This is a genomic window from Azospirillum sp. TSH58, assembly GCF_003119115.1.
GTDB lineage: Bacteria > Pseudomonadota > Alphaproteobacteria > Azospirillales > Azospirillaceae > Azospirillum.
The window spans coordinates 1,673,123-1,785,977 of the sequence record NZ_CP022367.1 but is presented as its reverse complement, the minus strand read 5'-3'; the positions used below and the strand labels follow the sequence as shown (position 1 = coordinate 1,785,977).

Here is a 112,855-nt window from a genome sequence, read left to right as displayed (position 1 = left end):
CACCCGCGGGTTCAGCATCAGCGCGCGCGCGATGGCGATGCGCTGGCGCTGGCCGCCGGAGAACATGTGCGGGTAGCGGTCCACCTGATCGGGGCGCAGACCGACCTTCGCCATCATGGCGACGGCCCGCTCCCGCCGTTCCTGCTTGCCCATCGGGGTGTTGATGACCAGCGGCTCCGACAGGATCGAGCCCACCGTCTTGCGCGGGTTCAGCGACCCGTAGGGATTCTGGAACACCATCTGGACGGTGCGCCGCAGTTCCTTCATCTCCGAGGCGGTGCGCCCGACCACGTCGCGCCCGTCGTAGAGAAGCTGGCCCGAGGACGGCGGCTCGATCATCGTGACGGAGCGCGCCAGAGTCGACTTGCCGCAGCCGGACTCGCCGACCACCGCCAGCGTCTTCCCGGCTTCGAGCTGGAAGGACACGCCGTCGAGCGCCTTGACGGTCGCCGCCGGCTTGAAGGCGCCGCGCTTGACCGCGTAGTGCTTGCGCAGGTGGATGGCCTCAAGCACCACCGGTCCGGTGGCCGGCATGACGTCGGTGAGAATGTCGGACATCACAGGACCTCCCCGGCGCCGACCGGAGCATCGGCGAGCGGATAGAAGCAGCGCGCCTTGCCGGCGTCCACGTCGAACAGGGCCGGCCGCTCGATGCGGCAGCGGTCGGTGGCGAAGCGGCAGCGCGGGTTGAACAGGCAGCCCTGCGGCCGGTCGCCGATGCCCGGCACCACGCCGGGGATCGTCGGCAGCCGGCGCTTGCCCAGCGCCCGCTCCGGCAGCGCGTCGAGCAGCGCGCCGGTGTAGGGGTGGCGCGGCGCCTTGAACAGGGCGTCCACCGGGCGCGTCTCGGCGACCTGCCCGGCGTACATGACGACCACCCGCTGCGCCGTCTCCGCCACCACGCCCATGTCGTGGGTGATCAGGATCAGGGCCATGCCCCGCTCCTTCTGGAGGCGGACCAGCAGGTCGAGGATCTGCTTCTGGATGGTCACGTCCAGCGCCGTCGTCGGCTCGTCGGCGACCAGCAGGCGCGGGTTGCAGGCGATGGCGATGGCGATCATCACGCGCTGGTTCATGCCGCCGGAGAGCTGGTGCGGGAAGGCCGACAGGCGGCTTTCCGGGGCCGGGATGCCGACCTGCTCCAGCAGTTCGATGGCGCGGTTGCGCAGCGCCTTGCCGGACAGCCCCTCATGCACCTTCAGCGTCTCCATGATCTGGAAACCGACGGTGAAGCAGGGGTTCAGGCTGGTCATCGGCTCCTGGAAGACCATGGCCACGTCCTTGCCGGTGATCTTCCGGCGCTGCGACGGGCTCATCGCCAGCAGGTCCTTGCCGCCGAACCGCATGCGGTCGGCGACCACCGTGCCGTTGGAGCCGAGCAGGCCCATCACGGCGAGCGAGGTCACGGACTTGCCGGACCCGGACTCGCCGACGATGCCCACCACCTCGCCCTCGTCCACGGTGAGGTCGATCCCGTCCACGGCGCGGAAGGTGCCGGCGCGCGTGGTGAACTCGACGGACAGGTTCTTGATATCGAGAAGAGGCATGGCAGCCCAGGAATAGAAGGGTTCAGCGTTTCAGCTTGGGGTCGAGCGCGTCGCGCAGCCCGTCGCCCAGCAGGTTGAAGGCCAGCACCGTCACCAGGATGGCCACGCCGGGCCAGGTGACGACCCAAGGGGCGCGCTGGAGGAACTGGAGGGAGGAGGCCAGCATGGTGCCCCACTCCGGCGTCGGCGGCTGCGCGCCCAGGCCGAGGAAGCCCAGCGCCGCGGCGTCCAGGATCGCCGTGGAGAAGCCGAGCGTCGCCTGGACGATCAGCGGCGCCACGCAGTTCGGCAGGATCACCACCAGCATCAGCCGCAGCGGCCCGGCCCCCGCAACGCGGGAGGCGATCACGTAATCCTTGTTCGTCTCCGCCATCACGGCGGCGCGGGTCAGGCGGGCGTAGTGCGGGATGACCACGATGGACACCGCCAGCATGGCGTTGACCAGGCCCGGCCCGAGGATCGCCGCCACCACCACGGCCAGCAGAAGGCTGGGCAGCGACAGCAGGATGTCCATGAGGCGCATGACCAGCGCGTCGGTGACGCCGCCGAAGAAGCCGGCGATCATGCCCAGCGCCAGCCCGACCGCCAGCGACAGCGTGACGACGATCAGGCCGATCATCATCGACAGCCGCGCCCCGAAGATCAGGCGGGACAGCATGTCGCGCCCGATGTCGTCGGTGCCCAGGAGGAAGGCCCAGCGCCCGCCCTCCTGCCAGACCGGCGGCACCAGGATGGCGTCGCGGTACTGGATGTTGGGATCGTGCGGCGCCACCAGCTCGGCGAACAGCGCCACCACGGCGATCAGCAGGATCACGGCGAGGCCGGCCATGGCCCCCTTGTTCTGCCGGAAATGGTACCAGAACTCGACCAGCGGGTGCGGCGGCTGGGAAACCGGCGGAGAAGCGGCCGGAAGGGTCTCCGGAACGCCCGTCGTCGTAGGAGTCGTCATGGCTCACCTCACCGCGAATGGCGGATGCGGGGGTTCAGGACGCCGTACAGAACGTCCACCAGCAGGTTCACGGTCATCACCGTCGTCGCGATCAGCAGCACCCCACCCTGGAGCGCCGGATAGTCGCGGCGGTTGATGCTCTCGATCAGCCACTTGCCCACGCCGGGCCAGGAGAAGATGGTTTCGGTCAGGATCGCGCCGCCCAGCAGCGTGCCCACCTGGAGGCCGATCACGGTGACCACGGGGATCAGCGCGTTGCGCAGGGCGTGCAGGCCGATCACCCGCTTGCCCGCCAGCCCCTTGGCCTTCGCGGTGCGGATGTAGTCCTCGCCCAGCACCTCCAGCATGGCGGAGCGCGTCATGCGCGCCACGACGGCCAGCGGAACGGTGCCGAGAACGATCATCGGCAGGATGAGATGGTGCAGCGCCGACCAGAAGGCCCCGTACTCGCCGTCCATCAGCGTGTCGATCAGCATGAAGCCGGTCACCGGCTCCACGTAATAGAGCAGGTCGAGCCGCCCGGACACCGGGGTCCAGCCCAGCCCCACCGAGAAGAACAGGATCAGCAGCAGGCCCCACCAGAAGATCGGCATGGAATAGCCGGTCAGGCTGATGCCCATCACGCCATGGTCGAAGATCGAGCCGCGCCGGACCGCCGCGATGATTCCCGCGGGCAGGCCGACCACCGTGGCGAACAGCATGGCCAGCGCCGCCAGTTCCAGCGTCGCCGGGAACAGCGTCACGAATTCGCTGAACACCGAATTGCGCGTCACCAGCGACACGCCGAGGTCGCCCTGGAGGACGCCGCCGATGTAGTCGAGGAACTGGTGCCACAGGGGCCGGTCCAGCCCCAGCTCGTGCCGCAGTTCGAGAAGCCGTTCGGGGGGGATCCCGCGCTCGCCCACGCGCACCTCGATGGGGTCGCCGGGGACAAGGCGGATCAGAAGGAAGGTCAGGAAGGTGACGCCGAGAAAGGTCGGAATCACCAGGCTCACCCGCGTCAGGATGAAGCGTAGCATCGGATCGTCACCGGGGGCTCGAAACGAAAGCAAGGGGGCCGCGGCCCCCTTTTTACCTCTGCGTCCGCAAAGGGAAGCCGGGGGTTTAATGCCCCGGCGACCGCTTTGTAAAGCCGTTTGCTACACTGAGTTTATTGTTTCAAATCGACGCCGTAGAAGCGATGGATGCCGAACGGGTCCATCTTGTAATCGACCACATTCTTGCTCACCGCCATGTGCACGACCGAGTGGGCGACGGTCAGCCACGGGGCCTCTTCCTTGAAGATGACCTGCGCCTGCTCGTACAGCTTGGTGCGGGCGGCGATGTCGGTGGTGCGCTTGGCCTGCACGACGAGGTCGTCGAACTCCTTGTAGCACCACTTGGCGATGTTCGACCCGCCCGCGCGCGCGGCCTCGCAGCCGAGCAGGACGTGCAGGAAATTGTCGGGGTCGCCGTTGTCGCCCGTCCAGCCCAGCATGCCCATCTGGTGCTCGCCGGCCTGGAGGCGCTTGCGGTACTCACCCCACTCGTACTGCACGACCTTCGCCTTGATGCCGACCTTGGCGAGGTCCGCCTGCATCATCTCGGCCATGCGCTTGGCGTTGGGGTTGTAGGGGCGCTGCACCGGCATGGCCCACAGGTCGGTCTCGAAACCGTCCGGGAAGCCGGCCTCGGCCAGCAGCTTCTTCGCGCGCTCCGGATCGTACGGGTAGTCCTCGATCTCCTTGTTGTACGACCACATGGTCGGCGGGATCGGGTTCTTCGCCGGGACGCCGGCGCCCTGGTACACCGCATCGACCACGGCCTTCTTGTCGATGGCCATGTTCAGCGCGCGGCGGACGCGCACGTCGTCGAAGGGCTTCTTGGTGACGTTGAAGGCCAGATAGCCGACGTTCAGGCCTTCCTGCTCCATCAGATTGATGGCGGTGTCCTTCTTCATCGCCTCCAGATCGGCCGGGTTGGGGTACGGCACGATGTGGCACTCGCCGGCCTTCAGCTTGGCGTAGCGGACGGCGGCGTCGGGCGTGATGGCGAAGACGAGGTTGTCGAGCGGCGCCTTGCCGCCCCAGTACGGCTCGAACGCCTTGTAGCGGATGACCGCGTCCTTCTGGTAGGCGACGAACTGGAACGGGCCGGTGCCGATCGGGGCCTGATCGATCTTGTCGATCTGGTTCTTCTTCTGCAGGGCGTCGGCGTATTCGGCGGACTGGATGGCCGCGAAGGGCATCGCAAGGTTGGCGATGAAGGGCGCCTCGACCTTGTTCAGCGTGAACTTGACCGTGTAGTCGTCGACCTTCTCGATCGACTTCAGCAGGTCGGGCATCGCCATGTCGTTGAAGTAGTCATAGGCGCCGCCGGACACCTTGTGGAAGGGGTGGTCCTTCTTCCACTGACGATTGAACGACCACAGCACATCGTCCGCGTTGGCGTCGCGGGTCGGCTTGAAATCGTTGTTGCTGTGCCACTTCGCGCCCTTGCGCAGGTGGAACGTGTAGGTCAGCCCGTCCTCCGACACCTCCCACTTCTCGGCGAGGCCGGGGACAACCTTGGTGCCGCCGCGCTCGAACTGCACGAGGTTGTTGTACACGGGCAGCGAGACGTCGAAGCTCGTTCCGGTCGTGTTGACCATCGGGTTGAAGTTTTCGGGGCTGCCCTCGGAGCAATAGACGAGGGTCTTGGCGGCCTGGGCCGGCGCAGCAAGCGCCAAGGTGGCGGCAACGCCGAGCCCGGCACCCAGCAGGATGCGCTTCATTCCTAACAACCTCCCGTGTTCGGTCGAATGGCCGCCCATTCTCTTCGGCGGCCGGTGATGCGGGTTCATTTGGCGCGTGGCCGAATCGTCTGTCAACACGCAACCAAGCCGCATCACGCAAGCTCCACGGCAGGCGTCAGGCCAAGCGGAACTTCAGGCGCGGCCCGATCTCCGTGAAGCCCTCGCGCTTGTAGAACCGCAGGGAATCCGGCCATTCCGCGGCGGACGGCGCGCCCACCTCGACCCGCGACCAGCGATGGCGACGGGCATGGTCCAGAACGGCCCGGATCAGCACCCGCCCCACCCCGGCGGAGCGCGACTCCGGTTTCACGTACAATTCCCGGATCGTCCCGAAGCGGCCCAGGGTGGAGATGCAGGCCCCCTCCGACAGGGTCGCGATGCCGAGCGGACGGCCCGCCGCATCCTCCGCCAGGAAGACCGTGTAGGACTCGCTGCCGCTCAGCAGGGATTCGGCGGCGGCCAGCATGACCGCCCGCGGCGTGTCGCTCTGCCCGGCGGTGAGTTCGGAGAGCAGCGCCGCCACGAAGCCGGTGACCGCGCCCGCATCGGACAGACCGGCCTTTCGTACACGAACATCCCCCATCGCCGCCACTCCCCTGACCTTTTCTTGTGGTCAGCAAGCCTCCGCTTCGATGGTCAGGCTGTCCAGGAGAAAGCTGCCGTCCTCCAGGATGTCGAAGTGGCGGCGCACCTCGTCGGAGGCGAGATCCTGCAGGGCGCGGATGGCCTGGGCGCGCAGGTCCGGGGTGGAGGTGCGGGCGGTCCAGACGGCGAATTCCATGCGCAGGCGGCGCGGCGTCAGGCCGGTCACCGCGAATCCGGCACGCGACAGGGCGGCCATCCATTCCGCGGCGCTGTAGTTGCGGACGTGCGAGGTGTCGCGCAGCAGTTCGACGGCCTGGAGATGGGTGTCCAGCAGCGGATGCCCCGGCGACACGATGTCCACGAAGACCGCCCGGCCGCCGGGGGCCAGCACGCGCCGCGCCTCGCGCAGGCCCGCCTCGGCGTTCAGCCAGTGATGGGCGCTGAAGCGGCTCAGCACAACGTCGAAATGCCCGTCCGGGAAGGGCAGACGCTCGGCCGGGGCCTGGGTCGTGGCGATGTTGGTCAGCCCGCGCTCCGACGCGTTGCGGGCCACCACCTCCAGCATTTGGGCGGTGACGTCCACCGCCACCACCTCGGCGGCGTGGGGCGCGGCGCGGTAGGCGACGTGGCCGCCGCCGCAGCCGAGATCCAGCACGCGGGCGGCGTTCCTGCCGCGCAGCGCGTCCTCGATCTGGTCCAGGTCGGCGCCGGAGGCGTGGACGGCACTGGTCACATAGGCGTCGGCGCGCTGGCCGTACTGCGCGGCGACGACGCCGTGGTGGCTGTTGGCCATGGTGGCAATTCCCGTTCGTGTTTGTTGGGGCGGACTCGTCTCGATGCCCCAGCATCGGACTTCCGGCAAACTGGTACAAGGCAAGCGGTTATCCTGGTATAAGCGCTGCCACCATGAGTTCCGACGACGATGCGCGGCACCGGCTGGGTGCCTTCCTGCGCGCCCACCGCGAGCGGCTGACCCCGGCCGAGGCCGGCATCCCGCAGACCGGCTCCGCCCGCCGCCGCACGCCCGGCCTACGGCGGGAGGAGGCCGCGCAGCTCTGTGGTCTCAGCCCGACCTGGTACACTTGGCTGGAACAGGGGCGCGAGGTCTCCGTCTCCCCGCAGGCACTGGGACGCATCGCCGGGGCGCTGCGGCTGACCGCGGCGGAGCGCGCCTATCTGTTCGAACTGTCGCGCAAGCGCGATCCCGACGCCGACGCGACGGACGGCCCGCACCAGCCCCCGGCCCCGCTGCTGGCGGCGCTGGAAGCGGTGGCGGCGCCGGCCTATCTGCTCGACCGCGTCTGGACCGCCGTCGGCTGGAACGCTCCCGCGGCCGGTCTCTTCTCCGGTTGGCTGGGCGGATCGGAGCGGAACCTGCTGCGCTACGTCTTCCTCGACCCCACCGCGCGGAGCTTCATCGCCGACTGGGAGGACCGCGCCCGCCGGCTGCTCGCCGAGTTCCGCGCCGACACCGCCCGCCGCGCCGGGGACGCGGAGGTGACCGCCCTGGTCGACGGCCTGCGCGCGGCCTCGCCCCGCTTCGCCCGGCTGTGGGAGGACCATGGCGTGCTGGAGCGGGAGGGCGGCACCCGCGGCTTCACCCATCCCCAGGACGGGACGCTGGTCTACGAACAAGTGACGTTGTGCCCCGCCGGACGATCCGACTACAAGCTGGTGATGCTGCTGGGGCCGCAGGCTCCGTAAGACGCCCACCGACACGCTCCGGACGCCCCATGGACCGCCAGCCGCGCAACGCCGTCTTCACAGCCTACAGCCTGTATCTGCTCTCCTCGGCCTTCTTCGCCTCCAACGTGGTGATCGGGCGGGCCGCGGCCGCCATCGTGCCGCCGGTCGGGCTGGCCTTCTGGCGCTGGGTGCTGGCCTTCCTGATGATCCTGCCGCTGGCCCTGCCCGGCCTGATTGAGCACCGCCACGCCCTGCGTGCGTCCTGGAAGCGCTTCCTTCTGCTGGGGGCGCTGGCCCAGGGCATTTGCGGCGCCGTCGTATACATGGGGCTGGAGCACACCAGCGCGACCAACGCGGCGCTGATCTACGCGACCAGCCCGGTCTTCATCCTGATGATCGCCGCCCTGTGGCTGCGCGAGAAGGTGACGCCGCGGCAGGCCGCGGGAATCGCCGTCGCCATGGCCGGCGTGCTGGTGATCCTGACCCGCGGCGACGCGCAGGCGCTGCTGGGTCTGTCCTTCAACGCCGGCGACCTGCTGATCCTGGTGGGGTCGGCGGCCTGGGCGGTCTACACGGTGCTGCTGCGCCAGACCCGCAGCTCGCTGCCGGTGGTGACGATGTTCGCGGCGAACGCCCTGGCCGGCGTTGTCGTCCTCGCCCCCTTCTACGCGTTCGAGACGCTGGCCCTGCGCCCCGTCCCGCTGAGCCTGGACGCCGCCGTCCGCATCGCCGGGGTGGCGCTGTTCGCCTCCGTCCTGGCCTTCCTGACCTACCAGAAGACGATCAACCTCATGGGGCCGGCGCGGGCCGGCACCTCGCTCTACGTCATGCCGCTGTGGGCGGCGGTGGCGGCCTGGGCGCTGCTGGGGGAACAGTTGCAGATGTTCCACCTGCTCGGCGTCCTGCTGGTGCTGCCGGGGGTGGCGCTGGCGACCCTGCCGCCGCGCGCCGCCCCCGCCAAGCCCGCCCCCGCCAAGCCCGTCAGCCGATCATCGGAAGCGTGAGACCCTGCTCCTTCGCGCAGTCCTTCGCGATGTCGTAGCCGGCGTCGGCGTGGCGCATCACACCGGTGCCCGGATCGTTGGTCAGCACCCGCTCCAGCCGCTTGGCCGCGGCGTCCGTCCCGTCGGCGACGATGACCATGCCGGAATGCTGGCTGAAGCCCATGCCGACTCCGCCGCCATGGTGCAGCGACACCCAGGTCGCCCCCGAGGCGCAGTTCAGCAGCGCGTTCAGCAACGGCCAGTCGGACACCGCGTCCGAGCCGTCGATCATCCCCTCCGTCTCGCGGTTCGGGCTGGCGACGGAACCGCTGTCCAGATGGTCGCGCCCGATGACGATGGGGGCCTTCAACTCGCCCTTCGCCACCATCTCGTTGAAGGCGAGGCCGAGCCGCGCCCGGTCGCCCAGCCCCACCCAGCAGATGCGTGCCGGCAGGCCCTGGAAGCGGATGCGCTCGCGCGCCATGTCCAGCCAGTTGTGCAGGTGCGGGTTGTTGGGGATCAGCTCCTTCACCTTGGCGTCGGTGCGGTGGATGTCCTCCGGATCGCCGGACAGGGCGGCCCAGCGGAACGGGCCGATGCCGCGGCAGAACAGCGGCCGGATGTAGGCCGGGACGAAGCCGGGGAAGGCGAAGGCGTCGGCCACCCCCTCGTCCTTGGCGACCTGCCGGATGTTGTTGCCGTAGTCCAGCGTCGGCACGCCCATGGCGTGGAAGTCCAGCATGGCGCGGACATGGGTCGCCATCGACGCCTTGGCCGCCGCGACCACCGCCGCCGGGTCGGTGCGGCGCTTCGTCTCGGCCTCCTCCATCGTCCAGCCGGCGGGCAGATAGCCGTTCAGCGGGTCATGGGCGCTGGTCTGGTCGGTCACCGCGTCGGGGCGGAAGCGCGGGTCGGTCTTGGCGCGGCGCACCAGTTCCGGGAACACCTCCGCCGCGTTGCCGAGCAGGCCGACCGATACCGCCTTGCCGGCGGCCTGGGCCTCCCAGAGGATCGCCATGGCCTCGTCGAGGTTGGTGGCCGAGCGGTCGAGATACTTGGTTTCCAGCCGCCGTTCGATGCTGCGGGCGGAGCATTCCACGGCCAGCATCGACGCCCCGGCCATGGTCGCGGCCAGAGGCTGCGCGCCGCCCATGCCGCCAAGCCCGCCGGTCAGAATCCAGCGGCCCTTCAGGTCGCCGCCGTAATGCCGCCGCCCGACCTCGATGAAGGTCTCGTAGGTGCCCTGCACGATGCCCTGGCTGCCGATGTAGATCCACGACCCGGCGGTCATCTGGCCGTACATCATCAGGCCCTTGGCATCCAGCTCCCGGAAATGGTCCCAGGTCGCCCAGTGCGGCACGAGGTTGGAGTTGGCGATCAGCACGCGCGGCGCGTCGGCGTGGGTGCGGAAGACGCCGACCGGCTTGCCCGACTGGACCAGCAGCGTCTCGTCCTCGTTCAGGGTCTTCAGCGACGCCACGATGGCGTCGAAGCAGTCCCAGTTCCGCGCCGCCCGCCCGATGCCGCCATAGACCACCAGCTCGTCCGGATTCTCCGCCACGTCGGGGTCGAGGTTGTTCATCAGCATGCGCAGCGGCGCCTCGGTCAGCCAGGACTTGGCGGACAGCTCCGTGCCGTGCGGCGCCCGGATGACGCGGCGGTTGGCCGGCTGCGCGGCCGGCGGCTTGGTGTCGGACATGTGACTCGTCCCTCTCGAATTCTGCTTGATGCGTTTGTTGTTTTCAGACGGGAACCGTGCCGTCACATCTGATTTCCCCTCTCCCCTCTGGGGAGAGGGTTAGGGTGAAGGGGATGCGCTCTTGCCGGACGTACCGCCATGCACATCCCCCTCACCGGCCCTCCGAGCCCCCCTCTTCCCAGAGGGGAGAGGGCTATAGGCCGGTGCAGTTCCGTCCGCGTTGACCCGATGATAGCCTAGGCCTGGAGCGATTTCACCAGCCGCCCGCCCCGCACCACCGCGGCGCAGGGATTGGCGCCCAGCCAATAGCACAGCTCCGCCGGGTCGCCGACGTCCCACACCGCGAGATCGGCGGCCTTGCCGGGCTCCAGCGTACCGTGGGTGGCGGCCATGCCCAGGGCCTGTGCGGCGTTGCGGGTGACACCGGCCAGCGCCTCCTGCGGGGTTAGGCGGAACAGGGTGCAGGCCATGTTCAGCATCAGCAGAAGCGACACGGCGGGCGAGGTGCCGGGGTTGCAGTCGGTGGACACCGCCATCGGGACGCCGTGGCGCCGGAACAGCTCGATGGGCGGCAGCTTGGTCTCGCGCAGCATGTAGAAGGCGCCGGGCAGCAGCACCGCCACCGTCCCCGCCGCGGCCATCGCCCGCGCGCCGTCCTCGCCCGTGTGCTCCACATGGTCGGCGGACAGCGCCGCGTAGCGGGCGGCCAGCGCGGCCCCGCCGCCGTCGGAGAGCTGGTCGGCGTGCAGCTTCACCGGCAGGCCGAGCCGCCGCGCGGTGTCGAACACGCGGGCCGTCTGCTCCGGCGAGAAGGCGATCCGCTCGCAGAAGGCGTCCACCGCGTCCAGCAGCCCCTCCGCCGCCAGGGCGGGCAGGATCTCGTCGCAGACCAGCGCGATGTAGTCGTCCGCCCGTCCGGCGAACTCCGGCGGCAGGGCGTGGGCGGCCAGCCCGGTCGTCCGCACCGTGACGGGGAAGCGCTCGCCCAGAGCCCGCGCCGCCCGCAGCATCCGCCGCTCCGTGGCGAGGTCGAGGCCGTAGCCGGACTTCACCTCGACCACCGTCACGCCCTCGGCCAGCAACGGTCGCAGGCGCACGGCGGCGCTGGCGATCAGGCTGTCCTCGTCGGCGGCGCGGGTCGCGGCGACGGTGGAGGCGATGCCGCCTCCGGCCCGCGCGATCTCCTCGTAGGTCGCCCCCTCCAGCCGCATCTCGAACTCGCGGGCGCGGTTGCCGCCGAAGACCAGATGGGTGTGGCAGTCGATCAGCCCCGGCGTGACCCAGCGCCCGCCCAGGTCATGCTCCTCGGCGGCGCGGCCGGCGGGCCGGTCCGTGGCGGCGCCGATCCAGGCGATCCGGCCGTCCTTCACGGCGATCGCCGCGTCCCGAACCGGTCCTGCTGGCCCCATGGTCGCCGCATGACCGTTGAACCACAGGCTGTCCCACTCCATCATCCCCTCCCCGGCTTAGCGCCGCTGTCCACCCCACCTTACATCGCCATGCCCGACACCGACACCACCCCAGTCCCGCGTTCCATGCATCCGGTCCTGCTCTGCGCCGATGACTACGGCCTGTCGCCGGGCGTCAACGAGGCCATCCGCGACCTGATCGCCGCCGGGCGCCTGACCGCCACCTCGGCCATGACGCTGTGCCCCTATTGGGCGGAGGGAGCGGCGGCGCTGAAGGAACTGTCCGACAAGGCCGACGTCGGGCTGCATTTCACCCTGACCGACCAGCCGCCGCTGGGTTCCCTGCCCAGACTGGCGCCGGACGGTAAGCTGCCGCCGCTGGGGCGGCTGATGAAGCTGGCCTACACGGGCGGCCTCGACCCCCGGGAAATCCGGGCGGAGCTGGCCCGTCAGCTCGATGCCTTCGCCGCGGCCTGGGGCGGGCCGCCCGCCTACATCGACGGTCACCAGCACGTCCACCAGCTTCCCACCGTGCGCGACGCGGTCGCCGACGCCCTGACCGCCCTGCCCGGCGCCTATGTCCGCCTGTGCGGGGAGCCGGTGGCCGCGATTCTGCGGCGGGGCGTGGCGGTGCCGAAGACCTTGCTGATCGGCGGGCTGGGCGGCGGGCTGGCCCGGCTGGTGCGGGCGCGCGGCATTCCCGCCAACGACCGCTTCGCCGGGGTCTACGACTTCTCCGGACGCCAGCCCTTCCCGGAGCTTATGGCGCGGTTCCTCGACCGTCCCGCCGGGCGGCTGCTGGTGATGGTCCATCCCGGCATCCCGGACGAGGCCCTGCGCCGCGCCGACCCGCTGGTGGACCAGCGCAAGGTCGAGCACGACTATCTGAAAAGCCCGGCCTTCGCCGCCCTGCTCGCCGAGCGGAACATCCGGCTCGCCCGCTTCGCCGCGTTCCCGGCGGCCTGAGACGGCCTTCCGCTTCGCCGCACCCTCCGGCGGCATAGTCCCGCCGGTCATTCTTGACCGTTGCGATTGTTCGCACCTACGATCGTTACGACACGGTCGGACCGAGGGGGCTCTTCCTGGCGAAGAGACGAACAACACAATCCCCTCGGCAGGAAACGACCCATGAAAAGGGATGCGGGACATGCAAAACAACGGGCATAACAATGGGGTGTCGTCCGGACCACCGGGCGGCCAGGGTTCCAGCGGCTGGGTCGACTTCTGGAACCGGCCCAACGCCATCTACGCGAATCAACGCAATCTGGAAGCGCATTTCGCCTGCCTGCAGAACGACCTCGACGCCCATCTTCCGGAGGGGGGGACCGTCCTGGATTTCGGCTGCGGTGACGCGCTGGCGGCGGAAGCCATGGCGAAGCGCTGCCGGAACGTCTGGCTGTACGACGCCGCCCCCGCGGTGCGGCAACGCCTGCGCGAGCGGCTGTCCGGCCATCCGGGAATCCGGGTTCTCGACGATGACGACCTCGCCGCCCTGACGTCGGGAAGCGTCGATCTGGTGCTGGCCGTCTCCGTGCTGCAATACATCCCGCGCGAGGAGCTGGAGGGGGTCCTTCACCGGTGGCGCCATCTGATCGGGGCGCGGGGGCGCATCCTGATCGCCGACGTGGTGGAACCCGACACGCCGATGCTGCGCGACATCGCCAGCCAGCTCAGCATGGCGCGCCGGCACGGCTTCCTGATGGCGGCGCTGATGGGGTTGGGGCGCATGGCCCTGTCCGATTACCGGCGCATCCGGCGCGAGGCCGGCTTTTCCACCTACACGCCGGCGGAGTTGCAGGACCGGCTGTCCGCCGCCGGCCTGAAGGGCGACCGTCTGGCGAAGAACATCGGCCCGACGCCGCACCGCCATTCCTTCGTCGCCCGCCCTCATGGCGCGACGACCGGCGCTCAGGCGGCGGGCGATCCGGCCTTGAAGGTCCAGTAGCGGTTCGCGCCGAAGCTCCACAGCATCACCAGCGCCGTGGCGGTGAGCTGGGCCGGCAGGTAATGCAGGCCCAGCCGCTGGGCCAAAACCCACATGATGGCGCTGTTCAGGCACAGCCCCACCGCCGCGACGGCCACGAACTTCGTGGCGGTGGGCAGGTGCTCCTGCTCGCTGCGGAAGACATGGCCGTAGTTCAGCAGGTAGCTGATGACGCCGCCGACGAGGAATCCCGCCGCCGAGGCCAGGACCGGCGGGGCCGCCGCCAGCTCCGACAGGGCGATCAGCACGCCGTAATGGCCGACCGCCGCCGCGCAGCCGACCACCACGAACAGCAGGAACTGCACCAGCGGTGCGTGGGCCGCCCGCTCCCCGGTCAATCCTCGTTCTCGACCCATTCCCTCTGCCGCAGTTTGTAGCGCTGGATCTTGCCCGTTTCCGTCCGGGGCAACTGTTCCAGGAACTCCACCGCGCGGGGGTACTTGTAGGGGGCGATCCGGTCCTTGACGTAGCATTGCAGCCGTTCCGCCAGATCGTCGCTGGGCCGCACGCCGTCGCGGGTGACGATGAAGGCCTTGGGGATGGAGCCGCGCAGCGGATCGGGCGCCGCGATGACCGCGCATTCCTCCACCGCCTCGTGGCCGAGCAGGACGTCCTCCACCTCCAGGCCGGAAATCTTGTAGCCGGCGGAGACGATCAGGTCGTCGGTCCGCGCGTGATACCAGAAATAGCCGTCCTCATCCATGCGGAAGGCGTCGCCGGTCAGGTTCCAGCCGCCCTGCACATAGTTCTCCTGGCGCGGGTCGTCGAGATAGATGCAGCCGGTCGGGCCGCGCACGGCCAGCCGCCCGATCTGGCCGGGGGGCAGCGGGGTCAGGCTGTCGTCGACCACGCGGGCCTCGTATCCCGGAACCACCGTCCCGGTGGCGCCGGGCCGCACGGCGCCGGGCGGCGAATGCAGAACGGCGTTGAGCATCTCCGTGGTGCCGAAGCTGTCGAGGATCTCCATCCCCGTCACCGCCTGCCAGCCCTCCAGCGTGGTGGCGGGCAGCGGCTCCCCCGCCGAGACGCAGGTGCGCAGCGTGCGCAGCCCCTCGGCCAGGGCCGGGTCTTCCTCGATCCGCGCGGTCATGGCGCGGTAGACGGTCGGCACGGTGAACATCACCGTCGCCTTGTGCCTTGCGGTCACCTCCAGCAGCCGTTCCGGCGTGGCCCGGTCCAGCAGCACGACCGACGCCCCCACCCGCAGCGGGAAGAGCAGCATCCCCCCCTGCCCATAGGCGAAGGCGAGCGACGGCGTCCCGCAGAACACATCGTCGCCGCCCGTCTTCAGCAGCGATTGCGGCGACAGGTCGGCCACGGCCAGGAGGTCCCGGTGGAAATGCGCGGTCGCCTTGGGCTTGCCGGTGGTGCCGGAGGTGAAGGCGATCAGCGCCACATCGTCGGCGGCGGTGTCCACCGCGGTGAAGCCGGCGTCGGTCTCCTCCAGCCGCCCTTCGAGGTCGCCGCCGTTGAAGGTGACAACGGGCATCCCTCCGCCCATCGTGTCCGCCGCGGCGTTCAGATCCTTGGAAAAACGCGCGTCGCACAGCGCCAGCGAGACGGCGGCGCGCTCGATGATGCTTTCCAGCTCCGTCGCGCGCAGCAGCGGCATGGTCGGCACCACCACCGCGCCGGCCTTCAGCACCGCCAGCCAGCAGGCGGCCAGCATCGGCGTGTTGGTCCCGCGCACCAGCACGCGGTTGCCCGGAACAATGCCGAAGCGCTCGGCGAGCAGCCGCGCGATGCGGTCCACCGTGTCGCGGAAGCGGCCATAGCTCCACACGTCGCCGTTCCCGATGACGCAGGGACGCTCGTCCCAGCCGCGCTCGCGCCAGACATCCAGCAGGGCTGCGGCGGCGTTCAGACGCTCGGGATAGGCGAGTTCGGGGCGGTCGTAGGAAAATTCGGGCATCTGCTCCGGCGGCGGCAGCCGGTCGCGCGTGAAACTGTCGATATGACCGGACCGAATCATCCCCTGACGCCTCCGCCGCGCACCGTTTTCTTGAGCTTTCCCAACAAACCCATCAGTTGGACCACGTCACCGTGGGGCATTCCCCCCGTCAGTTCGGCCAGCCAGCGGCGTTGCGCCGCCGCGATGGCCTGCGCCAAGGCGCTGCCTTCGGGAGTGATCCGGACGAACTGCATGCGCCGGTCGTTCGACGCCGCGGCGCGCGTGACCAGCCCGTCCGTGGACAGCCGTTCTACAATGCCGGTGACGTTCCCGTTGGTGACCATCATGCGTTTCGACAGTTCGCCCATGGTCAGCCCTTCCGGCTGTCGCTCGAGCAGGCTCAGCAGGTCGAAACGCGGCTGGGTGGTGCTGAACTCGTCGCGCAGACGGCTGCGCAGCCGGGCGCCGATCAGAACGGCGCACGCCGAAAGACGCAACCAGAGGCGCATCTCCGGGGAGGCGGCAAGGTCAGCCGCAGCCTCCACATCGACCGACACGTCCCCCTGCGCCTCGGCCGATGTCTCGGCCGCTGCGGTGGCGGGTCCCTTCACGGTCTGTCTCCACTCCCGGTGGGAGGCATCCGCCGCAGCGCCGCCTCTTCTTTGTTCGAAGGCTTACTGTAGTTGGACGCTCGGCCTTTGAGCCATGCAAGGAAGGAATGCTTGGTGCACAAGCAATAATCATCTGCGCAGGGATCGGGCGTTTTCATCCCGAGCGCGGCGCCGATTATTCGTCGCTCAGATACAGGTCGATTTCCGCCTGCTCCATGACGTGGGCGGTGCCGTGGATGATGCCGTTGGCGACCTGGATGATCCGGTGGATCATCGCGACCGAGGTCTGGCAGTCCATCCGCAGCTTGTCGGTCGCCCCATCCTTGATGTCGACCGAGACGCGCTCCAGCGTGTGGCGGACCACCTGATGCGCCTGGGCGATGGTGTCCTCGAACGGCCGCTTGAACTTGGCCGGGACGTGGCCGTACGCCTCGATGGCGAGATCCTTGTCCGAGAAGCCGCTGTCGCGGAAATGCTCCGGATAGCTCTTGGGCTGCCAGATCAGGCATTCCTCCAGCATGTCCGGCATGTCCGGAATCATCTCGATCAGCATCACGATTTCGTTGAAGTGATTGAGATAATCGGTGGCGAGCAGGGTCTTGTCGGAAATGTTGGTGCCGACCACGCGCTGCCGCCAGGCGTGGAAATCCGCCAGTTCGTCCGGCGCGACACCGTCGGTCACCGACGGATCGGATTCGGGCGGACCAGGGTCTGCCGGGTCGAAATCTGGTTCGGTCATTCGCGACTCTGGCATGCGCGGCCCTGGCATACGCGGTTCGACAGGCACGGGTCTGGCGAGGCGATGCCGGAAGGCCTCCAGGCCGTTCCGCCACCGGTGCGCGACGCCGGGGACAGTCAGTAATATCGCACTCATCCCGGCGCAAGCCCACCGGCGCGCTTTTTTTTGACGCCGTGCAAAAAAACGCCGCCGGCGCGTCCCCGCTGGGACAGGCGCTGCGGCGGCAGTGACTGGCGGTTCAGGGAGGAATCACACCATTGGCACTCCCAACAACCGCCCCCGGCCGATTGTTCCGCCGCCCTCGCATCTGCAGCGCACCGAACGTCGGCGCACAGTCCCGAGGGGTGCCGCGCCCAAGCGAACGGGGTAGGACGCCTCCCGTCCGGCGAAGGGACTTAATCCGATCAAGCTATCCCGAATAACCCTTTCGTCGTCACTCCCGATACGGCGCGAACTGCGCCATATGAACTTAACTTTGTAAGCGTTCGGACGGGAACATTCGGGAAAGTCCGGGAAACGCGGCAGGCAAGCCAGCGCCACTCGGCGGTCCGCACTGGCTGGAGGTACGGGGAAAACGTCATGGATCAGAACACCCGCCACCTGATGGAACATCTGCCTTATCTGCGACGCTATGCGCGGGCCTTGACCGGCACGTCGACGCAGGGGGATGCCCTGGTGACGCGCACGCTGGAATGGTGCCTGGACGGGCCGGGCGGGTCGGCGGCGGCGGACCTGTCGCGCGGCTCGCTCTACCGGTACCTGAACCAGCTGCAGGACAGCTCGGGCGCCCGGGCCGGCGCGCCCGGCGCCCATCCGGTCGAAGCCGCGCTGCACAGCCTGGACGAGATGGACCGCCGGCTGTATCTGCTGGTCAACCTGGAGGATCTGCCGGTCGCCGACGCCGCCACGGTGCTGGGCATCGCCCCGGAAGACGCCGTGGAGCGCTTGAACTTCGCGCGCGAGCGGGTGCGGTCGAAGCTGACGGCGACGATCCTGATCGTCGAGGACGACGCCATCATCGCCTTCGATCTGGCGGAGACGGTGCGCGGCATGGGCCACACCGTCTGCGGCAACGCCGCCACCATGGACGAGGCGCTGACCTTGGCCTCCCGCCACTCCCCGACGCTGGCGCTGATGGACATCCGTCTGGCCGAGGGCGACAACGGGATCGAGGTGGCGCGGGAACTCCGCCGCAAGCGCTTCCTGCCGGTGATCTTCGTCACCGCCTTCCCCAACGAGCTGGCCAAGCAGGGGCTGGAGCATCTGGGCCCGGTGATCCCCAAGCCCTTCACCCGCGAGCAGATCGAACAGGCGATCACCCGCGCCGTCTTCACCCCCCACCCCGAGGAAGCCTCGCTCGCCATGAAGCACTGAGGTTCCCGGAGGGGTGCGGAGGTCAGACGGCGTTGCCTGAGAACCGCCTTGCCTGAAGACCGCCCTACTTGAAGACGACGGTGCGCCCGCCGTTCAGCAGGACGCGGTGTTCGACGTGGTAGCGGACCGCCCGAGCGAGCACGATGTTCTCGATGTCGCGCCCGATGGCCACCAGGTCGTCGGGCGTCATCGTGTGGTCGACGCGCTCCGCCTCCTGCTCGATGATCGGCCCCTCGTCGAGGTTCGAGGTGACGTAATGGGCCGTGGCGCCGATCAGCTTCACGCCGCGGGCGTGCGCCTGATGGTACGGCTTGGCGCCCTTGAAGCTGGGCAGGAAGGAATGGTGGATGTTGATCACCCGCCCGGCCATCCGCTCGCACAGGGCCGGGGACAGCACCTGCATGTAGCGGGCGAGCACGACCAGATCGACCTTCTCCTGCTCCGCGATCTCCAGCAGCCGGGCCTCCTGCTGGGCCTTGCTGTCGTTGGACACCGGCAGGTAATGGAAGGGAATGTTGTGCCACGCCGCGAGCTGGTAGAAATCACGGTGGTTGGACACGATGGCCGGGATTTCGATCGGCAGATAGCCGGTGCGGTAGCGGTACAGCAGGTCGTTCAGGCAATGCCCGAACTTCGAGACCATGATCAGCACCCGCTGGCGCCGCCCGGCGTCGTGCAGCTTCCAGGTCATGCCGAAGCGCTCGGCCACCTGCTCGGCGAAGGCCGCCTGAAGCTCCGCCTGCGACGGCCCCGACGGCTCGGCGGAGAAGTGGATGCGCAGGAAGAACAGATTGGTCCCGCGGTCGCCGAACTGCGCGCTGTCGATGATGTTGCACGACCGCTCCGCCAGGAAGCCCGACACGGCATAGACGATGCCCACCGCATCGGGGCACGAGACGGTGAGGATGTATTCAGAAGCGGTACCGGACATGCGCGCCTACCGTTGCGACCTGGAATCGAGGGCGGATTCCCTAGCACGATCGTCCGCGGGATGCATCGTGCAATGTGGGAATACCGGAACGCCCTTCCGGCAGCATTTGGTAAGGATTCCCATGCGACAATGCACCGTCTCGGCATCGGGACGACCGCGGAGGCGAGCCATGGGCATGGGCGGCAAGATCATCGGCGAATACGCCAAGGGCAAGGTTGACAAGCTGCTGACGCCGGAAGCGGCGGAAAGCACGTCGCGGCACCGGATCATCCACTTCCTGGAGAACATGGAGGCGGCGGTCCTGGAGGCGAACTGCGAGGTGATGGGGCGCGAGCTTCCCAACCTCGACCAGACCTCCTTCCTGCGCATGGCCGTCCGGGTGGCGGAGCTGCGGGCGGACTATCTGCGCGCCGGGCTGAAGGTGGCGGATCACCGGCACCCCAACGCCGCCGCCATCGAGGAGCTGGCCCGCGTCCGCCGCGCCTACGAGGAGATGCAGGCGGTCTTCGAGGCGGCGGAACGGGTGATCGAGCGGGGGTACGTGAAGCTGGGGTAAGCGCGCCTCACCCAGCGTCACGGCCCGGTCGAATTCGCGGCGTCAGGCGTCCATGCCGGGGTGGCGGTAGACCATCGGTCCCGGCCCGCCCTCCTCGCCGTTCTTCTCCGGGAGCTGGGGCTGCGGCAGGGCGTAGAATTTAGGCTTGTCGGGGTCCAGCGTCTTCTCGAAGGGCAGCGTCATCGCCATGCCGGACCGGTTCCTCTCCGCCTCGCGCATCGCCTGCTGCAGCTGTTCGGCCAGCTTCTGGTCCCAGGCCAGCTTGTAGTAACGCGGCTCGGCCCCGCCCTCCAGCTGGAGCCACAGGTAGATCCCCTGCCCCTCCTTGATCTGGGCGCCCAGGATGGTGGCCTGGGCGGTGGCGCTCTGCGCCCACTCCATGCGGACCGGCTTCGGCTTGCTCAGCAGGTCGGCCATGCCGGCGTAGGCCACGGGCATGAAGCCGATGGAGACGGCGACCGCCGACACCTTCACCCACAGCCGGCGCGGCGCCCAGATGGCGATGGTGGCGAGCGCGGCGGCCAGGGCGACCGCGGCGACCTGGAAGTCGAGCAGTTGGGTCATGATTTCCTCCCGCTGCGCAGGGGCTTGTAGAGGCTGTGCACGCTGTCGCCGACCAGTTCGCCGGACTCCGTCAGCTTGAAGCGGAAGACGGTCAGTTCCTGTCCCTCCCGGTCCAGCTGGACGGTGGTGGCGAGGAGCTGGCGGGCGTTGTCGCCGTCCGGCCGCTTGGCGCTGACCACCACGGTGACCGGGACCGGAAAGACCGCCGCCTTGTTGCGGTAGAGGTGCAGGTTCACCGCGTATTCGCCGGGCGGAATGCCGCGGCTGTAGCTGGCCTCGTAGTTCAGCTTCGTCGGGTCGGCGTTGCGGCCGAGATCGTCGCGCAGCAGGTTGAAGATCACGCCGGACTTGTTGGAGTAGCCGACCGGCACGTCGCCCGGCGCCTCCACCCACAGGTCCACGTCGGCGTCCAGCTCGTCGGGCCAGCGGGCCTCGACCATCACGTTGCCGGGGGCTGCGACGCCCGCCGTGTCGGCCTGCTTGGCCTCCGGACGGATGTGGGGAAGCAGCAGGATGACCACCGCCACGAAGCCGCAGAGCGCCAGCGTGATGACGTCGCGGAAGACGGTGCCGGCATCGTCCTCCTCGAACTGGTCAAGGGCCTGCATGGCGTTCCCCCACGGCGACGATCTCGGTGATCAGGTTCACCGTGGCGCCCGACAGCAGGCCGATGTTGATGTTCAGCCAGATGTTCAGGACGCCGCCGACCAGCGTGGTGTAGAGCGCGACCGCCATGCCCTCGATCAGCTTCGACACCATCGGGCCGATGGCGGCGACGTCGCCGGCCTTCTCCGGGTCGACGCCCGACAGGGCCATGATGAAGCCGATGACCGTGCCGATCAGACCGAGGATGACCAGGGTCGAGGAGATCTGCCGCACCGTGCCGATGCGCGCCGACAGCTTGAACTTCAGGGACGACGCGGCGATCGACCGCGCCCCGGAATCCCGCCCGCGGACCTCCGCCAGATAGCGCGCGGCGCGCGATGGGATTGAGGGGTCGAACTCCTTGGCGCGGTTCAATTCGCGGCTGGTGCGCAGGATGCGCTGCGCCGAGAGGCCCAGCCCGGCCAGGAAGACCAGGAAGATCAGCAGGCACAGATGCGTGCTGTCGGTGGCGATGATTGGGTCGACCAGCCCTTCCGCCCAGGCGGCGGCGAGAAGGGCGAAGCCCGCGGCGTTGACCACCGCGAAGCGCAGAAGCAGCAGGTAGCGTTGCGAGACCAGCGATAGTCCGGCGGTCAGTTGGCCGCCGCGGCGGCGGCGCACGGTGGGCACGAGGGAATGAACGGGGACGTTCTGGGCGTCATCGGCCATGGCGTCCGAAACAGCGTCCGACATCGGGCAGCCCTCCATCCAGGGAGCAGGGAGCGTTCGGACTGGCACTCCGCAACCGGCGTGCCAGCGGTTCATCGTCGGTCTCGCCCTATCCCGCAGCCCGTTGCCCCGGCCCGTTCATGTGCTTGGCCGGATGGGATAAATCGCCCCTGTGACAAACAGGCTACCCCGGAAGTCTGCCCGCCGTCCCCGGTGCCTCCATTGCTTTGGATCAACCCCTTCCACGATTTCCGGCGGTGGAGTGATTAATTTCCAGTCAAAGCCCAGGAGGCCACCCCTCCATTGCTCATTAAATGAGCAATTTTATGCTGCATTGCAGCATTGAAATGGTGCACCGCTATAGACGCCGGAGAAATTCATGCGAATACAGAAAACCCCTTTCCCGCCATTGCGGGAAAGGGGTTGATGGACGGAATCGTTCGTATTCGTGCGATCAGACATCGCGGTAATGTTCCAGTTCGCGCCGCAGGTCGGTCACTTCGCGCTGCAGCGCAACCACCCGGCCGACGTCGGGAGCGGTGCGGCGCTCTTCCTTTTCGAGTTCGTCTTCGACCTCGCGCTGCTCCTGCCGGATGATGTTGAACAAGGCTTTCCTCAACATCGCCACCTCCCGAGCTTATTTCTAAAATTTTAGCGCTTTCGGCCATCATCATCAAGGAATTCTTGGGAAGAGTCGAATCTTCATAGGGTGGCGACGCCCTCCATGACGGCTTGGCCGCGACAATTGGCGGAGCTAACCCGGCCGGCCTTGACAACCCTTTTGCGCGTCCCCATTGGTTAACGCTCACACCTTGGGCTCAACCTCAGGCCTGTTCAGGCCGGACGCCGCCTTTCCGATCGCGCTCAGGACTTTTGGTTTCGGCGGCCCCAACTCCTTGCGGAATCAGGGGCGAATGGAACGCAGACGTCTTCTCCAGCTGGCGCTGACCGTCCCCCTCGCCGGGGCCGGCGCCTTGCTGTTCCCGCACGCCGCGGGCGCCCAGGCCAAGCCCCGCCCGGCGGCGCGGCCGCGCATGGTGGTGCTCGATCCCGGCCACGGCGGCATCGACCCCGGCGCCATCGGTGCCCGCGGCACCCAGGAAAAAGAGATCACCCTGCACATCGCGCAGGAGGTCGGGCGCCTCCTGTCGCGTCAGCACCGGCTGGGGGTGACGCTGACCCGCGACGGCGACCGCTTCCTGGCTCTGAGCGAGCGGGTGGACGCCGCGCGTGCGGCGCGGGCCGACCTGTTCGTGTCGATCCACGCCGACAGCGCGCCCAACCGCGAGGCGCGTGGCCTGTCCGCCTACACCCTGTCCGAGAAAAGCTCCGACTCCTTCGCCGCGGCGCTGGCGCACAAGGAGAACGCCGTGGACCGGCTGGGCGGCGTCGACGTGAAGGACGCCAAGAAGGCCGTGAAGGAGATCCTGCTCGACCTGACGGCGCGCCACACCAAGCACGCGGCTCTGGTGGCCCGGCACGCGATCGTGAAGGGGGCGGGGAAGGACATGCTGCTGCTGGACAACCCGATGCGCTCGGCCAATTTCGCGGTGCTCAAGGCGCCGGACGTTCCGTCCGTTCTGCTGGAGACGGGCTTCCTGTCGAATCCGAAGGACGAGGCGATCCTGCGCGACCCCAAGGCGCGACAGAAGATCGCCCGCGTTCTCGCGCGCGAAATCGCCGGGCTGGTGACGCGCGCGCCCTTCGCCTAGCCCGGATTCCTTCGCGCTCGCAGCGAGTGAAACATTCGTGCATCACCCCGGGACAAAACCACGATGAAGCCGAACACCCCCAAGATTCCCCATTGCCAACGCACCTGCGGCATGACTTTTTCCGCCCGCCCGTTCATGCGGCGGGCCGGGGATCGGAGGCAAAGCGTGTCGGGGTTTGGCCGCCTTTGGGCGCTGGTCGGGATGGCCGCTGTGGCGAGCCTTGCGTCTGGCTGCGCGCCCGTCGTGCTGGGCGCCGCCGGGGGCACCGCCGTCGTCGCGGCCAGCGAACACCGTGGCCTGTCCGGCTTCGCCTCGGACACCGAGATCAAGGCCCGCATCAACCACCTGTGGTTCCAGCACTCGCTCGAGATGCACAGCCGCATCGGCCTGACGGTCGATCAGGGCCGCGTGCTGCTGACCGGCCGCGCCACCGACGCCCAGATGCGCCTCGACGCCGTGCGCCTGTGCTGGCAGGTGGAAGGCGTCAAGGAAGTCATCAACGAGATCCAGGTGGACACGGACTCGGGCATCATGGACAGCGCCCGCGACACCTGGATCACCACGCAGCTGCGCACGAAGCTCACCTTCGATTCGCAAATTCATAGCCAGAATTTCAGCATCGATACCGTCAACGGCGTCGTCTATCTCATGGGTCTGGCCACCCACCAGGGCGAGCTCGACCGCGTGATCGAGCACGCCCGCACGCTGCCGAACGTCCAGCGTGTCGTCAACTACGCCCGCGTCCTCTAGCGCACCAGGGTCTCCGCACCGCCATGGCCATCCTGCCCGCCCCCGCCCGCCGTCTTGCCGCCTCCGCCGCCATGAGCCTGCTCATGGCGCTGGCGGCATTCACCGTGGCGGTGGGGGGCGCCGGCACCCCGGCGATGGCGCAGCAACAGCCGCTGCCCGACCAGGGGCCGGCCAACCGCCTGTTCGTCCAGGCGATGCAGATGATCCGGCAGGCGGACAACACCTACGACATCGCCGAGGAAAGCCGCTTCCTGAAGGAGGCTGACCGGCTGCTCAACGAGATCGTCGTCAAGTATCCGGACAGCGCGCTGGCCGTCCAGCTCGTCACGAACCAGTTCGTCGGCGACTTCGACTTCTTCGAGTTCCGCTCGCGCATCCGCTCGCTGGTGTGCAACGAGCCGATGACCTCGCTGTGCTTCCTGCACCGGGTGGCGGAGATGCTGCCCCCGGTGGAGACGCCGATCACCGCCGCCCGCTGGGACTGGCTGTCGCTGGCCGTCGCCTACAACACGATCGGCGACACCGCGCGGGCCAAGGAGATCATCGCCCCCTTCGTCAGCGCGGTCCGCCGCGGCGCGGCGTCCGACGGGGCCGGGCAGGACCTGTTCGTCGCCCGCGCGCTCGCCCTGATGGGGCAGAACCAGCTCGCGCTCGACATCACCCGGCAGATCCCGGAATGCTCGACCCGCATCTACAACCTCGCCGACATCGCCAAGGCGGCGGCGTGGCGCGGCGACACGGCGCTGGCCGGCCAGCTCGCCGAGGAGGCCAAGGCCTACGCCACCGCCCGCAACTGCAGCTGGGAGCTGGGTCTGGTCGCCCAGACGCTGCTGCGCGCCGGCAAGGAGGGGGCGGCCCGCACCCTGTTCCTGAACACGGTGGAGACGCAGTTCTCCAAGTTCCGCGAGACCAAGACCGACTGCTGCCCGCCGGAGCTGGCCGTCGCCGCGGCGGAGCTGGGCGACACCAATCTGGCGCTGGGCCTGCTGCGCACCGTGCAGGACGAGAATCCCTGGACGATCCCGGCGGTTCTCGGCCGCATCGCCCGCCGCTCCGACGCCTCGGTCGCGCTGTCCTACGCCGAGCAGGTGCAGGACCTCGACATCCGCGGCGAGGCCCTGGCCGAACTGATCGAGGCGGCGCTGAAGCGCGGCGACCCGACCAGCGCCAACGAGCTGATGAAGCGGCTGACCCGTCTGGTGGACGATTCCGCCGGTCGCCGCCCCGGCCTGCTCGCCCAGAAGGCCAAGGCGGAGAAGGTGATGTACGGCGACGACCGCTGGCGCAAGAGCTTCCAGGGCTCGCTCAACGCCGCCGACCGGGCGAGCAACTTCGTCCGCCGCGACATCGGCGCTCCGCTGCTCGCCGCCCTGGTGCGGATCGAGACCGGCCTGCCGATGCTCGACTAACCTGCCGATGCTCGACTAAGGCCGGCGGCCCCGTCAGGGCCGCGCCGCCAGAACCACCAGACCGGCCACCGGCGCGCCGCTCTCGTGGCGGAGGGTCTCCGGGGCGAGGCGCAGGACGGACAGCCCCGCCGCCGTCAGCCCGTCCCGCACATGGCCCTCCGCATGGGCGTAGCGGCCGTGCGGGCTGACCCGCCAGGGCGCCCCGCCCTCCTCCAGCCGCTCCACCGTGAAGGCCAGCCGCCCGCCTGGGCGCAGCGCCGTGGCGGCCTGTGCCAGCACTCCATCCAGCGCGCCGAAATAGCACAGCACGTCGGCGGCCACGATCAGGTCGAAGGCCGCCGGGCGCGCCGCCAGGAAGGCGCCGAGTTCCGCCTCCTCCAGGGCGTCGTACAGGCCACGGGCGGCGGCGCGCTCCAGCATGCCGGGGGAGAGGTCCACCCCGACCAGACGCCGCGCCGGGCCGCGCAGGAAGGGACCGCACAGGCCGGTGCCGCAGCCGGCGTCCAGCACGTCCAGGCTCGCATCCGCCGTCCCCCCCGCCCCTTCCACCGCCTCCGCGAGCAACGACGGCGCGCGGTAGCCCAGCTCGCCGAGCAGCTTGTCGTCGAACTCCCCGGCGAACAGGTCGAACACCTGCCGGACATAGGCGTCGGACGCCCGATCCCCGGCCTCCAGGCCGGCGATGGCGGCGCCGATGTGGCGGGCCACCGGATGGTCGGGATGGTCGCGCAGCCACAGCCGGGCGAACCACGCCGCCTCCTCATGCCGTCCCTCCTCGTGAAGCAGGTAGAGGGCGCCGGACAGGTTGTCGTGCGCCTCGTCCCAGTCGGGCCGCAAGGCCAGCGCGCGGCGGTAGGCCATGGCGGACTCGGTCAGCCGGTCGCCCTCGCGCAGCAGGTTGGCGAGGTTGTTGAAGGCTTCAGCATAGGCCGGCTCCTCGACCAGCGCCCGGCGGAAATGCCGCTCCGCCGGCGCCGCGTCGCCCGCCGCCTTCAGGGCCGAGGCGAGATTGTAGTGGACCAGCGGATGGTCGAGTCCGCAGGCCAGCGCCTCGCGGTAGGCCGCGACCGCCTCCTCCGCGCGGCCCAGGGCGCGCAGCACGTTGCCCAGGTTGTTGTGCGCCTCCGCGAAGCGCGGGTTCAGCGCCAGCGTGCGGCGGTAGGCGGCCTCCGCCTCCACGGCCAGCCCGTCCGAGGCCAGGGCGTTGGCCTCCGCGTAGAGGCGCATCGCCTGAGCGGCCAGACCGCCCAGCCTCCCCGCGCCACGGGCGAGCAGGCCCGGACGCGGCGGCGGGGGACGGGGCGGATCGCTCGGCTCGGACACGGAACGGCTCCTGAAGGGGGGCGTGGGCTAACAGCATCTTTACCGGGAACCGGTGAACATGGCACTCCCTTCCGGCAACAGACCGGCGGAAGGCCCCGCGCACCGGGGCCGGATCGGGCAGACGGAAAAGGCGAATCCCATGAACCAGCCCACCGACCCGGCGTCGCCGACGACGCCCGATGAGGTCGCCGCCCGGCTCGGCCGCGCCGTCGCCCATCATCGCGCTGGCCGGCTGACCGACGCCGAACGGGACTACCGCGCCGTCCTGGCGGCTGACCCGCGCCATCCCGACGCGCTGCACCTGCTGGGCGTGCTGGCGCTCCAGGCCGGTCACGCCGGCCCCGCCGTTGAGCTGATCGACGAGGCCATCCGGCAGGCCGGCGGCGTCGCCGACTATCACGACAATCTGGGAAGCGCGCTCGCCGCGCTGGGCCGTCACGCGGAGGCGGCGGAGGCGCACCGCATGGCCGCCGCGCTGAATCCCCTGTCGGCCCAGCCGCGCCACAATCTGGGCAACGCCTTCCAGGCCCAGGCGCTGCCGGGGCTGGCGGCGCTGGCCTTCACCACGGCGGTGGAGCTTGAACCGGGCTACGCCAAGGCCTGGTACAATCTCGGCAACGCGCTGCGCGCCCAGAACCGCCGTGACGACGCGCTGCGGGCCTTCGCCCGTGCCGCGGTGCTGGCCCCCGCGATGGCCGAGGCCCACACCAATCTCAGCGACGCGTTGAGCAGCGCCGGGCGGCTGGATGAGGCGCTGGTCCAGGCCCGTGCCGCGCTGCGGCTGCGGCCCGACGACCCGAAGGCCCACCACAATCTCGGCACCGCCCTGCAGCGCAAGGGCGCCTACGAGAGCGCGGAAATCGCCTACCGCGAGGCGCTGAAGCGCGCGCCCGACAACCCGACGACGCTGAACGATCTGGGGAGCGTCCTGCTGAAGCTGGGCCGCCCCGCCCAGGCCGAACAGTGCTTCCGCAACGTGCTGGGCCGGAATCCGCACGCCGTCGAGGCCATCCACAACCTCGGCAACGCGCTCCGGGCGCAGGGGAATTTCACGAAGGCGGAAGCCTGCTACGAGGAGGCGCTGGCCCACGACCCGGACCTCGCCAGCGCCAGCGACAACCTCGCCGTCATCGCCCTTCTGCACGGACGGCTGGAACGTGGCTGGGAAGGCTATGAACGGCGCTTCGCCGCCGGGCGGGTCCAGCCGGACCGGCGGATCGCCGCGCCGCGCTGGCGGGGCGAGGGGCTGCGCCGGCGGCGCCTGCTGGTCTGGCGGGAGCAGGGCGTCGGGGACGAGATCCTGTTCGCCTCCTGCTACGGCGACGTGATCGCCTGGGGCGGCGGGCCGGTGACCATCGAGACCGACCCGAGGCTGGTCAGCCTGTTCGCCCGGTCCTTCCCGCGCGCGACGGTGCGGGCCGAGACTCTGGATGCCGAAGGGCGGGAGACGGTGGTTCCCCCGGATGCGGACCTCCAGGTGCCGGCGGGCAGCCTCCCCGGCCTGTTGCGGGGGGCGCTGGACTCCTTCGACCAGTTCGCCCCCTGGCTGAAGCCCGATCCGGCCCGCGCCGCCCTGTGGCGGGAGCGGCTGGACGCGCTGGGGCCGGGCCTGAAGATCGGTGTCGCATGGCGCAGCCATCGGGCGACTCCCGAACACAAGGGCGCCTACACCACGCTCGATCAATGGGGGCCGCTGCTCGCCCTGCCGGACGTGGTGTTCGTCAATCTGCAATACGGCGACTGCGCGGCGGAGATCGCGGCGGCGGAGGCGCGGTTCGGCGTGACCATTCACCGCTGGGACGATCTGGACCTGATGGACGATTTCGAGGGGGCGGCGGCGCTGACCGCCAATCTGGATCTCGTCATCACTCCGGCGACGGCGGCGGGCGAACTGGCCGGCGCCCTCGGCGTGCCGGTGTGGCGCTTCGGGCACCGCGATTGGACCCAGCTCGGCACCGGTGTCCGCCCCTGGTTCCCGACGATGCGCCTGTTCCAGCCGCGCCCCGGCAAAACCTTCGACCATGTCCTGGCCGATATGGCGCGCCGCCTTGCCGCGATGCGGCCCGCTCCGGTCCGCTTGGCCGCTCCACCTCCGCCAGCCCCGCCGCCCGCCGATCCGGACGGCCTGCTGAACGACGCCATCGCCCTGCACCGGTCCGGGCGGCTTGACGACGCCATGGCGGCCTACCGCGCGGTCCTCGATCTGGCACCACGGCACAGCGACGCGCTCCATCTGCTCGGCCTGATTCAGCATCAGGCCGGCCATCACGCGGAGGCGGAAGGACACATCGCCGCGGCGCTGCGGATCGATCCGGATTTCCCCACGGCCTGGAACCATCTGGGCCTCGTCCAGCAGGCCCTGGACCGCCCGGACCAAGCCCTCGCCTGTTTCAGCCGCGCCATCGCGCTGCGCCCGGACTTCCCCGAGGCGATGACCCACATGGGGCTGAGCATGAACCGGCCCGACCGTCTGGCCGAGGCCAAGCGCTGGCACCTTCGGTCCATCCGTCTCGCCCCGGCGAACCCGGCCGCCCACACCAACCTGGGCTTCGCCTGCGAGGTCGAGGGACGCTTCGACGACGCCGCGGCCCATTACCGGCGCGCGCTGACCCTGCGGCCGGACTCGGCCGACACCCTGAACAACCTGGGCACCCTCGCCAAGATGGCGGACCGGCCGGCCCTCTGCCGGCATTTCCTCGACCGCGCCCTGCGGGTGGCCCCCGGATTGGCGCTCGCCGCCTGGAACGTCGGGCTCCTGGCCCTGGCGGACGGCGACCTCGTCACCGGCTGGGCCGGCTATGGGCGGCGGTTCTCCGCCCGCCAGCTTCAGCGGGCGCGCCGCATCGCCCTGCCGGTCTGGAACGGCGAGCCTCTGCGCGGCCGCCGCCTGCTGGTCTGGCCGGAGCAGGGGCTGGGCGACGAAATCCTCTTCGCCTCGGTGTTCGGCGACCTCAAGGACAGCGGCGGGACCGTGGTTCTGGAATGCGACCCGCGGCTGGTGCCCCTCTACGCCCGCGCCTTCCCCTGGGCGGTCGTCCGGGCGGAGTCCGTCACCGCCGATGGCCGGGAACGGTTCGACCCGCCGGACTGCGATCTGCAGATCGCCGCCGGCTCCCTCCCCGCCCTGCGGCGCGACCGGCTTGAGCGTTTCCCCGCCCGCCCATCCTTCCTGTCCCCCGATGCGGAGCGGGCCTCATTCTGGCGGAAGCGGGTGGAGGCGCTCGGCCCCGGCCTGAAGGTGGGCATCAGCTGGCGCAGCCAGATCGTCACGGCGCATCGCGAAGGCGCCTACACCCGAATCGCCGACTGGTTGCCGATTCTGGAGGTGCCGGGCGTTCACGTCGTCAACCTGCAATACGGGGACTGCGCCGCCGAACTGGCCTCCATCGAGACGGACGGCGTGCGGCGTGTCCATCGCTGGGACGATCTGGACCTGAAGAACGACCTGGAGGGGGTGGCGGCCCTGATGGCGGCGCTCGACCTCGTCATCCTGCCCGCCACCGCCGCCGGGGAACTGGCGGGCGCCCTGGGGGTCCCGGTCTGGCGGCTGGGAGGCCGGGACTGGACCTGGATGGGCAGCGGGGTACGGCCCTGGTTCCCCACCCAAAGGCTGATCGCCCCTCACCCCGGCGAGACCTCCGCCGACATGGTCCGTCGGATCGCCCGGATGCTGGCCCGGATGGCGCCGGAACCTATCTCCGACGGGGTATGACGGCGAAAGGACGTTCAATCTTTCGGTATAATCCCGCAACGAACAGCACAAGGCAGGCCTATGCGGCGAATTGTCCTACTCCCCATCGTAAGGGGCGGTCACCCCCCGTCTTTGGAGTACTAGGACAAAAGTTTGGGGTTGTTTGGCGGCACGGATGGGTGAACACTATGGTTTCCGGCCTGCCGGACTTGGCAGGAGCCGGTTCGATCTGACGGAGAGCAGCCCATGCACACTGATGCTCGCCTATCTTCCCTGCAGGAAAAGCACCTGCGTCTCGACCGCGCCATCCTCGACGAGGAGAAGCGTTCGTGGCCTGACGAAAGTGCCATCAAGCGGATGAAGCTTGAGAAGCTCCACCTCAAGGAAGAAATTGATCGTTTGGCCAGAACCAGTCACAGGGTGAATTAACACCCTTCCGGATCGATCCGATTCGTAAAGTCGGGGGCGACAAACGGTTCGCTCCCGGCTTTCTTTATCAGGTGTTCGCGATACCGGGCTCAGCCGCGGCACGAAGCGCGGACAATCGATGCGCGGTCAATCGGCGCGCGATCGTCGGCAGGGCGCCCGACGCCGGCTGTCCCGGCGGTGCGGGGATCAGCGCCATGCTTGGGAACCACGGTCGGACGCCGGTGCCGAGCGCCGTCCAGTCCCCCCGCGGCCCGAACCGCCAGACCGGCACACCCAGCGCCCCTGCCAGTTCACCCACCGAACTCGCCGGCGTGATGACGAGGTCCAGAACCGTCATCAGGGCCGCCACCCCTTCCAGATCGTCCTTCAGATCCAGATCGCCCCAGCGGTGGATGGTCACGCCAAACCGGCGCTCCGCCTCGGCGATCTCGGTTGCGCAGTCGCCGTATTGCAGGGTGACGAAGACCACACCGGGCAGCGCGAAGACGGGCCCCCACGCGTCGAGCGGGGCGTAGGCCCCACGGCGCTCCGCGGTCATCAGCCCGCTGCGCCACGCGATTCCCACCTTCAGGCCGGGGCCGAGCGCGTCCACCCGCTCCCGCCAGCGGGCGGCCCGTTCCGGGTCGGCGGTCAGGAAGGACGGGCGCGATGGGAAGCGGTCGAAGCGAGGCCGCAGCCAGCGCGGCAATGATCCCATGGCGACGTGGCGGTCGACTCCGGCGCAGGGCGCCTCCGGGTCCGCCGGGGCCGGACGCCACTCCGCAAGGGGAAAGGACCGAGCGAACAGCGGCACCAGCCGCCGGTCGCACTCCACCACCACGGCGGCGGCCTGCGCGATCAGTTCGTCCAGGCAGCCGGCGAACAGGATCTCGTCGCCGATCCCCTGCTCCGCCCAGACCAGCAGACGCAAGCCGGCGGGGTCCTCCCCCGCCCAGGCGGGCACGGGGACGGCACGGGCGGCACCGGACAGCTCACGGGCGCGGAATCGGGCGTCATAGCCGGCCCAGCCCGCTTCCAGCTTGCCGCGGGCGAGATCCAACAGACCGAGGTTGAAGGCCGCCGCCGGGTGACCCGGCTCCACGGCCAGAGCGCGGCGGCACCAGCGCTCCGCCGCCGCGGTCTCGCCCCGGTCGCGCAGCAGCCGCCCCAGATTGGCCAGCGCATCCGCCTGCATCGGCGCCAGGGCCAACGCGCGGACCAGCGCCCGCCGCGCCTCGTCCAGCCGTCCCGCCCGACGCAGCACCACCCCCAGATTCAGCCAGCCGTCCTCGCGGTCCGGGGCCAGGCGCAGGGCGTGGCGATGACGCCCCTCGGCCGCCTCCAGCGCGCCGAGCCGGGTCAGCACGGCGCCCCAGTTGTCGTGCGCCTCCGCCAGCGCCGGGTCGGCCAGGGTCGCCCGGCGGTGGGCCTCGGCGGCGGCGGGCAGGTCGTGCGCCGCCTCCAGCGCGTTGCCGAGATTGGTCAGAGCCGCGGCGGCGGCGGGTTGCAGGGCGAGCGCCAGACCGAAGCGGCGCACCGCCTCCGGTGCACGGCCGAGCGCCAGCAGCACGGTTCCCAAACTCGACTGGGCGGCGCCGTAAGCGGGCAGTGAGTCCAGGGCACGGGCGATGCGCGCCGCTCCAGCGGCGGAATCGCCGGACTGGTGCGCCAGCAATCCCGACAGGTGGAGCGCGACCGGATGGTCCGCCCGCGCCGTCAGCACGCGCTCGTACAGCGGCGCCGCCTCGGCCAGCCGACCGTCCCGGTGATGGGCGGCGGCGGTCTCCAACAGCGTGTCCGGATCGACCGGAAGACCGCCGGATGGTGGTTCGTCGCTCCTGGGCATAAGCTGGCGCAGGGCCTGGGCCATCCGGGTCATGACGGCATCCAGCCCCTCGCCGGGGCGCGGCTGGAACAGGCGCATCGTCGGGAACCAGGGGCGGACGCCGGTGCCGAGTTGGGTCCAGTCGCGGTGCCCGAAGCGCCACACCGGCACGCCGAGGGCACCGGCCAGTTCGCCGGAGGAGACGGCGGGCGTGAGGACGAGGTCCAGATTGGCGGTCAGCGCCGCCGCCCCTTCGAAATCGTCCCTGAGGTCCAGATCGTCCCAGCGCTGGATGGTCACGCCGAAGCGCGCCTCCGCCGCCGCGATCTCCGCCGCGCAGTCCCCATATTGCAGGTTGACGAACACCACCCCCGGCACGGCGAACAGCGGCGCGAAGGCGTCCAGCGTGACGTAGGCGGCGCGGCGCTCCCCATCCATGATCTGGCTGCGCCACGCGATGCCGACCTTCAGGCCCGGGCCCAGAGCGGCCAGCCGGTCCCGCCAGCGGTCCAGCCGTCCGGGTTCGGGCACCAGCCAGGGCTGGGCAGGGAACCGCTTCCAGTCGGACCGCAGCAGCCGCGGCAACGACGCCGCGGCGATCTGGACATCCACGTCCCGTGGCTCGACGGTCGGCGGACGGACCGTCGCACCGGGGAGGGACCGTGCGAAGAGCGACACCAGACGGCGGTCGCATTCGACCACGACATGACCGGCGCGGCGCAGCAGGTCGGGATAGCAGGAGGCGAACAGGATCTCGTCCCCCACCCCCTGCTCGCGCCAGACCAGCAGGCGGGCGGACGCGATGTTCTCGCCACGCCAGGGTCTTGCCGCGAAGCGCCGTTTCTGGTCGCGGAACTGGGGGGTGTCGAACCGCCACTCATGCTCCGTCCATCCCGAGCGGAGTTCTCCCCGCTCCAAAAGAAGGAGCGAGAGGTTGTAATGGGCGGTCGGCAGCGCCGGGTCGAACCGGATGGCTTGGCGGTAGGCGGCGATGGCCTCCGCCGGGCGCTGCCGCCGCGCCCAATGCATGGCGAGGTTCGCCTGCGCCTCCGCCATCTCCGGCGCGCGGTCGATGGCCCGGCGGTGGCAGGCGAGCGCCTCCTCGATGCGGCCGAGCCGGTCGAGCGCGCTGCCCCGGTGGCTCCAGGCGGCGGCGGCGTCCGGTGCGGCCGCGGTGGCGCGGCGCAGCAGCCGTTCCGCCTCCGTGGGCCGGTCGGTGCGCAGAAGGAAGGCGCCGAGATTCGCCAGCGCATCCACCTCCGACGGCGCCAGGGCCAGCGCCCGCCGGTGGCTCCGCTCCGCTCCCTCGCGGTCCTCCCGCTCGGCGAGCAGATGTCCCAGATGGGCGTGCGCCAGGCCGAGCAGGGGACGGATGCGAAGGGCGCGCCGCGCGCAGGCCTCCGCTTCGCCCCCCTCGCCCCTCGCGCGCAGCAGGGCGGTGCGGTTGAGCCAATGCTCCGCCGCGTCCGGACGGAGCAGAACGGCGTTGCGCTGCGCCGCCAGAGCGGAATCGTGCCGTCCCAGCGTCTGACAGGCGTCGGCCAGCGCGGCGTGCGCGGCGGCGTTGCCGGGATCGGCCTTCACCGCCAGGGCCAGCACCGCCGCCGCTCCGCCGGCATCGCCCTGGCGATACCGCAGAATCCCCAGAAGGTGAAGAGCGGTGGGATGGTCCGGCACGGTGTCCAGCGCCGCCCGGCACCGGTCCTCCGCCTCCGTCAACGCCCCGTCGCGGTAACGGGCGATGGCCTCGGTGATCAGCGGCGCGACATCCGCCGACGCTGCGGGGGCCGCAGGAGCCACGGATGGACGGCTCGTCCCGGCCTCGACCGGCGGTGCCAGATCGCGCAGGGTCCGGGCGATCCGCGTCATCGCGCTTTCCAGCGTCTCGCCGGGGCGGGGCTGGAACAGCCGCATCGTCGGGTACCAGGGGCGGACCCCGGTGCCCAGTTGGGTCCAGTCGCGGCCACCGATGCGCCAAGCGGGCACACCCAGGGCTCCCGCCAATTCGCCGGTGGATACGGCTGGCGCGATGACCAGGTCGAGCGAGGCGGTCAAGGCCGCCGCGCCCTCGAAATCATCCTTGAGATTCAGATCGTCCCAGCGGTGGATGGTCACGCCGAACCGTGCCTCCGCCGCCGCGATCTCCGCCGCGCAGTCGCCGTATTGCAGATTGACGAAGACCACCCCTGGAATCGCGAACAGGGGCGCGAACGCCTCCAGAGTGATGTAGGCGGACTTCCGCTCGGTCGTCATCAGTTGGCTGCGCCAAGCGATGCCGATCTTCAGCGCAGGCCCCAGGGCGGCCAGCCGTTCCCGCCATAGGGGGAGGCGTTCCGGGTCGGGGATCAGCCAGGGACCGGCCGGAAAGCTCGCCACGTCCCGACGCAGAAGGCGCGGCAGAGCGCCCGCGGCGATATGGGCGTCGCAATCCGCCGGGACCAGCGTCTCCGTCCCGTCGGCGGCGGTGGTTTCCCCCCGGACGGTGGCCCAGGGAAAGGAACGGCGGAACAGGCTGACCAGCCGACGGTCGCACTCCAGGACGACCTGGCCGATCCGGCCCGCCGCCACGCGATCCGCCAGGGCGGGATAGCAGGAGGCGAACATGATCTCGTCCCCCACCCCCTGCTCGCGCCAGACCAGAAGGCGGGGTACGGCCGCACCGTCATCCCGCCAGAGCGGCGCGGCGATGGTGCGCTCCTGATGCTCCTTGGCTTTGAACCGGTCCTGATAGGCCTCCCAGCCTTCCCGCAGATTGCCCGTCGCCAGGCAGACCAGAGCGAAATTCAGCCGCGCGGCGGGCAGGGCCGGGGCGATGCGCAAGGCCCGGCGCAGGGCGCGCTCCGCTTCCGCCACCCGCATCGATTGCCATTGCAGCATGCCGAGGTTGGCATAGGCCTCCGCGTGCGCGGGGTCGATGGACAGGGCGCGCCGATGCGCGGTCTCCGCCTCCTGATTCCGTCCCAGCACATTCAGGGCAAGGCCCATTGTGGTCAGCGCGACGGCGCTCCGCGGCGCCAGACGCACCGCGCGCCGGTGCAGGCGCAGCGCGCCCTGCCAGTCGTCCCAATCCTTGAGAACGTTGCCGAGGTTCGTGTAGCTGTCCGGATAGTCCGGCTGAACGACCAACGCCCGGCGGTACAGCGCCGCGGCGGCGTCCGCCCGGCGCGCGGCGCGGCGGGAATTGCCGAGGTTGTTCAGCGCCTTTCCGTAGTCCGGCTGAATGGTCAGGGCACGCTGGAAAACGCGCGCGGCCGCCTCGGGCCGGTCGACGCCGTCGAGGCCGGTGCCGAGGTTGTTGAAGGCCACCGCATCGGCGGGGCGCAAGGCGATGCATGTCCGAAGCGCCGCCACCGCGGCGGCATGGTCGCCCAGGTCGAGCAGCGCCACGCCCAGATTGTTCCACGCCCCCATCAGCAGAGGGTCGCCGGACAGCGCGCCCCGATAGCGGGCGATCGCCTCCGCCAGGCGCCCGTCCCCCTGAAGCGCGCTGCCCAAATGAAAGAGCAGCCGGGCGTCCCGGCCGCCGTCGGCATCCACCGCCGGGGCCAGAACAACCGCCGCATCGGCGAAGTCGCCACGTTCGTTCAGAAGGGTCCCCAGGTCTCGCGCCAGCTCGGGGTCGGTCGGATCATCGGACAAGGCGCGGCGCAGGCACAATTCGGCGTCGGCATGGTTCAGGGCGCGCAACACGAGCGCCAGACTGCGCCACGCGCCGGCATGATCCGGCTGCGTCTGGACGACGCGGTAGAAGGCCAGGGCGGCCTCGTCGAGACGGCCGAGGCGCCGATAAAGAACCGCCAGATCGAAGCGGGTCGCCGTGCGTCCGGGATCGGCGCGCAGCGCCTCCTCGTAGGCCGCGATGGCGTCGCCGATCCGCTCCTGCCCCTGCAGAAGAAGACCGAGATTGCCGAGGGCCTCGGCATAGCCATGCTGAAGCGCGATGGCACGGCGGTAGGCGCGGGCCGCGGCGTCCGGCTGGCCCCGGTCGGCAAGAACATTGCCCAGACTGTTGTAGGCCGGAGCGAAGGACGGATCCGTCTCCAGGGTTGCCCGGAAGCACGCCGCCGCCCGCTCGGGGTGACCGGCCTGATAGGCGGCGATGCCCAACAAATGCCGGGCATCGGCATGGACCGGATCGTCGGACAGGATGCGGCGGTAGAGTTGCGACGCCCCATCCAGATTTCCCGCCTGGTGCCGGTCGATGGCGTCGGCCAGAAACGCGTCCGCGGATCGGCCGTCCAAACCCTCAACCATCGTGTCGATCAACCATTGTGTCGATCACGGCGCCGGATCGGCCGCCGGGCTTTCCGCCGCCCCTTCGGAGGCGTTGGACGAGGCGTCACCACCCTTGAACATCTTACGGCAGATTTTCAGCGCGCGATAATAATTGCGGGCCTCCACCAGCCGCTCGATCTCATCAAGGTCGTCGCGGCAATCAGGGCGGGCATCGCGCGTCTCGCCCAGTATCGCGGCGAAGCGCTGCAGGTTGAGCACCGCATCCTCTGGGAAAATATAGATAAGCTGGATGACGAAGTAGAGTTTCTTCTCGATGCAATCGATCTGCTCCTCCTTCAACACCTCGCGTCCGCGCAGGAAATTGGCGGTGTTGTAAAGGAAGAACGAGCCGGGACGGTCACCGGCCCCGATGACCGCACCGTTGATGATGACCTTCTCATTGGGGCGGAGAACGAACTTCAGAGGCATGAAACGGACCCGGTCCTTGTCTCGGCGGCGCGCGGAAACGGAAAGCGCTTGCCGGAAAACGCCGCACCAAATGAAACGGGCGGCGGCTTGCGCCGCCGCCCGCCGGGCGTAATCCTACCCGAACTCCCAGGCTTAGAACAGACGCAGGATCGACTGCTGCGACTGGTTGGCCAGCGAGAGGGCGATGGTGCCGAGCTGCTGACGGGTCTGCAGCATCAGCAGGTTCGCGCCTTCCTCGTTCTGGTCGGCCAGCGTCAGCTTGCTCGCGCCTTCCGTCAGCACGTCGCTGAACTCCTTGGTGAAGTTCTCACGGGTCGTGATGACGTTCAGGTTGGTCGACAGCGTCTGCGAAGACGACCGCAGGGTCTGCTTCGCGTAGTCGATGCTGGCGACCGCCTTGTCGATGTCGGCGCGGTCGGTCCAGTCGTTCTGCGCGTAGTCCAGACGCAGGCCCTGGCCGCTGGTGGTCAGGTTCTGGGCCTGCACCGTGATCGCGTTGGTGTTGCGCTCGTTGAGCTGCACCGTCAGATCGTTCGAGGTGTTGGCGTCGGTCACCTGCACCGAGACCAGGTTGGCCGCCGAGTTGGCTTCCGCCGCCTGCTTGATGCTCTTCTGATCGACGTTGAAGCGCACCGTGCCGGTGTCGAACGCGTAGGCGTTCTCGCCTTCCGCCAGCTTGCCCTCGCCGCGCTTGGACATGCCGTCGCGGGTCACCGTGGCGCCGCTCAGGTTGCTGACCGAGATCTGGATGTCGACCTTCTTCTCGATCGTCGAGACGCCGTTGCCGTTGTTGGCGGCCTGCTCCAGCAGATTGCGGTCCACCGTGAAGGACACGATGGTGCCCGACGCGAAGCTCTCGGAGATGCGCTTGGTGAGGGCGTTCTCGGAGGTGGCCTTGACGGTCATCTCGCGGGCCGAGTTGCTCGTCGTCGCGCCTTCCAGCGTGATCGTGCCGGTCGTGCTGACCGTGACGGTCTGGACGTCCTTGCCGCTGAGGCGGCCGTTGGCGCCCAGCGCGTTGTTGATCGACGCCTTCAGCTGGTTGGCGATGTTGGTGCGGGCGGTCTGGCCCGTCGCCACGTCGCCGGCGGTGGCGGTGTAGGTGAAGGTCTGGTCTTCGACGGTGATGGTGAAGCTGTCGCCGGCCTCGATCGTGCCGCCCATCGACACCTGGGTGAGCTGCGCCGTGCCCGACTTGGCCGCCTGGGTCGTGTTGGCGGCGATGGTCTGGCTGTTGTCGAAGTAGGTGATCGTGCGCGACTCGTTGCCGTCGGTCACGATGAAGGAGCGCTCACGGCCCTTCGCGCCGCGGACCTCGATCTGCACGTCGGAGAAGCTGCCCGCCGACGTCGACATCGTGCCGGACAGCTTCAGGCCGACCAGGCCGTGGGCCATCTCGGCGCTGTTGATCTCGCCGGCCGCGCCCTCGATGGAGCCGTCGCCCTTGACGCGCACCGTGTAGGTGTCGGTCGACACCACGTTGGTGACGCGGGCGTTCTCAATGCCCTGGATGGTGTTGACGGCACGGCGCGACTCGCTGGTGGAGTCCAGGCGCAGGCCGTTGCCGGCCAGCAGGTTCTTGCCACCGTAGGCGGAGTCACCGGCCAGCTTGTCGATCTGCTCCTTCAGAGCGTTGAACTGGTTGGCCAGCGACTTGCGGGTGGAGACGGAGCCGGCGTCGGTGCCCAGAGCGGAATAGGCGGCGGTGGTCAGACCGCGCGCCTGCTCGATCATGTCGTCGATCGAGGTCAGGCCCTTGTCGGCGGCCTTGATGGTGCTGATGGCCTGACCCATCGTGTCCTTCAGCGCGGTCAGGTCGCCGGCGCGCTGGGTCAGGTTCTTGGCGGCGAAGAACGACGTCGGGCCGTCAAGCGCCGAATTGATCTTGTTGCCGGTGGCGAGGATGTTCTGCTTCTTCGCGATCGAGTCCTGGACGCCCTGCAGCTGCAGCAGGTTCGTGCGCATCGACGACGAGAGGGAGATGTCGCTGGTAGCCATGGAGTCACTCCTTTTGGAGGATGTCGATCCGCACGACGGTGCGCGCACGGAGAGGGACTAATTCCCTCGGGCTACCGGTAGGCAATAAATGGGCCAGATCGAATTTGCCGCCCGGATGGGGAAAATGCTGCCTCTGGGCAAATCAGGGATCGGCAATTTTTGCCGGGTGCCCGGCAAGAATTGCCTCCCGCCCGGCACCCTTTGCCGGTTGCGCGTCCAGACCGGCAGATTCTGCCGGGCTTGCAGGAAGCGTCACCACCTCGCAGACGGCGAGCGGACCCGCGGTCATCGCAACGCTCCCCCACGACCAGCCGACACCGAAGCCGGAGAGCAGGAGGCGCAACGGCCCGTCGCGCAGCGCCTCATTCAGTTCGGAGGCCAGCGCCAGGGGAATGGAGGCGGAACTGGTGTTGCCGAATCCGGCGAGCCCGATCACCGTCTGGTCGGGCGTGGCGCCGAGCTTCTGCGCGAGGTGGCGGATCATCTGGGCGTTGGCCTGATGCAGGACCAGACGGTCGACCGTCTCCATCGTCCAGCCGGCCCGTTCCAGAACCGCGCGGATGTTGCCCGGCACCTCCCGCAGGGTGAAGGCGAAGACCTGGGTGCCGTCCATGAACAGGTGGGCGGCCTCGCCGGGTCGCCGCAGCCCGCCGCCGGGGACGGCGAGATAGGGCGCGCCGGCGCCGTCGCTGCCCAGCGCGAAGACCATGGGCGCGGCCCCCTCCTCCGCCACCAGCGCCGTCGCCGTCGCGGCGTCGCCGAACAGAGGCGCCACGGCGCGGTCGTCGGGGTCGAGCACGCGCGACGTCGTGTCCCCGGCGATCAGCAGGGCGCGCCGCCCACCCGCCGCCTTCAGCATCGCCGACGCCGTCCACAGGCCGTGGACATAGCCCGAGCAGCCGAGCGTCAGGTCGAGCACCGCCGCCCCCTTGCCCAGCCCCAGCCGATGGTGGAGGAGATAGCCCGAGGCCGGCAGGATGTGGTCGTGGGTCTGGGTCACCATGACCAGCAGATCGACGCTGTCCGCGGCCCAGCCCAGCCGGTCGAGCAGGCGCCGCGCGGCCGCCTCGCCCAGGTCGGAGGTGCATTGATGAGGAGGCACGAGGTGGCGGGCTTCGATGCCCGTCGCCTTGGCGATCCGGCGGGCGGCGTCCTCGCCGAAGCGGACGGCCAGATCCTCCACCGTCTCGCGCCGCTCCGGAACGCAGGCGACGATCCCGCTCAGGCCGACGCCCTCGATCACGCTGGCCACCATGGGGCGTCTCCTTCCGTCAGCCGGTGATGCCGCCGTCGACGACGATGGTCTGGCCGGTCACAAAGCCCGCCCCGTCGCCCAGCAGGAAACGGACCACCGGCACCACGTCGGCCACCTCGCCGAGCCGGCCCAGCGGCGTGCGCCGGACGATCTGGTCGCGCTGCCCCTCGGCCAGCGTGCCGGACATCTCGGTGGCGAGATAGCCGGGCGCGACCGAATTGACGGTGACCTGGAGCCGCCCGACCTCGCGCGCCAGCGCGCGGGTCAGCCCGTCCAGCCCCGCCTTCGACGCCGAATAGGCGGACAGGCCGGTGTAGCCCCGCTGTCCGATGATCGACGAGATGTTGACGATCCGCCCCGGCCCCCGCTTCACCAGCTTGGCGCGCAGGAAGGCGCGGGCGACCTGGATGGCGCCGGTCAGGTTGACCTGGATGACCTCTTCCACGTCGATCTCGGGAAAGGTCGCCAGCACGCCTTCGCGCGCGATGCCGGCGTTGTTGACGAGCCCCCACAGCGGCGCCGCGCCGCCCCAGTCCAGCGCGGCGTCCATGAAGGCCCGCACCGCCTCCCCGTCGCCGATGCGGCAGGGTTGCCAGAACAGGTCCGGACCGGCCAGCCGTTCCAGCGCCGCGCCCGAGGCGCGGCTGCAGGTGGAGACGCGGTAGCCGTCGGCCAGCAGCGCCTCGACGATCCCCAGCCCCAGCCCTCGGCTGCCGCCGGTGACGATGACGTGCCGTTTGCCGCTCATGCCGTTCCCTTCCGCGTCTTCTTGCCCGCCGCCCCCAGGGCGATGCTCGCGGTCATGGTCACCAGACGGGGCCGCGCGGCGGGGGGCAGGTCCGCCACGGCGGTGCGGATCGCGGCGCGCAGGGCCGCTTCCTCCACCCCCGGCGCCGGGACCACCAGAGCGGTCAGGATGTGGCCGGTCACTGGGTTGGCCGCGGGCTGGACCAGGGCATCCCGCACGCCCGGCACGTCCAGCAGCACCTGCTCCACCACCTCCGGCGACACCTTGACCCCGCCGACATTGACCCGCCCGTCCAGCCGCCCGGCGAACACGGCGCGGTCGCCGCGCACCTCCACGACGTCGCCGGTGGACAGCCAGCCCCCCTCGTGACCGAGCATCGCGCGGGGGCTCTCCACCTCCAGCACGCCGTCGCGCAGGCGCAGGCCCACCCCGTCGATGCCGCCGTCCAGCCAGGCGGCGGGAAAGCCGGCCCTGCCGTCGCCCACCGCGAAGAGGGCTCCGGCCTCCGTGGAGGCGTAGATGTGTCGCAACCGGGCCGCCGGAAAGCGCTCCGCCAGCCGGTCGAGCAGCGGCTGGTCGGCCACCTCCCCGCCCAGCGTGATGGAGGCCAGCGGCGGCGCCGCGCCGTCGAGCGCCAGCAGGAAGGCGCGCCAGAAGCTGGGGGTCGCGCTGATGTGGGTGACCGCGTGGTGCACGGCGAGGCGCGCCAGTTCCGCCGCCCCGGCGCCGGGCGCCGAAACCAGCGTCGCCCCCGCGGCCAGCGCGGTCAGAATCACCTGGAGCCCGGCGAAGGCCGCCGGCTCATAGGCCAGCAGCCAGCGCGCGTCCGGATCGGCGGCGCCGCGCAGACGCCCGCGCAGGCGCTGGAAGTCGTGCCGGATCAGCTTCGGCGCGCCGGTGGTGCCGGAGGTCTCCAGCAGCACCGCGAAGCCGGGCTGCGATTCCACTTCCACCTGAGCCGTGCCGCGGCGCGCCAGCAGCAATTCGACCCCGGCCCGCTCGGCGGCGACCAGGGCGGCGACCAGGGCCGGCACGCCCTGCGGCGGCAACACCGCCCTCCCGCCGGTCGCACGGAACGTCACCCCGAAGGCGTCGGCCTGCGCGGCGATCTCCGCCCAGCCGACGCTGCGCTCCGCCTCGATCAGGCGAACGCCGGGATGCAGCCAGGGGGGCGGAGGCGGCAGGCTCATGCGGACCCGGCAGGCACGCCTGGATGGCAGGGGGCCGGCCGGTAGAGGGCCGCCAGTTCCCCGACCGTGTTGAACTGGACGAAGCCGGCGCGGAAGGGGTCCTGGCCGGTGCGCTGCTCCAGCACCACCAGCAGCGTGGCAAGGTCGAGGGAATCGATCGGCAGCTCCCCGCCGAGGAAGCGCGTGTCCGGGCCGAGCGTCGGCAGGGCTTCCCCCTTGTCGGCGGCGATGCGGGCAAGCTCTTCGGCGATCAGCGCGAACATGGAATCGGTCATTGGGGGTCGCATGAGGAAAGGAAGTCGCGGAGGGTGGCCGTGACGGGGGTCGCCGCCTCACTATGCGGCAAGTGCCCGGCCTTGTCGAAGAGATGAAACGGCGCGCCGGGGGGACGGCGGTCGGCGGTCGGCACCGGGATGATGCGGTCCTCCCGCCCCCACAGGAGCTGGATCGGCATCGGGAAGGCCGCCCAGTCCACCGGGCCGGGCGACCGGTGCGCCTCCGCGAAGGAGCCGGCGATGATCCGCTCCAGAGCGGCACGGCGCCGGGGGTCGGCGGCCTGGGCGTGCATCACCTCGCCGACGCGCCCCGCCAGCAGCCAGGGCCGGGCAAACAGGCGGGCGGCGCAGTCCCGCCCCTCCTCCACCGTCTCCAGCGCGGCGACCCGCCGCAGGAATTCCAGGTCGAAGTCGGGGCCGAGACCGGCGCTGGCGATCAGCGACAGGCTCGCCACCCGATCCGGCACCAGCCGCGCCAGCTCCAGCGCGACGTAGCCGCCCATCGAGTGGCCGACGGCGTGGACGCGCGGGATCTCCAGCGTGTTCAGCAGGCGCAGCAGCCAGGGCGCGAAGGCGCCGACCCGCCCGTCCCCGACCTCCAGGGTCGAGGCGCCGTGCCCCGGCAGGTCCACCGCCAGGACCCGGCGGTCGGCGGCCAGCGCCGCGGCGTTGAACTGCCAAGTCAGCGAATCCCCGGCGAAGCCGTGCAGGAGCAGGGCCGGAACGCCGCCCCGCCCCATCGACAGATAGGCGGCCGGACCGCCCTCGATGTCCGCCCGTCCGCGCTGCGGGGAGCGCTCGATCCTTCCGGTCACCTGGAAGTCAGGCGGCCACGGCGATGCCGGCCAGACCCAGCAGGTCCTCCACCGTCTTCGCCTTGACCAGCTTCTCGCCCTCCACGACGTGGCCGAGCTTCTCGTCGACCAGGGCGATGAAGCTGATGACGGCCAGCGAGTCCCAGCTGTCGATCGAGTCGAGTTCTTCCGAACCCGTCAGAGTGCCGGGGTCCAGCTCCAGCATCTCGTCGAGCGCGAGCAGGAAATCCTTGCGGTCCATGGTGGTGTCTCCGTTTCAGTGGAGCGTGTTCTGACGCACGCTGCCGTTCAGGTCGGCCCATTCAGGGTGCTGGCGCAGAACTTTGCAACAATCCTGCCAGCCGAAGCCGGGATTTTCGGGAAGAAGCGCCCCCAGCAGGCGGCGGACCAACTCCAGGTCGGCGGGCTCGTCCACGCACCAGCGCTGGTCCAAAACGGTGCCGTCCTCCGGCGCCAGCGGAAGGCCGATGCGGAAGCGTTCCGGCCGGCGATAGAGGTGGGCGGTGACATGCTCGCGCTCCGCCGGCTCGGTGGCGTCGGCCGCGGCCGCGGCCAAGGCGGCGCGGGTGAAGACCTCCGCGTCCAGACCGCGCGGGAAGCGGGTGACGTCCAGGCTGAGATAGTCGAACGGCGGCGCCGCTTCCAGGAAGGCGGTCACCACGCGGTCCACTAGCGCCGGGTCGATCAAGGGGCAATCGGCGGTGACCCGCACCACCACATCGGCGCCCGCCATGGCGGCGGCCCCGGCGAAGCGCCCGAGCACGTCCTGCTCGTCGCCGCGGAAGACCGGCACGCCGAGCGATCCCGCCAGGTCCGCCACCGGGTCGTCGGTGTCGTTGACCGTGGTCGCCAGCACCAGCGCGTCCAGCGTCCGGCAGCGCGCCAAACGGCCCAGATGATGGGCCAGCAGCGGTTGCCCCGCCGCGTCCATCAGCACCTTGCCAGGCAGGCGGGTCGAGGTCATGCGGGCCTGCGAGATGCAGACGACGCGCGGCTTGTCCGTGGCGGCGCTCATTGCTGCTCCGGGGCCAGCATGTCCCAGCGCAGCGGCTCGCCGCGCTTCAGCGCGCGGGCGGCGCGGCGGCCGATCACGGCGGGGAGATGCTTCGGCTCCAGGCCGAATCCGGGGCGGATGGAGCGGACGCTGGCGGCGCCCAGCGCCTCGCCCGCCGCCACGTCCGCGGTGACGTAGAGGGAGCGGCGGTAGTCGCGCCCGCCCGCCTCGCTCGGCTTCCCCCCGTAATGGACGCGGCCCAGAGCCGCCCAGGCGGCGCGGACGGACTCGGCCATCGCCTTGAACTCCGCCGGCTCCAGCGAGAAGGCGCTGTCCACTCCGCCGTCGGCGCGGGACAGGGTGAAATGCTTCTCGATCACCACCGCCCCCAGGGCCGCCGCGGCCACCGGCACCGCCGCCCCGTGGGTGTGGTCGGACAGGCCGGCGGCGACCCCGAAGGCCTGCGCCAGATGCGGGATGGTGCGCAGGTTGCAGTCCTCGGGCGGCGTCGGATAGCCGCTGACACAATGGAGCAGCACGAGCGGCGCGTCGCCGACGGCCTCCACCGCGTCGGCGATCTCACCCAGCGTGGCGAGGCCGGTGGAGAGGATCAGCGGCTTGCCCGAGCGGGCGGCGCGGCGGATCAGCGGCAGGTCGTTCAGCTCGAAGGAGGCGATCTTGAAGGCCGGGGCGTCCAGCCGCTCCAGCAGATCGACCGCCGTGTCGTCGAAGGGGGAGCTGAAGATGGTCAGGCCGATCGCGCGGGCGCGCTCGAACAGCGGCCCGTGCCACTCCCAGGGGGTATGCGCTTCGCGGTAGAGGTCGTGCAGGGTACGGCCCTGCCACAGCCCGCCCTCCAGCAGGAAGCCCGGCCCGTCATGGTCGATGGTCAGCGTGTCGGCGGTGTAGGTCTGCAGCTTCACCGCGTCGGCGCCGGCCTCCTTGGCGGCGTCGACCAGGGCCAGCGCCCGGTTCAGGTCGCCCTTGTGGTTGCCCGACATCTCGGCGATCAGATAGGGCGGGTGGCCGGGGCCGATGGGGCGCCCGTTGATGACGACGTCGCGCGGCACGGGATGGGTCTCTCGGTGATGGTCGAGGGTCACTCTGCCACGGAAGCGGAGGGCGGGTCTTCCTTTTGTGCGGCGGCCCGGACAAGGTCCCGCGCCTCCTCGCCATAGGCCAGCAGGCGTTCGGTGCAGCGGTGGCGGTCGCCGACGGTCCGGAAGCGGACCCGCGACAGCTCCGCCTGCCGCTCGCGCAGCGCGGGGTCGGCGACGAGGGCGGCGGCGCGCTCCACATAGGCGGCGGCGTCCGGCACCGGGATTCCCGCCCCCGCCACGCTCGCCACGTCGCCCCAGGCCAGCGTGACCACCGGCAGCCCCTCGGCGATGGCGTAGGCGGCGCTGCCGCCGCCGCCCTGGCGCGACGGGTTGAGGTAGGCGTGGCAGCGCCGGTAGAAGGCGCGGATGTCCTTGAGATGGCCCAGGCTGCGCATCCGCGCGCCGTTGCTGCGCGCCGCCAGACGGGCCGGCAATTGCTCGACCTCCCCCGCGAAGACGATCACAGCACCGGGGCAGCGGTCGAGGATGGCATCGGCCAGCGCGAGGAATTCCGCGGTCACCTCCAGATCCAGGCGGGTGCCGACCACCGCGAAGACGAAGGCCGCGTCGCCCAGGTCGAGAGCGCCCCCGACCCCCGCCGTGGGGGGCGGCGAAAAGCCCAGCGTGAAGGGCCGGAAGCGCCGCGCGAAGGGGCCGCGATAGAGCGCCGGCATGGCGTCGGTGTGGTTTCCCTCCTCGTAGCCCAGCACCAGATGGGCCAATGAAATGGTCATGCCGGAGGTTGTGGGCAGGCAGACCACCGGACGCGCGTCGGTCACCGCGAACAGGTCGCCCACCACGTTGGCCCCGCCGAAGGTGACCAGCAGGTCGGGGTCGTAGCCGTCGATGGCGCCGACGATGGTGGACAGCTTGTCCTTGGAGAAGGCGCGGTCGGTGAAGGAGGCCATCTTCACCTGCCGGTCGAACATCTTCAGCGCGAAGACGCCCTCATAGTCGGCGACCATTTCCGCGATCATCGGCGGAACGAACAGGCTCTCGGCCCGCAGCGGCATGGTGTTGCAGTTGATGATGGCGACGTCGAGCCCGAAGTCGTCCTGGAGCCGGCTGGCGTAGTCGAAGCAGTCGCGCGAGGGCTGGTGCTGGTCGTTGGTGAACTGGTTGGTCAGGACCGCCACCCGGCGGATCGGCCCGTCGCGCGGCACATGGCGCGGCGGAACGACGCCCCAGCGCCGCGCCACCGCCCAAACCAGCTCCTCATAGAAGCGGAACAGGTCGCAGGGGCCGAAGGCGCCCAGCTTCTCCGGCGCCGACGCGGCCAGGAAGAGCTGCCGCGCCATGCACCAGTAGGTGTAGTGCATGAGCTGCGGCCCGACCCGCTCCCCGCCCAGCAGCAGATAATGGAGAATCCGCTCGTAGTGGTAGAGGTCGCCGGTCAGCTGGAACAGGACGGAGTGGAACAGCACCGTCTCCCCGGTCGGCGGGTCGCGGCGCAGCGCCTCGGCGATGGACAGGCGGGTATCCCGATCCAGTTCGCGGCGCATCCGCTCGCAGTGGGCCGTCAGCGCGTTCAGTCGATCGGCGTTGAACTGGCGCTCGGCCAGCAGCGCCTTCAGCGCGGCGGCCTGTTCCCCGGCGATGTCGGACATGCGGTTCCCCCAACCGGCGCCTGTGTTGCGCCCCGCCTCCTGATAGCCCCGGCGTGGTTAAGGTTTCAAGAACGCGCCGCGCGCCCGGCCAGAGCCGCCGCGACCTCGTCCGCCACCGCGGCCCAATCGCCGGGGCGGGGCTGGCGGAACAGGCGGGCGGTCGGGTACCAGGGGCTGTCGGCGCGGTCGAGCAGCCAGCGCCAGTCCGGCGCGTGGGACAGCAGCACCCACAGCGGAACGCCCAGCGCCCCCGCGAGATGGGCGGGCGCCGTGCAGGAGGACACCACCAGATCCAGCGACGCCATGATCGCCGCGGTGTCGGCGAAGTCGCGGATCTCCGGCGCCAGATCGGTGAAGGACGGAGGCATCGCCCGCTGCGACAACGCGTCACGGCCGGGGCCGAGTTGCAGCCCGAAGACCCGGCAGCCCGGCACCGCCAGCAGCGGGGCCAGCGCCGCCAGCCCCGGCGACCGCTCCCGGTCACCGGCGAACTGCGGGTTGCCGGCCCAGACCAGCCCGACCGTGAGGTCGTCGCCGGCCAGCCGCTCCCGCCACGCCGCGGTGCGCGCCGGGTCGGCGGTCAGGTAGGGGACGGCAGCGGGAATGGTCTCCAGCCGGGTGCCGAAGGCCCGCGGCAGGCTGAGCAGCGGGCATTGCCAGTCGAAGGGGGGCAAGGGCTCGCCGCGCCCGAACACCCGCTCCACCCCCGGCAGGCCGCGGAACAGGGGCACCAGATCGGCCCCGACCTCCAGCAGCACGCGGGCGCCGCGGGCGGCGACCAAGGGAGCGTAGCGGACGAACTGGATGGCGTCGCCGCGGCCCTGCTCCTCGTGCAGCAGAATGGTCCGCCCGGCGATGTCCTCACCGCTCCACAAGGGCTGCGGCAGCCCGCGCGGCTTGGTCGGGAAATCGGCAACGCGCCAGCGCGCCTCGTAATCCTCCCAGCCGCCCGTCAGGTCGCCGGCGAGGAGCCGCGCCAAGGAACGGTTCCAGCGCGCCTCGGCGCTGGACGGCTGAAGGCGGACGGCCCGGTCGTGCAGACGCAGGGACGCGGCGATCTCCCGCCGGTCGCGCAGCCGGTTCGCCAGACCGCTCAACGCGCTGGTGTGATCCGGCCGTAGGGCCAGCGCGCGGTGGAGCGCCCCCAGGGAACCGGGTTCGGCAAGCGACAGCGCGTGCCAACCGTTCGCCGCGTCCGGGCGCAGCCGCAACAGACGGTGCAGCGCAGCCACCGCCTCCCCCTCCCCACCCGTTTTGCGCCGGGCGGCGGCGAGAATCTCCAGCGCCCCGTCGTTCGCCGGGTCGAGCGACAGCGCGCGGCGCAGGGTCGCCGCGGCGGCGTCCCAGCGCGCCGCGTCATACTGGGCGCGGCCGAGATTGAGCCGGACCGTGGCGTCCTCCGGCAACAGGGCCGCGGCGTGCGACAGCGCCACCGCCGCCTCCGGGTCCCGGACGCGTTGAAGCGCCACGCCGAGATGGTGCCACGCCTCCCCATGGTCGGGGCGCAGCCGGACGGCGCGGCGCAGGGCGGACACCGCCTCGCCCGTCCGCCCCTCGTAGCGCAGCAGGATGCCGGCCTGGACCATCGGCTCGGCAAGATCGGGCTGGATGAGGGTCGTGCGGCGGTAGGCCGCCACGGCGAGCCCGCCCTGCCCCGCCTGCCGCGCCGCTCCGGCCAGCGGGAAGGCGAGGGCCGCCGAATCGGGGCAAAGATGCAGAGCGGCCCGGTATTCCTCGGCCGCCGCGGCGGGGTTTCCGCGGGCCTGATGCAGCATCGCGAGGTTGGCGCGGTATTCGGGCAGGCCGGGGCGCAGCGCCACCGCTTTTTCCAGCAGCCCGGAAGCCTGCTCCAGCCGCCCGCCCTGGGCGCAGAGAAGGCCGTAGAGGTGAAGGGCGTTCGGCTCGTCCGGAACGGCGTCGAGGATTCGCCCGTAGAGGGTCTCGGCCTCCTCCGTCCGCCCGGCGGTGTGGAGGTCGAGCGCGATGGCCAGCGCCTCGTCCAGCGTCGCCATGGCGCCCGCTCCGCTCAGGTTTCGCGGCCGCCGATCACGCTGGCGGCGACCGCCAGACTTTCCGGCGTGCCCATGTCGATGAAGCGGGCCTTGGCGATGTGGCCGTGCAGCGTGCCCGGCGGCATCTTGTGCAGAACGTCGCGGGTCAGCGAACTGGCCCCGGAGGCCGCGATGCGGTCGAGGAAGGCCGCGGAGAAGAGATAGACCCCGGCGTTGATCACCCCGCGCCCCGGCGCCTTGTCGAGGAACTGGCGGACCCGGCTGTCCGGCCCGACCTCCACCCGGCCGAAGCGGGCGGCGTCCTCGACCTCCACGCACAGCACCGACGCCTCGGCCCCCGACAGGCGGTGCGAGGCGACGAAGGCGCGCAGGTCGGCGTCGAGGAAGGTGTCGCCGCTCATCACCAGGACGGTGCCGGCCTTCAGGTCCTTGCGGATGTAGGCGAGCGCCGCGGCGGAGCCCATCTGGCTCGGCTCGATCTGGCAGACGACGTCCAGCGAGCGGTTGGTATCGCCCTGGGCCAGCCACGCCGTCACCCGGTCGGCCAGATGGCCCAGGCACAGCACGACCCGGCGCGCGCCGTAGGCCGCCAGATGGTCCAGCAAATGTCCGAGAAAGGCACGGCCCGCGATGGGCGCAAGCACCTTGGGCGTGTCGCCCGAGACGCCCCGCATGCGCGAGCCGAGACCGCCGGCAAGCAGCGTGACGTCGATGTCCGTCAAGGCTTCCTCAGGCCGCACCGTGCTTCCCCTCATGCTCCCGGCGCCGCGGCGCCGCCCCCACCCCCGCCGCATACCGCGTCGGCGGTGGATTGGTCAAACATTCGGTTGGGGTGACGGCGAACTTTCCCGGCCGACCGCCCAACGTAAGCCCCCCGCCGCATGGCCTATTCCGCGAAGGCCGCCAGCGTGGTTTCGCGCGAAAAGATATGGGGATGCCCCTCCCAATCGCTGCGCAGCGTCTCGAACACATGGACGTCGTGGAAACGGCCATATTTCTGGACATGTTGACGCAGAACCCCAACCTCGCGCGCCTTTACAACCCTTTGGATGCGGATGACCGTGTCGTTGCCCTCCATGAAATAATTGAAGAGCTTGTTCATCCCCAATCCGTAGAAACAATAGTCCATGATGAAGCAGTGCAGGAAGCCGGCGAGCCGCCGCCGGTCCTTCTCCTCCACGATGTACGAGCCGGAGGAGCAGCGCAGATGCACCCGGTCGATGTCATAGTAGGAAAGATAGCCGACCGGGCGGCCCTCATGCTCGATGATGAAATGGCGGAAGTCAGCGCGGGCGTCCATCGCGGCCAGCCACGCGCGCTGCCGCTCGACGTCCGGCTTCTCCAGATCGGTGAACATGAAGCGGGTGATCGACGGCTCGGTTCGCCAGCGCAGCAGCATCTCGGCATCGTCGGCCGTCGGTCGGCGGAAGCGGAACATGGACACTTACCCTTCGAACGCGTGCGGCGTCATGTCGCCAGATAGCCACCGTCAACCGGCAGCATCACCCCGTTGATCCAGCCGCTGGCCGGCGACAGCAGGAAGGCGATGGCCGAGGCCACGTCCTCCGGCTTGCCGAAGCCCATGGGATGGGCGGCGCGGATCGCCTCGAACTGCTCCGCCGTGGTGGTGCGGCGGAAGCGCTCCATCATCTCCGTCTCGACCATCGCCGGGGCGACGCAGTTGACGCGGATGCCGTCGCGCAGGAACTCCATGGCCAGCCCGCGGGTGGCCGAGACCAGCCCGCCCTTGGCCGCCGAATAGACCACGTTGCCCGGCTGCCCGATCTCCGCCGCGACGGAGGACACCAGCACCAGAGCCGCCGGCTCGGCGTGGCAGCCCTTCTGCCGCAGGCCGCGGGCCAGCGCCAGCGCACTCAGCAGATTGGCGTGCAGGATCGTATCGAAGAAGGCCTGATCGACGCCGCGCACCGGCTTGCCGACCTGCACACCGGCGCAATGGGCCAGCCCGGCGATGGGACCGCCGGCTTCCGCCTGCGCTTTGATCCAGCCGGGGATGGCGTCGCTGTCCGAAAGGTCGAAGGCCGCCGTCCGGTGTCCCTCGCCCGGCAGAAGCGCCAGCGTTTCGGTCAGTCGCCCGGCGTCGCGTCCGTTGAGGGTGACCCGTGCGCCGAGCCTCGCGGCGAGCAGCGCCGTCGCCCGTCCGATCCCGGCGGACGCGCCGGTGACAAGGACATGCCGTCCTGTGAGATCGACAAGCGGGTTCATGCCCTTAGTCATTCGACCGCCATGCGGGCGAGCCACGCCCGGTGGAAGGCGGCGATGCGCTCCTCGCAGGAGCCGAGGACGGCCGGGGCCTGGACCTGCTTCAGCCCCTTGTGGGCGGCTTCGGCCACGCGCTGGTCCTCGCCCAGGATGGTGCGGTTGAAGCCGGCGACGTTGGCCTCCACCGCCTTGCGCGCGGCCCCCCCCTTGGTCTGCGGCTTGGAGGTCTCACCCAGGAACAGGCGATAATGCAGATCGCAGCGGTCCGGCCCAACAGGATCGTAAGTCTGGACGCTCATCAGCGCACCGTGGGAGACGCCGATGGCGAGGTTGGGGAAGATCAGATAGTGGTCGTAGCTTTCCAGCCGGTCGCTGCGCGGCAGCCCCATCTTCTGGCTCACCCCGTCCCACCAGCGCGCCGAGCCGTCGGACAGCTGGCTGACGCCCCGCGAATGCTCGCCCTCGTAGGAGCAGATCCACACCTTCTTCACGTAGCCCTTGAAGGTTTCCGGGTGGGTGGCGTCGACGTGGTAGACTTCCAGGGCGCTTTCCAGCGCCGCCTTCCAGTTGGCGTTCCAGGGCAGAACGCCCTCGTCGATGCGGTCGGTGAACAGCTCCGACAGATGGTCGAGGACGGCGCCATAGGCGCCCAGCTGCTCGTCCAATCCCGGCCCGGCCGGCTCCAGCCGGACGAAGACGAAGCGGCCCCGCACCGCCACCTCGAACCGTGGCAGGGCGAGGCGCTTCTTCGCCGCGTCGTCCAGCCCAAAATGCTCGCGGTTGCCGGGGATGCCGACCGGGACGCCGTCGCGGTTGAAGACCCAGCCGTGATAGGGGCAGACCGGCTTGCCGTTGCCGCAGGGCCGCAGATGGATCAGCGAATAGCGGTGCGTGCAGACGTTGTGATAGGCTCGCAGCTCGCCGTCGAAGTTCTGGACCAGAACCGAGGTGCCGGCGATGTCCGCGGTGATGAAGTCGTTGTCGTTGCGCAGGTCGTCCGTAAATCCAACGAACATCCAGCAACGGCGGAAGACTCGCGCCGCCTCTTCGGCGTGATTGGCCTCGCCGGAGTAACGCTGGGGCGGGATCACCATGTCGGGCGGGAACGAAAGCCGGCTTTGCTGACCCCGGTCATCCATGGCTGATTCCATTTATCGGTTCGTTAATCATTCGACCCTAGCGTTCTTTCGGTTAATAGTCTCCGAATTCGCCCAAGTCCAGGACGGACGCAGCGGCGGCGGAGGGAGGGAGCAGCCGGTGAAGGCCATCATCGAGGGCGTGCGCATCGCGGGATTCCGGGCCGCCGTGCCGCCGCACCGCCATTCCTTCCTGGAGGACCATTCCCTCTTCACGGCGGAGGAGGCGGAGAAGCTGTTCGCCACCACCGGCGTGTACGAGCGGCGCATCGCCCCGCCGCACATCTGCGCGTCGGACATGTGCGTCGCGGCGGCGGAAGGGCTGCTCGCCCAGCTCGGCTGGGACCCGGCCAGCGTCGACGTTCTGGTCTTCGTGTCGCAGGACCCGGACTACAACGTCCCGGCGACCTCCTGCGTCATGCAGAAGCGGCTGGGGCTGTCGACCGGTGCGGCCTGCTTCGACGTCAATCTGGGCTGTTCCGGCTTCGTCTACGGCCTGTGGATGGCCGGGCGGCTGCTCGGCGGATCGACGGGCCGGCGGGCGATCGTCCTGTGCGGCGACACCAGCTCGCGCCACCTCGTGCCGGGCGACCGCTCCACCCTGCCGCTGTTCGGCGACGCCGGCGGGGCCGTGGCGCTGGAGGTCAGCCAGGGGGCCGCGCCGATCCACGTCGTCGTCGGCACCGACGGCGGCGGAGCGAAGAACATCTGGGTCAAGGCCGGCGGGCGCCGCAACTCGCTGGTGCCCGGCCGCGAGCCCTGGCCGGCGGAGAAGCAGGAGCGGATGTTCACCGACTCGCGCCTGTCGCTGAACGGGGCCGAGGTCTTCGCCTTCACGCTGCGCGCCGTGCCGCCGCTGGTCCGCGAGGCGCTGGAGTTCGCCGGCGTGGGGGTGGAGGACATCGACCTCTGCGTGATGCATCAGGCCAACGCCTTCATGCTGGAGCATCTGCGCAAGAAGACCAAGTTCCCGCCGGAAAAATTCCTCGTGGACATGCACGACTTCGGCAACACCAGCTCCGCCTCCATCCCGCTGGCGGTCAGCCACCGGCTGGGCGAGGCGCTGTCCACCGGCACGCGCAAGATGCTTCTGGCCGGCTTCGGCGTCGGCTGGTCCTGGGGCGCCGTGGTCGCCGACGTCGGGCCGATCCCCGCACCGGAAGTGCAGGAGATTCCCGACGACTTCCCCCTGCTGACCCCCTGAGAGCCGCTTGGCCATGCGCAACCCGCTCGACCTCACGGGACGGCGCCTGCTGGTGACCGGGGCCTCGTCCGACAGCGACATCGGGCGGGAGATCTGCCGGACGCTGGCCGGGCTGGGCGCCGCGCTGACGCTGGTCGGCCGACGCGCCGACGCGCTGGAGGCCACCCGCGCTCTGCTGGACGGGCCGGAGCGGCACGGCGTCGCCCCCTTCGACCTGACCGATCTGGACGCCATCCCCGGCTGGATGAAGGGGCTGGCCGAGGCGGGCGGTCCCTTCGCCGGTCTGGTCCATTCCGCGTCGGAGCAGGGCTACTCCGTGCTGCGGCAGGTCAACCGGGCGCAGTTCGACCGTTATTTCACGCTGAACGTCGGGGCGTCGCTGATGCTGGCGCGCGGCTTCCACCAGAAGGGCGTGTTCGCGCCGGGTGGCGGCTCGATCGTCTATGTCGGCTCGGTCGCCGGGCTGAAGGGGCAGAAGGGCCGCTCGCTCTATTCGGCGAGCAAGGCGGCGCTGGTCTCGGTGGCGCAATCGCTGGCGTTGGAGCTGGCCGACAAGCGAATCCGCGTCAATGTGGTCGCGCCGGCGGTGGTTCTGGGCGCCAAGGCGGAGAAGCAGTTCGCCATGCTGCCGGCGGAGCAGAACGCCGCGCTCGCCGCCGCCCACCCGCTGGGTTACGGCGCGCCGCAGGACGTGGCCGACGCGGTGGCCTATCTGCTGGCCGACAGCGGGCGCTGGGTGACCGGGACCGTGCTGCCCGTGGACGGCGGCTTCACCGCCGGGTGACGACCTCCGCCAGCGCCCGCGCGATGCGCAGGGCGCCCTGGCCATCGACGATCCCCGCCAGTTTGTCCGCCATGGCCCGCCGCCGCGCCGGATCGGCCCAAAGCTCCAGCGCCACGTCGGCGATCCGCTCCGGAGCAGCTTCGGTCTGTCCGGGCACCAGGGCGCACCAGCCCAGAGCCTCCGACTGGCGGGCGCCCTCCAATTGGTTGTCGGCGATGGTGACGAGGACGGCGGGCGTGCCGATGGCCGCCAATTCCCCGGTCGTGGTGCCCGCCGCCGAAACGGCCAGCCCGGCCTGCGCCATCAGATGCCCCATGCGCGGCGTGTCGTGGTGCAGCCGCACGCTGTCTTTGAAACGCTCCGCCACGGCCTCCACCGCCGCCGCGTCGCGCACCGCCCCGCCGACCGCCACGTCCAGCCAAACGCCCGATGGCAGGCAGGGGGCGAGGCGCTCGATCACCGGTGCCGTCAGCCCCAGCGGGTCGGAGCCGCCGAAGGTCACCAGCAGGCCGCGGCGCTCCTCCAACGGCGGCTTGGGCACCGCGGCGGCCTCCCGCACCTCCCGCCGCAGTGGGGCGTAAGCCGGGCCGAGCAGCAGCCGGGCGTCGGGGTTTCCCTTGCGGTAGGGCAGCGACGCGGCGTCCGGCGCGGCGTTGACGATCAGCCCGGCGTGGATCGGCTCGCCCGTTCCGGCGTCGTCGAAGGCGAGAACGGACAGCCCCATCCCAACCAGCCCGGCCCGCCAGCCCTCCGAGAACCCGTAGCCGTCCAGCACGATGGCGGAAGCGCCGGTTTCCGCCGCGACGGTGCGGGTCGCGGCGAGGTCGGCGGCGCCGCCGGCCTCCGCGTCGATCCGGTGAAAAGCCATGCCGGCCGAGCGCAGACGGTCCGCCAAGGCCGGCGGCAGGCTCGCCGCGGCGAAGTGGGCGTCGCCGCCCAGCTCCCGCACGGCTTCCGCCACCGCGAGGCAGCGCATGACATGCCCGGCCCCGATGGACGCCCCGGCGTCGGCGCGGAACAGCACCCTCACGGGCCGCTCTCCGGCGCTCAATGCAGGGTCGGGGCGTTCGGCCCGGTGGGGCGCAGCCGCGTGCGGGCCGAGGACAGGCAGAAGGCGTGCCAGTAGAGCGCGACCAGGGCGCCCGGCATGCTGTCCAGCTCATGCCCCGGCAGGGCGGTGATGCCCGCCGCGTGGGCCATGGCGGCGTTGGCGGCGTTGACGCTGTGCTGCGCCGCCGGACCGATCAGCGCCAGCGTCTCCGCCAGCGCGCGGACATCGAGGCGCAGGGTCGCCGGGGCGACGGTCACCTGGGCGGCGCCGTCGCGCAGGCGCCCGATGGCGATGTAGGCCTCCAGAAGGTCCGGCCGGTCCTCCGGACGGATCACGGCGGCGACCACGCGGTTGCCGGTCAGCGGGCCGGTGCCGTCGAACTCGAACACCACGGCCCGCTCCGCCTGCCGGGCCTCGGCCAGGGCGGCGGCGCGCTCCCCGGCGGAGACGCCGGACAGCCGCATCGCCTCCTCGAACATCTCCGGCCGGCCGCCGCCCTCGGTGTGGACGACCAGCGGCGCGTCCATCGTGGCGGCGATGGCGAGGCGGCGGGCCATGATGTTCACCGCCTCCTCCGCCGCGTCCTCCGAAGGCGTGTCCTGCAACAGCTCCGCACCCTTGCGCAGCATCACCTCGGCGAAGCTGATGTCCGGGGCGATGTCTGGGGTCATGGCGCGGTCTCCGTCGAAAGGGGTCGGCTGTTGTACGCCAGGGGCGGGGCCCGGCTCAATGATGGCCACGCTCAATGATAGCCGCCTTCAATGATAACCGATGGCGCCCGTCACCTTGCCGCGGAAGACCCAGTAGCTGTAGGCGGTGTAGACCAGGATCGTCGGGATCAGGAAGGCCATGCCGATCAGCAGGAAGACCTGCGTCTCCGGCGGGGCGGCGGCCTGCCAGACGGTGATGCCGGGCGGAATCAGCACCGGCCACAGGCTGATCGCCAGCCCCAGGTAGGACAGGGCGAACAGCCCCATGGCGAAAGCGAAGGGCAGCACCTCCCGCCCCTCGTCCAGCGCCCGCCACAGGCCGAAGGCGAGGAAGCCGACCATCAGCGGCACCGGCGACAGCAGCAGGATGTTGGGAACCGAGAACCAGCGCGTGGCGATGGAGGCGTCCAGGAAGGGCGTCCACAGGCTGACCGCCGCGACCAGAACCAGCACCACGATCAGCAGCCGGCGCGCCACGCGGAAGCACCAGTCCTGCAAAATCCCGATGGTCCGCCAGATCAGCCACGTGCTTCCCAGAAGCGCGTAGCCGGCGATCAGGGCCACGCCGCAGAACAGGCTGAAAGGGGTCAGCCAGTCCAGCATGGTCCCGGCGAAGTTGCGCCCCTCCACCTCGATCCCCTGAAGGAACGAGCCGAGAACCACCCCTTGCGCGAAGGTGGCGAGCAGCGAGCCCAGGAAGAAGGCCTTGTTCCAGAGATGGCGGCTGCTCCGCGCCTTGAAGCGGAACTCGAAGGCCACGCCGCGGAAGATCAATGCGATCAGCATCAACAGCAGCGGCAGATACATGGCCGGCAGGACGATGGCGTAGGCGATGGGAAAGGCCGCGAACAGCCCCGCCCCGCCGAGGATCAGCCACGTCTCGTTGAAGTCCCAGACCGGCGCCACGGAGTTCATCATGACGTCCCGCGCCTCCTCGCTCGGGGCGAAGGGGTAGAGGATGCCGATGCCGAGGTCGAAGCCGTCCATCAGCACATACATGAAGACGGCGAATCCAACGATGGCGACCCAGGCGAGGGTCAGCAGACTGCCTTCCATGGACGTCACTCCGCGGGTTCGATGGATTCGCCGGGCATCGACAGGGGCCGCTTCGGCTGATGGCCCTGCGCCACCGCCGGGACCTCCAGATCCTCGTCGTTCAGCCGCGCCGGGCCGATGGTCAGAAGCCGGAACAGGTAATAGGTCCCGGCCCCGTAGATGACGGTGTAGACCGCCATGAAGACGATCAGGGAGGTCAGCACCGCCCCACCGGTCAGGGCCGGGGTCACCGCGTCCGCCGTGCGGATCATCCCGTAGACCACCCAGGGCTGGCGTCCGATCTCGGTCGTGAACCAGCCGGCCAGGATGGCGACGAAGCCCAGCGGCATGCAGCCGACCAGAACCTTGTGGAACCAGTGCGGGCTGTAGAGCTTCCCGCGCACCCGCTGCACCAGATGGATCAGCGCCACCGCCAGCATGACCATGCCGATCCCCACCATGATGCGGAAGGTCCAGAACAGGATCTCCGGGTTGGGCCGGTCCGCCACCGGGAAGCTCTTCAGTCCGGGAACCACCCCGTCCCAATCGTGGGTCAGGATCAGGCTGGACAGGGCGGGAATGGCGATTTCCGCGTGGTTGGCCTCCGCCTCGTTGTCGGGGATGGCGAACAGGATCAGCGGCGCCCGCGCCCCGCCCTCCCAATGGCCCTCCATCGCGGCGATCTTGGCCGGCTGGTGCTCCAGCGTGTTCAGCCCGTGCAGGTCGCCCAGGAAGATCTGCAAGGGCGCCAGGACGGTGATGAGCGCCAGCGACATGCTGAGCCCGACCCGCGCGTGGTCCAGGAAGCGGTTGCGCAGCAGGTAGAAGGCGCTGATGCCCGCCACCACGAATCCGGTGGTCAGGAACATCGCCGTCAGCATGTGGGCGAGCCGGTAGGGGAAGGATGGATTGAACACCACCGCCCACCAGTCGGTGACGAAGAACCGCCCGTCCCGCAATTCCGCCCCGGCCGGTGTGTGCATCCAGCTGTTCGCGGACAGAATCCAGAAGGACGAGATCACCGTTCCCGTGGCCACCAGAACAGCCGCCAGGAAATGGACGCCCCGCGGCACGCGGTCCCGCCCGAACAGCAGGATGCCGAGGAAGGCGGCCTCCAGGAAGAAGGCGGTCACCACCTCGTACTGGATCAGCGGACCCAGCACGTTGCCGACGATGTCGGACCAGCGGCTCCAGTTCGTGCCGAACTGGTAGGTCATCACGATTCCCGAGACCACGCCCATGCCGAAGGAGATGGCGAAGATCCGCGTCCAGAATTCCGACAGGCTGCGGTACAGCGCCTTGCCGGTCATCAGCCAGCGCGCCTCCAGAACCGCGATCCAGCAGGCCAGACCCACCGTAAAAGAGGGGAAAAGGATGTGAAAAGAAATCACGAAAGCGAACTGGATTCGTGACAGAAGCAGGGGATCGAGGTCCATGGCCGCGGCCCTCCGTTGGCGGTCACCGGGCCGAATCCAGCCGACCCGACGCGACCCCCAACGCGGCCTGTCGCGCAGAGTTCCCGTTTTCCGGCTGCGGATACTTTCTTTCCCCCCACCCCTTGAACGGCGGCGGCGACCTCTTATTTCTAAGCTCTTGCCGACATCCACACAGTCACGGCCGGCCCTGGGCCACAGCCGATCCCACCCCGCTCCGATGGCCCCGCCGGCCAGCCGGAACGGAGGCCATCGGTTCATTGCAGGGTGTTTCCCGAGGATGCCGGAATCAGGAGAAGCTCTTTGACGGAACTGGCAGTTTCTGGCGAACCCCTCACCCTCTTTCTAAAAGAAACCCGCAAGTACGACTACCTCACCCCCGAGCAGGAACGCGACTTCGCCATCCGCTGGCGGGAGCGGCAGGACCGCCGCGCCCTCGACAAGCTGATCGGCAGCCACCTCCGGCTCGTTTTCAAAATGGCCCGCGGCTATCAGGGCTACGGTCTGCCGCTGTCCGACCTGATCGCCGAGGGCAACGTCGGCGTCATGCAGGCGGCCCAGAAGTTCGACCCCGACAAGGGGTTCCGCTTCGCCACCTACGCGTCCTGGTGGATCCGGGCGGCGATCCAGGAATATGTGCTGCACAACTGGTCGCTGGTGAAGATCGGCACCACGGCGGCGCAGAAGAAGCTGTTCTTCAGCCTGCGCCGGCTGAAGGCGCAGTTGCAGGATGCCGAGAACGGCAGCTTCGGCGGCGACCTGTCTCCGGAAGCGGTGGAGAGCATCGCGACGGAGCTGGACGTCTCCAAGGCCGACGTGATCGAGATGAACCGCCGCCTGGGCACCGACCGCTCGCTGAACGCCACCCTGGCCGAGGATGGCGACAGCGAATGGCTGGACCTGCTCGCCGACGAGAGCCCCGACCAGGAGGCGATCTTGGCCGGCGCGGAGGAGCGCAAGCGCCGTCAGCAGTTCCTCAAGTTGGGGCTGGGCGTTCTGGACGACCGCGAGCGCCAGATCCTGGTGGCCCGCCGCCTGCGCGACGAGCCGCTGACTCTGGAGGAACTGAGCCAGCACTTCCACGTCTCGCGCGAGCGCGTGCGCCAGCTTGAAGTGCGCGCCTTCGAGAAGGTCCAGAAGGCGGTGATGGCCCAGGCCCGGCAGGTTCCGGGCACCACCGGCAAGGCGCTGCTGCCGGTGTGAGGCATTCCCTCTCCCGGGCCCTCTCCCGCCCCGGGAGAGGGTAATTTTTCAAGGCGTGAAATTTTTCAAGGCGCGACGAAGCGCGGCGGTTCCGGCAGCACGGAGGACCGCCGCCGCACGCCGCGCAGCGCGTGATCCACCGCAGCGATCTGCTCCTCCACCGAAATCAAAATCTGCGACGTGACCTCCAGCGTCCGGTCCTCGTAGACCCAGGCGTCGGGATGGCGGTCGCTCCAGGCGGCGATGGTCCGGTCGCGCTCCTGCAGCAGGCTGAGAATCTGCGGCCGGAACAGCCGCATCATCGCGGTGATCCAGCGGTTCGCCGGCCAGGACGGGCGGGCGTGGTCGACGGTGAAGCCGTCGAGCATGCGGATCACGTCGTCGGCCGCGTACCACGTCTCCCCCGTCACCCAGCGGTTCGTCGTGAACAGGCGCACCGGCTGCCCCGCCACGTCCATGGCGATCCCTACCAGATGGGACAGCGCGTCGTTGGGGTTGTCCGGCTCCTCGTAATCCCGCAGCGGCACCGGCTCCATGCCCGGCGGCATGCCCAGCGGGCGCAGGAAGGTGTGGAAGTGGCCGTGCTCGCCGTCGGGCCGCTCGTCCTCGGGGTGGCAGTGGTAATAATACTGGGCGTGATACTCGGCGTCGTAGACGTCGCCCGGCGGGTAGTGGCGCCATTCGTAGAGCGTGCCGTGCCCGCGCAGAAGCTCCCCCACCACCGTGTCGCCGGTCTTGGCGAGCACGCGCTGGCACAGCCGGACCTCCCGCGCGGCCTCCGACATCGCCTGCAACTCGTCGCGCGAAAGCTCCGAAAGCTCGATCATCGGATGCTCTGCCCCGTCAGCCCCTGCCCTTCCTTGATCCCTATTACGTATGAGGCTTTGTACGCTTAGCAAGCGCTTTCCTTAACGGACGCCCGCCGCGTTGGTCCGGCCGGCGTCCGCACGGAACACCGCCTCGCCCCGCCGCAGGGTCCATTCCACCAGCGCGCCTTCCACCTGCCCCAGGGCCGTGTTGAAGGCGGCGATCACGTCGGAGAAATCCGTGCCGCGCACCGGCACCACGGCGTCGAAGGTCTCGCCCGCCTCGATGGTGCGCTGGGGCATGGCGACCAGCTTGGCCGACAGCCGCACCCGCACCCGGTCCGGCACCGTGGCGTTGGCGGTGGTGAACTCCGCCTGGAAATCGCGCAGTTCCGTCTTCAGCAGGAAATCGGAACGCAGGCCCGCCGAATCCCGGCCGACCGAGACGATCCGCCGGCTGTCCTCGAAGGATTGGACGATCAGCCCCTGCACCATGTTCGGCGCCCGGTCGGCCCAGGACACCCCGGCGAAGTAGTCGAGAGCGGTGGCGGAGCGGGTGACCGCGATGCGCGGCGTGTCGATGCCGGCGCTGGCCGCCGGAGGCTCCACCAGCAACTGCCAGCTCACCCGCGGCAGCCCGGACTCGGCCACGGTTCCCGGCGTCAGGGTGTAGAGGCTGGGCGCGGTGGGGTTCAGCGCCGCGCAACCGCCCAAGCCCAGCGCCAGCAGGGCCGCTCCCATCGCGTTCTTGAAACGGCTCGTCATCGTCCACGCACCTCCACGCCCTGGCGGGTTCCGCCGAACAGGAAGTTCGACGGGTCGTTCTCGATCCGCGTCACGACGCGGGACAATTGCCCCGACAGGTCGCGCAACTGCGAGATCAGCAAGGTCAGTTCATACAGCCCGCCGCCGGTGAAATCGCGCAGCGCCCCGCGGTTCTCGCCGATCATGGCGTTGAGCTGGTTGGCCGTCTTGTTCAGCGATCCGGCCAGCGTGTGCAGGTCGCCGGTCAGCGTCTTGGTGCCGCTCTCCACCGCGGCCAGCGTGCGCTGCGCCTGCTCCATCGTCTGGCCGAGCTGCGGACCGACCGTCTCGAAGCCCTGGAGCGTGCGGTTGGCCTGGGCGAGCGTGCTGTCCAGCCCCTGGCTGGCGCGGGCCAACTCTCCGGTCAGGTCGCGGGTGTTCGCCAGGATCTCGGCGATGGCCGCCTGGTTCTGCGGGGTCAGCAGGTCCGCCACCCGGTTGGTCAGGTCGAGAGCGCGGTTCAGAAGCTGCGGGGCGGCGTCCACGAAGACCGTCAGCGACGACGGGCGCGACGGGATCACCGGGATGCCGCCGTCATGCGCGGTGCGCAGAAGCTCGCTCATCTCCGTGCCGCCGGAAATCTGGACGTAGGCGCCGCCGGTGATGCCCTGGACCTCCAGCGAGGCGATGGAGTCGGTCTTGATCGGCGTGCCTTCCTGCACCTCGATCCGCACGCGCACGCGGCTGACGTCGTTGGGGTCCAGACGGATGTCGGTCGCCGTGCCCACGGGGATGCCGCGGTAGCGCACCGGGCTGCCCTCCTGCAGGCCGGTCACCGAGCCGGTGAAGTAGATGTAATAGGGCTGGCGCGTCTCCTCCAGCTGGATCTTGGCGACCCAGACGGTGAAGACGAAGAGGCCGGCGAGCAAGGCCAACACGAAGCTGCCCACGAGGATGTAGCTGGTGCGGGTTTCCATGGCGTCCGGTCAGCTTTCTGCATGGCGCGCGGCGCGGCCGCGCGGTCCGTGGAAATAGTCGTGAATCCAGGGATGCGGGTCCCGGAGATGCTCCTCCAGCGTGCCGACCCGGATCTTCTTGTCCACCAGCACGGCGATGCGGTCGCAGATGGAGGTCAGGCTGTCCAGGTCGTGGGTGACCATGAAGACGGTCAGGCCCAGGCTGCGCTGGAGGTTGCGGATCAGCTGGTCGAAGGCGGCGGCGCCGATGGGGTCCAGCCCGGCGGTCGGCTCGTCGAGGAACAGGATGTCGGGGTCGAGCGCCAGCGCGCGGGCCAGCCCGGCGCGCTTGATCATGCCGCCCGACAGCTCCGACGGGAACTTCGCCCCGGCGTTGGGCGGCAGGCCGGACATGGCGATCTTGACCCGCGCGATCTCCGCCGCCAGCGCCGCCGAGAGGTCGGTGTGCTCGCGCAGCGGCACCATGACGTTCTGCGCCACGGTCATCGAGCTGAACAGCGCGCCGTTCTGGAACAGCACGCCGGTGCGCGCCTGGAGCGCCACCCGCTCCGCCTCCGGCAGGCCGGCGGTGTCGTGGCCCAGCAGCTCGATCCGGCCGTCCGCCGGGCGGATCAGGCCGAGGATCTCCTTGAGCAGGACCGACTTGCCGGTGCCGGAGCCGCCGACCACGCCCAGCACCTCCCCCCGCCGCACGTCGAGGTCGAGCCCGTCATGGACCACCTGCGGGCCGAAGCGCGTGACCAGCCCGCGCACGCGGATCACCGCGTCCTGCGCATCCGGTTGTGTGTCGTCAAACGGCGCCACGGCCCCTCACAGCCTGAGGAAGGAGAACAGGACGGAGAAGACCGCGTCCAGGACGATCACCAGGAAGATGGACTCCACCACCGACTTGGTGGTCAGCGTGCCCACGCTCTCGGCGCTGCCGGAGACCTTCAGCCCCTCGTAACAGCCGACCATGGCGATCACCAGCGCGAAGACCGGCGCCTTCACCAGTCCAACCAGGAAATGCGGCAGCGTGACGGCGCCGTGAAGCTGGCGGATGAACTGCCCGAAGGTGATGTCCAGCGTCGCGTAGCTCATCACCGCACCGCCGAACAGCCCCATGATGTCGGCGTAGAAGGCCAGCAGCGGCAGGGTGATCATCAGGGCCAGCGCGCGCGGCACCACCAGAAGCTCCACCACGTCCAGACCCAGCGTGCTGATGGCGTCCACCTCCTGGTTCACCTTCATGGTGCCGATCTGCGCGGTGAAGGCCGAGCCGGAGCGCCCCGCCACGATGATCGCCGTCATCAGGATGCCGATCTCGCGCAGGATGGACACGCCCAGCAGATTGACCACGAACAGCTCCGCCCCGAAGCGGCGGAGCTGGTCCGCCCCCTGGAAGGCCAGCACCACGCCGATCAGGAAGGACAGCAACCCGAGGATCGGCAGGGCGTTCAGCCCGGTCTGCTCGATGTGGAACATCACCGAGCGGAAGCGCAGCCGCCGCGGATTCACGATCAGCCGCCCGAAGGTGATGGCGATGAGGCCGAGGAAGGACAGCAGGTCCCGCCCCTCGCGCAGCCCGTCCACGGCGGTGCGCCCGGTGCGCTCCAGCATGTCGATGATGGGGCGGTGCGTCTGAGCCCGCTCGACCGGCGGGGGGCCGACCTCGCGCACGGCGTCGAACAGGGCGGCGTGCTCCGGGCGGATGGCGGCCAGATCGACGCCGTGGCCCGCCGCCTTCAGCCGGTCGGAGAGGGCGGACAGCAGATAGGCGCCCACCGTGTCCATGGCGTCCAGCCGCGACAGGTCGAGGCTGACCGCCCCGCCGCCGTCCAGCGCGAAGCCGTCGAGCGTGCCCGACAGGGACCCGGCGGCCTTCAAATCCCATTGACCGAGAGCCGTCAGCCGCCACTCACCGTCGCCGGCGCGCGACGATTCCAACCACGCCCTTTCGCGCGCCATGCCCCGTCCTGCCCTTCCCTTCCGGTGCCGCCATGCGGCGATGCTCATGCTTGTGGAGAGGAACTTGGCCGCAAGCCCCCCCGATGGTCAACCTCAAGCCGGGGAAAAACAGCCGCGCAGCGGTGGTTTGCACGCCGAGGTCCGCCCCGATAGTATGGCGCCGCCGTTGCACAGGAACCTTTTCACCATGCCGAACCCCATCGATCTGAAGAACCACATCCGCGGCATCGCCGACTTCCCCAAGCCCGGCATCCTCTTCTACGACATCTCCCCGCTGCTGGCTCACGCCGAGGCGTGGAAGGAAGCGGTGGACCAGCTGGCCGAGGCGCTGCGCCCGCACAAGCCGGAGCTGCTGGTGGGCATCGAGTCCCGCGGCTTCCTGATCGCCGCCCCGCTGGCCCTGGCGCTCGGCACCGGCTTCATCATGGTGCGCAAGCACGGCAAGCTGCCCGGCGACAAGGTCGCCCACTCCTACGACCTGGAATACGGCACCGACACCATCGAGGTTCAGGCCGACGCCGTGAAGCCCGGCCAGCGCGTGGTCGTCCTGGACGATCTGCTGGCGACCGGCGGCACCATGGCCGCGGCGATCAGCCTGCTGCGCCGCGTCGGCGCCGACGTCCGCGCCGCCGCCTTCCTGGTCGAGCTGACCTTCCTCAACGGCCGGGACAAGCTGGATGTGCCCAGCGTCTCGCTGATGAGCTACGATTCGTAAAAAGCGCCTTCCGGAAAGGCGTCTGCCTATCCTTTGTGCGGAAGCAGCGCGACACGGTCCCTTCTCCCCTCTGGGAAGAAGATCAGGATGAGGGGGCGCCGGAGGCGGCCCGCGTCACGCGGTGAAGGCTTTTCTCCGCCCCGCCGGGCGTAAATCCCCCTCACCCAGCCCTCTCCCCAGAGGGGGGAAGAGGGTTTGGACCGCTCATGGCACAGCGCTTGCGAGAGTTGCCGGTCACAGTTGCTCGGCAGGGCGCCCCATGACCCATATGGCCCCGGTGATTCTCGAACAGCCGCCCCTTCTGGCCGTCCGGCCTCCCGAAACCGTCTCCATGCGGACACGCGACGGCTTGAGGCTGGACGCCGACCTCTACCGACCCGACGGCGTCGGTCCCTGGCCGGTCCTGCTGCTGCGTCTGGCCTGCGGGCGGCGCACGGCGATGACCAGCCATTACGCGCACCCGCGCTGGTACGCCGCCCGCGGCTATGTCGTCGTGGTGCAGGACGTGCGCGGGCGCGGCACGTCGGAGGGCCGTTTCCGCCCCTTCGAGGCGGAGCGCGAGGACGGCGCCGACGCGGTGGCCTGGGCGGCATCCCTGCCCGGTTCCAACGGCACCGTCGGCATGTATGGCAGCGGCTACGCCGGGATGGCGCAGCTTCTGGCCCTGGCAGAGCGGCCCGCCGCGCTGCGCGCGGTGGTGCCGGCGCTGGCCGGCTGGGACGTCTTCACCGACTGGGCGACGGAGGGCGGCGCCTTCCGGCTGGCCGACGCGATGGGCTGGGCGCTGCACTGCGCGGCGGAGTCGGCCCGCCGGCTGGAGGACGGCGCGGCCTACCGCGCGCTCCTGGAAGGGATCCGCGCCCTTCCGCTGGACGACGAGATCCCGTCCCGCCCGCGGGTGCTGCGCGACTACGCGCGCCACTGCCATTACGACGACTGGCTGACCACGCCCGGACCGGGCGGAAGCTGGGACGAATTGTCGCCACGGCACGCCCTGTCAGGCGGCGTCGGCGAGGTTTCCGTTCTTCAGATCGGCGGCTGGTACGACCCGCGCCTGACCGGCACCCTGGCGGCGCACGAAGCCCTGTCCGCCGGCGGCGACGGCACCGTCCGCCTGATGGTCGGCCCATGGGATCGCCAGGGCGTGGCGCTCCACCCCCGGACCGAGGGGTCCCATGGCGACGGTCGGGCGCCGTCCGACCTGCCGTCCTTCGACGCCCTGCAGCTCGGCTGGTTCGAGCGCTTCCTGAAAGGGGAGATGAACGGCGCGGACCGCGGCGGCCCGATCCGCCTGTTCGACGTTCTGGAGCGCCGCTGGCGCGACCTGCCGGCCCTGCCGCCCGCCGCGCTGCCGCTGCACCTGTCCAGCGACGGCCTCGCCACGCGGCAAGGCGGCGCTCTGCGCGAGGGCGTGCCGGACGAGTCCTTCCTTGATGTGCTGGTCCACGACCCGCGCGACCCGGTGCCCACCGTGGGCGGCCACGCCGTGCCCGACGCCGGCCCACGCGACCGCGCCGCCGTCGACACCCGCCCCGACGTGGCGGTCTACGACACCGCCCCGCTCGCGGCGCCGCTGACGCTGTCCGGTCAGGCATCCCTGGAGATCTGGGTGGAGGCCGACGCGCCATCCTTCGACGTCAGCGCCGTCCTGTCCGCCGTGCTGCCGGACGGGCGCGTGCTGCCGCTCAGCCAGGGGCACGCGCGGGTGGAGCCGGGCGGCGAGCAGCGACCCATGCCGGTGGCTCTGCGCGCCCTCTGCGCGACGCTGCCGGCCGGAAGCGCGCTGCGCCTCAGCCTCGCCGGGTCCTGCTTCCCGGCCTACCCCGTCAATCCGGGAACCGGGGCGGAGCCGGGCGAAACCCGGCTGGTGGACGCGCAGCCGATCACCCTGCTGATCCACGGCGGCGGCGCCCGGCCGTCGCGCCTGCTGCTGCCGGCGCGGGGCTGACCGTCACGTCCCGTCAGGGACGCCGGCCGTAGCCCTCCTCCTCGTGGGCGGCGCCGAAGCCGTCCTCGTCCGGCTCGAAATCGCGGAGGGCGCGGGCGGCGCTGCGCAGGCACAGGTTCAGGCTGCGGTCGAGCAGGCGCATCATCAGGTCGCGGAACGGCGTCTTGTCGCCGAGAGACCAGGCGCGCTCCACCATCGCGCCATACATGTCGCGATCCTCCTCGGTCACCACCACCGGCGGGAAACCGGCGCGGTTCAGGATGAGGTTGCACAGCAGAAGCGCGGTCGCGGCGTTGCCCTGGAAGAAGGGACGGACGCTCATCAGCCGGTGATGCGCCTCGAAAGCCGCCTCCGGCCCCGGCTCCGTCCGGCGCAGCCAGCCCGACAGCGCCGACATCGACACCCGCACCTTCGCCGGATCGGGGGAGGCGCCGGCGTCGTCCTTCAACGGGCCGTCACGGTAGCGCCCGGCGTTGGTGTCGATTCCCTGGTACAGCACGCCGTGGAAGGCCGCGATGGTGCGCTCCGTCACCACCCCGCCGCCCTGGAAGGACAGGCGGGCCATCAGTTCCAGCGCGGCGCGGTGGTTGAGCGCGAGGCGCTGCGGGTCGGCCGGACGGCTGCGCAGAACCGCACCGCGGTCGAGCACCATGCGGATGTCCTCGGGGGACAGTTCCACCCCTTCCACGAGGAGGCAGGCGGTGGTCAGGCCGCGCTCGAAGCGGTCGGCCAGATCGCGGACCACCGGCAACGGCATGGGCCGGGCGTCGTCCAGAACCCGCTTCTTCTCCAGAATATCGTCCAGCAGCGCCATTGTCCCGAACTCCGCAGATCCCTTGCATTTTCATAATGCCTGGACGCCGCGCGGGGAAGCACATCCTTTGCCGCCCCACAAGGTCAACAGGGTGCGGTGCAACCTCCGGCCTGCGGTTTTTTGCCGCTTGTGCCGCCGCGGTTGCCGGTTTTAACATCGCATTACAAGATTTCCGCGCCCCCTATACTCGCCTGACCCGGCCCTCTGAAAGGATTGATCCGATGCAACATGTTGCCTGGGATAAATCGATGAGCGTCGGCGTCGAAATTCTCGACGACGACCACAGAAAATTGCTCGACATGTTCAACCATCTTCTGAAGGCCGGCATCGCGGAGAAAGACCGCGCCAGCCTGTCCGGGCTGCTGGGGGGCTTGCAGGAATACACGACCGTGCATTTCAAGCGGGAGGAGGCGCTGATGGAGCAGCAGGGCTATCCCGGCCTCGACGCCCATCGCGCGGCGCACCGCTACTTCATCGACGAGGTTCACAAACTGACCCTGGACGATGACGACAGCAACGAGATGATGCTGCGCATCGACCTGATCCTGCTCCTGAAGGAGTGGTTCATCGAGCACATCCAGTCGGTGGACAAGCAGTACAGCCCCTTCATCGCCGAAGGCACCGGCAGCACCGCCCACTGAGCACAGGCTGAGCAAACGCGCGAACGCCCCCGCTCCGGCCTGGAGCGGGGGCGTTCCGTCAGCGCTCAGCGGCATCCGGCCATCTATGGCCATCAAATGGCCATCGTGCCGCCCGGCTCGCGAAGGCGCAGATTGTTCTGGACGTGACGGACGCCGGAGATGGCGTCGGCCAGATCCTCGGCGCGGCGCTTGGCCACGCGGTCGTCCACCGTGCCGTCCAGAGTGACCTCGCCGCCCGACACGGACACCGTGATGTCCGTGGCGTCGAGATAGGGGTCCTCGGTCAGCCGGTCGTTCAGATCGTCGAGGATCCGCTCGTCCGACCGGGTGTAGCCGCGAGGGCCGCGCCCTCGGAACTGGGCGCGCCGCTCGTCCTCCTGGCGGCGGCGCTCGGCGTCGTCGTTGCCGAACCAGGAGGCGACCTCGTCACCCGCCTGCTCCCAGAAGTTGCGCTCCCGCGCCATGCCGATGGGTTCGTCGCGGTAGCGCTCATCCCGGATGCGGTCGTCGCGATGCCAGCCGCGCTCGGCGTGGCCCCAATCGCTGCCCCAGCGGCGGCTGGGATCGCGCCCGCCGGAACCGCCGCTTTCGTAGTCACTCCGGGGGTAACCGCCTGCGCCGTAGGCGCCGCGCCCAAATTCATTGCGATCGCGGACGTCGCGACGATCGTCATCGTCCACGTTGCGGGCCTCGTCCTTCCACCGGTTCTCGTACTGGGTCATCGTGCCAGACTCCCGTTCGCCGTTGCCCTCCGCCCGTCCGGACGGCTCTTTTGCAACAGGACGGCGCCGCGCTGCGTTCCCCTTTCGGCGCATCGCCGGAGTTTCCGCACAGTCTGGCACGCGGATTGCTGCGCTGCACACAGTCATCCACGCAGCCTTGGCCCCGGTCCCCCCTTCGGACCGGGGCTTCTTTTTTCACCGGGAGAAGATTTAGGCGGCGCTGACCCAGTGGCGGATCGGGCTGCGCGACAGGGCGGAGTTGCTGTAGGCCGCCCGGTGCGTGACCTCCGCCCCCACCCAATCGGGGAGCGGAACGACCTGGTCGGGATGGGACAGTTCGACCTCGGCGATCACCAGACCGGCGTTCTCGCCGCCGAACACGTCGACTTCCCAGCAGAGACCATGGTGATGGACGAGGTAACGGGTCTTCTCGATCAGGCCGTCACGGCAACTGTGGCGCAGCAGACCAAGAGCGAGATCGAGGGGAAGCGGGTGTTCGACCTCATCGCGGCACAGGCCGCGACGGGGGCCTTTGACGGTCAGCGTGGCGTCCGGCCCGGCGACCCGGACCCGCACCGTCCGGCCGTCGTCGGAGGGCAGATACCCCTGGACGATGGACAGGCCGTTTCGACACAGGAGACGGATGTCCCTCCGCACCAGAAACCGCCGCTCGATCTCAACCGCCATGATATCCGCCTTTCGGCTTATCGGACGCCGCTGAGGATAATCGCCCACCGGTTTGCGGCGCAACCATGCCTCATACGCATGAAATCCATTCCTGCGTTGCGGTATTACCATTTGAACACAGTGCTGAACAAGCGCCCACGACGCAGGTCCCGTTGCTCCGTGGTGGGAGCGGCCACCCGTTCTGGGGTAGCATGCCGCCATGGCACAAGACCTCGCACCCTGGCTGATCCTGTTCGCCCTCTACGGCGCGCCCCTCCTTCATGTGATGCTGTCACGACGCGGCGGCCCGTGGCGCCCGCCCCCCGGCACGCGCTGCCCCTTCGGCCCGCGGGCCGGCTGGGTGGTGATGGTGCTGATCCTGGGACCGATCGGCTGGCTGATGTTCGTCATGCGCAACGGGCGCCGTTCCCGTCCCGGCCGCAGCCCCGGAGCGTGACGCCCAGAGGCCGGTGGCGGAACGGGAACGGCGCCCGCGCGTTGGTTTGCCCGGATGGGTTGCCGTGATAGGTTGCCGTGGCGGGTTCCCCGTCAGATGCGGCCCATCAGCAGCAGCACGATCAGGACCAGCAGCAGCACGCCGAGGATGCCGCTGGGGCCATAGCCCCAACCGCGGCTGTGCGGCCAGGCCGGAACCGCGCCGATTAGAACGAGAATCAAAATGATAAGCAGAATGGTGCCGATGCTCATGGCGTCCTCCCAAATGTGGAGCTTTCGCTGACAAGAACGCGAGCTTGGCCGGCTGGTTCCTGCATCCCGCCTGTTCTTTGGCGCCCGCCATCTCCATTCGGGGCAGCGGCGCCCTATCCTTCCGGTTTTTCTTCGAAACAGGGCGCCATCCGCTGCCGCCGGCTCACAAGGGCGGCCCGGTGCGGCGACTCGGGCGCTCCCACACCTTCGTCAGCAGCGCCAGCTTGCTCCGCCCCGGCAGCCGTTCGTCCGACAGGGCCTCCAGGAAATCGGCCAGACGCTTGGACCGAAACACGCTGAAGGCGATGAGCCCGACCGTCGCCAGCAGGACGAACAGGAAGAACAGAATCCGCACCGGCAGCGGGTCGTCGGCCATGGCGAGCAGGTTCATGCCGAGGAATCCGGTGACCAGCGTCCCGATGGTGCTGACCACCGTGACCACGGTCAGCCGCAGCACCGTGTTGGCCTGCCGCCGCAGCCCGTCGCTGTCGAGATAGTCCGACATGTCCTGAACCTCGTCCCGCACCTCGGCGTAGAGGCGGTCGGTGCCGAGATGCCCGGCCCACAGGCGGAACAGGTCGCGCAGCGGCCCCTGGATCGACAGCTCGTGGAACCAATAGCGGTGGGTGAAGCGCAGGAAGATCTCGAACACCTGCCGGATGTCGCGCTTGAATCGCTTCACCGACTCCACGGCCCCGATGTCGAGCTGGCTGACCGCCAGCACCAGCCGGTCGGACAGCATCACCAGCGCGGCGCGGTGGAAATGCACGACCAGCCCGAGCAGGAAATACTGGTGCCGGAACTGGCCGAGCAGCCCGGTTTCCGCGTCGGTGAAGAAGGCGTCGCCCTCCGGCCCCACCATGACCAGCGAATGGCCGCAGCACAGGATGCGGCTGCGCGTCCAGGCGCCGGGCGCCCGCGGGTCCCAATAGCGGTCGTAGCAATAGCGCTGCTCGAATCCCTCCAGGAAGGCCGGCGCGAAGGGCATGGCCTCCCCCGATTCCGATCCCGGCCCCGGCCCCGGCCTCGGGCCTGGCCCAGGCGAGGTGGCGAAGCCCAGCCGCACCCAGTCCGCCCGCTCCAGCCGTTCCGGCTCGTCCAGCGACAGGTAGGCCATGGCCGGCATCCGCTGATATTCGAGCTGGCGGTAGCGCAGCAGCCCGATCTCCTCCGAGTGGTGGTGGACCAGGGGGCGCAGAAGGAACGACCAGTGGGCGGCGATGCGCGGCGCCCGGTGGTGGCACACGAAGGACAGATACTCCGCCTTCCGCTCATAATCGGAAACGGCGAGCACGGCGCCGTCGGCGCCGATCCATTCGACGCGGTGCGGGCATTGCGCGGCGCTGCCGTCCGGCTCCCAGGCAGGCGGATAGGTGCGGCCCAGCCGGAACAGCGTGTCCTGCACGCGGTCCAGCGGCAGATCCGTGCCGAACAGTTCCACGACGAGGATCGCCACGTCGACGTCGTGGAAGAAATGCAGATCGACATGGGCGATGGCGAAGCGCAGCGGCGCCTGCCCCCGCCGCAGGGTGACCGTCAGCGCCGCCACGTCGCGCCGCCGGAAGACGCGGATGGGAGAGCCGCCATAGCCGGGCCGGTGGTCGCGCGATTCCCCCTCGCCATAGAGGAAGCGCTGCACATAGGGCAGGAAGGACACGAACTCGCTGTAATGGCGCTCGCTGAACTGGCCGGGGTCCTGGGTGAACTCGTCCGCCACCTCCTGCCAGGGACAGTCCGGCCCGCCGAGCCATTCCCAATGGTTCTGGATCTGCGCGCCGTCCTTCAGCGGCATCAGCTGCACCGGCCACAGCAGGATTTCGCGAAACCGGCGCACGCGGATCGGGCTCTCGTCCATGGCGCCCCTCCCCCTTGTCCTTCTTTTCCCACATCCTAGCAGAGTCCAATCCGGCGAGAACGCGGCACCAAGGGGGGAGTGCCGGGCGTTCGCGCCATCCCCATCGGCCCTGACCATTAACCAGGACGAAAGCCCGGCCCTGGTAGCGTCCCCCGTTCAGATCATGCGCCGGAGGAGGATTCATTTGCCGATGACGCGCCGGATCGGGCTGTTCCTGCTGGTCGCCGGGCTGGGAACGGCCACGCCCGCCCTGGCCCTGGAGGCCCGTGTTTCCGATGCCGCCTCCGACGCCGTCTGCGCCGGAGAGGGCACCGGACAGCGCTGCACCGTGTCCGCCGTCCAGCCCTTCGCCGACAACCGGGGCGGCCTTGGCGAGTTGAGCATCAGCGCGGTTCGCGACGCGGCCTGCACCTCCCTCTACATCGTGTTCGACGAGCCCATCGCGCTCGCCCGTCCCGTCACCCTGGCGGTGGACGGAGCCCCGCCGCAGCGTTTCTACACGCCGCGCCAGCTTTCCGACCTCGCCGACGCGCTCGACGAGGGGCCGCAGGCCGGCGCCGCACCGGAGGCGGCTCCGCCCGAGTTCGCCCGCTTCCTGGCCCAGGTCGCTGCGGGCGCCATCACCGACGAGGACGCCGGGACGGAGATGCTGAGCCGCTTCGCCGCGATCAAGGAGCCGCGGCGCATCGGCCTGACCTGCGGCCCGATGGAGCGCCTGATGCCGCTGATCCGCTCGGATCGCCCGCTGCGGCTGGAGTTCCAGAGGCAGGCGAACAGCGCGACCCAGGTCTATCACTGGCCGCGACTCGACCGGCGGACCGTGGAGTTCCGGCTGGGCGGCCTGCTGGAGGCGCTGGACCGGGCCATGCCCGGTTCCTGACGGCACCGCCAGGGAATGCCGTCCGGGGTAACCACTTCGGCCGCTTGACCGCACCCGCTCTTTCCAGTCCGACTCGCCCCATGTGGATGAATTCGGTGAAGGCGGTCCGGGCAAGCGGCTGTCCGACTTGAGAGCGCGCGCCGTCATCCCTATCCTGTCAAGGCAGGACCCACCCATCGATGACGGAGGAGAGCGGAGCGTGTTCGGCTTTGCGCGCAAACTGTGGTCGGACCCGGAACCCGCCGCGAGCCTCGTGCCGCGGGGCGTGCGCGTCTACGCGGTGGGCGACATCCATGGACGCCTGGATCTGCTGGACCAGCTGCTGGCGCAGATCGACCGCGATGCGACGAGCGGCGCCGACCTCGTCAAGTATCTGGTCTTTCTCGGCGACTATGTGGACCGCGGGCCGGACTCCGCGATGGTCATCGAACGGCTATGCCGGGAGCCCCTGCCCGGTTTCGGCGCCATCCATCTGCGCGGCAACCACGAGGCCGCGATGATGGACTTCATCGACAAGCCGGAGGCCGGACCGGATTGGCTGGAGTTTGGCGGGCGGGCGACGCTGGCCAGCTACGGCGTTCCGGCCCCCGTCGAGGACGCCCCGCCGGAGCATGTGGAGGAGGCCCGCCAGCGCTTCGCCGCGGCTCTGCCGCCCCATCACCGGGCCTTCCTGGCCGGGCTGCGCTCCAGCGTCGCCATCGGCGACTACCTGTTCGTCCATGCCGGCATCCGCCCCGGCCTGCCGCTGCACCGCCAGCGCGACGAGGACCTGCTGTGGATCCGGCGGGAGTTCCTGACCTCCCATCTCGACCACGGCAAGCTCGTCGTGCACGGCCACACCATCGTCGAGCAGCCGGACGTCCGCTCCAACCGCATCGGCATCGACACCGGCGCCTACGCCTCCAACCGGCTGACCGCGCTGGTCCTGGAAGGCGGGGAGCGCCGCTTCCTCTGCACCGTCTGACCGCTTACGGCGCGGCCTGCCGGCGCCAGTCCTTGAGGAAGTCGAGGAAGGCGCGCAGCGCCGCCGGCGGCTGGCGGCGCGACGGGTAGTAGAGGAAGGGGCCGGGGAAGCTCTGGCTCCAATCCTCCAGCACGGCGACGAGGCGGCCGCACGCGATGTGGTCCGCCACATAGCCGTCGAAGGTCAGCAGGAAGCCCAGCCCGTCCAGGGCCGCGCGGATCTGGACGCCGACATGGCCGGCGTGGAAGGGGCCGCCCGGCTGGACGCGCACGACGCGCCCGTCCCGCTCGAACTCCCAGGGCGGGTGGGCGCCGCTGGCGTAGACGACGGACACGGTCGGCTTGCCCAGCAGGTCCTCCGGCCGCTCCGGCACGCCGAACCGTTCCAGAACCGACGGCGCCGCGCACAGCACGTAGCGTTGCGGCGGACCGAGCGGCACCGCGATCATGTCCTGCGCCAGATGTTCCTCGTAGCGCACGCCGGCGTCGTAGCCCCGCGCCACGATGTCGATCAGCGCCATGTCCACGGTGATCTCCAGTTCCACCTCGGGGAAGCGGGTCAGGAAGGGCGTGACCATCGGGGCCAGCACCAGATCGGCCGCGGGGGCCGGCGCGTTGATGCGCAGCCGTCCCGCCGGGCGGCCCTGGCGTTCCCGCAGGTCGGACAGGGCGCCGGCCACCTCGCCCAGCGCCGGTTCCAGCCGGCGGAGAAGCTGTTCCCCAGCCTCGGTCGGGGCGACGCTGCGCGTGGTGCGGTTCAGCAGGCGGACGCCGAGATGCTCCTCCAGTTCGCGCATCCGCTGGCTGAGGCTGGAGACGGACACGCGCTGTTCCAGCGCCGCCCGCCGGAAGCTGCGGTGGCGGGCGACCGCGGCGAAGGCTTGCAGGTCGCGCAGGTCGGTGTCGTCCATACCGGTGTGTTCCGATTGTTCGGTGGAGTGAACAGCCCATTCGGCATTGTGCATCTTATCGGATCAATGGGGCCGGGTCATCATCCAGGGCAAGGCGGCGCTGAAACGGCGCCGCGACGGACGGAGAGGATCATGAACATGGAACAGCGCACGCTCGGGGCCACCGGCCCCGTCAGCTCGGTTATCGGCCTCGGCTGCATGGGCATGTCGGACTTCTACGGCGCCGCCGACCAGGAGGAGAGCGTCGCCACGATCCACGCGGCGCTCGACGCCGGGATCACGCTGCTCGACACCGGCGACTTCTACGGCATGGGGCACAACGAGCTGCTCATCCGCGACGCCCTGCGCGGGCGCGACCGGGACAAGCTGCTCATCAGCGTCAAGTTCGGCGCGCTGCGCGACCCGGAGATGGGGTGGAACGGCTACGATTCCCGCCCGGCGGCGGTGAAGAACTTCCTGACCTACTCGCTGCGCCGGCTGGGCGTGGACCACATCGACATCTACCGCCCGGCCCGGCTCGACCCGGGCGTTCCCATCGAGGACACGGTGGGCGCCATGGCCGACATGGTGAAGGCCGGCTACATCCGCCACATCGGCCTGTCGGAGGTCGGACCGGAAACCATCCGCCGCGCCGCCGCGGTTCATCCGATCAGCGACCTGCAGATCGAATATTCCCTGATCTCCCGCGGGATCGAGGAGGCCATCCTGCCCACCTGCCGGGAGCTTGGCATCGGCGTCACCGCCTACGGCGTGCTGTCGCGCGGCCTGATCAGCGGCCATTGGAGCAAGGATCGGGCGGGGCAGGATTTCCGCAGCCGCAGCCCGCGCTTCCAGGGCGAGAATCTGGATCGGAATCTGGCGCTGGTGGAGCGTCTGCGGGAGATCGCCCAGCGCATCGGCGGCTCGGTCGCCCAGGTCGCCATCGCCTGGGTGGCGGCGCAGGGCCGCGACATCGTCCCGCTGGTCGGCGCCCGCCGCCGCGACCGTCTGGCCGAGGCTCTGGGCGCCCTGGACCTCGCCCTGTCGGCGGAGGATCTGGCGCGACTGGCCGAAGCCCTGCCGCCGGGTGCTGCAGCGGGCGAACGCTACCCGGCGGCCCAGCTCGTCCACATGGACAGCGAGACGTACAAGGGGCGCTAAACCTCGCCCCCACCCCGGCCCTCCCCCGCTTCGCAGGGGAGGGCCGGGGTGGGGGCACCGTTGCCGACGCTTTACCCCTCGACCTGCACCACGCGCAGGTTGTTGGTGGTCCCCGCCTGCGCGAACGGAATGCCGGCAACCACGACCATCTGGTCGTTGGGCTTGGCGAAGCCCTGCTCCTTGGCGAAGCTCAGCGCCCGCTCGACCATCTCCTCGTAGGTGTGGATGTCGGCGGACAGGACGCTGTGCGCGCCCCACAGAAGCGACAGGCGGCGCGACACCGCGCTGTGCGGGGTGATCGCCAGGATCGGCACCGCCGGGCGGCGCCGGGCGATGCGGGCGGCCGTGGTGCCGCTGGAAGTGTAGGCGACGATGGTCGATGCGTGGATCACCTCGGCCAGATCGGCGGCGGCGGCGGCCACCGCGTGCGGCGCCGTCTGCTCCTCGCCGGGGTCCGACGCGTCGATGATCGAGCGGTAGAGCTTGTGCTGCTCCGTGCTGCGGATGATGCGGTCCATCATCTCGACGGCCTCCACCGGGAAGGCGCCGCTGGCCGATTCCGCCGACAGCATCACCGCGTCGGCGCCGTCATAGATGGCGGTCGCCACGTCGGACGCCTCGGCCCGCGTCGGGGTCGGGGCGTTGACCATCGAATCGAGCATCTGCGTCGCCACGATCACCGGCTTCACGGCGAGGCGGCAGGCGCGCACCAGCTCCTTCTGGCGGCCCGGCACCTCCTCGTGCGGGATCTCGACGCCCAGGTCGCCGCGGGCGACCATGACCGAGTCCGACAGGCGGATGATGTCGTCGATGCGGTCCAGCGCCGCCGGCTTCTCGATCTTCGACATCAGCCCGGCGCGGTCGCCGATCAGCCCGCGGGCCTCCAGCAGGTCCGCCGGCTTCTGCACGAAGGACATCGCCACCCAGTCGACGCCCAGCTCCAGCCCGAAGGCGAGGTCGACGCGGTCCTTGGCGGTCAGGGGCGACAGCTCCAGCACCGTGTCGGGCAGGTTCACGCCCTTGCGGTTGGAGATCGCCCCGCCGATCACCACCTTGGCGTCGATGTAATCGTCGCCCAGCCCGGTCACGGCGACGCGCACGCGCCCGTCGTCGATCAGCAGATTGTGGCCCGGCATCACCGCGGCGAAGATTTCCGGATGGGGCAGCGGGATCGCGGTCTTGTCGCCGTCGGCGCCGGACAGGACGAAGCGGATCGATTCGCCGGCGGCGACGGTGATCTTGCCGTCACGGATGGTGCCGACGCGGATCTTCGGTCCCTGCAGGTCCTGAAGAATGCCGATGGGACGGCCAACCTCGGCCTCCAGGGCGCGGATGGCGGCGTGGACCTTGGCGTGGTCCTCGTGCGTTCCATGGCTGAAATTCAGGCGGAAGGTATCGACGCCGGCCAGGAACAGCCGCTTCAGCATCTCGGGGGTGTTGCTGGCGGGACCGACCGTGGCAACGATCTTCGCGCGGCGGTGACGACGCATATGGTTTCGGCCTCTCGGGCCGCCTCCTTGGTGGAGTGTCGAACGGCGGGCATGCCGGGTGGGAAGCGGGCGGCCATGGAACCGCCCGGCTGCCGTTCACATTGGTGGATGACGGCCCGCTGACAACCACCGAACCCGCAATAATGCCCGGCTGTGGCAGACCCGCCGCCTGCGGGCCGGCTCCCGCGTCCGTTCGTACCCTCAATCATCATCGAACCGTCACCGGACGGTCACGCAAGGCCGCTATCACTCGCGCCGGCTGAGCGCGCGCCGCGGATTCGACCGGTGCGCGCGCCGCCGCTCCGTCCGCAAGACACCCGCCATCGCAAGACGTCGTCGTCACCGATCGCGTCATCTCAGGGAGTGTGACCATGCCGACCCGCCAAGGGCTCTTGGCAACCACGGCGCTGCACGGCTGCGTGGGCCTTCTGCTGTTCGTGTCCAGCCCGGCGCTGGCCCAATTCGCGGTGACGGGCGGAAGCACGGTCACGTCCCCGCAAACCCTGTCCGGCAGCCAGACCGGCACCGTCGCCGCCGGGGGCACGCTGCAGACCAGCGGGGCCGCGGTCACGCAGAGCGGCACCGCCGGCAACGTGGTGCTGGACAACGCCGGCACCATCCGCTCCACCGGCGGGCGCGGCTTCGACAGCTCGGGCGGCAACACGGTGCGGACGCTGACCTTGACCAACCGGGCCGGCGCGCTGATCCAGTCCGACGCCAACGACGCCGTCCGCATCAACACCAACATCAGCAGCGGCGGCGTCACCATCGACAACGCCGGCACCATCCGCGCCGCCGCCCCCACCGATCCGGCGAGCGCGGTGCAGGGCCAGGCGCTCGACCTGCGCACGATGAACACGGCGGGCGTGCCGCTGACCGTCCTCAACCGCGCCACCGGCGCCATCGAGGCGCTGAACGACGACGCCCTGCGCCCCGGCCTGAACGCCGCCATCGACAACGCGGGCGTCATCCGCAGCTCTGGCGCCAACACCAGCGGCGGCGCCAACGGCACCGCCGACGCCATCGACGCGGGCGGGCGGACCGGCGTGACCGTGACCAACCGCTCGGGCGGCCTGATCTCCGGCGCGCGGCACGGCATCACCGCCGACACCGACATCACCGTCGTCAACGAGGCCGGCGGCACCATCGTCGGGCGCAACGGCTCGGGCGTCGGGTCCGACGGAAACGGCACGGTCATCAACCGCGGCCTGATCTCCGGCGACTATGCCGGGGCGGGCAACATCGTCAACAGCAGCGGCGTCGCCTCGACCAACGGCGATGGCGACGGCGTGGACATCGATCACATCGGCACCATCGTCAACGAGGGGACGATCCGCGGCACCGGAGCCGGCGGCGTCGATTCCGGCGGGCGCCCGAACGGCGCGGACGGCATCGCGATGGGCGGCGGCACCATCACCAACGCCGCCGGCGGCGTCATCTCCGGCACCGGCCACGGCATCATGGTGGACGACGGGGCGGAGGGGGCGGCATACGGCGCCACCACCATCACCAACGCCGGGCGGATCGAAAGCCGCGACGGCCCGGCCATCACCCTGATCGGCCCCTACGCCAACACCATCACCAACTCCGGCACCATCACGGGCGGCGGCGGCGATCCGGTGGCCATCGCCTTCGGCGCGGGCAACGACCGGCTGGTGATCCAGGGCGGCACGATCACCGGCAAGGTGCTGGGCGGCGGAGGCACCGACGCGCTGGAGGTCCAACTCGGCAGCGGCGGGCGCTACGTCATCGGCGCGCGGGACGTCTACAGCGGCTTCGCCACCGCGACGGTGGGCAGCGGCACGCTGGTGGTCGACGGGCCGCTGGCGCTCGGCAGCGCCCTGACGGTCGCCTCCGGCGCTACCCTGTCCGGCACCGGCACCGTGACCGTCCCGGCGGCCACCGTGGCCGGCACCGTGACGCCGGGCGACGGCGCCTCCGGCACGCTGGCGGTGGCGGGCAATGTGTCCTTCGCCGCCGGCTCCCGCCTTCAGGTCGGCATCGACCCTGCCGGCAACGCGTCGAAGCTGGTGGTCGGTGGGGCGGCCACGCTGTCGAACGGCGCCACCGTCCAGGTGACGGCGGCGGACGGTCTCTATCTGACCGGGCGCAGCCACGAGATCCTCACCGCCTCGGGCGGGGTGACCGGCCAGTTCGGCGCCGTGGAGCGGCTGAACCCTGCGCCGCTCGGCGCCGGCACGCTGTCGCTCAGCCAGACCGGCACCGCCATCCTGCTCCAGCTCAACCCCGGCAACCCGTTCAACGGGCAGCGCAACAGCGTCAACATCGCCAACATGGACGTCGGCTTCGCCATCGCCGGGGCGGGCAGCGGCGACAGCCTGACGCTGGAGGGCGCCTCCACCGTCCGCGCCGACGTGTCGAACCTCGCCCAGCTTCAGGTCGGCACGAGCACCGGCACGGCGACGCGCGTCACGCTGGCCTCCGGCACCCAGTCGGTCACCGCCACCACGGTGAAGGCGAACGCCCAACTGGCGGTCAACACGCGCCTCGCCAGCCCGACCGTCACCGTCGAACGCGGCGGCCTGCTGTCGGGAGGCGGGCGGATCACCGGCGCGCTGAGCAACGCCGGCACGCTCAGCCCCGGCAACTCGCCGGGCGTCCTGACCGTGGAGGGGGCCGTCGCCAACGCCGCCGGATCGACACTGCGCGTCGAGATCGACGGGCCGACCGCCGGGACCGGCGCCGGCTTCCACGATCAGGTCGCGGTCACCGGCGCGCCCGGCACCTTCGCCGCCGGGGGCACGCTGGTCCCGGTCACCCGCGGCATCAGCGGCGGCGCGACCAACGGCTTCACCCCGCGCCTCGGCCAGGGCTTCACCATCGTCACCGCCAGCGGCGGTGTGACCGGCGCCTTCGCCGGCATCGCCCAGCCCACCAGCGGCCTGCCCGCCGGCACGCGGTTCGACACCGTCTACGGCAGCAGCACCATCACCCTCGCCGTCACCCCGGCCGGCTACGCCCGGCTGGCGGCGGCGGGCCTGTCGGCCACGGCGAACCAGTCGGCGGTCGGCGCCGCGCTGGACTCCGTCCGACCAGGCGCCGGGACCCGGCCTGCGGACGCGGTGAAGCCGCTGTTCGACGCCCTCTATCCGCTGTCCGGCCAAGCCATTCCCGCGGCGCTCGACAGCCTGGGCGGCGCCATCCACGCGGAGGCGGTGACCGCCGCCCGCGACTCCGCCCGCCTGTTCGGCGACGCGGTGCAGAACCGCATGGCCGCGCTGCGCGCCGACGGTCTCGCTAAGTCCGCCGCTCCGCTCGCCACGCCGGAGGCGGAGCGCGGGACGGCGCTCGGCCTGTGGGCGCGGGCGCTGGGCCGCTTCGCCAACTCGGACGGCGACGGCAACGCCGCCGGCACCCGGCAGCGCACCGGCGGCATCGCTTTGGGCGCCGACCGCGACCTCTCCGACGACCTGACCGCCGGTGCCGCCTTCGGCTACCAGCGCACAAGGGTGGATGTGCGGAACAGCGGCGACCGGACGGACATCGACAGCTACAGCGCGGCGCTCTACGGCACCTACCGCGTCGGCGCGTGGTTCGTCGACGCCCAGGCCATGTACGGCTTCGGCCAGTACGACAGCCGCCGCCCCTTCCGGATCGGGTCCGCGAACGCCTTGAGCCGCGACGCCCAGGGCGACAGCGACGGCCACGCCTTCGGAGCGGCCGTCGCCACCGGCTACGCCGTGACCTGGAACGGCGCCCGGATCGAGCCCTTCGCCGGGCTCCGCTTCGACCGGGTGACCCGCGACGGCTTCAGCGAAAGCGGCGCCGGCGCGCTGGGCCTGTCGGTGGACGACACCGATCTGAGCACGCTGCGGACCAGCCTGGGCCTGCGGACGAGCTGGCGCCTGAAGGCCGGCGAGACCGCGCTGGAGCCCGAGCTGCGCGCCCGCTGGGACCACGACCTCCTCGATGTGGCCGCGCGCAGCGGCGCCCGCCTGCTGGGCGCCTCCTACACGGTCTCCGGCACCCGGCCGGGGCGCGACGCCGCGGTGCTGGGGGCGGGGCTGACGGCGGACCTCGGCGACCGCTTCCAGGCCTATGGCAGCTACGACGCCGACCTGCGCCGCGACGCCACCGCCCACACGCTAAGCGCCGGTCTGCGCTACCGCTGGTGACACGCACGCGCTGATCTCGCCGGAGACGGGGACCGGAACCGGCGAGGTCAGGCGTTCAGGTGGTGGCGTAGCGCCAGGGCGGCCTGAAGGACGGCGCCGTGCGCGCGGTCCACCAGACGGGTCGCCGTGGCGAAGGAATGGGGAAGCCCGTCATAGACGGCGAGCCGGTGCGGCACCCCCGCCTCGGCCAGCCGCTCCGCCAAGCGCAGCGTGTCGTCGCGCAGGCAATCGAGGTCCGCGGCCAGCAGCAGCAACGGCGGCAGGCCGTGCAGGTCGGCCCGCAGCGGCGCGGCCCGCGGATCGTCGGGGGCGGCGTTGCCGAGATATTGCCGCCAGTACCAGCGCATCCGCGCCGTCGTCAGCCCGTACCGCCCGTCGCCGAACCGGCGGTGCGACAGGGTGTCGAAGTCGTGGGCGAACATGCCGTAGAACAGCAACCCGAAGGCCAGCCGTGGCTCCCCCGGCGCACGGGCGGCCAGGGCGAGGCCGAGCGCGAGGTTTGCCCCGGCGGAATCGCCGCCCACCGCGATCCGCTCCGGGTCGATGCCATGGGCGGGTCCCGCCGCGCCGACCCAGCGCAGGGCGGCCAGCGCCTCCTCATGCTGGTGCGGGAAGCGGCGCTCCGGCGCCAAGCTGTAGCGCACCGCGCAGATCACGGCGCCGCTGTGCCGGGCGAGCAGCCGCAGCAGCCGGTCATGGGTGTCCACGCTGTTCACGACAAAGCCGCCGCCATGGAAATAGACCATCACGGGCAGGCGTTCCGTGCCGCGGCCCGCCGGGCGGTAAAGACGCAACGGCAGGGGTCCGGCGGGGCCGTCCACCGTCACCTCCGCGACGTCGGCGGGAAGCGGCGTGGGTCCGTTCAGGAAGCCGTGGTAACGCTCCGCCGCCGCGCGGGCTTCGGCGAGGGGAAGGCTCAAGGGATCGGCGGGGGCGGCGCCGAGACGGGCCGCCGCCTCGTTCATCGCAATCACCTGCGGGTCCAGATGGTCCGCCGCGGGCCGCAAGATCGTGTCCGGCATGACATCCTCCTTCTCAACCGAAGCGACGGCACGCAGCCGCGCGGACCGGGAGCGGTGCCGGTCAACCGGAGAAGCCTCCGGATGCCGTGTGGAAATCAACACTGGACACCATGATAGACACAAAAATCTATCATGAAAATAGGCTTTATGATCGATAAATAACATTATTGTAATGTTTATTCTGCGAGACTCGTGCTGGCGGCCAGGCGGACGAGGGCCAGCGCGGCGTCGGCGCATTGGCTGCGCAGTTCGGGCACCGCGGTCATCTCCCAGAAAGGCGCCCGGCTGACCGGGCCGAGCGCGAAGAGACGATCGGACACCGCCCCGCCCTCCCCGATCAGCGCCCCCTCCTCCGTCACGTCAAGGCCGAGGCGCAGCGGGTCGGGCCGGGCCAGCCCCTGCTGGAGCAAGGCGCGCATCAGCGGATGACGGATGCGCGCGAAGTCGCATTCGGTGCCGGTCGCGTTGACGATGGCGCCCACCGTCCGCGTCCACAGCGCGTCCTCGGCGCCCCGCGCACGGACCGTCGCCTCCACCCCGTCGGGCGTCAAAGCCAGCGACTGGAGGCGGCCGGCGCGGATGATCAGTTGCCCGCTCTCGCGCAGGGCCTCGATGCGCGCGGCCACCTCCGGCGCCATGCGGTGGCGGTGCACCTCCCAATAGGGCCGGGCGTGGCGCAGGAAACGCTGCCGCTCCTCCAACGGCAGGTGCTTCCAGATCAGCGGGTGGAAGGGCCGCAGCGAATCAAAGGCAGCGCGCCAGTCCAACCCCTCCTCCCGCGCGCGGCGGACGTCGGCCTTCAGGGCGATCAGCACGTCCAGCACCGTGCCGGGCATCGTCTGGGGATGGACGAAGCTCTTGAAGGGACGCGTCTCCAGATGGGTGGTGGGCAGCAGCCCGCGGCGCGACAGCGCCAGGATCGGGCCGCGGTGTCCCTGGTTCTCCAGGGACAGCACCACATCGACCATCGTCAGCCCGGTGCCGAGGATCAGCACCGGCGCGTCCGGATCGATGGCGGCGACGGCCTCGCGGTTCCAGGGGTCGCCGATGAAGCGCTCCGAGGCGAAGACCTCCGGCGCCGCGATGCGCGGCGGCGACGGCGGAAAATGCCCGACGCAGAGCACCGCGCGGTCCACCGCGAGGCTTTCCCCGCCGGCCAGCCGCAGACGCACCCCGCCGTCGGCGGCACCGTCCACCGCCGCATCGACGACCTCCGCCCGCACCGTGTCGAGCGTCACATGGGCGGGGGCTTCCGCCTGGGCCTCGCGCAGCACGTCCTGGATGTACTCGCCGTAGAGCCGGCGCGACACGAAGGCGTGGCCGCTGGGCGGCACGTCGCCGCCGAGGTCCTTCGCCCACAGCCAGCGCAGGAAATGGCGCGGGTCGTCGGGATAGGCGCTCATGTTGTAGGCGCGCACGTTCAGCAGATGCGCGGCGCTGTCCGTGGAATAGGCCAGCCCGGTGCCCAGCGTGCCGGCGCGTTCGATCAGGTGGATGCGCGTCGGCTCCTCCGCCTTGCGCAAAAGATGGGCCGCCAGGATACTGCCGGTGAAGCCGGCGCCGACGATGGCGATGCTGTGCGCGGTGTCGTGGGACGGCATGCTCGTCGTTCCTCTCCCTGTGTCCAGCACCCCGCGGGGCGCCCCCGAATTGCCATCATTAGAGCATCACCAATCCCTATTTAACAAGTTGGCTTTACGCAAATGTATGTGTTTTTATGAGCTGCACGCTCATAACAGCTAAATAATTTTGTTAATTTTCCCGATCGCCAGGAGCCGGACTGCAGAATGACCATGGGCAAGCGCGCACCCTTCGTCGTCGGAATCACCGACCACATGATCCCCCCGCCGGACCTCGAAGCGGCGGTGCTGGACGGCTGTGCCGAGGTGGATTTCCTCGACACCCGCCGCGAGGAGGATCTGGACCCCGAGCGGCTGGCCCGGCTGGACGCGCTGCTGGTGTGGAGCACCCGCATCGGCCCGGCGACGGTGGCGAAGCTGCCGCGCTGCCGCATCGTCGTGCGGTTCGGGGTCGGCTACGACAAGGTCGACGTGGCGGCGCTGGAGGCCGCCGGCATTCCCTTCTGCAACAACCCGGATTACGGGACGGAGGAGGTGGCCGACCACGCCGTCTCCCTGCTGCTCTCCCTGCAGCGCCGCCTGTGGGAGCATGACGCCCGCGCCCGCGGCTACAGCACGACATGGCAGGCCAACACGCTGACGCCGCTGCGGCGGTCCGGCGCGGCGACGGTCGGTGTCGTCGGCGTCGGGCGGATCGGCACGGCGGTGGTGAACCGGCTGAAGCCCTTCGGCTACCGCATTCTCGGCTACGATCCGCAGCAGCCGGCCGGGCACGAGAAGGCGGTCGGCTACCGGCGCGTCCGCCGGCTCGACGAGCTGCTGGCCGAGTCCGACATCGTGACCTTCCACTGCCCGCTGACGCCGGAGACCCGCGGCCTGATCGACCGGGATTTCCTGGCGAAGCTGAAGCCCGGCGCCCTGCTGGTGAACACGGCGCGCGGCGAGATGTTCGCCGGGCTGGACCCGCTGGAAGCGGCGCTGCGCAGCGGCCAGGTCGCCGCCGTGGGAACGGACGTTCTGCCGACCGAACCGCCCGCCCCCCACCCGCTGCTGGACGCTTGGCGCAAGCGGGAGCCGTGGCTGGAGGGCCGTCTCGTGGTCACGCCGCACAACGCCTTCCATTCCGACGAGGCGGCGATCGAGATGCGGCGCAACGCCGCCGAGACGGCCCGCCTGTTCCTGGAGGACGGCGTACTGCGCAACCGCATCCTGCCCTGACCCCTTCCGGTCAGGACCCCAGGAAAGCCGGAACGTCGAGGCCGAGCGCGCCTCCGATGTCGTGCAGGGCGCGCACGGTGTCGGGGTCGAGCGTGATGCCGCGTTCCGCGGCCAGCGCCCGGCTTTGCCGCTCCGGCCCGCCGGGGATCAGAACGCCGTGGCCGCCGGGGACCGGCGGGGTGTCCTGGATGTGGTCCAGCACCGCGTCGGTCAGTGCCTGCCAGCCGCCGTTCCCCGTGTCGGCGCCCGCCTCGGACACCCGCGCCGGGTCGATCAGGAAGGCCAGCGCGTTGTTCACCACCCGCCCCGGACGCAGATTGTCCGGCAGGGCCGGCAGCCCGCCGGCCAGCGCCCCGGCGAGGATCTCGCAGGCGAGCGCCAGCCCGTAGCCCTTATGCCCGCCCAATTGGCCGCCGAAGGGCAGGATGGCGCCGGTCGGGTCGCGGAACATCACGCCGGGGTCGCGCGTCGGCGCGCCCCGCTCGTCGATCAGCAGGCCGTCGGCGACCTCCTTGCCGGAGGCCGCGGCGACGCGGCATTTGTTGGCCGCCACCGCGCTGGTCGCGAAGTCCAGCAGGAAGGCCGGATGGCCCGGCGTGGCGGGAACGGCGATGCAGATCGGGTTGGTGCCCAACCGCGGCCGCCCGCCGCCGTGCGGTGCGGCCAGCGGGCGGCTGACCACGTTGACGAAGAAGACCCCGATCAAACCGGCCGCGATGCACTGCTCGCCGTAGGAGCCGACCCGCCCTATGTGGTGGGCGTTGCGCAGGGCGAGCACGCAGGCCCCGCCCGCCTTGGCCCGCGCGATGGCGAGGTCCGTCGCCTCCCGCGCGATCACCTGCCCATAGCCGACCTCCCCGTCCACCACCAGAAAGGGCGCTTCGTCACGGACGATGCGGGCGTGGCGGTTGGGTTGCAGATGGCCCAGCTCCAGGCTTTTCGCGTAGACGGCGATCTGGCACACGCCGTGGCTGGCGTGCCCGGTGGCGTCGGAGTCCACGAGGTTGGCGGCGACGACGGCCGCCTCCTCCGCGCTGCTGCCGGACCGTTGCAGGATGGCGTCGAGCAACGCCACCAGACGGTCCGCCGCATAAGGACCACTCATCCTCAGAACACCGAGTAGTCGATGGGCTGGTGGCGGTCGAGCGTCCGGTGAACCGGCGGCAGCGGATATTTCAGCCCGGTCGCGCAGTTGAACAGCACGGCGCGCTCGTCGCGGCCCACCCGCCCGTCGGCCAGCGCCTGTTTGTAGGCGGCGTAGGTGGCGGCACCCTCCGGGCAGAGCAGGAAGCCCTCCTCCCGCGCCGCCTCGTCCAGCGCGGCCTGGATGGCCTCGTCCGGAACGGCGACGGCGAAACCGCCGCTCTCCCGCACCGCGCGCAGGATCAGGAAGTCGCCGACCGCCTGCGGCACGCGGATGCCGGACGCGATGGTGTGCGCGTCCTGCCAGCGCGGGGCGTGTTCTTCCCCGGCCTCGTAAGCGCGGACCATCGGGGCGCAGCCGGCGGCCTGGACGGCGACCATGCGCGGGCGCTTGGACCCGATGAAGCCGATGGCCTCCAGCTCCGCGAAGGCCTTCCACATGCCGATCAGGCCGGTGCCGCCGCCGGTCGGGTAGAAGATGACGTCCGGCACCTCCCAGCCGAGCTGCTCGGCCAGTTCCAGCCCCATGGTCTTCTTGCCCTCGATCCGGTAGGGCTCCTTCAGGGTGGACACGTCGAACCAGCCGGCCTTGGCCTTGCCCTCCCCCACGATCTTGCCGCAGTCGTCGATCAGCCCGTTGACGCGGTAGACGGTGGCGCCCTGGAGCTCGATCTCGGAGACGTTGACCTCCGGCGTGTCCTCCGGGCAGAAGATCGTCGTTTTGATCCCCGCCCGCGTCGCGTAGGCGGCCAGCGCCGCGCCCGCGTTGCCGTTGGTCGGCATGGCCATGTGCTTGATCCCGAAGGCCTTCGCCATGGACACCGCCATGACCAGCCCGCGCGCCTTGAAGGAGCCGGTGGGGAGCCTCCCCTCGTCCTTCACCAGCAGCTCCGCCGCCCCCAGCTTGGCAGCGAGCTTGGGCAGCGCGACCAGCGGGGTCACCGCCTCGCCCAGGCTGACGATGTCCTCCACCCGGCGCACCGGCAGCAGTTCGCGGTAGCGCCACAGGTCCTGCGGACGTTCGGCCAGCGCGTCCTTGGTCAGCGCGCCGCGCACACCCTCCAGGTCGTAGCGGACCAGCAGGGGCTTGCCCGCCTTGGACAGGTTGTGGACGGTGTCGGCCTCGTACCGCTCGCCGGTGTAGGCGCATTCCAGATGCGTGACGAAGGTCGGGCGCTCGGTGGTCAGATTGCTGTCGAAAGGCACGAACGGGTTTCCTTGCTCAGGCTCACTTCAATATCCTCTCCCCAGAGGGGCGAGGACTTATCGGACCATGCCCCACTTGCGGACGGTGTGGGTCTCGATCCAGCGGAAGACGACGTTCTCGACGATGAGGCCGATCAGGATGACGGTGACGAGCCCGGCGAACACCTTGTCGATGTACAGCTCGTTGCGGTTCTGGAAGATGAACCAGCCCAGCCCGCCCTTGCCCGACGACACGCCGAACACCAGCTCCGCCGCGATCAGCGTCCGCCAGGCGAAGGCCCAGCCGACCTTCAGCCCGGTCAGGATGGCCGGAAAGGCCGCCGGGATCAGCATGGTGACGACGTAGCGGATGCCGGTCAGCCCGTAGTTCCGCCCGGCCATGCGCAGCGTCTCCGACACCGACGTGAAGCCGGCGTGCGTGTTCAGCGCCAGCGGCCACAGCACCGCATGGACCAGCACGAAGGTCAGGCTGACCGCCCCCAGCCCGAACCACAGCATGGCGATGGGCAGCAGCGCGATGGCCGGCAGCGGGTTGAACATCGAGGTCAGGGTGGACAGCACGTCGTTGCCGATGCGCGTGGACACCGCGAAGCTGGTCAGCGCCACGGCCAGCACCACGGCGATGGCGTAGCCCTTCAGCAGGACCGACAGCGACACCCAGGCCATCGACAGCAGGTTCTCCCGCCAGATGCCGTCCCACAGCGCCGTGATGGTGGCGGTGAAGGTTGGGAACATCAGCGGGTTGTTCTGCCACGTCGCGGCGATCTGCCAGAGCAGCGCCACCGCGGCCAGCACGGCGAAGCGGCGGAGCGCGGTGATGTTGCCGATCCGCTCCCACAGGGACAGCGGACGGGCCACGTCGCCGATCGGGCCGGTGGTGGCGACCGTCCGCTCATACTCCGGGCGGACGGGAGGCACGCGGCGGCCTTGCGGAGCCAGGGACAGGCCGGTCATGAGCGCGGCCCCTTCACCGTTTCCACCTCGTCGGCGAACAGCATGGTGTGGATGCGCTGGGCGGTCTCCTGGAAGGTTGGGCTGCCCACCGCGAAATGGTCGTAGCCGTCGCAGTTCAGTTCCGCCTTCACCTGTCCGGGATGCGGCGACAGCACCAGGATGCGCGAGCCGACGACCAGCGCCTCCTCGATGGAGTGGGTGACGAACAGCACGGTGAAGCGCAGGTCGTCCCAGAGCTGGAGCAGCTCCTCCTGCATCTTGCGGCGGGTCAGCGCGTCCAGCGCCGCGAAGGGCTCGTCCATCAGCAGGATGTCCGGCTCCATCGCCATGGCGCGGGCGATGGCGACGCGCTGCTTCATCCCGCCCGACAGCATGTGCGGATGCACGTCGGCGAACTTGGACAGGTTCACCCGCGCGATGCAGTCCAGCGCCTTCTCCTCGGCCTCCCGGCGCGACGCCTTGCCGCTGGCGAGCAGCGGGAACATGACGTTCTGCTTGACCGTCTTCCAGGGCGGAAGCTGGTCGAACTCCTGGAACACCATCATGCGGTCCGGCCCCGGCCCGCTCACCGTCCGCCCGTTGAGGCGGATGGCGCCCTCCACCGGCGCAAGGAAGCCTCCCACCGCCTTCAGCAGCGAGGACTTGCCGCAGCCGGACGGCCCCAGCAGGACATAGCGTTCCGCCTGGAACACCTGGAAATCGACGCGGTAGGTCGCGGTCACCAGATGGCGGCGCGTCTTGTACTGGAGCGTCACGCCGGACACGTCCAGCAGCGGGCGTTCGGACACGCCGGCGGCGCCGGCGCTGTCGGTGTCCACGCTGGCGGGATAGGTGAAGGCGTTCATCGGCTCAGCTCCCGGTTTCGCCATGCAGGTCTTCGAAGAACAGGTCCTTCCAGGAGGCCGGCTTGTTCTTCATGGCGCCGACCTTGTGCATGAAGTCGGCGAAGGTGCCGACACCGGCGGGGGCGACGGTGAACTGGTTGTCCGGGTCGTCGAGGATGCTGACGACGAAGGCCTTGTCGAGGTCGCCCCGGTTCTGCGCCAGATAGATGTCCGCCGCCGTCGCATGATCGGCGTTGATGACGTCCATCGCTTCCTTCAGCGCGCCGAGGAAGGCCTGATAGGTTTTGGGATTCTTGGTGCGGAAGGCTTCCTTCGCCCAGATCAGGTTGAAGGTGTGCGGGCCGCCCAGCACATCGTAGGAGCTGAAGACCTTGTGGATCTTCGGGTCGCGGAGCTGCTGGTACTGGAAGGGCGGACTGGAGATGTGGCCGGTGATCTCCGACGAGCCGGACAGCAGGGCGGCGGTGGCGTCGGGGTGCGGAAGCGAGACGGTCAGCTTGTCGAGCGCGTCGAACTTGCCTTCCCCGAACTCCTTCTCCACGGCCATCTGGAGCACGCGGGCCTGGACGCCGACCTTCACCGCCGGCAGGGCGATCTTGTCCTTGTCGGTGAAATCCTTGAGCGTCTTGACGTTCGGGTTGGTGGTGGTGAGGAACAGCGGCATGCTGTTCAGGGCGGCGATGGCCTTGACGTTGGCGTTGCCCTTGGTGCGGTCCCAGATGGTCAGCAGCGGGCCGACACCCGCCGAGCCGAGATCGATGGAGTCCGACAGCAGCGCGTCGTTCATCGCCGCACCGCCGGAGAGCTGCACCCATTCCACGCTGATGTCCAGCCCCAGCGCCTTGCCGTGCTTCTCGATCAGGTTCTGGTGGCGCAGCACATGCAGCGGCAGATAGCCCAGCCCATATTGTTCGGCGATCCGTATCCGGCCTTCCGCCGCCGCCGGACCGGCCAACGCTGCGGCGGCGAGCCCCAGCCCGGCCAGGGCGCAGAGCGCGCGGCGGATGACACGTCCAGGGGTAACCATACGAACCTCCGATAAATTTTACCTAATCTCTAGTAGGAAAATGACATCATGATTCCACGAACGATTCAACAGGGAAAATAGGATATAAATACACTTTTTACATGTTATATGTACGCATAGAAAACGCGGAACCGACACGGGGAGCGTGGCCCCGCGCCGGTCCCGGCATAAACGTCAGGCGGCGATGCTCGGCTTGCGGCCAAGCACGCGGGTCACGCTGGGGCGGCCGTCGACGCCGACCACCACGTCGCCGGCCACCGTCGTCCGACGGACGACGCGCGGACGGCTGCCGTAGTCGTCCACGGCGCGATGGATGGTCGCCCGGTTGTCCCAGATCGCCACGTCGCCCGGCGACCAGTGCCAGCGCACCGTGTTCTCCGGACGGGTGGCATGGTCGGTGAAGATGCCGACCAACCGGTTGGAGTCGGAGATGCCGAACCCGATCAGCCGTTGCAGGAAATGCCCGACCAGCAACGTGCGTTCGCCGGTGACCGGGTGCACGGAGACCAGCGGGTGCTCCGTCTCGTAGACGGTCGAGGTGAAGACCTCGTTGAAGCGCTTCAGCCCGTCCTCGCGAACGTTTCCGCGGTCGCCCACGTAGTCGTACTGGTTGGTGTGGATCGCCCGCAGCTTGTCGGCCAGTTCGCGCAGCGGCTCCGGCAGTTCGGCATAGGCGGCGGCCGTGTTGCCCCACAGCGTGTCGCCGCCGCGGTCCGGCAGTTCGTGGGGGCGCAGGATGGTGATGCTGGGGTAGGCGTCGAGGAAGGTGATGTCGGCGTGCCAGGAGCTGGCGCGCTCCCCGCGGGAGCCGTCCACGTCCAGGATGCCTTCGGTCCCGCCGAGCGACGGGATGGTCGGATGGCCGACCAGCTTGCCCCACAGCCGTCCGAACGCCTCCTGCCGGGCGTCGTCGATGTGGTGCTGGTCGCGGACGAAGATCACCTTGTGTTCATAGACCGCGTCCTGGATCGCCTTCAGCACCGCCGGGTGCAGATCGCCGGACAAGGTGACGCCGCGCAGCTCGGCGCCGATGTTTCCGTTGATGGGCTTGATGTCGAAACCGCTGGGAAGGCTCATCGGACGGGCTCCTATGGGAAGACGGAAGGAACGGACACGCGGAAAGGCGGGTATCAGGCGGCGCGGAACCAGGCGAGCAGCGCGACGGCTCCGAAGGCCAGCAGCACGAAGGCCACCGAGAGGGCGTGGAGGCGCCGCAGATCGAGCGACCGATCGGCTTCGCCGGTGTCGGACATCAGCAGCCACAGCGCCATGGCCTCGGGAAACGGCAGGCAGATCAGCTCCACCGGCGGTTCACGGTCGCTGGGCATGGGTCAGCTCCCCGTTTCGCTGTGCAGAATCGGGAGGGTGTAGTCCTTCCACGAGGCCGGTTTGGTCTTGATCGAGCCGACGCGGTGCATGTAGTCGGCGATCACGCCGGTGTTGTGCGGGATCTGGGAGTAGCTGATGTCGGGGTTGTCGAGCAGCGCCACGACCTCGTCCTGGGTCAGCTTGCTGCGCTCCTCCGCCAGGTAGATGCGGGCGGCCTCGGCCTTGTCGCGCTTGATCAGCGCGAAGCCGTCGCCCATCGCCTTCACCACGGCGGCGGTGAGTTTCGGGTTCTCATCATAGAATTTCTGCGTGGTGTAGCTCAGCACCAGCGTCGCCTCGCCGATCACGTCGCGCGAATTGAAGATGCGGTGGACGTTCGGGTGGGCGAGCTGGAGCGTGCCGTAGGTCGGCGTGGTGACGTGGCCTGTGATTTCGGTCTTGCCGGAGACCAGCGCCGCGGTGGCTTCCGGCGGGCTGAGCGGCGTGGTCAGCGCTTCGAGATCGTAATGATGCCCCGGCCCGAACTCCTTCTCCGCGGCGATCTGAAGGATGACCGAGTTGATCGAGACCTTCACCGCCGGCACCGCGATGCGGTCCTTGTCGGTCAGGTCGCGGATGCTGCGGACATTGGGATTGTTGCTGTTGATCCAGAAGGCGGAGGAGTCCAGCCCCGAGATGGCCTTCACGCCGATGCCGCCCCGCGTCCGGTCCCAGGCCGCCAGAAGCGGCGAGATGCCGGCGGAGACGATCTGAGCGTTGCCGCTCAGCAGCGCGTCGTTGGCGGCCACGCCGCCGTTCAGAACGAGCCAGCTGATCTTGACCGGCCCGATCCCCTCCGCCGCGGCGTATTGTTCGATCAGGCCCTGATTCTTGGCGACCATCAGGGGCAGATAGCTCAGCCCGTACTGGATGGCGATGGTCAACTCCGTCACTTCGGCCCGCGCGCCGCCCGGAGAGACGAGAGTCAGGCCCGCCGCCAGGGTCAGTCCGAGAAACGCGCGCCTTGCCGTGGAGCCGACGCGTTTCACATCCGCTGTCATCATAGCCTCCTGAGATGGCATCGTCAGGGTTGATTTACCCTCCGATCACACCAATCCCGCAGCGCCTCGTCAATTAAAATCTACTCAATAAATAGATTTTATGATCAAATAATAACGTTTGTTTTATGTATTTTTATGCCGAGCCAAACTGTCCAGCGAACACGCTCTCGCCGCCTTGCTCCTGCCCGGCTTCCGCCTGGCCTTGCCGTGGTCAGGCCAACGTCGCCCATCATTGCGTTATCGAGGACGCACGCTCGCATCGCGACGGCGACCGACGTTGGGAGAAGGTCAGCATTGAACTCGATTTGCGGGTTTGTCGGCTCCGCTGGGCGGCCATCCGGTGCCCACACCGCCACAGATTCGGAAGACATTGCGGCCGACGCAAAAAGCAGCACGGATGCAACGGTTTCTCCTGGGTTGCAGCCCCAGGAAACCGCCAAATCAGCCAGCTAAGTATTTGATTTGAAAGGAATGGCGGAGGGGATGGGATTCGAACCCACGATAGGGGTTTGAGCCCCTATAACGGTTTAGCAAACCGCCGCCTTCAGCCTCTCGGCCACCCCTCCTACCGGGTCGGCGCTCTGTGGCGCCGCTGGCGTGGGTGCGTTCTAACGATCCGGATGGGGCCTGTCAACGCTTACTCACCAAAAATGTGATCAAACCAATAAAGATCAAAATCTGTATAAAATTTTATGTACTTTTTAGAAAATCAGAGGTAGCTTACCACCAGAACGCGATAGCAATCCTTGGTGGGGGGACATCATGAGCTTGTCACGCCGCTGCGCCGAAACGCTGATCGATCTGGTCGAGATCAAGCTGAGCTGTCTGGAGGTCACCGACCGCGAGGACATGCGGGAAAAGGAGCTGCTTCTGCGTTGCGTTCAGGAACTGAAGGCCGAAGTGCAGGGCGAAAGCGGCGCCACGACCGCCTTCGCCGCGCCCAAGCGGCGCGGTCGCCGTCCCAAGCATCTGCAGTTCCGGGACCTCCACGCCTGAGGCGGTCCCTTGTCCCGGGCCTCCGTCAGACCGGCACCACCGGCCCCGGTTCGGACGGCAAGGCCGTCGGTGAAACGGCCTCCCGCGCGACGCGGCGCGGCAATCGCAGGGTGAACCCCGTCCCCTGCCCGGCCACCGATCGCACCGCCACCGTACCGCCCAGCACGCCCGTGACCGTGCTGTGCACGATGTGCAGCCCGAGCCCCGAACCGCCCTCACCGCGCTTGGTCGTGAAGAAGGGTTCGAAGACCTTCGGCAGGTGATCCTCGGGAATGCCGGACCCGTCGTCCGAAAAGTCGATGACGACGTGATCGTCTCCATCGGCATGGATCGCGATTCGGATGGTTCCCCGCTGCTCCTCGCCGTAGGCATGGATCAGCGCATTGATCACGAGGTTGGTCAGCACCTGACTCAACGCGCCGGGAAAGCTGTCCATCTCCAGCCCGTCCGGACAGTCCACCTCGACCGCCACCAGCGTGCGCTTCAGGCGGGGCCGCAATGAGAACAGCACCTCGTCGACGTAGGTGCGCAGGTCGAAGGTCCGCCGCTCGCCGGAGGTCTGGTCCACCGCCACCCGCTTGAAGCTCTGCACCAGCGCCGCCGCCCGGTTCATGTTCGACACCAACAGGCGCGCCGCCTCCGTCACCGAATCCAGATACTCGGCCAGGGTGGTTTTCTTCAGCGTGCCCGAATCGAAACGGGTGTGCAGGTCGCGGGCCTGTTCGGCGATGTGGCTGGCGGCGGTGAGGCCGATGCCGATCGGCGTGTTGATCTCGTGCGCCACCCCGGCGACCAGTTGCCCCAGCGAGGCCATGGCCTCCGCCTGGATCAGGCTTTCCTGGGCGGCGCGCAACTCGGCCAAGGCGCGCTCCGCCTCGTCGCGGGCGGCCACCATGGCGGCCTCCGCCGCCTTGCGGTCGTTGATGTCGTAGAGCCAGGTCAGCAGCGCCGGCTCCCCGTCCATCTCGATCTCGCCCCAGCTCGACAGCACCCAGACGATCGTTCCGTCCGGCTTGCGGAAGCGCACCTCGGCGTCGCGGAACGGCCCCTCCCGTTCGAAGCGGTCGATCAAAGCCTGACGGTCCGCCGGATCGGCGTACAGCCGCTCGGCGGGCATCGGCAGCAGGTCGTCGCGCGACCGGCCCAGGATGATCTCCGACTGCGTGTTGCAGAACACCAGCAGGCCGTCGCGGCGCGTGATGTTCACGGCGATGGGGCTGGCCTCCAGGATCCGCAGAAGCCGCTCCTTGCCGGCGCGGACCTCCTCCTCCTGGCGGCGGCGCTCGGTGATGTCGGTCATGATGCCGACATAGCGCACCGCCCGCCCGGAGGCGTCGCGGATCGCCCGCCCCTGCGCGGCGATCCACATCCAGCCACCGTCGGCGCGGCGCAGGCGGTAATCGTAGGCGTAGGCCGCGGTCTCGCCCCGCAGATGGGCATCGATGGTGGTCAGAACGCGCTGCCGGTCGTCGGGATGCAGGCGCACATCCCAGAAGTCGGCGGGCATCTCCGGGGGCTCGGCGTAGCCCAGCATGCGTGGAAAGCTGTCGGACCACCAGCAGGTGCCCCGCGGGATGTCGGTGTCCCACACCGCGGCGCCGGTGGCGTCCAGCGCCATTTCCAGACGGTCGGCCAGATCGCGGCGCACCGCGTCGGCCTTCTTCTGCTCGGTCAGATCGTAGAACCAGCTGATGTGGCAGCGTTGCCCTTCGAAATCGATGACGGTCGAACTCAGCGACCCCATGCAGGTTTCGCCGTCGCCGCGGCGCAGCAGCACCTCCTGCCCATCGAAGAGGCCATCGGCGTACAGGCGATCGATGGCGGTCCTGCGATCCCGCGGGTCATGATAGAGCGGCCACATGCCGTCGCGCTGAAGCTGCTCGCCGCTGACTTTGAAACAGGTGGCGGCGCTGGGGCTGTGATAGAGGTTCTCGCCGTCGCGCGTGTTGATGAGAACACCGATGGGAGCGGTGTCCAGGATGGCGCGCAAGCGCTCTTCCGTCACGACGGAGGGAGGGGCCGTGTTCGCCGCCAAGGGTCTTCGCCCAACGCGCCGCGCCGCCAGCAAGCCGGCGAGAAATCCGGCCAGGAGACCGGCGAACAGCGCAAGCAGCGCCAACGTCAGCGAATTTGCAATCATTGGGCCTCCCGCCGGCCCCACTTGAAACCGACGGGAGAACAAAATCAACGGTTATGACGCCGCACCATGCCATGGCATGGCGTCACAACCGTTTCCAATCAGCCCTTCAGCTTGGTCATCAGGATCTCGTTGACCAGGGCCGGGTTGGCCTTGCCCTGGGTCGCCTTCATGACCTGACCGACGAAGAAGCCGAACAGCTTGTCCTTGCCCGACCGGAACTCGGCCACCTTGTCGGCGTTGGCGGCCAGAACGGCGTCGATGGACGCCTCGATGGCCCCGGTGTCGGTGACCTGGCGCAGCCCCTTCTTCTCGACGATGTCGGCGGGCTTCTCACCCGTTTCGAACATCGCCTCGAACACCTCCTTGGCGATTCGGCCAGAGATGGTGTTGTCGGCGATCAGGTCGATCAGGCCACCGAGATTCTCCGCCGAAACGGGGCTCTCCTCGATCTCCTTGCCGGCCTTGTTCAGATAGCCGAACAGCTCGCCGGTGACCCAGTTGGCGGCCAGCTTCGGGTCGCGGCCCTTGGCCACCGCCTCGAAGAAGTCGGCGCGGGCCTTCTCCGACACCAGCACGTTGGCGTCGTAGGGCGACAGCTTGTACTCGCTGATGAAGCGGGCCTTCTTGTCGTCCGGCAGTTCCGGCAGGGTGCTCTTGATGCCCTCGACCCAGTCGGCGTCCAGCTCCAGCGGCAGCAGGTCGGGATCGGGGAAGTAGCGGTAGTCGTGCGCCTCTTCCTTGGAGCGCATGGAGCGGGTCACGAACTTGGTCGTGTCCCACAGACGCGTCTCCTGGTCGATCTTGCCACCGTCCTCGATGATCTCGATCTGGCGGCGCGCCTCGTACTCGATCGCCTGCATGACGAAGCGGATCGAGTTGACGTTCTTGATCTCGCAGCGCGTGCCGAAGGGCGCGCCCGGCTTGCGCACCGACACGTTGACGTCACAGCGCATGGAGCCTTCCTCCATGTTGCCGTCGCAGGTGCCGAGGTAGCGCAGGATGGAGCGCAGCTTGCGCACATAGGCGCCGGCCTCCTCCGCAGTGCGCATGTCCGGCTCCGACACGATCTCCATCAGCGCCACGCCCGACCGGTTCAGATCGATGTAGGTCTTGGCGGGGTGCTGGTCGTGCAGCGACTTGCCGGCGTCCTGCTCCAGATGCAGGCGCGTGACGCCGACCGTGCGCGAGGAGCCGTCCGGCAGGTCCAGAACGATCTCGCCCTTGCCGACGATGGGCTGCTGGAACTGGCTGATCTGGTAGCCCTGCGGCAGGTCGGCGTAGAAGTAATTCTTGCGGTCGAACACCGAGTGCAGGTTGATCTGCGCCTTCAGCCCCAGGCCGGTGCGCACCGCCTGCTCGATGCAATGCTCGTTGATGACGGGCAGCATGCCGGGAAAGGCGGCGTCGACGAAGCTGACCTGGCTGTTCGGCTCCGCGCCGAAGGCGGTGGCGGCGCCGGAGAACAGCTTGGCGTTCGAAATGACCTGGGCGTGGACCTCCAGCCCGATCACGATTTCCCAATCGCCCGTTTCGCCCTGAATGTACGACATCGGTCTCTTCTCTCGTCCGGCTCAGGCCATGAACGGCGGGGTGGCGGTGACGGCGGCGGCCTTCTCGATGACCTGACCGACGCGCAGCACGGTCTCCTCATCGAAGGGACGGCCCAGGAGCTGGAGCCCCAGCGGCAGCCCGTCCGACCCGACGCCCGCCGGAACCGACATGCCCGGCAGGCCGGCCAGCGAGGCCGGAACCGTGAACACGTCGTTCAGGTACATCTGGATCGGGTCGTCCATCTTCTCGCCGATGGCGAAGGCGGTGCTCGGCGCGGTCGGCGTCAGGATGACGTCGCACTGCTTGAACGCCTCGTCGAAGTCCCACTTGATGCGCGTGCGCACCTGCCGGGCCTTGTTGTAGTAGGCGTCGTAATAGCCCGCCGACAGCACGTAGGTGCCGATCAGGATGCGGCGGCGGACCTCCTTGCCGAAGCCGGCGCCGCGGGTGTTCTCGTACATGTCCTTCAGGCTGGCGCCCTCGACCCGCAGGCCGTAGCGCAGGCCGTCGTAGCGCGCGAGGTTCGACGACGCCTCGGCGGGAGCGACGATGTAGTAGGTGGCCAGCGCGTACTTGGTGTGCGGCAGGCTGATCTCCACCGGCTCGGCGCCGGCCTGCTTCAGCCATTCGATGCCCTGGTCCCAGATCGCGGCGATCTCGGCGGGCATGCCCTCCACCCGGTATTCCTTCGGGATGCCGACCTTCAGGCCGCGGATGTCGCCGGTCAGCGCGGCGCGGAAGTCCGGCACCGCCATGTCGACCGAGGTCGAATCCTTCGGGTCGAAGCCGCACATCGAGCGCAGCATGATCGCCGCGTCCTCGACGGTGCGGGTCATCGGGCCGGCCTGATCCAGCGAGGAGGCGAAGGCGACCACGCCCCAGCGCGAGCAGCGGCCGTAGGTCGGCTTGATGCCGACGATGCCGGTGAAGGCGGCGGGCTGGCGGATCGAGCCGCCGGTGTCGGTGCCGGTGGCGCCCAGAGCGGCGCGCGCGGCCACCGCCGCGGCCGAGCCGCCCGACGAGCCGCCGGGGACGAGCTGGCGCGACCAGTTGCCGACCTCGCCCGGGCTCCACGGGCTGATCACGTTGCCGTGGTGCGAGGTGATGTTGGCCGAGCCCATGGCGAACTCGTCCAGGTTCACCTTGCCCAGCATGACGGCGCCGTCGCGCCACAGGTTGCTGGTGACGGTGGACTCATACTCCGGCTTGAAGCCGTCGAGGATGTGGCTGGCCGCGGTCGTCGGCACGCCCTTGGTGCAGAACAGGTCCTTCACCGCGATGGGCAGGCCCTCCATCGGGCCGGCCTCGCCCTTGGCGCGGCGGGCGTCCGACGCCTTGGCCATCGCCAGCGCCTGCTCCGGCGTCTCGGTGATGAAGGCGTTCAGCGGGCGGATCGTCTCCACCGCCTTGACGTGGGCCTCGGTCAGCTCGACCGCGGTGAACTCCTTCTTGGCGAGGCCGTCAAGGGCCGCCGCCATGGTCAGATGCGTAAGACCGGTCATCACTCGACCACCTTCGGAACGACGTAGAAGCCTTCGGCCGTCTCCGGGCCGTTGGAGAGGACGGCGTCGCGGTAACCGCCATCGGTCACCTCGTCCTTGCGGCGGCGCAGGGTTTGCGCGGCCACGCTGGTCATCGGCGGCACGTCCTGCGTGTCGACCTCGCCCAACTGTTCGACGAAGGTCAGGATTTGGCTCAGCTCACCCGCCAGGTGATCCAGTTCATCGTCCGGCACCTTGATGCGGGCCAGATGCGCGATCTTGGCCACGGTGGCCTTGTCGAGCGACATGCCTTCCACTCTCTTCCGAAACGTCTGGAAAAACGGCTTGGAAGCTATCACCCGAATTCTATTACCGCAATGATTCAGGGATATCGCTTCAACCGGCGCGCCCCTCCGGAGCGGCGGCGGCGCGGCGCCGGAAGACCGGGGCGCGGCAAATGGGTTCCGCAGCCGACGGCACGTGGTGCGGGGGCGGGTTCCCTGTTAGATTGTCCAACATACAATTCGAATTCGCGCCAAAGCCATCCCACCGCACCCAACCCGGCAGGCTCCCGATGACGGCATCACTGACGCTGGCGAAACGCCTCTTCCTCGGCTTCGGCATCGGCGTGGCGGGGTTCGCCGCCGTCGCGCTGTTCAACACCATCGCCATGACGCGGCTGAGCGACCTGCAGCAGGAGGGGATGCGGCGGGTCGCCGACGCCACGACGCTGACCGAACTCGCCGGCTATGACGGTCGTCTCTACAAGATCGTGGCCGACGCGCAGATCAACGGCTACGCCCCGCAGCACGCCGAACAGTGGAAGACCGTCCGCCAGAACGCCGAACTCTACATCCGCAAGACCGCCGGAGTAATGGACACGCCGGAGGAGCGGGCCTGGGCGGACGAGGCGGAGCGGCATTTCCGGGCCGCCGTGGGCATCTTCGAGACGGAGATGCTGCCCATCCTGCGCAGCGGTCCCGCCGACGCGCGGACCCGCGCCATGGACGACCGCATCGACCGCGAACTGGCCGCCATGTCGGACCTGTACGAGAAGATCAAGCTGTCCACCGCCCGCGAGGCCAGGGAAGCGGACGAGGAGTATGACGACACCGCCCGGCGTTACGGCACGATCGGGGTGTCGATCTCGCTGGCGATGACGGCGGTTCTGCTGCTGACCGCGCTGCTGACCACCCGCGCGGTGGCCGGTCCGGTGCGCGCCATGACCGAGGCCATGCGCGGGCTGGCCGACGGCGACCTCGCCATCGCCGTTCCCGCGCAGGACCGGCGCGACGAGATCGGCGCGATGGCCGGCGCCCTGCTGGTCTTCAAGGACAGCCTGCAGCGCAACCGCGCCATGGAGGAGGAGGCCCGGCAGGCCGACCAGCGCGGCGCGGTGGAGAAGCGGCGGCTGATGAACGAGCTGGCGGACTCCTTCCGGACCGGGGTTCAGGATCTGGTCAGCGCCGTCGCGGCGGCGGCGGGCCAGCTTCAGGGCAGCGCGCGCAGCATGACGGCCATCGCCGAACGGACCACGGTCCAGGCGTCGTCCGTCGCCACCGTGACGGAGAAGGCGTCGGGCAACGTCCAGACCGTCGCCTCCGCCACCGAGGAGCTGAGCGGCTCCATCGCCGAGATCGCCCATCAGGTCGACAACGCCGCGCGCACCAGCCGGGCCGCCCTCGAGGAGGCGCAGCGCACCAACGCGACGGTGGAAAGCCTGTCCGGCACGGCGGAGCGCATCGGCAGCGTGGTCCAGCTCATCCAGCAGATCGCCTCGCAGACCAACCTGCTGGCGCTGAACGCCACCATCGAGGCCGCCCGCGCCGGCGAGGCCGGCAAGGGCTTCGCCGTCGTCGCCAACGAGGTGAAGGGCCTCGCCAACCAGACCGCCCGCGCCACCGAGGAGATCACCGCCCAGATCCAGGCGATCCAGACGGAAACCCACGACGCCGTGTCGGCGATCCGCGACATCGCCGACACGGTGCGGCGGGTGAACGACATCGCCGGGTCCATCGCCCAGGCCGTGGAACGCCAGTCCGCGGCGACCGGGGCGATCTCGCGCAACGTCCAGCAGGCCGCCGAGGGCACCGCCGACGCCTCGCGCAGCATCCGGCAGGTGAACGACGCCTCCCGCGAGGCCGGGCAGGCGGCGGCGGACGTGCTGGAGGCCGCCAACAGTCTGGGCGACCACGCCCAGGCCATGCGCCGGTCGGTGGACGAGTTCGTCCAGCGCATCCGCATCGCCTGAGACGCCTCGCCCCCCGCGCCGCCGGGCTTGCCGTTCCGCCACGCGGCTTCTATGGTTCGCGCATGATCCACACACTTCCCGAACTGGCCGCCCGCCTGGGCCGGGGCCAGCGCCTGCTCGGCCTCGACGTCGGCACCAAGACCGTCGGCATGGCCGTGTCCGACCCGAACTTCGTCGTCGCCTCGCCGATCGGCACGCTGAAGCGCACGAAGTTCACCCAGGACGCCCGCGAGCTGTCGCGGACGCTGCGCGACTACGGGATCGGCGGGCTGGTGATCGGCCTGCCGCTGAACATGGACGGGTCGGAGGGGCCGCGCGCCGAATCCACGCGCGCCTTCGCCAAGAACCTGATGGAGCGGTCCGACCTGCTGGGCTGGGACGCCGAGATCGCCTTCTGGGACGAGCGGCTGTCGACCTCCGCCGTTGAGCGTTTCATGATCGGCGAGGCCGACATGACCCGCAAGCGCCGGGACGAGGTGGTGGACAAGATGGCCGCCGCCTACATCCTGCAAGGCGCGCTGGACGCGCTGGCCCACATCCGCCGCATGGAGCGGGAGCAGCGGGAGCGCGACGAGGAAGACGGCAACGACAGCGGCGGCGACGGGGACGCCTGACGGCCCCATGCTGCCCATCGCCGGGGCGCTGGCCCCGATCTTCCTGCTGATCCTGTTCGGCCAGGGGCTGCGCCGCCGCGCCGTGATCCCCGACTCCGCCTGGCCGTCGCTCGACCGGCTGACCTATTTGCTGTTCTTTCCCTGCCTGATCGTGGACGAGCTGACGCGGACCGATCTGCGCGCGCTGTCCATGGGTTCGATGGGCGGAACGATGGCGGCGGGGATCTTCGCCGGCGCCGCCCTGGCGCTCGCCGTCCGGCGCCCGATCGGGTTGGACGGTCCGGCCTTCACCTCGGTGTTCCAGGGGGCGATCCGGCCCAACACCTATGTCGGTCTGGCGGGGGCCAGTGCCCTCTACGGGTCCCCCGGGCTGACGCTGACGGCGGTGGGCATCGCCGTGGTGGTGCCGCTGGTCAACCTGCTCTGCGTCACGGCGATGGTGCGCTATGGGCGCGTGGCGGAGGGAGCACAGCCGCGCAGCGGCGTCGGCGCGGTCGTATCCGGCATCCTGCGCAACCCGATCATCATCGCCGTCGCCATCGGCGCCGCCCTGAACCTGAGCGGGATCGGCCGAATTCCGGTGGTCGGGGACGTGGTGGGCATCCTGGCACGGGCCGCCCTGCCCATGGGTCTGCTCTCGGTCGGCGCCGGTCTGGACCTCGCCGCGGCGCGCAGCGCCGGGCTCGGCGTGGCGCTGTCCAGCGTCCTGAAGCTGCTGCTGGTCCCCGCCGCGACGGCGCTGGCCGGGCTGTGGCTGGGGGTGGACGGTCTGCCGCTGACCATCGCCGTGCTGTTCAACGCCCTGCCCTGCTCGGCCAGCTCCTATGTCCTGGCCCGGCAGATGGGCGGCGACCACGCGCTCGTGGCCGGCATCATCACCGTCCAGACTCTCGCCTCCGCCGCCACGCTGCCGCTGGTCGTCGCCTTGGCGGGGTGAGGGGCCGCCGCTTTTTAAGGATTCGTTAGGCGCCACCCGCAATGCTACCCTGGATAGTTCATCGTCAGGGTTTGCGCAGCCATGACCATCACCGCCGCCACGCCTTATCGTTCAAACCCTTCCCTGGCGCCCTCGGCGAAGGCGTCAGGAAACGCTCCGGTTGCGACAGCGTCATCGCCGGAACCACCCGCCTCCGGGCCTATGGACACGGTGAGCCTGTCGGCCGAAGCGCAATTCCGGATGAGCAACGCGATCAGCTTCACCGTGACCGCCGACTCGCTGGCTCAAGCTGAAGCGGCCGCGAGGACGGTACCGGGACTGGACGCGGACGCGGAACGCTTCACGCCCGAAGCGATGGCAGCCCATGCCGAGTGGCGGGAGAAGCATACGGACTATCGGGGCAAGGTGCGCGATCTCGTCGACCAGACCTTCGGCCTGAGCGCCGACCGGAACGGTTGGGCGGCGGGCGGAGCCGCGCTGACCGCCATCAAGAACCTGGCGGAGAAGAACGGACTGATCGAACCCGAAATGCCCCCGGCCGTAGCCGACATGCTGCAAACGACCGGGGAAAGCTTGTGGACCAACACCGGCGGCGGAACCACCGGAATGTTCGACATCACCTTCCTGCCGAATGGCGCGGAGAAAGGTGGAAACCTCCGCATCCTGTTCGACAGCGGCAAGAAGCCCGGCGCCGACGGTTCTCTCGTCGATTTGAAGAGCGCCAGCGCGGACGCTCAAGGCGCCTTGTCCAGCATCAGGGCCTCGGCGCTCGGCGCGGCGCTGGACGGTGCGGGCGGCTGGAGTCCGGGAGGCTCGGCCAATGCCTACGCGCTGACGAACGGCAAGGACGGCAACGGCGGAGTCGTCGGCGTGATCATCTCCAACGGCTTGGATGATTACGCCAGGGCGAACTCCAAGACCATGGTCGAAACCATCCATGGCCTCCTCGGCTGAAACGGTCGCAAGGGGTTGCCCAATGGGTCACGGCGGCTCCGGCGCCCCCTGGGGGAAGCGCTCCAGCCCGTCGTCGATGGCGTAATAGTCGCCCTTGTCCTCGGCATAGATATGCCGCAGCGTCGTCAAACCGGTCGGCTGGTCCAGCGTGCCGGCGGCGATGTCGAACAGGTCCGACTCATCGCCTTTCCAGAACAGCGAAGACCCGCAGCGCGAGCAGAAGCCCCGCTGCGCCTTCGCCGAGGAACGGTACCAGGACAAGCTGTCCTGCGCGTCGATGACGACCGTCTCACGCGGAATGGTGATGTAGGCGCCGAAATGGCCGTGGAAGCGCCGGCATTGGCCGCAGTGGCAATTCACCACCCCCAAGGGGCGTTCGGTCGCCGTGTACCGCACGCCACCGCACAGACACCCGCCCGTCAGAACTCCGCCGTCGCTCATCGGTCCGCTCCCGTCCGTTTCCTCGATGGGGTTCGTCAGCCCTGCCAGAAGGGCTTGTCGGCCTCGGTCACCGCGTCGGCGCGGGACAGGCCGATGTCCTGCAACAGATGATCGGGCAAAGCCTCCAACGCGCGCCGCTGGCGCCGCCGCTCGTTCCAGGTCGCCACCGTGTCGAACAGGGCGACCAGCGCGCCGCCGATCCCCTGGCCGATCCCCTGGCCGGACGGCGCCTGCGCGTCCGTGCGGGTGTTGTTGATGCTGCCATCCATGCCGTTATTCATGCTCTGGGCCATGACCGCGTCTCCTCGTATGTCCGGTCGTCGTCGGAGCTTGTCGTCCGACGTTCCGGACTGTGTTCCGTGACTGGAGGATGGGCCACCCGGTCCTTGCGCACAAACGACGCTTTCTCATAGTTTGGATTAGGAAAACTAATCCGAAGCCCGTGTCCCGGAGTCGCTCCATGGCCCGCCGCCTGCCGCCGCTGAACGCCCTGCGCGCCTTCGAATCCGCCGCCCGGCACCTGTCCTTCACCAAGGCGGCGGAGGAGCTTCACGTCACCCAGGCCGCCGTCAGCCATCAGATCAAGGGGCTGGAGGAATGGCTGGGCATGCCGCTGTTCCGCCGGATGAACCGCGCGCTGATCCTGACCGAGACCGGGCAATCCTACCTGCCGCCGGTGCGCGACGCGCTCGACACGCTGTCGCACGCGACGGAGCGGCTGTTCCGCATGGACGGGTCCGGCGCGCTGACCATCTCCACCATGCCCAGCTTCGCCGCGAAGTGGCTGGTCATGCGGCTGGGCCGCTTCCAGGCCCGCCATCCGGAGCTGGAGGTGCGGCTGCACACCACCCCGCAGCTCGTGGATTTCACCCAGCAGGACGTGGACATCGGCATCCGCTTCGGCGCCGGCAACTGGCCCGGCCTGCGCTGCGAGCGGCTGATGACCGAGGACATCTACCCGGTGTGCAGCCCGTCGCTTCTCAACGGCCCCCGCCCCCTGTGCTGTCCGGAGGATCTGCGCCACCACACGCTGCTCCACGACGACTATTTCATCACCTGGGGCACCTGGGGCGAGGCGGCGGGGATCGAGGGGCTGGACCACGCCCGCGGCCCGCGCTTCGACGATTCGGCGCTGCTGCTCCAGGTCGCGGCGGAAGGCGGCGGCGTGGCGCTGGCGCGCGGCGTCCTGGTGGCGGACGATGTGGCCGCCGGGCGGCTGGTGCGGCTGTTCGACGTCCATCTGCCGGGCAACTACGCCTACTACGTCGCCGCCCCGCCCCACTACTTCTCGCGCCCGAAGGTGAAGGCGTTCCGCGACTGGCTGTTCGAAGAGGCCGCCGCCGATCCCGCCCCCAAGCCTGACGCCGGCCACAGCCGGGCCTTGTCCGCCGCCGAGTCCGCCACAACCTCTTCCCCAGACGCCTGAACAGACGCCTGACCGGGGAAAGGTTGCGCCATGACGCCCGCACGCCCACTCGCCCTCGCCGCCCTGCTGTCCGCTTCGCTGGCATGGCCCGCCGCCGCCCACCATGGCTGGGGCGGCTACGAGTCGGGCCAGGAGATGACGCTGACCGGCACCGTGCAGCAGATCGCCTTCAACAACCCGCACGCCATGCTGAACCTCCAGGCCGACGGCAAGCTCTGGCACGTCGTGCTCGCCCCGCCCAGCCGCATGAGCACGCGCGGCCTGCCCGCCGATTCGATCAAGCCCGGCCAGACCGTGACGGTGGTCGGCTATCCCGCCAAGTCCGACCCGGCGGAGCTGCGGGCGGAGCGCATCACCGCCGCCGACAAGACCATCGAGCTGCGCTGACGGCGGCCCCCGCGCCCGGTCGCCCCATGGACCACGATCTCGGCCCCACCGGCCCCGGCTGGCTCGTCGCGCTGGAGACCTCCGGTCTCGGCGAGTCGCTGCGCCAATCGGTCTGGCTCTACCCGCTGGTCGAGATCGCGCACATCCTCGGCTTCGCGCTTCTGGTCGGGGCGATCCTGGCCTTCGACCTGCGGCTGATGGGGGTCAGGGCGCCGCTGCTGCCGGCGGATGCGCTGGCGCGGCTGCTCCTGCCGGTTGCGGTGGCCGGATTCGCCCTGGCGGTTCCCACCGGCCTCCTCCTCTTCACGACGGAGGCGACGGCCCTGGCCGGCAACCCGGCCTTCCTGGCGAAACTGGCGCTGATCGGGCTGGCCTTGCTGAACATCCTGGCGTTCCACAGCCGCGCCGGGCGGCGCATGGCGGCGTGGAACCTGTCGGAGCGGCCCCCGCCGGGCGCCCGTTTCGCGGGGGCGGCCTCGCTCGCGCTGTGGGTCGGCGCCCTGGCCTGCGGGCGGCTCATCGCTTACCTGTAGAAAAGGTCATAGGGCGCGCTTGCGGGCGTCCGGGACCGCTCCTATAGTCCCGGCCCATGACCGGATCGCCCCATTCCACGACGGTTTTCCCGCACCGCCACCTCCTTGGCATCGAGGGGCTGACGGCTGGCGAGATCACCACCATCCTCGACCTCGCCGACGGCTACGTCGAGCAGAACCGCCAGCCCTCGAAGAAGTCGTCGCTCCTCGACGGGCGGACGATCGTCAACCTCTTCTTCGAGAACTCGACCCGCACCCGCACCAGCTTCGAGCTGGCCGGCAAGCGGCTCGGCGCCGACGTCATCAACATGTCGTCGGACGGCAGCTCGGTGAAGAAGGGCGAGACACTGATCGACACGGCGATGACGCTGAACGCCATGCACCTCGACGCGCTGGTTGTTCGCCACGCCGATTCGGGAGCGGTGAAGCTGCTGGCCGACAAGGTCAACTGCTCGGTCATCAACGCCGGCGACGGCCATCACGAGCACCCGACGCAAGGGCTCCTGGACGCGCTGGCGATCCGCCGCCGCCTGGGCAGCCTCGACGGGCTGATCGTGGCGATCTGCGGCGACATCCTGCACAGCCGCGTCGCGCGCTCCAACATCCATCTGCTGAACGCCATGGGCGCCCGCGTCCGTGTCGTCGCGCCGCCGACGCTGATCCCCTCGCAGATCGACCGGCTGGGCGTCGAGGTCCACCACTCCATGGCGACCGGCCTGAAGGACGCCGACGTGGTGATGATGCTGCGCCTCCAGACCGAGCGGATGAGCGGCCAGTACGTCCCCTCGACCCGCGAGTACTTCTACTTCTACGGCCTCGATTACGAGAAGCTGGCGGTGGCGAAGCCGCACGCGGTGGTGATGCATCCCGGCCCGATGAACCGCGGCGTGGAGATCGATTCGGAGGTCGCCGACGACCTCAAGCGCTCCATGATCCTCGATCAGGTGGAGCTGGGCGTGGCCGTCCGCATGGCCGTGCTCGACCTTCTCACCCGCGATCGCCGGGGGAACAATGCCTAACGCCAACACCCGCGTCGCCTACCGCAACGCCCGCCTGCTCGACCCCGCCAGCGGCCTGGACCAGCGGGGCGACCTGCTGACCGACGGCGCGAAGATCGCCGATTTCGGCCCCTCCCTGTTCGCCGACGGCGTGCCGGAGGGGATCGAGGTCGTGGACCTCCAGGGTCAGTGCCTCGCCCCCGGCCTCGTCGACATGCGCGTCCTGATCGGCGAGCCCGGCGAGGAGGAAAAGGACACCATCAAGAGCGCGTCGCGCGCCGCGGTGGCCGGCGGCATCACCGCCGTGGTCCTGCTGCCCAACACCGACCCGGTGACCGACGAGGTGGCGAGCCTGGAGTTCATCGCCCGGCGCGCCCGCGAGGTGCGTCTGGTCAAGGTCTTCGCCTACGCCGCCGCCACCCGCGGGACCGAAGGCAACGAGATCACCGAGATGGGCCTGCTGTCCCGCGCCGGGGCCGTGGCCTTCACCGACGGCACCAAGGCCATCGCCAGCGCCAAGGCGATGCGCCGCGCGCTGAGCTACGCCCGCACCTTCGACAAGCTGATCGTCCAGCATCCGGAGGAGCCGAGCCTCGCCAGCGGCGGCATGATGAATTCGGGCGAGCGCGCCACCCGCCTCGGCCTCGTCGGCATCCCGCGGGAGGCCGAGATCATCATGATCGAGCGCGACCTGCGCCTGCTCGAACTCTCCGGCGGCCGGCTGCACTTCGCCCATGTCACGACCGGCGAGTCGGTGGACCTGATCCGCCGCGCCAAGGCGCGCGGCCTGAAGGTGACCTGCGACACCGCCCCGCATTACTTCGCCCTGACCGAGACGGACGTCGGCGACTACCGCACCTTCGCCAAGGTCTCCCCGCCGCTGCGCGGCGAGATGGACCGGCGGGCCATCGTGGAAGGTCTGGCCGACGGCACCATCGACGCCATCGCGTCGGACCACACGCCACAGGACCAGGACCAGAAGCGCCTGCCCTTCGCCCAGGCCGCCTGCGGCGTGATCGGGCTGGAGACGCTGTTCCCGCTGACGCTGGAACTGGTGCACAAGGGCGCCATGCCGCTCCTGAAGGCGCTGGCCTGCGTGACCGTGAAGCCGGCGGAGATCCTCGGCCTGCCGCTCGGCCGCATCGCCAAGGGGGCGCCCGCCGACCTGATCGCCTTCGACCTGGAGGTGCCGTGGAAGGTGGACGTGACGGCCTTCAAGTCGAAGTCGAAGAACAGCCCCTTCGAGGACCGTCCCGTCCAGGGCCGCCCGCTGCGCACCGTGGTCGACGGGCGCACCGTCTGGCAGTTCGAGGGCTGACCGGGTGACTCTCCTCATCTCGGCCCTGCTGGGCTATCTGCTGGGCTCGATCCCCTTCGGCTTGGTGCTGACCCGGCTGGCCGGGCTGGGCGACATCCGCAAGATCGGCTCCGGCAACATCGGCGCCACCAACGTGCTGCGCACCGGCAACAAGCCGCTGGCCGCCGCCACCCTGATCCTGGACAGCGGCAAGGGCGCCATCGCCGCCCTGCTCGCCCTCGCCTGGGCGGGGCCGGAGGCGGCGGTCTTCGCGGCGGGCGGCGCCATGCTGGGCCACAGCTTCCCGGTCTGGCTCGGCTTCAAGGGCGGCAAGGGCGTGGCGACCGCGCTCGGTGTGCTGCTGGCGGTGTCCTGGCCGGTCGGCGTGATCGCCTGCGCGACGTGGCTGGCGATGGCCTTCCTGTTCAAGATCTCGTCGCTGTCGGCCCTGACCGCGCTGGGCCTCAGCCCGATCGTCGGCTGGATCTTCGGCGGGCCGCTGGTGGCGGGGCTGTGCCTGTTCATCGCCGTGCTGGTCGCCATCCGCCATTCCGCGAACATCAAGCGCCTGCTGAAGGGCGAGGAGCCGAAGATCAGCTTCGGCAAGAAGAAGGCCTGATCGCCCCCCGGTCAAGTCTTCAGGAACACTTCGTCCATCGCCGCCAGCAGTTCCCCCGCCAGGACGGGCTTCCTCAGGATCACCAGCGGTCCGCCCTCCCCGTCCTGCAGGCCGGGTATGCCGTCCTCGGGCGGCGAGGCGGACAGGACGACGATGGGCAGGCCGGGCCGGTCGCGGCGCAACTGGCGGATCATCGCCTCGCCACCCAGACGGGGCATGACCAGATCGGTGATCAGCGCATCGAAGGCTCCATCGGCCAGGGCATTCAGGCCGGCCTCGCCGTCCGTCACGGTGGTGACCGTGCAATGGGCCATTTCCAGCATGCGGGCCATCGCCATGGCGGTGAGCGAGTCATCCTCCACGAGAAGAATATTGAGCGGCCTCGCGAAACGCACCGGTAACCTCCACGGGTGGCGAACGGGCCGACACTCTCCACGAAGGCCTGCGTCTTCGCTCCTGCAAAAAAGTGTGGCGGCGTGCGTTATTTAGGACGCCGGCTTCCCCGTTCCAGGGGGCGGCGCCCGGCGGGCCGGTTTCGAGAAGGCGGTGACCGACCCCGCCCCACGGGCCTTGCGGCGGCTCGACCAGCGGTATTGCGGGTCGTCGGCGATCAGATGCAGATGGTCGGAGATGCGGTTGCGCTCCAGCCAGCCGAGAGCGGCCTCCAGCTCCGACAGCGTCATTTCCGACCGCGCCTTGTTCATGCAGCGCTTCAGCACGGCGTTGTAGGTGTGGTAGCTGACCGGCCCCTCGGCGACGAGGTTGTTGTCCTGGTCCTCGATCACCTGGGCCGCCGCGATCTGGCCGATGCGCTGGCGCAGATGGTGCTCCACCGCGCTGGGGACCTGGACACCGTCCTTCGCCGCGCGGTCGGGTGCGGGACGGTCGGCGGAATCGTGGCCCGGCGGCGGATTGCCGAAATCGGGGCCGGGAGCGACCACCGCGAAGCGCAGGGCCGTCGCGTTGGATTCCAGCGGGATGATCTCCGGCTCCGCCTCCACCGTGCGCTCGAAGGGCAGTTCGTGCTGGCGCCGGGTCTTCACCATCGCCCGCGTGCCCTGCTGGGTCTCCACCATCTGGCGGAACCGCTCGAACATCATGTCGGAGGGGTGGTAGATCACCGCCCGCTGCTGCTCGTAGGCGCCGGCGTGGGGGTCGACACGGGTGGCCCGCGCGATGGCCTGCTCCAGCCAGGGGCGGGAGCGGATGTGGGTCAGGCAGGCGACGTGCGAGATGGCCGGCGCGTCCAGACCCTCATAGGCCATGGCGACGGAGACCAGCACGGCGGGTTCCGGACGCAGGCGGAAGGCGGCCACCACCTCCTGCGCGTCGCGCCGTTCGGAAATGGCGATCTGGGCCATCCGCGCCGCCTGCGCGCCGGGCATCCAGCCGCGCAGCGTGTCGAGGTAGTTGCGGGCGGTCTCCTGGTCCGGCGCGATCACCAGCAGCTTGCCCAACCCCGCCCCCTCATGCCCAGCCCCCTCATGTCCGGAACCGTTCCCTGCCGCCCGCCGCTTCGCGCGATGCTCGCGGCAGGAGCGGTAGGCCTCGCGCAGCATGGCCTGGGCGAAGCCGGTGCGCAGCGCGGTGAACAGGGCGTCGCGGGTGTTCTCCCCGGCGCGGGACAGCGCGTCGACGCTGCGCGTCGTCCGCTCCGCGTCCAGCCACGTGGCGGTGCCGTCCATGGCGCCGAAGGTCACCGGCAGGATCGCCTTCTCGGCCAGCGCCTGCCGCCGCGAATAGCCGACGATGGCCCAACCCGGCGCCTTGAAGTCGATCTCGCGCACCCGCCGCACCCCCAGCGGGGCGCGGTAGGGCAGCCACAGGATGGGGCGCCCGTCCGCCCGCTCCAGCGTGCCGCTCATCAGCAGCCGGGCGGCGGCGCTTTCCAGCAGCGGCAGGATGGAGCGGCTCCAGGCGGTCTCGTCCTCCGCCGTGGCCGCCGTTGCGGTGTCGGCGACGGCGGGCAGGTGGTGCAGTTCGTCCACCGCCAGCAGGTAGCGGTGGCGGCGGAACTCCTGAAGGTGCAGGTCCGGGGCCGCGGCGACCGCCTGATAGGTGGTGACGTAGCCTTGCAGACCGCGGCAGGGATCGCGCCCGTTCTCCGCCGCCCGCAGCGCGATCCCGTGGCCCAGCGCCTCGCGCCAGCGCGGGTCGGCGAAGGCTTCCTCGGCCTGCCGGCGCAGGCTGTCGCGCGGCACGATCCAGCAGATGCGGTCGATCAGCCCGGCGCGCATCAGCGCCGCCCCCATGATCACCGGCAGCAGCGACTTTCCCCCACCCGGCGTCACCGCGGCCAGAACGTCCCGCACGTCCGTCTGCCGCTGCGCGATGGCCGCGGCGACGCCGGCGACCAGGGTCTGGTGGCTCCTCAACGCTGGCATGCCGGCCTGTCGCCCCTCCCTGACGGTTTCCGCGGTACGGACGGGCAAGGCTAAGCTGCGGGGAGTCGCCGGGTCACGGATTCAATCGTAGGTAGGCATCCCCCAAAGGAGGGGGGCCGCTCGCCAAAGGAGTCCGCCATGCAAGCGCTTGGCGCGCTTCCATCTGGGCGCGGCCTGGGCTTCGTGGTACACGAATTGTTCTTCTGAAAAGCACCAACGAGAAGAGCAA

104 protein-coding genes and 1 tRNA gene (1 of these 105 only partly in view) are annotated in these 112,855 nt (G+C 69.8%); 34 read left to right on the top strand and 71 right to left on the bottom strand.

Annotated elements, in window-relative coordinates; all coding sequences use genetic code 11:
• The 7 genes from TSH58p_RS29550 to TSH58p_RS29520 all read right to left on the bottom strand — a co-directional run.
• Window positions 1-558: the 5' portion of a peptide ABC transporter ATP-binding protein gene (locus TSH58p_RS29550; protein WP_109069364.1), read on the bottom strand. The gene continues 447 nt to the left of window position 1, outside the view; the window shows 558 of its 1,005 coding nt (coding positions 1-558); it begins with the start codon at window positions 556-558; its stop codon lies off the left edge, out of view.
• Window positions 558-1,547 carry an ABC transporter ATP-binding protein gene (locus TSH58p_RS29545; protein ID WP_014198676.1) on the bottom strand — a complete coding sequence of 330 codons (990 nt, stop codon included), beginning with the start codon at window positions 1,545-1,547 and terminating at the stop codon, window positions 558-560. The genes TSH58p_RS29550 and TSH58p_RS29545 overlap by 1 nt, the downstream gene beginning before the upstream one ends.
• 22 nt (window positions 1,548-1,569) lie before the next feature.
• Window positions 1,570-2,496, bottom strand: coding sequence for an ABC transporter permease subunit (locus TSH58p_RS29540; protein WP_109069363.1), 927 nt, complete (start codon window positions 2,494-2,496; stop codon window positions 1,570-1,572).
• A gap of 8 nt (window positions 2,497-2,504) precedes the next feature.
• A complete protein-coding gene (locus TSH58p_RS29535; protein ID WP_109069362.1) occupies window positions 2,505-3,515 on the bottom strand; it encodes an ABC transporter permease subunit in 1,011 nt (336 codons plus the stop codon).
• A 131-nt stretch (window positions 3,516-3,646) separates the two neighbouring features.
• Window positions 3,647-5,248, bottom strand: a complete 1,602-nt coding sequence (locus TSH58p_RS29530; RefSeq protein WP_109069361.1) for an ABC transporter substrate-binding protein — start codon at window positions 5,246-5,248, stop codon at window positions 3,647-3,649.
• 136 nt (window positions 5,249-5,384) lie between these two features.
• Window positions 5,385-5,852 carry a GNAT family N-acetyltransferase gene (locus TSH58p_RS29525; protein ID WP_109069360.1) on the bottom strand — a complete coding sequence of 156 codons (468 nt, stop codon included), beginning with the start codon at window positions 5,850-5,852 and terminating at the stop codon, window positions 5,385-5,387.
• A gap of 30 nt (window positions 5,853-5,882) precedes the next feature.
• Entirely contained in the window at window positions 5,883-6,647 is a 765-nt protein-coding gene (locus tag TSH58p_RS29520; RefSeq protein ID WP_109069359.1) for a class I SAM-dependent methyltransferase, read from the bottom strand.
• Window positions 6,648-6,760: 113 nt separating this feature from the next.
• Between TSH58p_RS29520 and TSH58p_RS29515 the strand changes: the two genes are divergently transcribed.
• Window positions 6,761-7,558 (top strand): helix-turn-helix transcriptional regulator, encoded by a 798-nt coding sequence (locus TSH58p_RS29515; RefSeq protein WP_109069358.1) that lies wholly within the window; start codon window positions 6,761-6,763, stop codon window positions 7,556-7,558.
• 29 nt (window positions 7,559-7,587) lie between these two features.
• On the top strand, window positions 7,588-8,544 hold the full coding sequence (locus tag TSH58p_RS29510; RefSeq protein ID WP_109069357.1) for a DMT family transporter: 957 nt from the start codon (window positions 7,588-7,590) through the stop codon (window positions 8,542-8,544).
• Here TSH58p_RS29510 and hutU read toward each other — a convergent pair.
• Both hutU and hutI read right to left on the bottom strand, forming a co-directional pair.
• Window positions 8,522-10,222 carry a urocanate hydratase gene (gene hutU / locus TSH58p_RS29505; protein WP_109069356.1) on the bottom strand — a complete coding sequence of 567 codons (1,701 nt, stop codon included), beginning with the start codon at window positions 10,220-10,222 and terminating at the stop codon, window positions 8,522-8,524. The genes TSH58p_RS29510 and hutU overlap by 23 nt on opposite strands.
• A 236-nt stretch (window positions 10,223-10,458) precedes the next feature.
• Window positions 10,459-11,673 (bottom strand): imidazolonepropionase, encoded by a 1,215-nt coding sequence (gene hutI / locus TSH58p_RS29500; RefSeq protein ID WP_109069558.1) that lies wholly within the window; start codon window positions 11,671-11,673, stop codon window positions 10,459-10,461.
• Between the two features lie 48 nt (window positions 11,674-11,721).
• Between hutI and TSH58p_RS29495 the strand changes: the two genes are divergently transcribed.
• On the top strand, window positions 11,722-12,597 hold the full coding sequence (locus tag TSH58p_RS29495) for a ChbG/HpnK family deacetylase (protein WP_109069355.1): 876 nt from the start codon (window positions 11,722-11,724) through the stop codon (window positions 12,595-12,597).
• 208 nt (window positions 12,598-12,805) lie between these two features.
• Entirely contained in the window at window positions 12,806-13,576 is a 771-nt protein-coding gene (locus TSH58p_RS29490; RefSeq protein WP_247895552.1) for a bifunctional 2-polyprenyl-6-hydroxyphenol methylase/3-demethylubiquinol 3-O-methyltransferase UbiG, read from the top strand.
• Here the strand turns inward: TSH58p_RS29490 and TSH58p_RS29485 are convergent.
• From TSH58p_RS29485 to TSH58p_RS29470, 4 genes are all read right to left on the bottom strand, one after another.
• On the bottom strand, window positions 13,540-13,953 hold the full coding sequence (locus TSH58p_RS29485) for a GtrA family protein (RefSeq protein WP_109069354.1): 414 nt from the start codon (window positions 13,951-13,953) through the stop codon (window positions 13,540-13,542). The genes TSH58p_RS29490 and TSH58p_RS29485 overlap by 37 nt on opposite strands.
• Window positions 13,950-15,587, bottom strand: a complete 1,638-nt coding sequence (locus tag TSH58p_RS29480) for an AMP-binding protein (RefSeq protein WP_109069353.1) — start codon at window positions 15,585-15,587, stop codon at window positions 13,950-13,952. The genes TSH58p_RS29485 and TSH58p_RS29480 overlap by 4 nt, the downstream gene beginning before the upstream one ends.
• Window positions 15,584-16,117: a MarR family winged helix-turn-helix transcriptional regulator gene (locus TSH58p_RS29475; RefSeq protein WP_109069352.1), complete on the bottom strand. Its 534-nt coding sequence runs from the start codon at window positions 16,115-16,117 to the stop codon at window positions 15,584-15,586. Before TSH58p_RS29475 ends, TSH58p_RS29480 begins: the two co-directional genes overlap by 4 nt.
• Window positions 16,118-16,292: 175 nt before the next feature.
• On the bottom strand, window positions 16,293-16,856 hold the full coding sequence (locus TSH58p_RS29470) for a hypothetical protein (protein WP_109069351.1): 564 nt from the start codon (window positions 16,854-16,856) through the stop codon (window positions 16,293-16,295).
• Window positions 16,857-17,435: 579 nt separating this feature from the next.
• On the opposite strand from TSH58p_RS29470, the gene TSH58p_RS29465 reads away from it, so the two are divergent.
• Window positions 17,436-18,230, top strand: coding sequence for a response regulator (locus TSH58p_RS29465; RefSeq protein WP_109069350.1), 795 nt, complete (start codon window positions 17,436-17,438; stop codon window positions 18,228-18,230).
• Window positions 18,231-18,294: 64 nt separating this feature from the next.
• Here the strand turns inward: TSH58p_RS29465 and purU are convergent, their stop codons facing one another.
• Window positions 18,295-19,161, bottom strand: a complete 867-nt coding sequence (gene purU / locus TSH58p_RS29460; RefSeq protein ID WP_109069349.1) for a formyltetrahydrofolate deformylase — start codon at window positions 19,159-19,161, stop codon at window positions 18,295-18,297.
• Window positions 19,162-19,330: 169 nt separating this feature from the next.
• Between purU and TSH58p_RS29455 the strand changes: the two genes are divergently transcribed.
• Window positions 19,331-19,717, top strand: a complete 387-nt coding sequence (locus TSH58p_RS29455) for a hypothetical protein (RefSeq protein ID WP_109069348.1) — start codon at window positions 19,331-19,333, stop codon at window positions 19,715-19,717.
• A 42-nt stretch (window positions 19,718-19,759) separates the two neighbouring features.
• Here the strand turns inward: TSH58p_RS29455 and TSH58p_RS29450 are convergent, their stop codons facing one another.
• From TSH58p_RS29450 to TSH58p_RS33405, 4 genes are all read right to left on the bottom strand, one after another.
• Window positions 19,760-20,281, bottom strand: coding sequence for a hypothetical protein (locus tag TSH58p_RS29450; protein WP_109069347.1), 522 nt, complete (start codon window positions 20,279-20,281; stop codon window positions 19,760-19,762).
• Window positions 20,278-20,889 (bottom strand): hypothetical protein, encoded by a 612-nt coding sequence (locus tag TSH58p_RS29445; protein ID WP_109069346.1) that lies wholly within the window; start codon window positions 20,887-20,889, stop codon window positions 20,278-20,280. The genes TSH58p_RS29450 and TSH58p_RS29445 overlap by 4 nt, the downstream gene beginning before the upstream one ends.
• Window positions 20,876-21,619: a MotA/TolQ/ExbB proton channel family protein gene (locus tag TSH58p_RS34345; protein ID WP_247873952.1), complete on the bottom strand. Its 744-nt coding sequence runs from the start codon at window positions 21,617-21,619 to the stop codon at window positions 20,876-20,878. The genes TSH58p_RS29445 and TSH58p_RS34345 overlap by 14 nt, the downstream gene beginning before the upstream one ends.
• A gap of 430 nt (window positions 21,620-22,049) precedes the next feature.
• Entirely contained in the window at window positions 22,050-22,202 is a 153-nt protein-coding gene (locus TSH58p_RS33405; protein WP_158282581.1) for a hypothetical protein, read from the bottom strand.
• Window positions 22,203-22,509: 307 nt separating this feature from the next.
• Here TSH58p_RS33405 and TSH58p_RS29435 point away from each other — a divergent pair, with 307 nt between their 5' ends.
• From TSH58p_RS29435 to TSH58p_RS29425, 3 genes are all read left to right on the top strand, one after another.
• Window positions 22,510-23,307, top strand: coding sequence for an N-acetylmuramoyl-L-alanine amidase (locus tag TSH58p_RS29435; RefSeq protein ID WP_109069345.1), 798 nt, complete (start codon window positions 22,510-22,512; stop codon window positions 23,305-23,307).
• Between the two features lie 63 nt (window positions 23,308-23,370).
• Window positions 23,371-24,057: a BON domain-containing protein gene (locus TSH58p_RS29430; RefSeq protein WP_247873951.1), complete on the top strand. Its 687-nt coding sequence runs from the start codon at window positions 23,371-23,373 to the stop codon at window positions 24,055-24,057.
• A 23-nt stretch (window positions 24,058-24,080) separates the two neighbouring features.
• Entirely contained in the window at window positions 24,081-25,466 is a 1,386-nt protein-coding gene (locus TSH58p_RS29425; RefSeq protein ID WP_109069343.1) for a hypothetical protein, read from the top strand.
• A gap of 33 nt (window positions 25,467-25,499) precedes the next feature.
• Here TSH58p_RS29425 and TSH58p_RS29420 read toward each other — a convergent pair whose 3' ends face one another.
• Window positions 25,500-26,789, bottom strand: a complete 1,290-nt coding sequence (locus tag TSH58p_RS29420; protein ID WP_109069342.1) for a tetratricopeptide repeat protein — start codon at window positions 26,787-26,789, stop codon at window positions 25,500-25,502.
• A gap of 139 nt (window positions 26,790-26,928) precedes the next feature.
• Between TSH58p_RS29420 and TSH58p_RS34610 the strand changes: the two genes are divergently transcribed.
• Complete coding sequence (locus tag TSH58p_RS34610; RefSeq protein WP_109069341.1) at window positions 26,929-30,501, top strand: tetratricopeptide repeat protein; 3,573 nt, start codon at window positions 26,929-26,931, stop codon at window positions 30,499-30,501.
• A 225-nt stretch (window positions 30,502-30,726) separates the two neighbouring features.
• The gene (locus TSH58p_RS29410) at window positions 30,727-30,909 is read left to right on the top strand and encodes a YdcH family protein (RefSeq protein WP_014198642.1); all 183 of its coding nucleotides are present in this window, start codon (window positions 30,727-30,729) and stop codon (window positions 30,907-30,909) included.
• 67 nt (window positions 30,910-30,976) lie between these two features.
• Here the strand turns inward: TSH58p_RS29410 and TSH58p_RS29405 are convergent, their stop codons facing one another.
• The 17 genes from TSH58p_RS29405 to TSH58p_RS29320 all read right to left on the bottom strand — a co-directional run bounded on the left by TSH58p_RS29405 (window position 30,977) and on the right by TSH58p_RS29320 (window position 52,773).
• Window positions 30,977-36,955, bottom strand: coding sequence for a tetratricopeptide repeat protein (locus tag TSH58p_RS29405; protein WP_247895551.1), 5,979 nt, complete (start codon window positions 36,953-36,955; stop codon window positions 30,977-30,979).
• A gap of 36 nt (window positions 36,956-36,991) precedes the next feature.
• Complete coding sequence (locus TSH58p_RS29395; protein WP_109069340.1) at window positions 36,992-37,417, bottom strand: flagellar biosynthesis repressor FlbT; 426 nt, start codon at window positions 37,415-37,417, stop codon at window positions 36,992-36,994.
• Window positions 37,418-37,549: 132 nt separating this feature from the next.
• Complete coding sequence (locus TSH58p_RS29390) at window positions 37,550-39,415, bottom strand: flagellin (RefSeq protein WP_109469603.1); 1,866 nt, start codon at window positions 39,413-39,415, stop codon at window positions 37,550-37,552.
• A gap of 142 nt (window positions 39,416-39,557) precedes the next feature.
• Complete coding sequence (locus TSH58p_RS29385; RefSeq protein ID WP_109071648.1) at window positions 39,558-40,670, bottom strand: 3-oxoacyl-ACP synthase III family protein; 1,113 nt, start codon at window positions 40,668-40,670, stop codon at window positions 39,558-39,560.
• 16 nt (window positions 40,671-40,686) lie between these two features.
• Complete coding sequence (locus TSH58p_RS29380; RefSeq protein ID WP_109071649.1) at window positions 40,687-41,418, bottom strand: SDR family NAD(P)-dependent oxidoreductase; 732 nt, start codon at window positions 41,416-41,418, stop codon at window positions 40,687-40,689.
• Window positions 41,415-42,608 (bottom strand): fatty acid--CoA ligase family protein, encoded by a 1,194-nt coding sequence (locus tag TSH58p_RS29375; RefSeq protein ID WP_109071650.1) that lies wholly within the window; start codon window positions 42,606-42,608, stop codon window positions 41,415-41,417. Before TSH58p_RS29375 ends, TSH58p_RS29380 begins: the two co-directional genes overlap by 4 nt.
• Window positions 42,605-42,883, bottom strand: a complete 279-nt coding sequence (locus TSH58p_RS29370) for an acyl carrier protein (RefSeq protein WP_109071651.1) — start codon at window positions 42,881-42,883, stop codon at window positions 42,605-42,607. The genes TSH58p_RS29375 and TSH58p_RS29370 overlap by 4 nt, the downstream gene beginning before the upstream one ends.
• Window positions 42,880-43,698, bottom strand: a complete 819-nt coding sequence (locus TSH58p_RS29365; RefSeq protein WP_109071652.1) for an alpha/beta fold hydrolase — start codon at window positions 43,696-43,698, stop codon at window positions 42,880-42,882. Before TSH58p_RS29365 ends, TSH58p_RS29370 begins: the two co-directional genes overlap by 4 nt.
• Window positions 43,699-43,705: 7 nt before the next feature.
• Window positions 43,706-43,939, bottom strand: a complete 234-nt coding sequence (locus tag TSH58p_RS29360) for a hypothetical protein (RefSeq protein WP_109071653.1) — start codon at window positions 43,937-43,939, stop codon at window positions 43,706-43,708.
• Between the two features lie 15 nt (window positions 43,940-43,954).
• Entirely contained in the window at window positions 43,955-44,713 is a 759-nt protein-coding gene (locus tag TSH58p_RS29355; RefSeq protein ID WP_109071654.1) for a cytidylyltransferase domain-containing protein, read from the bottom strand.
• Window positions 44,710-45,762, bottom strand: a complete 1,053-nt coding sequence (gene pseI, locus TSH58p_RS29350; RefSeq protein WP_109071696.1) for a pseudaminic acid synthase — start codon at window positions 45,760-45,762, stop codon at window positions 44,710-44,712. The genes TSH58p_RS29355 and pseI overlap by 4 nt, the downstream gene beginning before the upstream one ends.
• A gap of 29 nt (window positions 45,763-45,791) precedes the next feature.
• Window positions 45,792-47,399 carry a glycosyltransferase gene (locus TSH58p_RS29345; protein WP_109071655.1) on the bottom strand — a complete coding sequence of 536 codons (1,608 nt, stop codon included), beginning with the start codon at window positions 47,397-47,399 and terminating at the stop codon, window positions 45,792-45,794.
• 65 nt (window positions 47,400-47,464) lie between these two features.
• Entirely contained in the window at window positions 47,465-49,411 is a 1,947-nt protein-coding gene (locus tag TSH58p_RS29340) for a tetratricopeptide repeat protein (protein ID WP_109071656.1), read from the bottom strand.
• Between the two features lie 14 nt (window positions 49,412-49,425).
• On the bottom strand, window positions 49,426-50,133 hold the full coding sequence (locus TSH58p_RS29335; RefSeq protein ID WP_247874214.1) for a sugar phosphate nucleotidyltransferase: 708 nt from the start codon (window positions 50,131-50,133) through the stop codon (window positions 49,426-49,428).
• Between the two features lie 164 nt (window positions 50,134-50,297).
• Window positions 50,298-50,849, bottom strand: a complete 552-nt coding sequence (locus tag TSH58p_RS29330) for a GNAT family N-acetyltransferase (RefSeq protein ID WP_109071657.1) — start codon at window positions 50,847-50,849, stop codon at window positions 50,298-50,300.
• Between the two features lie 29 nt (window positions 50,850-50,878).
• Complete coding sequence (locus TSH58p_RS29325) at window positions 50,879-51,637, bottom strand: SDR family NAD(P)-dependent oxidoreductase (RefSeq protein WP_247874215.1); 759 nt, start codon at window positions 51,635-51,637, stop codon at window positions 50,879-50,881.
• 8 nt (window positions 51,638-51,645) lie between these two features.
• Window positions 51,646-52,773 (bottom strand): aromatic ring-hydroxylating dioxygenase subunit alpha, encoded by a 1,128-nt coding sequence (locus TSH58p_RS29320; RefSeq protein ID WP_109071659.1) that lies wholly within the window; start codon window positions 52,771-52,773, stop codon window positions 51,646-51,648.
• 118 nt (window positions 52,774-52,891) lie between these two features.
• Between TSH58p_RS29320 and TSH58p_RS29315 the strand changes: the two genes are divergently transcribed.
• Window positions 52,892-53,974: a 3-oxoacyl-ACP synthase III family protein gene (locus tag TSH58p_RS29315; protein WP_109071660.1), complete on the top strand. Its 1,083-nt coding sequence runs from the start codon at window positions 52,892-52,894 to the stop codon at window positions 53,972-53,974.
• 13 nt (window positions 53,975-53,987) lie between these two features.
• On the top strand, window positions 53,988-54,758 hold the full coding sequence (locus tag TSH58p_RS29310; protein WP_109071661.1) for an SDR family NAD(P)-dependent oxidoreductase: 771 nt from the start codon (window positions 53,988-53,990) through the stop codon (window positions 54,756-54,758).
• Here the strand turns inward: TSH58p_RS29310 and pseG are convergent.
• The 4 genes from pseG to TSH58p_RS29290 form a co-directional block, all read right to left on the bottom strand.
• Entirely contained in the window at window positions 54,745-55,788 is a 1,044-nt protein-coding gene (gene pseG, locus TSH58p_RS29305; RefSeq protein WP_109071662.1) for a UDP-2,4-diacetamido-2,4,6-trideoxy-beta-L-altropyranose hydrolase, read from the bottom strand. The genes TSH58p_RS29310 and pseG overlap by 14 nt on opposite strands.
• A gap of 17 nt (window positions 55,789-55,805) precedes the next feature.
• Window positions 55,806-56,480, bottom strand: a complete 675-nt coding sequence (locus TSH58p_RS29300; protein ID WP_247874216.1) for a hypothetical protein — start codon at window positions 56,478-56,480, stop codon at window positions 55,806-55,808.
• 87 nt (window positions 56,481-56,567) lie between these two features.
• Entirely contained in the window at window positions 56,568-57,575 is a 1,008-nt protein-coding gene (gene cydB / locus TSH58p_RS29295; protein ID WP_109071663.1) for a cytochrome d ubiquinol oxidase subunit II, read from the bottom strand.
• A 5-nt stretch (window positions 57,576-57,580) separates the two neighbouring features.
• Complete coding sequence (locus tag TSH58p_RS29290) at window positions 57,581-58,990, bottom strand: cytochrome ubiquinol oxidase subunit I (protein ID WP_109071664.1); 1,410 nt, start codon at window positions 58,988-58,990, stop codon at window positions 57,581-57,583.
• A gap of 300 nt (window positions 58,991-59,290) precedes the next feature.
• Here TSH58p_RS29290 and rpoH point away from each other — a divergent pair, with 300 nt between their 5' ends.
• A complete protein-coding gene (rpoH, locus tag TSH58p_RS29285; RefSeq protein WP_109071665.1) occupies window positions 59,291-60,190 on the top strand; it encodes an RNA polymerase sigma factor RpoH in 900 nt (299 codons plus the stop codon).
• Between the two features lie 65 nt (window positions 60,191-60,255).
• Here rpoH and TSH58p_RS29280 read toward each other — a convergent pair whose 3' ends face one another.
• The 5 genes from TSH58p_RS29280 to TSH58p_RS29260 form a co-directional block, all read right to left on the bottom strand.
• Window positions 60,256-61,017, bottom strand: coding sequence for a hypothetical protein (locus TSH58p_RS29280; protein WP_109071666.1), 762 nt, complete (start codon window positions 61,015-61,017; stop codon window positions 60,256-60,258).
• An 81-nt stretch (window positions 61,018-61,098) separates the two neighbouring features.
• Complete coding sequence (locus TSH58p_RS29275; protein ID WP_109071667.1) at window positions 61,099-61,761, bottom strand: ABC-type transport auxiliary lipoprotein family protein; 663 nt, start codon at window positions 61,759-61,761, stop codon at window positions 61,099-61,101.
• Window positions 61,758-62,717 carry an MlaD family protein gene (locus TSH58p_RS29270; RefSeq protein WP_109071668.1) on the bottom strand — a complete coding sequence of 320 codons (960 nt, stop codon included), beginning with the start codon at window positions 62,715-62,717 and terminating at the stop codon, window positions 61,758-61,760. The genes TSH58p_RS29275 and TSH58p_RS29270 overlap by 4 nt, the downstream gene beginning before the upstream one ends.
• Window positions 62,718-62,726: 9 nt before the next feature.
• A complete protein-coding gene (locus TSH58p_RS29265) occupies window positions 62,727-63,521 on the bottom strand; it encodes an ABC transporter ATP-binding protein (RefSeq protein WP_109071669.1) in 795 nt (264 codons plus the stop codon).
• Between the two features lie 6 nt (window positions 63,522-63,527).
• On the bottom strand, window positions 63,528-64,664 hold the full coding sequence (locus tag TSH58p_RS29260; RefSeq protein ID WP_247874217.1) for an MlaE family lipid ABC transporter permease subunit: 1,137 nt from the start codon (window positions 64,662-64,664) through the stop codon (window positions 63,528-63,530).
• 199 nt (window positions 64,665-64,863) lie between these two features.
• On the opposite strand from TSH58p_RS29260, the gene TSH58p_RS29255 reads away from it, so the two are divergent.
• Window positions 64,864-65,379, top strand: coding sequence for an adenine phosphoribosyltransferase (locus tag TSH58p_RS29255; protein WP_035678983.1), 516 nt, complete (start codon window positions 64,864-64,866; stop codon window positions 65,377-65,379).
• A 259-nt stretch (window positions 65,380-65,638) separates the two neighbouring features.
• A complete protein-coding gene (locus tag TSH58p_RS29250) occupies window positions 65,639-67,327 on the top strand; it encodes a CocE/NonD family hydrolase (RefSeq protein WP_109071671.1) in 1,689 nt (562 codons plus the stop codon).
• Window positions 67,328-67,340: 13 nt separating this feature from the next.
• Here the strand turns inward: TSH58p_RS29250 and TSH58p_RS29245 are convergent, their stop codons facing one another.
• The gene (locus TSH58p_RS29245; protein WP_109071672.1) at window positions 67,341-68,141 is read right to left on the bottom strand and encodes a Fic family protein; all 801 of its coding nucleotides are present in this window, start codon (window positions 68,139-68,141) and stop codon (window positions 67,341-67,343) included.
• A gap of 248 nt (window positions 68,142-68,389) precedes the next feature.
• Between TSH58p_RS29245 and TSH58p_RS29240 the strand changes: the two genes are divergently transcribed.
• The gene (locus TSH58p_RS29240; RefSeq protein ID WP_109071673.1) at window positions 68,390-68,782 is read left to right on the top strand and encodes a bacteriohemerythrin; all 393 of its coding nucleotides are present in this window, start codon (window positions 68,390-68,392) and stop codon (window positions 68,780-68,782) included.
• 92 nt (window positions 68,783-68,874) lie between these two features.
• Here the strand turns inward: TSH58p_RS29240 and TSH58p_RS29235 are convergent, their stop codons facing one another.
• Entirely contained in the window at window positions 68,875-69,504 is a 630-nt protein-coding gene (locus TSH58p_RS29235) for a BON domain-containing protein (protein WP_109071674.1), read from the bottom strand.
• Between the two features lie 210 nt (window positions 69,505-69,714).
• The gene (locus tag TSH58p_RS29230) at window positions 69,715-70,191 is read right to left on the bottom strand and encodes a CYTH domain-containing protein (RefSeq protein WP_109071675.1); all 477 of its coding nucleotides are present in this window, start codon (window positions 70,189-70,191) and stop codon (window positions 69,715-69,717) included.
• A 199-nt stretch (window positions 70,192-70,390) separates the two neighbouring features.
• On the opposite strand from TSH58p_RS29230, the gene TSH58p_RS29225 reads away from it, so the two are divergent.
• On the top strand, window positions 70,391-70,627 hold the full coding sequence (locus TSH58p_RS29225; protein WP_109071676.1) for a hypothetical protein: 237 nt from the start codon (window positions 70,391-70,393) through the stop codon (window positions 70,625-70,627).
• Window positions 70,628-70,719: 92 nt separating this feature from the next.
• Here the strand turns inward: TSH58p_RS29225 and TSH58p_RS29220 are convergent, their stop codons facing one another.
• Together TSH58p_RS29220 and TSH58p_RS29215 are read right to left on the bottom strand one after the other, a co-directional pair.
• On the bottom strand, window positions 70,720-70,878 hold the full coding sequence (locus TSH58p_RS29220; protein WP_014198602.1) for a DUF3309 family protein: 159 nt from the start codon (window positions 70,876-70,878) through the stop codon (window positions 70,720-70,722).
• Between the two features lie 163 nt (window positions 70,879-71,041).
• On the bottom strand, window positions 71,042-72,733 hold the full coding sequence (locus TSH58p_RS29215) for a CorA family divalent cation transporter (protein WP_109071677.1): 1,692 nt from the start codon (window positions 72,731-72,733) through the stop codon (window positions 71,042-71,044).
• A 190-nt stretch (window positions 72,734-72,923) separates the two neighbouring features.
• Here TSH58p_RS29215 and TSH58p_RS29210 point away from each other — a divergent pair, with 190 nt between their 5' ends.
• The gene (locus TSH58p_RS29210) at window positions 72,924-73,613 is read left to right on the top strand and encodes a hypothetical protein (protein WP_109071678.1); all 690 of its coding nucleotides are present in this window, start codon (window positions 72,924-72,926) and stop codon (window positions 73,611-73,613) included.
• A 199-nt stretch (window positions 73,614-73,812) separates the two neighbouring features.
• Window positions 73,813-74,577, top strand: coding sequence for a metallophosphoesterase family protein (locus TSH58p_RS29205; protein WP_109071679.1), 765 nt, complete (start codon window positions 73,813-73,815; stop codon window positions 74,575-74,577).
• Window positions 74,578-74,581: 4 nt separating this feature from the next.
• Here the strand turns inward: TSH58p_RS29205 and TSH58p_RS29200 are convergent, their stop codons facing one another.
• Window positions 74,582-75,487 (bottom strand): LysR family transcriptional regulator, encoded by a 906-nt coding sequence (locus TSH58p_RS29200; RefSeq protein ID WP_109071680.1) that lies wholly within the window; start codon window positions 75,485-75,487, stop codon window positions 74,582-74,584.
• A gap of 138 nt (window positions 75,488-75,625) precedes the next feature.
• Between TSH58p_RS29200 and TSH58p_RS29195 the strand changes: the two genes are divergently transcribed.
• Window positions 75,626-76,627, top strand: coding sequence for an aldo/keto reductase (locus TSH58p_RS29195; protein ID WP_109071698.1), 1,002 nt, complete (start codon window positions 75,626-75,628; stop codon window positions 76,625-76,627).
• Between the two features lie 71 nt (window positions 76,628-76,698).
• On the opposite strand, the gene pyk is transcribed toward TSH58p_RS29195, so the two are convergent.
• Window positions 76,699-78,117, bottom strand: a complete 1,419-nt coding sequence (gene pyk / locus TSH58p_RS29190) for a pyruvate kinase (protein ID WP_109071681.1) — start codon at window positions 78,115-78,117, stop codon at window positions 76,699-76,701.
• A gap of 371 nt (window positions 78,118-78,488) precedes the next feature.
• Here pyk and TSH58p_RS29185 point away from each other — a divergent pair, with 371 nt between their 5' ends.
• On the top strand, window positions 78,489-82,253 hold the full coding sequence (locus TSH58p_RS29185; protein ID WP_109071682.1) for an autotransporter domain-containing protein: 3,765 nt from the start codon (window positions 78,489-78,491) through the stop codon (window positions 82,251-82,253).
• Window positions 82,254-82,300: 47 nt separating this feature from the next.
• Here TSH58p_RS29185 and TSH58p_RS29180 read toward each other — a convergent pair whose 3' ends face one another.
• Both TSH58p_RS29180 and TSH58p_RS29175 read right to left on the bottom strand, forming a co-directional pair.
• Complete coding sequence (locus TSH58p_RS29180) at window positions 82,301-83,275, bottom strand: alpha/beta hydrolase (protein ID WP_109071683.1); 975 nt, start codon at window positions 83,273-83,275, stop codon at window positions 82,301-82,303.
• Between the two features lie 176 nt (window positions 83,276-83,451).
• Window positions 83,452-84,876 carry an FAD/NAD(P)-binding protein gene (locus TSH58p_RS29175; RefSeq protein WP_109071684.1) on the bottom strand — a complete coding sequence of 475 codons (1,425 nt, stop codon included), beginning with the start codon at window positions 84,874-84,876 and terminating at the stop codon, window positions 83,452-83,454.
• 186 nt (window positions 84,877-85,062) lie between these two features.
• On the opposite strand from TSH58p_RS29175, the gene TSH58p_RS29170 reads away from it, so the two are divergent.
• On the top strand, window positions 85,063-86,073 hold the full coding sequence (locus TSH58p_RS29170; protein WP_247874218.1) for a C-terminal binding protein: 1,011 nt from the start codon (window positions 85,063-85,065) through the stop codon (window positions 86,071-86,073).
• Window positions 86,074-86,083: 10 nt separating this feature from the next.
• Here the strand turns inward: TSH58p_RS29170 and TSH58p_RS29165 are convergent, their stop codons facing one another.
• The 9 genes from TSH58p_RS29165 to TSH58p_RS29125 form a co-directional block, all read right to left on the bottom strand.
• Window positions 86,084-87,178: a malate/lactate/ureidoglycolate dehydrogenase gene (locus TSH58p_RS29165; RefSeq protein ID WP_109071685.1), complete on the bottom strand. Its 1,095-nt coding sequence runs from the start codon at window positions 87,176-87,178 to the stop codon at window positions 86,084-86,086.
• Window positions 87,179-87,180: 2 nt separating this feature from the next.
• Entirely contained in the window at window positions 87,181-88,422 is a 1,242-nt protein-coding gene (locus TSH58p_RS29160; RefSeq protein ID WP_109071686.1) for a threonine synthase, read from the bottom strand.
• 57 nt (window positions 88,423-88,479) lie between these two features.
• Window positions 88,480-89,376 carry an ABC transporter permease gene (locus TSH58p_RS29155; RefSeq protein WP_109071687.1) on the bottom strand — a complete coding sequence of 299 codons (897 nt, stop codon included), beginning with the start codon at window positions 89,374-89,376 and terminating at the stop codon, window positions 88,480-88,482.
• Window positions 89,373-90,221 (bottom strand): ABC transporter ATP-binding protein, encoded by an 849-nt coding sequence (locus TSH58p_RS29150; RefSeq protein WP_204165732.1) that lies wholly within the window; start codon window positions 90,219-90,221, stop codon window positions 89,373-89,375. Before TSH58p_RS29150 ends, TSH58p_RS29155 begins: the two co-directional genes overlap by 4 nt.
• Window positions 90,222-90,225: 4 nt before the next feature.
• Window positions 90,226-91,248 (bottom strand): ABC transporter substrate-binding protein, encoded by a 1,023-nt coding sequence (locus tag TSH58p_RS29145; protein WP_109071688.1) that lies wholly within the window; start codon window positions 91,246-91,248, stop codon window positions 90,226-90,228.
• A 174-nt stretch (window positions 91,249-91,422) separates the two neighbouring features.
• Entirely contained in the window at window positions 91,423-92,325 is a 903-nt protein-coding gene (locus TSH58p_RS29140; protein WP_109071689.1) for a TauD/TfdA family dioxygenase, read from the bottom strand.
• Window positions 92,326-92,378: 53 nt separating this feature from the next.
• Window positions 92,379-92,576 carry a hypothetical protein gene (locus tag TSH58p_RS29135; RefSeq protein WP_109071690.1) on the bottom strand — a complete coding sequence of 66 codons (198 nt, stop codon included), beginning with the start codon at window positions 92,574-92,576 and terminating at the stop codon, window positions 92,379-92,381.
• A 3-nt stretch (window positions 92,577-92,579) separates the two neighbouring features.
• A complete protein-coding gene (locus TSH58p_RS29130) occupies window positions 92,580-93,620 on the bottom strand; it encodes an ABC transporter substrate-binding protein (RefSeq protein ID WP_247874219.1) in 1,041 nt (346 codons plus the stop codon).
• 469 nt (window positions 93,621-94,089) lie between these two features.
• Window positions 94,090-94,183 (bottom strand) — tRNA-Ser (locus TSH58p_RS29125).
• A gap of 196 nt (window positions 94,184-94,379) precedes the next feature.
• Between TSH58p_RS29125 and TSH58p_RS29120 the strand changes: the two genes are divergently transcribed.
• The gene (locus TSH58p_RS29120) at window positions 94,380-94,613 is read left to right on the top strand and encodes a hypothetical protein (protein ID WP_109071691.1); all 234 of its coding nucleotides are present in this window, start codon (window positions 94,380-94,382) and stop codon (window positions 94,611-94,613) included.
• A 25-nt stretch (window positions 94,614-94,638) separates the two neighbouring features.
• On the opposite strand, the gene TSH58p_RS29115 is transcribed toward TSH58p_RS29120, so the two are convergent.
• The 4 genes from TSH58p_RS29115 to gatC all read right to left on the bottom strand — a co-directional run bounded on the left by TSH58p_RS29115 (window position 94,639) and on the right by gatC (window position 100,093).
• The gene (locus TSH58p_RS29115; RefSeq protein WP_247874220.1) at window positions 94,639-96,603 is read right to left on the bottom strand and encodes a PAS domain S-box protein; all 1,965 of its coding nucleotides are present in this window, start codon (window positions 96,601-96,603) and stop codon (window positions 94,639-94,641) included.
• A gap of 248 nt (window positions 96,604-96,851) precedes the next feature.
• Window positions 96,852-98,303, bottom strand: coding sequence for an Asp-tRNA(Asn)/Glu-tRNA(Gln) amidotransferase subunit GatB (gatB, locus tag TSH58p_RS29110; protein ID WP_109071693.1), 1,452 nt, complete (start codon window positions 98,301-98,303; stop codon window positions 96,852-96,854).
• Between the two features lie 21 nt (window positions 98,304-98,324).
• Complete coding sequence (gene gatA / locus TSH58p_RS29105) at window positions 98,325-99,806, bottom strand: Asp-tRNA(Asn)/Glu-tRNA(Gln) amidotransferase subunit GatA (protein ID WP_109071694.1); 1,482 nt, start codon at window positions 99,804-99,806, stop codon at window positions 98,325-98,327.
• Complete coding sequence (gatC, locus tag TSH58p_RS29100) at window positions 99,806-100,093, bottom strand: Asp-tRNA(Asn)/Glu-tRNA(Gln) amidotransferase subunit GatC (protein ID WP_014198426.1); 288 nt, start codon at window positions 100,091-100,093, stop codon at window positions 99,806-99,808. Before gatC ends, gatA begins: the two co-directional genes overlap by 1 nt.
• A gap of 266 nt (window positions 100,094-100,359) precedes the next feature.
• Between gatC and TSH58p_RS29095 the strand changes: the two genes are divergently transcribed.
• The 4 genes from TSH58p_RS29095 (at window position 100,360) to TSH58p_RS29080 (ending at window position 104,541) form a co-directional block, all read left to right on the top strand.
• Window positions 100,360-102,036, top strand: a complete 1,677-nt coding sequence (locus tag TSH58p_RS29095; RefSeq protein ID WP_109469601.1) for a methyl-accepting chemotaxis protein — start codon at window positions 100,360-100,362, stop codon at window positions 102,034-102,036.
• A 62-nt stretch (window positions 102,037-102,098) separates the two neighbouring features.
• Window positions 102,099-102,650 carry a Holliday junction resolvase RuvX gene (ruvX, locus tag TSH58p_RS29090; RefSeq protein WP_109070397.1) on the top strand — a complete coding sequence of 184 codons (552 nt, stop codon included), beginning with the start codon at window positions 102,099-102,101 and terminating at the stop codon, window positions 102,648-102,650.
• 7 nt (window positions 102,651-102,657) lie between these two features.
• Window positions 102,658-103,587 carry an AEC family transporter gene (locus TSH58p_RS29085; RefSeq protein ID WP_109070398.1) on the top strand — a complete coding sequence of 310 codons (930 nt, stop codon included), beginning with the start codon at window positions 102,658-102,660 and terminating at the stop codon, window positions 103,585-103,587.
• Between the two features lie 81 nt (window positions 103,588-103,668).
• Window positions 103,669-104,541 (top strand): hypothetical protein, encoded by an 873-nt coding sequence (locus TSH58p_RS29080; RefSeq protein ID WP_146205886.1) that lies wholly within the window; start codon window positions 103,669-103,671, stop codon window positions 104,539-104,541.
• Window positions 104,542-104,568: 27 nt separating this feature from the next.
• Here TSH58p_RS29080 and TSH58p_RS29075 read toward each other — a convergent pair whose 3' ends face one another.
• Both TSH58p_RS29075 and TSH58p_RS29070 read right to left on the bottom strand, forming a co-directional pair.
• Complete coding sequence (locus TSH58p_RS29075) at window positions 104,569-104,982, bottom strand: GFA family protein (RefSeq protein WP_109070400.1); 414 nt, start codon at window positions 104,980-104,982, stop codon at window positions 104,569-104,571.
• 35 nt (window positions 104,983-105,017) lie between these two features.
• Complete coding sequence (locus tag TSH58p_RS29070; RefSeq protein ID WP_109070401.1) at window positions 105,018-105,275, bottom strand: DUF1127 domain-containing protein; 258 nt, start codon at window positions 105,273-105,275, stop codon at window positions 105,018-105,020.
• 167 nt (window positions 105,276-105,442) lie between these two features.
• On the opposite strand from TSH58p_RS29070, the gene TSH58p_RS29065 reads away from it, so the two are divergent.
• The 6 genes from TSH58p_RS29065 to plsY are packed head-to-tail and all read left to right on the top strand — an operon-like array spanning window position 105,443 to window position 110,242.
• Complete coding sequence (locus TSH58p_RS29065; RefSeq protein WP_109070402.1) at window positions 105,443-106,408, top strand: transcriptional regulator GcvA; 966 nt, start codon at window positions 105,443-105,445, stop codon at window positions 106,406-106,408.
• Window positions 106,409-106,438: 30 nt separating this feature from the next.
• Complete coding sequence (locus TSH58p_RS29060) at window positions 106,439-106,795, top strand: DUF6152 family protein (protein ID WP_109070403.1); 357 nt, start codon at window positions 106,439-106,441, stop codon at window positions 106,793-106,795.
• 26 nt (window positions 106,796-106,821) lie between these two features.
• Complete coding sequence (locus TSH58p_RS29055) at window positions 106,822-107,328, top strand: hypothetical protein (protein ID WP_109070404.1); 507 nt, start codon at window positions 106,822-106,824, stop codon at window positions 107,326-107,328.
• Window positions 107,329-107,384: 56 nt separating this feature from the next.
• Complete coding sequence (locus tag TSH58p_RS29050; RefSeq protein WP_109070405.1) at window positions 107,385-108,347, top strand: aspartate carbamoyltransferase catalytic subunit; 963 nt, start codon at window positions 107,385-107,387, stop codon at window positions 108,345-108,347.
• Entirely contained in the window at window positions 108,340-109,644 is a 1,305-nt protein-coding gene (locus TSH58p_RS29045; protein WP_109070406.1) for a dihydroorotase family protein, read from the top strand. The genes TSH58p_RS29050 and TSH58p_RS29045 overlap by 8 nt, the downstream gene beginning before the upstream one ends.
• A 4-nt stretch (window positions 109,645-109,648) precedes the next feature.
• Window positions 109,649-110,242, top strand: coding sequence for a glycerol-3-phosphate 1-O-acyltransferase PlsY (gene plsY, locus TSH58p_RS29040; protein ID WP_109070407.1), 594 nt, complete (start codon window positions 109,649-109,651; stop codon window positions 110,240-110,242).
• An 11-nt stretch (window positions 110,243-110,253) separates the two neighbouring features.
• Here plsY and TSH58p_RS29035 read toward each other — a convergent pair whose 3' ends face one another.
• Together TSH58p_RS29035 and TSH58p_RS29030 are read right to left on the bottom strand one after the other, a co-directional pair.
• Window positions 110,254-110,637: a response regulator gene (locus TSH58p_RS29035; RefSeq protein ID WP_109070408.1), complete on the bottom strand. Its 384-nt coding sequence runs from the start codon at window positions 110,635-110,637 to the stop codon at window positions 110,254-110,256.
• Window positions 110,638-110,727: 90 nt separating this feature from the next.
• Entirely contained in the window at window positions 110,728-112,626 is a 1,899-nt protein-coding gene (locus TSH58p_RS29030; RefSeq protein WP_199230141.1) for a DEAD/DEAH box helicase, read from the bottom strand.
• Window positions 112,627-112,855: the final 229 nt, after the last annotated feature.

Bases quoted from the DNA above. Each gene is read 5' to 3' on its own strand.
- TSH58p_RS29240 (WP_109071673.1), top strand. From the start codon at position 68,390: ATGAGCGTCGGCGTCGAAATTCTCGACGACGACCACAGAAAATTGCTC.
- TSH58p_RS29230 (WP_109071675.1), bottom strand. From the start codon at position 70,191: ATGGCGGTTGAGATCGAGCGGCGGTTTCTGGTGCGGAGGGACATCCGT.
- TSH58p_RS29340 (WP_109071656.1), bottom strand. From the start codon at position 49,411: ATGGCGACGCTGGACGAGGCGCTGGCCATCGCGCTCGACCTCCACACC.
- ruvX (WP_109070397.1), top strand. From the start codon at position 102,099: ATGATCCACACACTTCCCGAACTGGCCGCCCGCCTGGGCCGGGGCCAG.
- TSH58p_RS29050 (WP_109070405.1), top strand. From the start codon at position 107,385: ATGACCGGATCGCCCCATTCCACGACGGTTTTCCCGCACCGCCACCTC.
- TSH58p_RS29300 (WP_247874216.1), bottom strand. From the start codon at position 56,480: ATGACCCCAGACATCGCCCCGGACATCAGCTTCGCCGAGGTGATGCTG.
- TSH58p_RS29545 (WP_014198676.1), bottom strand. From the start codon at position 1,547: ATGCCTCTTCTCGATATCAAGAACCTGTCCGTCGAGTTCACCACGCGC.
- TSH58p_RS29080 (WP_146205886.1), top strand. From the start codon at position 103,669: ATGACCATCACCGCCGCCACGCCTTATCGTTCAAACCCTTCCCTGGCG.
- TSH58p_RS29155 (WP_109071687.1), bottom strand. From the start codon at position 89,376: ATGACCGGCCTGTCCCTGGCTCCGCAAGGCCGCCGCGTGCCTCCCGTC.
- TSH58p_RS29215 (WP_109071677.1), bottom strand. From the start codon at position 72,733: ATGGACGAGAGCCCGATCCGCGTGCGCCGGTTTCGCGAAATCCTGCTG.
- TSH58p_RS29390 (WP_109469603.1), bottom strand. From the start codon at position 39,415: ATGGCTACCAGCGACATCTCCCTCTCGTCGTCGATGCGCACGAACCTG.
- TSH58p_RS29495 (WP_109069355.1), top strand. From the start codon at position 11,722: ATGCCCGACACCGACACCACCCCAGTCCCGCGTTCCATGCATCCGGTC.
- TSH58p_RS29120 (WP_109071691.1), top strand. From the start codon at position 94,380: ATGAGCTTGTCACGCCGCTGCGCCGAAACGCTGATCGATCTGGTCGAG.
- TSH58p_RS29130 (WP_247874219.1), bottom strand. From the start codon at position 93,620: ATGATGACAGCGGATGTGAAACGCGTCGGCTCCACGGCAAGGCGCGCG.
- TSH58p_RS29235 (WP_109071674.1), bottom strand. From the start codon at position 69,504: ATGACCCAGTACGAGAACCGGTGGAAGGACGAGGCCCGCAACGTGGAC.
- TSH58p_RS29465 (WP_109069350.1), top strand. From the start codon at position 17,436: ATGGATCAGAACACCCGCCACCTGATGGAACATCTGCCTTATCTGCGA.
- TSH58p_RS29435 (WP_109069345.1), top strand. From the start codon at position 22,510: ATGGAACGCAGACGTCTTCTCCAGCTGGCGCTGACCGTCCCCCTCGCC.
- TSH58p_RS29085 (WP_109070398.1), top strand. From the start codon at position 102,658: ATGCTGCCCATCGCCGGGGCGCTGGCCCCGATCTTCCTGCTGATCCTG.
- TSH58p_RS29310 (WP_109071661.1), top strand. From the start codon at position 53,988: ATGCGCAACCCGCTCGACCTCACGGGACGGCGCCTGCTGGTGACCGGG.
- TSH58p_RS34345 (WP_247873952.1), bottom strand. From the start codon at position 21,619: ATGTCGGACGCTGTTTCGGACGCCATGGCCGATGACGCCCAGAACGTC.
- TSH58p_RS29055 (WP_109070404.1), top strand. From the start codon at position 106,822: ATGGACCACGATCTCGGCCCCACCGGCCCCGGCTGGCTCGTCGCGCTG.
- TSH58p_RS29225 (WP_109071676.1), top strand. From the start codon at position 70,391: ATGGCACAAGACCTCGCACCCTGGCTGATCCTGTTCGCCCTCTACGGC.
- TSH58p_RS29510 (WP_109069357.1), top strand. From the start codon at position 7,588: ATGGACCGCCAGCCGCGCAACGCCGTCTTCACAGCCTACAGCCTGTAT.
- TSH58p_RS29535 (WP_109069362.1), bottom strand. From the start codon at position 3,515: ATGCTACGCTTCATCCTGACGCGGGTGAGCCTGGTGATTCCGACCTTT.
- TSH58p_RS29375 (WP_109071650.1), bottom strand. From the start codon at position 42,608: ATGAGCCTGCCGCCTCCGCCCCCCTGGCTGCATCCCGGCGTTCGCCTG.
- TSH58p_RS34610 (WP_109069341.1), top strand. From the start codon at position 26,929: ATGAACCAGCCCACCGACCCGGCGTCGCCGACGACGCCCGATGAGGTC.
- TSH58p_RS29140 (WP_109071689.1), bottom strand. From the start codon at position 92,325: ATGAGCCTTCCCAGCGGTTTCGACATCAAGCCCATCAACGGAAACATC.
- TSH58p_RS29175 (WP_109071684.1), bottom strand. From the start codon at position 84,876: ATGCCGTCCCACGACACCGCGCACAGCATCGCCATCGTCGGCGCCGGC.
- purU (WP_109069349.1), bottom strand. From the start codon at position 19,161: ATGTCCGGTACCGCTTCTGAATACATCCTCACCGTCTCGTGCCCCGAT.
- TSH58p_RS29245 (WP_109071672.1), bottom strand. From the start codon at position 68,141: ATGGCGCTGCTGGACGATATTCTGGAGAAGAAGCGGGTTCTGGACGAC.
- TSH58p_RS29145 (WP_109071688.1), bottom strand. From the start codon at position 91,248: ATGGTTACCCCTGGACGTGTCATCCGCCGCGCGCTCTGCGCCCTGGCC.
- TSH58p_RS29070 (WP_109070401.1), bottom strand. From the start codon at position 105,275: ATGGCCCAGAGCATGAATAACGGCATGGATGGCAGCATCAACAACACC.
- TSH58p_RS29370 (WP_109071651.1), bottom strand. From the start codon at position 42,883: ATGACCGATTCCATGTTCGCGCTGATCGCCGAAGAGCTTGCCCGCATC.
- hutU (WP_109069356.1), bottom strand. From the start codon at position 10,222: ATGTCCGACACCAAGCCGCCGGCCGCGCAGCCGGCCAACCGCCGCGTC.
- TSH58p_RS29165 (WP_109071685.1), bottom strand. From the start codon at position 87,178: ATGAGTGGTCCTTATGCGGCGGACCGTCTGGTGGCGTTGCTCGACGCC.
- TSH58p_RS29325 (WP_247874215.1), bottom strand. From the start codon at position 51,637: ATGAACCCGCTTGTCGATCTCACAGGACGGCATGTCCTTGTCACCGGC.
- TSH58p_RS29355 (WP_109071654.1), bottom strand. From the start codon at position 44,713: ATGAGCGCCGCCACGGACAAGCCGCGCGTCGTCTGCATCTCGCAGGCC.
- gatC (WP_014198426.1), bottom strand. From the start codon at position 100,093: ATGTCGCTCGACAAGGCCACCGTGGCCAAGATCGCGCATCTGGCCCGC.
- TSH58p_RS29470 (WP_109069351.1), bottom strand. From the start codon at position 16,856: ATGACCGAACCAGATTTCGACCCGGCAGACCCTGGTCCGCCCGAATCC.
- TSH58p_RS29515 (WP_109069358.1), top strand. From the start codon at position 6,761: ATGAGTTCCGACGACGATGCGCGGCACCGGCTGGGTGCCTTCCTGCGC.
- hutI (WP_109069558.1), bottom strand. From the start codon at position 11,673: ATGGAGTGGGACAGCCTGTGGTTCAACGGTCATGCGGCGACCATGGGG.
- TSH58p_RS29180 (WP_109071683.1), bottom strand. From the start codon at position 83,275: ATGCCGGACACGATCTTGCGGCCCGCGGCGGACCATCTGGACCCGCAG.
- TSH58p_RS29425 (WP_109069343.1), top strand. From the start codon at position 24,081: ATGGCCATCCTGCCCGCCCCCGCCCGCCGTCTTGCCGCCTCCGCCGCC.
- gatB (WP_109071693.1), bottom strand. From the start codon at position 98,303: ATGTCGTACATTCAGGGCGAAACGGGCGATTGGGAAATCGTGATCGGG.
- TSH58p_RS29380 (WP_109071649.1), bottom strand. From the start codon at position 41,418: ATGAGCGGCAAACGGCACGTCATCGTCACCGGCGGCAGCCGAGGGCTG.
- TSH58p_RS29220 (WP_014198602.1), bottom strand. From the start codon at position 70,878: ATGAGCATCGGCACCATTCTGCTTATCATTTTGATTCTCGTTCTAATC.
- TSH58p_RS29275 (WP_109071667.1), bottom strand. From the start codon at position 61,761: ATGACGAGCCGTTTCAAGAACGCGATGGGAGCGGCCCTGCTGGCGCTG.
- TSH58p_RS29360 (WP_109071653.1), bottom strand. From the start codon at position 43,939: ATGGACCGCAAGGATTTCCTGCTCGCGCTCGACGAGATGCTGGAGCTG.
- TSH58p_RS29195 (WP_109071698.1), top strand. From the start codon at position 75,626: ATGGAACAGCGCACGCTCGGGGCCACCGGCCCCGTCAGCTCGGTTATC.
- TSH58p_RS29445 (WP_109069346.1), bottom strand. From the start codon at position 20,889: ATGCAGGCCCTTGACCAGTTCGAGGAGGACGATGCCGGCACCGTCTTC.
- TSH58p_RS29480 (WP_109069353.1), bottom strand. From the start codon at position 15,587: ATGATTCGGTCCGGTCATATCGACAGTTTCACGCGCGACCGGCTGCCG.
- TSH58p_RS29385 (WP_109071648.1), bottom strand. From the start codon at position 40,670: ATGGTGGCCAGCGTGATCGAGGGCGTCGGCCTGAGCGGGATCGTCGCC.
- TSH58p_RS29530 (WP_109069361.1), bottom strand. From the start codon at position 5,248: ATGAAGCGCATCCTGCTGGGTGCCGGGCTCGGCGTTGCCGCCACCTTG.
- TSH58p_RS29095 (WP_109469601.1), top strand. From the start codon at position 100,360: ATGACGGCATCACTGACGCTGGCGAAACGCCTCTTCCTCGGCTTCGGC.
- TSH58p_RS29210 (WP_109071678.1), top strand. From the start codon at position 72,924: ATGACGCGCCGGATCGGGCTGTTCCTGCTGGTCGCCGGGCTGGGAACG.
- TSH58p_RS29525 (WP_109069360.1), bottom strand. From the start codon at position 5,852: ATGGGGGATGTTCGTGTACGAAAGGCCGGTCTGTCCGATGCGGGCGCG.
- TSH58p_RS29430 (WP_247873951.1), top strand. From the start codon at position 23,371: ATGAAGCCGAACACCCCCAAGATTCCCCATTGCCAACGCACCTGCGGC.
- pyk (WP_109071681.1), bottom strand. From the start codon at position 78,117: ATGCGTCGTCACCGCCGCGCGAAGATCGTTGCCACGGTCGGTCCCGCC.
- TSH58p_RS29280 (WP_109071666.1), bottom strand. From the start codon at position 61,017: ATGATCGAGCTTTCGGAGCTTTCGCGCGACGAGTTGCAGGCGATGTCG.
- TSH58p_RS29540 (WP_109069363.1), bottom strand. From the start codon at position 2,496: ATGACGACTCCTACGACGACGGGCGTTCCGGAGACCCTTCCGGCCGCT.
- TSH58p_RS29150 (WP_204165732.1), bottom strand. From the start codon at position 90,221: ATGAACGCCTTCACCTATCCCGCCAGCGTGGACACCGACAGCGCCGGC.
- TSH58p_RS29270 (WP_109071668.1), bottom strand. From the start codon at position 62,717: ATGGAAACCCGCACCAGCTACATCCTCGTGGGCAGCTTCGTGTTGGCC.
- TSH58p_RS29045 (WP_109070406.1), top strand. From the start codon at position 108,340: ATGCCTAACGCCAACACCCGCGTCGCCTACCGCAACGCCCGCCTGCTC.
- TSH58p_RS29410 (WP_014198642.1), top strand. From the start codon at position 30,727: ATGCACACTGATGCTCGCCTATCTTCCCTGCAGGAAAAGCACCTGCGT.
- TSH58p_RS29060 (WP_109070403.1), top strand. From the start codon at position 106,439: ATGACGCCCGCACGCCCACTCGCCCTCGCCGCCCTGCTGTCCGCTTCG.
- TSH58p_RS29450 (WP_109069347.1), bottom strand. From the start codon at position 20,281: ATGACCCAACTGCTCGACTTCCAGGTCGCCGCGGTCGCCCTGGCCGCC.
- TSH58p_RS29250 (WP_109071671.1), top strand. From the start codon at position 65,639: ATGACCCATATGGCCCCGGTGATTCTCGAACAGCCGCCCCTTCTGGCC.
- gatA (WP_109071694.1), bottom strand. From the start codon at position 99,806: ATGACCGGTCTTACGCATCTGACCATGGCGGCGGCCCTTGACGGCCTC.
- TSH58p_RS29135 (WP_109071690.1), bottom strand. From the start codon at position 92,576: ATGCCCAGCGACCGTGAACCGCCGGTGGAGCTGATCTGCCTGCCGTTT.
- TSH58p_RS29030 (WP_199230141.1), bottom strand. From the start codon at position 112,626: ATGCCAGCGTTGAGGAGCCACCAGACCCTGGTCGCCGGCGTCGCCGCG.
- TSH58p_RS29345 (WP_109071655.1), bottom strand. From the start codon at position 47,399: ATGTCCGACATCGCCGGGGAACAGGCCGCCGCGCTGAAGGCGCTGCTG.
- TSH58p_RS29200 (WP_109071680.1), bottom strand. From the start codon at position 75,487: ATGGACGACACCGACCTGCGCGACCTGCAAGCCTTCGCCGCGGTCGCC.
- TSH58p_RS29075 (WP_109070400.1), bottom strand. From the start codon at position 104,982: ATGAGCGACGGCGGAGTTCTGACGGGCGGGTGTCTGTGCGGTGGCGTG.
- TSH58p_RS29290 (WP_109071664.1), bottom strand. From the start codon at position 58,990: ATGGACCTCGATCCCCTGCTTCTGTCACGAATCCAGTTCGCTTTCGTG.
- TSH58p_RS29185 (WP_109071682.1), top strand. From the start codon at position 78,489: ATGCCGACCCGCCAAGGGCTCTTGGCAACCACGGCGCTGCACGGCTGC.
- TSH58p_RS29330 (WP_109071657.1), bottom strand. From the start codon at position 50,849: ATGTTCCGCTTCCGCCGACCGACGGCCGACGATGCCGAGATGCTGCTG.
- TSH58p_RS29520 (WP_109069359.1), bottom strand. From the start codon at position 6,647: ATGGCCAACAGCCACCACGGCGTCGTCGCCGCGCAGTACGGCCAGCGC.
- TSH58p_RS29395 (WP_109069340.1), bottom strand. From the start codon at position 37,417: ATGCCTCTGAAGTTCGTTCTCCGCCCCAATGAGAAGGTCATCATCAAC.
- cydB (WP_109071663.1), bottom strand. From the start codon at position 57,575: ATGGAAGGCAGTCTGCTGACCCTCGCCTGGGTCGCCATCGTTGGATTC.
- TSH58p_RS29065 (WP_109070402.1), top strand. From the start codon at position 105,443: ATGGCCCGCCGCCTGCCGCCGCTGAACGCCCTGCGCGCCTTCGAATCC.
- TSH58p_RS29455 (WP_109069348.1), top strand. From the start codon at position 19,331: ATGGGCATGGGCGGCAAGATCATCGGCGAATACGCCAAGGGCAAGGTT.
- TSH58p_RS29320 (WP_109071659.1), bottom strand. From the start codon at position 52,773: ATGGATGACCGGGGTCAGCAAAGCCGGCTTTCGTTCCCGCCCGACATG.
- TSH58p_RS29260 (WP_247874217.1), bottom strand. From the start codon at position 64,664: ATGGCGCGCGAAAGGGCGTGGTTGGAATCGTCGCGCGCCGGCGACGGT.
- TSH58p_RS29170 (WP_247874218.1), top strand. From the start codon at position 85,063: ATGACCATGGGCAAGCGCGCACCCTTCGTCGTCGGAATCACCGACCAC.